Here is a 115,343-nt window from a genome sequence, read left to right on the forward strand (position 1 = left end):
AGCGGAGAAGAGGCCCTAAAAACGGGCAGGGTGCTTTCCGGAGGGGAAAAGGTGCGGTGTATGCTCAGCAGGATGATGATGCTCCGGGCTAATGTACTGATGCTGGACGAGCCTACCAATCACCTGGACCTGGAGAGTATTACCGCATTTAACAATTCGTTGAAAAACTTTAAAGGTACGGTGATGCTCACTACGCATGACCATGAATTTGCGCAAACCGTGGCAAACAGGATCATTGAACTGACCCCCAACGGTGCTATTGACAGGTACCTGACCTTTGACGATTACATGGACGACCCTGCAATACGTGAACAAAGGGAGAAAATGTATAAGGGATAATACTACTGTTCCGGGAATCGGGACAGATAAAATACGAAGTGCCTGAAGGCGGCTCATACGGTCCTTCAGGCATTTTTTTGTTTAGGGCAACGGGGAGGGACAGCTTTAAGGATATTATTTACAGGTACTAAAACCATACCCGTAGCCACAAGAATATTATTCGCAGGTACTAAAACCATACCCATAGCTACAAGAATATTATCCGCAGGTACTAAAACCATACCCGAAGCTAGAAGAATATTATTCACAGGTACTAAAATCATATCCGTAACCGCAAGAATATTATCCGCAGGTACCAAAACTAAACTCCCGGCCATAGGTATATTATTTGCAGGAGTAATAGGCAGGTTTGCTATGAAACGGACAAAAGATTTTCCGGCGGGGCTATTTCTTGCTTTTTAACTCCGTGGCCTGTCCTTTCCAGTCATCGCGTTTAATTCTTCCCGGAAAAAACTGTATGAGTTCGGTAACCTGGTTCATGTCTTCTTCTACAAACTTACTGACCTGGTCAAACGTATAAATACCTATACTGTTCAGCTTTTCTTCAATAAACGGTCCGATGCCGCTTATTTTTTTCAGGTCATCTTTTTCGGTTTCATCGGCGCGTCCTATGCGTTCGAAATTAAGCGGACTGTCCTGCGGGCTATAGAGGGCTCCGCGCCTGTCTCTTGTTTTCCTGGCCTTGATATTGGGATTGTTGTTGCCAAATGTACTTTGAGCATGTTTGTTCAGGTTCTCCCGGAGAGATTGTTTTTCGGAAAGGCATTCGTCCAGTTGCTTTCCGTATTTTTTAGAACTGTGATTTTTCGCAAAGAAATACCCGATAAGGAAACATCCCAGGCATATTATAAACAATACGATATATTCTATTGCGGCTACCGGTGCTAATTGGTCCATGATCTTTTTTTCTGGTTAAGGTTAATTTACTTTTATTTCTATCCTCCGGTTTTTCCGGCGCCCTTCCAGGGTGTTGTTACTTTCCAGGGGCTCATCAGAGCCTTTGGACAACACTTCCAGTTTTTCTTCGGAAATGCCCGTGCTTACGAGGTATTCCATTACATTTTTGGCTCTTTGCATACCGATCCACTTATTGGCTTCATCAGACCCCACATTGTCTGTATGCCCGGTAATGACCACCTCCTTTTCGGGGTATTTGTCCAGGTAGTTTTTCAGTTCTTCTGCATAGGCCTGTAAGGTGTTATCCGGCTGAAATTTTTCCGATCCGAAATGCGAATACAGTATTTTGTTGGTAATGCCCTCTTCGATCAGGGCGTTCCTGTCTTCTGTGAGGTCCTGGTATTTCAGTTCGATACCACCCCGGTATTGATTTTGGGGATCAAAACTAAAATCTTTACCTGCGGATTCCGTGACTATCCGGTCCGGGTTAATTCCGTACGCTACAAAACGCTTTCTGAGTGTTTCTGCCCTGGCCAGCCCGAGCGATTTTTTCTCTGTTTTATTGTACTGTCCGGTAATTAGCAACTCCTTGTCCTGGTTTTTGTTGAGGAAATCAAAGAGTAGTTTTTCTATCTTGACGGATTTGTCGGAAATAATTACCGAATCGGTCCCGGAGATGATGGAAAAATCGTCAAATTGTTCCAATGCAAAGTCGCTACCGTACTTTTCGCGGGCGGGGATCGTGTCTTTCGGTGGGGTTACCACCGTTTCTTTTTCCTGGAGGTCTATGCACAAATTTTTTACCTGGCATGTATACACCCAAGTCCCGAGGGCGGACCACATCAAAAAGAAAATAAAGGCAATGAGAAAATTTTTCATATGATTTATTTTGGTTGCCGATATTATTATTGTAATGCGTAATTATTTTTTGTTGTTGCTCATTTTTTCCCAGTTCTTCTTTTTCATCGTGACGAGAGTTTCGTTTTCCAGATCAAAAATGGAGACTTCTTTTTTACTTATGACAATATGTTGTTTCCACTCAACATAATCTCTGTAAAGTAAAAATGTACAGATATCAGTTGATGATATATATTCCGTTATAATATGTGAATGGTATGTTGTTTTAAGTGAATTTTTTTCATTTTCAGATTTATAAGGGAATTGTAATAGTGAATTATGAATTTTGGATTTGTTCCTGAAGTTATTGTTCTTGTCGTAGTTCAGGATGTAATCATTCCCAATAATTACAACTCCGCTGATTTGTGGGCCGGTTAGGACAAAGACTTTTTTCTCGTCGGCATTTATTACCGGAATTATATTTAGTGATGTGTTTTCGTAAAAAGAAAAGAAACTGTCTGCGTTTTTCATGGTCCTATTTCCCGCATCTTGTCTAATGGCAATTAAGTCTTTTTCTAATTTTGTTGCGTCTTGATGTAGTGTGTCAATGTTTATTGGTTCAGGTTTCGGAATATTGTTAAATTGATAACGGATTAATATTTTGTTTGGGTTGAATCTGCTAAAAAAGATCGTATTTATTTTATTGTCTGAAGTTTCATATGATAGATACCCGCCGATAGAATCCTTTTTTGTTGAAAATCTTGCAAGCATATCGTCCGTTCCATACCAAGACCCTTTTTCTAATCGATATAATAACTTCCCTTCCTCCAAAATTTTATCGGTTTCTTTGTTTTGTGCAAATGTTATTACACTATATAAAGTTAAACAGATTAGAAACGGTTTGTTCATTTGTGTTCTTTTATAATTGCAGGCAACTTATTTATGGTTTTTTGTCTCGTCTTAGTTTGGATTCGTGAACGAGTTTTATTTCATCTCCATCTATTTCATAGGCCCATACCGGGGGATGAAAATTGCCATAAAATGGAGTGTTTTCGCCAAGCCTAAGACAGTCTTCTTTGATTTTTGCACTGTCCAATATCTGTATAACAGGTTTAACATCTTTTGCCGTCAAAGAGTCTTGTTTTTCATAATAGATAAAAACAGGTTCCTGTTTATGAAAAAATACTCCCTTGAAGTAAGAACAATCATCGGGAGGGGTTAAGGTAATACTAAATCTTAGTTTAGTTTTTGGTTTATCAAAATAAAGGCAAATATAGGATTCATCCATAAGTTCGTGGTCTTTGGTTAGTGCGATAAATTCATCTAATTCTGCTTTTATCTTTTCGTTTAGTATCACTGCTTCTTTGTTTTTTTCTGCGCAGGAAAAAAGCATTGATAAGGAAGTCCAAAAAATCAGGATATTTCTCATTATAATCATTTTGCGCCAAACCCCTTTCTAAGGTTAAGAGATTTGAGTTTTATCAAGGTTATATTATATTTTTTTGCAAAACCATACCTGTCATCCGCATATTCCGTTAGGGAATGCTCTCCATTGTGGTACATATAATGTTTTTGATAGCCATAGTCTTGGATAAAACTTTCTCTTGACCTTCTATCGCCAGGACGGCCTTGTGTAGGGCCGTATCCAGAAGGGTATTCATCCCAGGAATCATGATCATCGTAGGGATGGCTGTGAATTTTATATAAAGGGAAAAAACCATTGACCAGATCAAAAAAATCAGTATCCATCTGTACACTTCCCAAGTTGTGATTAGTATAGATATAAAAGTTTTCCACACCTGAACTGTCCGAAAAGGCTTGTATTGCCTGTTCCGCATTGCCGTTATCGGCCAGAAACTTATATAGTTCCAGGGCGGCGTCTTCGTCTTCGACAGTAAGAAGAGTCAGTTCTCTCTTTTTCTTATTGACTACAAACGTACATTTGGTCATATTTTCCAGGATACTGCGTTTTACCAGTATGGACTTCCCGGTTTTATCGGAGATGAGTTTATGAACTACCTCCCGGTTCTCATCGTAGTGTGTCTTGTTGTCTTCATGGTGTATTCTGCCCATGGCATCCATCCGGTAGGTGTCCGGCGGGTCAATCCGGTTCCGGGAGATCATTTCATTGTCGATAAAGGATTTATCACCTAATAATGATCCCGAATCATCGTTTCCGGTATTAAGCGTACAATTTAATTCTCCGTTATGGCCTATGCCGGATAAATCTTTGGCCCAGTTCAGGGCATCTTCTACCGAACGCACATTGATCTCCATAAAATATTAGCATTCATTGAACAAAAACCGGGTTCACCTTATTTCGGGATATCTTAATTTTTGTTAAAAATATAAAATTCTTACAAAAGTAACAACACCAAACCCCGCGATGTATGGCGTATTGCGACCTTTTTGTTACAATATCCGGGTGTAATGTTATAAAATTTTGAGATTATTTTTGTTGATCTCAATAATTTTTCATTTAAATTTGCATCACAACAAAAGAAGAAATGAACCGTATAGTTTTACATCATCATCATTTTTACACTTGCACTCAGGCGAGGTGATAATGGTATGCATGTAATTCTTCAACCAATATTAAGCCCGTTTGAGTGTATCAAACGGGCTTTTTTTATTTTCATAATCCTAGTAAGAAAAAAACATAAAATACATCCCGAACGGGGCAAACCAAGAACAAAAATGAACAAATTAAAAATTGCTATTCAAAAGAGCGGCCGTCTTAACGAAGATTCTCTTAAGATCCTTAAAGATTGTGGTATTTCCATAAACAATGGTAACGATCAGTTAAAGGCCGAAGCCTCTGATTTTCCCCTGGAAGTCCTGTTTCTCCGGAATTCGGATATTCCGCAATATCTCAAAGACGGGGTGGTGGATGTTGCCATTGTGGGGGATAACCTGCTGGTAGAAAAGGGGGAGGGCATAGAAGTTGTGGAAAAACTGGGCTTTTCCAAATGCCGTGTTTCCCTGGCTGTTCCCAAGACTTTCGAATACACGTCTATAAAGGACCTGAACGGCATGCAGATCGCGACTTCGTATCCGAATACGGTAAACGGCTTCCTGGCTTCCAAGGGTATAAGCGCTGACCTTCACCAGATCTCCGGCTCCGTGGAAATTGCGCCTAATATCGGCCTTGCCGACGCTATTGTGGACATTGTTTCCAGCGGAAGTACCTTGTTTAAAAACAACCTGAAGGAAGTAGAGATTATCCTGAAAAGCGAAGCTGTACTGGCCGTATCTCCGGCAATCACCAAAGAAAACAATGCTATTCTCAATAAATTGTGTTTCCGCATTCAATCGGTATTGAAGGCCAGGAATTCCAGGTATATCCTGATGAATGTTCCTAATGACAAAATTGAAGCGGTGGGTAATATCCTTCCCGTACTCAAGAGTCCTACGATAATGCCGCTGGCAGAAGAAGGCTGGAGCAGTTTACATTCGGTGATCGATAAGAACAAATTCTGGGATGTGATTGATGAACTGAAAGCAGTAGGCGCGGAAGGCATTTTGGTATGTCCTATAGAAAAAATGGTACTTTAAAAAACGGTTTGGGAATAAAAAACGGAAGAAAAAGAGTACTTTGTCAATGATAAAGGAGTGGAATTCCTCCGGATCATAGGGGTATCATTTTCAGAAAAAACGGATTTAAAATTACAGATAACCAAGCAATACAAAATTACAGGCATATGAACAAGATATACGGTCCCGCCAGGGAAGAATGGCCGGAGCTCTTAAAAAGGCCCACACAGACCATAGGGGATATAGAAGCTATGGTAAAAGAAATTTTTAAGGAGATCCAGGGTAAAGGAGACCGCGCGGTATCCAAATACACCTCTCTTTTTGACGGGGTTACCCTGAAACAGACAGCCGTAACAGATGCGGAGATGGAAGAGGCGGAAGGCATGGTTTCGGACGAATTGAAAGAAGCTATTCTTCTGGCTAAGGATAACATCGAAAAATTTCACCGCGCCCAAAAAGGCGAAAAGGTGTCGGTAACGACTACGGAAGGTATAGAATGCTGGCAGGAAAAAAAGGCCATTCAGAAAATCGGATTGTATATTCCGGGGGGGACGGCACCGTTGTTTTCTACCGTTCTTATGCTGGCTGTCCCGGCCGGTATTGCAGGTTGCGGGGAAATTGTGCTTTGTTCGCCACCGGACAAGCAGGGAAAGATAAACCCGGCCATCTTGTACACTGCAAAACTTTGTGGTGTGACCAAAATACTTAAAGTCGGAGGGATTCAGGCCATTGCGGGAATGACTTTCGGAACGGAGAGTATTCCCCCGGTATACAAGATATTCGGCCCCGGAAACCAGTACGTTACCGTAGCCAAGCAATTGGCCACACAGCACGGCGTAGCTATCGATATGCCTGCCGGTCCGTCGGAACTTCTGGTTGTGGCAGACGATAGCGCCGATGCTTCTTTTGTAGCTTCGGACCTGTTGTCGCAGGCGGAACACGGTACGGACAGCCAGGTGATCCTTGTTTCCACCTCCCGGGATTTTATAGATGATGTAGAAAGCGAAATCGCTTCGCAGATCGAGGAACTGTCTAGAAAGACAATAGCAGAGGCCGCCATATATAATTCCAGGCTGATTTATGTGGAGGATAAAAACGAAGCCCTGGACCTCATAAACGCATACGGACCGGAACACCTGATCATTTGTTCACAGGACGAGATGTTTTACGTAGATGGTATTATCAATGCCGGTTCCGTATTCATAGGGAACTACACCCCGGAAAGCGCCGGCGATTATGCTTCGGGAACTAACCATACCCTGCCTACCAACGGTTATGCGCGTAATTACAGCGGGGTAAACCTGGATAGCTTCACTAAATCCGTAACTTTTCAGAAGATATCCGAAACGGGAATACAAAATATAGGGAAAGCCATAGAAGTTATGGCAGAAGCGGAAGGGTTACAGGCACATAAAAATGCGGTTACCCTGCGTCTTAACAGTCTCAAAAAATCATAAGATGCAAATGATGACATTCCGGATAGACAAACTGGTACGCCCGAATGTGGCGAAGCTGAAGCCATATTCTTCGGCAAGGGATGAGTTTGAGGATTTTGACGCGGATATGGTTTTTATCGATGCCAACGAAAACCCCAACGAAACGGATGTGAACCGGTATCCCGATCCGCAGCAACGCAAAGTGAAAGAAGTCCTGGCCCAACAAAAGAATGTACGCATAGCAAACATTCTGCTCGGAAACGGCAGTGACGAGGTCCTGGACCTGCTTTACAGGGCGTTCTGTGAACCGGGAACAGATAATATTTTAACCTTACCGCCCACGTATGGCATGTATAAAGTACTGGCGGATATAAACAATGTAGAAAACAGGGAAGTATTGTTGTCCGGCGATTTTCAGCCGAAAGTTTCGGAAATCCTGGAAAAAGCGGATGAAAACACCAAAATATTGTTCCTGTGCTCTCCGAATAATCCTACCGGGAATTCATTTTCAAAAGAGATCGTCGAAAAGTTGCTGGAAGATTTCGGCGGACTGGTAGTGATTGACGAAGCTTATATCGATTTTTCCGATAAGGAAAGCTGGTTGTCCGGACTTTCCGTTTATCCGAATCTCGTTATTACCCAAACGTTGTCCAAGGCATATGGCATGGCCGGTATACGTCTCGGTATATGCTATGCTTCCGAAGAAATCATTGCTGTACTCCATAAAATAAAGCCCCCGTATAACGTAAACGAACTCACCCAGAGACGCGCACTGAAGCGATTACTGGAAACTGAAAATGTAGAGACGGAAGTAATTGAAATTAAGAAACAAAAAGAACTTTTATTTAAAGAATTACTAGAAGTATCTTATGTATCGGAAGTGTTTCCTTCCGATGCCAATTTTATCCTGGCCAGGGTGGATGATGCGGGTAAGAGGTATGAGCAGTTGGTGGCAAGAGGTATTGTGACCAGGAACCGTACCACGCAGCCGCTTTGTGAGAACTGCCTGCGTTTTACCGTGGGTACCCTTGAAGAAAATAAAAAACTGGTACAGGCTCTTAAGACGCTGTAATATATATAACCAACCTTAAAACATCGGATAAAACAAAAAAGTAATATGCAAAAAGTACTATTTATAGACAGGGACGGTACCCTGATTCGTGAACCGGAAGACGAACAAATAGACGCCTTCGAAAAACTGGAATTCTACCCTGGGATGTTCACCTGGCTTCCCAGGATAGCAAAGGAACTGGGTTTCGAACTCGTTATGGTAACCAACCAGGATGGTTTGGGCACCGACGCCTTTCCGGAAGACACCTTCTGGCCTGTGCAGGATTTTATCCTGAAAAGCCTGGAAAATGAAGGTATCGTTTTTGACGCGGTTTATATAGACAGGACTTTTCCTCACGAAAATTCACCCAACCGGAAACCTAAAACAGGATTACTCACCAAATATTTCTCCGAAGATTACGATCTCGGGAATTCTTATGTGATAGGCGACCGCCTTACGGATGTGGAACTGGCTAAGAACCTCGGAAGCAAAGGCATATTTATAAATAATGAAACGGATCTCGGCACCGGGGAAGTCACACTGGGACAGGAGGAGATAAAATCCTGTATTGTGCTGGAAACCTCCGACTGGAAGGATATTTATGAATTCCTGAAATTACAGAGCCGCAGGGCTTCTATTGCCAGGAAAACCAACGAAACGGATATAGCCATTACCCTAAACCTGGACGGTACCGGGAAAAGCGATATATACACCGGGATCGCCTTTTTTGACCATATGCTCGACCAGTTGGCCCGCCACGGACAGATGGACCTGGAAATTAAAGTAAAAGGTGACCTGGAAGTAGATGAGCACCACACCATAGAAGATACGGCCATTGCCCTGGGCGAAGTATTCCGGAAAGCCCTGGGAAACAAACTGGGTATAGAACGCTACGGTTTTTGCCTGCCTATGGATGACTGTCTTGTACAGGTAGCCATAGACTTCGGAGGGAGGAACTGGCTGGTATGGGAAACCGAGTTCAAACGCGAAATGATAGGGAAGATGCCTACCGAAATGTTTTATCACTTCTTTAAGTCCTTTACGGACGGGGCCGGAGCCAATCTGAATGTTAAAGCAGAGGGGACCAATGAACATCACAAGATCGAAGCTATCTTCAAAGCTTTTGCAAAAGCCATAAAAATGGCCGTAAAACGCGACGTGGAGAAAATGGTATTGCCTACGACAAAGGGAATGATCTAAAATTAGAAATACGAAGTCAGAAGTGCGAAGTTGAAATTATACGTTATTGCTGGACTTTAAACATATTTCGTACCTCTGACTTCTAACCTCGTACTTATGAAAATAGTTATTATAGATTACGGAGCGGGTAACATTCAAAGCATCCGGTTCGCCATAGAACGGTTGGGATATGAAGCGGTCCTTACCGATGATGCGGAAACCATCCGCAATGCGGATAAAGTCATATTCCCGGGTGTGGGAGAAGCCGGTAGTGCCATGCGAAAATTACAGGCTACGGGAATAGATAAAATTATCCCGGAATTAAAACAACCCGTGCTGGGGATTTGCCTGGGGATGCAGTTGATGTGCGCGTCTTCCGAAGAAGGCAATACAAAAGGGCTGGGTATTTTTGATGTGGATATTATCCGGTTTTCCGATAGGGTAAAAGTGCCGCAGATAGGCTGGAACCAGGTACACGGACTAAAAACCCCTTTGTTCGAAGGTGTTAAAGAGGATGAGTTTATGTATCTCGTTCACAGTTATTACGCACCCCGCTGTGAAGAGGCCATAGCGCTGACAGATTATGAGGTGGAATACGCATCGGCATTACATAAAAACAATTTTTACGGCGTACAGTTTCACCCGGAAAAGAGCAGCGCCGCAGGTGCCAGGATATTGGGGAACTTTCTTAAGTTAGAGGTACGAAGTTAGAAATACGAAGTGTTATGTATAGAAATAACTTAACTGATCGAACAAAAAGGTTTGCTATAGATTGTTGGAAATTATGTAATAGGCTTCCGAAAAGCAGGGAATTTAATGCATATGTCAATCAATTACTTCGATGTTCGAGTTCTGTAGGTGCAAATTACAGGGCTTCTCAGCGGGCAAGATCAACAGCGGATTTTATTAACAAGTTAAAAATAGTCGAAGAAGAAGCAGATGAATCTATGTATTTCCTTGAACTTCTTCTTGAGATTTCTGAGGCCAACAAGACGGAAATAAAAATTTTACTCACCAAGTGAGATTTAAATGCTCTGACGCTTGTGTCGAAAAGTAATCTATGGTTTCCGCCTCATGCCTTGCGGGCTTGCCCCGAGGTAGTTGATTTAAAGAAGCCGAAGAAATATTAGCAATTATCGTAGCATCCATTAATACAGCAAGAAAAAACAAAAATAATACTTCTAACTTCTAACTTCGTACCTTATTATGAGAATCATCCCTGCCATAGATATTATAGAAGGCAAATGTGTACGCCTGTCCAAAGGCGATTACAGTACCCGTAAAATATACAACGAAAACCCGCTGGAAGTAGCTAAAGAATTTGAAGCCCACGGTATAGAATACCTGCACCTGGTAGACCTGGACGGGGCAAAGAGCAGTCACATTGTCAATTACAAAGTATTGGAACAGATAGCCTCCCAAACCGGATTAAAGATCGATTTCGGGGGCGGACTCAAGTCGGATGAAGACCTGAAGATAGCTTTCGAAAGCGGCGCACGACAGGTGACCGGGGGAAGTATTGCGGTGAAAGACCGGGAGACTTTTCTGGGATGGCTGAAGCAGTACGGCCCGGAAAAAATTATCCTCGGTGCCGATGTCCTGCCGGGAGAAACCGGGGAAAAGATCGCTATAAACGGTTGGCAGGAGAATTCAAGTATCGATTTAACTCCTTTTGTGCAAGAATATAGAAAAGAAGGGGTTGAGTATGTTATATGTACCGACATCAGCAAAGACGGTATGCTCAAAGGGCCGGCATTTGACCTCTATGCCAAAATGCTGGAAAATATCAAAGGAGTGAAGCTTATTGCCTCGGGGGGGATATCGGCTTTTGAGGAATTACCCCGATTGGAAGAACTGGGTTGTGAAGGGACCATTATCGGTAAGGCCATATATGAAGGGAACATCAGCTTAAAAGAACTGGAGCAATACATTATTGCGCAATAACACCGGGACATCAGTTACCGGAAACAAAGAAGAATATCGAATTATGTTGACCAAACGAATTATACCCTGCCTGGATATTAAGAACGGCAGGACAGTGAAAGGAATCAATTTCCTGGATCTCCGGGATGCCGGGGACCCGGTGGAACTCGCGGAAATATATGCCAGAGAGGGCGCGGACGAACTGGTATTCCTTGACATTTCCGCTACCGAAGAAAAACGTAAAACCCTGGCCGAACTGGTAAGGCATGTAGCTGAAAAAGTGGATATACCGTTTACGGTAGGCGGTGGTATCGCATCGGTGGAAGATGTCGGGGTATTATTGCACAACGGGGCAGATAAGGTTTCTGTTAATTCTTCCGCGGTGAAGGATCCGGAACTCATAGATCGCCTGGCCGGCAGGTTCGGGAGCCAGTGTGTGGTAGTGGCGGTAGATGCGAAAAAGGTGAATGGCGAGTGGCTGGTGCATTTGGTAGGAGGAAAAGTTCCGACGGAGATCAAACTTTTTGACTGGGTAAAAGAGGCCGAACAGCGCGGGGCAGGGGAAATTTTATTTACTTCCATGGATCACGACGGTACCAAAAACGGTTTTGCCAATGAAACCCTGGCGGAAATATCGGGAATGATAAATATACCGGTCATCGCTTCCGGAGGAGCCGGGAACATGCAGCATTTTGCCGATGCGTTTACGCTGGGGAAAGCGGATGCCGCATTGGCCGCCAGTGTATTTCACTTTAAGGAAATGGAGATCAAAGACCTGAAACGGTTCCTGCAAAAACAGGATATTGCCGTGCGGGTTTGATTGGTCCCGAAAATGGTTCGAACTATGTGCTAAAACATTTCGCTTTAGCTTTTTAAAAGTTATGGTTCGGAGTTACTGAGTTATTCGGTTATTGAGTTACTAAGTTATTGGTGTTGCCTAAATAACTCAGTAACTTAACAAGTACATAACAATTCCCGTAAAATTAATTTAAACTACAGAAAACAAAACAGGATGGAAATAGATTTTGACAAAGATAACGGGCTGGTCCCCGCCATTATCCAGGATGCGGACACAAAAACCGTACTTATGCTCGGATATATGAACGAAGAAGCTTATACAAAAACAGTGGAGACCAAAAAAGTCACCTTTTATAGCAGGAGTAAACAGCGCCTGTGGACCAAAGGGGAGGAGAGCGGTAACTTCCTGCAGCTGGAAGATATTAAAGCAGATTGTGACAAGGATACGCTGCTTGTCCGGGTTCGGCCACAGGGGCCGACATGCCATACCGGCACGGATACCTGCTGGAAAGAAGAAAATAAGCCGCATTTTGGTTTTCTTTCCGTACTGGAAGAAGTGATTACAGCCAGGAAGGAAAATGCCGACTCCGGTAGTTACGTGTCTTCCCTGTTTGCCAAAGGGATAAATAAGGTGGCGCAAAAGGTGGGGGAAGAGGCCGTAGAAGTGGTTATTGAGGCGAAAGACGAGAACGACGACCTGTTTCTTAACGAGAGTGCCGACCTGCTTTTTCATTACCTGATCCTTCTCCAGGCGAAAGGATACACTTTAGTCGATGTGGAGAAAATTCTCAGGGAACGACATAAAAAATAAGCGGTTTTTATTACCTTTAGAGAATAACATAAACTCTGTCGTTATGAAAAATACAGCTCGCCTGCTCGTTATGATGCTATTTGTTTCAGCAATCGTAACATCGTGTAATACGACCAAAACAGATCCTTTAACCGCATTGTCATCCGCCACGTGGAAACTCGATTCTTTTGAAGGAGAAAAGGTCGATTCCACAAGTTTCGGCAATGGCATGCCTTACCTGGAATTCGATAAGGAAGAAATGCACGTTTCCGGGTTTTCCGGGTGCAACCGGCTTATGGGAGGATTTACCGTGCAGGAAGAAAACGGAATAAGTCTGGATAAACTGGCTTCTACCAAAATGGCCTGTATGGGTGTAAACAAGGAAAGTGAATTTATGGCTGCGTTGGATAAAGCGGATCATTTTAAAGTAAAAAACAAATCGTTGCGATTGCTTTCGGGCAAGACAGAACTTATGACTTTTGTCGCTACGGAAGGTGAATAGTATACATCCGAATAAATTCAACGAGACCGGTTTATGAAGAAAAAAACACGGCCCCGGAAAAAACGCAGAAAAGGCCTGGGATCTGTTCCCGGCACTTTGACATATACGGGAAACAGATCGGAACAGGAGTTTTATATCGAGGTTATAGATTACTCCAAAGAAACTTGTTCCCGCACGGTGTACAATGATGTAAAAGAAGTATTCCGGTATGCGGAAGAGGAGAATACGACCTGGATTAATGTAAACGGACTGCACAATGTAGAGGCAATTGAAACACTGGGTAAATACTACAAGTGGCACCCCCTGGTCATGGAAGATATCGTGGATACTTTCCAGAGACCGAAGATAGACGAATTCGAAGACTATCTGTTTGTGGTTTTCAAAATGATATATTATGAAGAAGAACGCCTGGTAACCGAACATCTCAACCTGCTTATAGGTAAAGGGTATGTGGTTACTTTCCAGGAATCCAGGGCTGATGTTTTTGACGATATCAGGAAGCGGATTATGGAAAACAGGGGACGTGTGCGCGGAGAAAAGTCCGATTACCTGCTTTTTGTACTCCTGGATGCCGTTGTAGATCACTATTTCCTGGTGATAGAGACTCTCGGAGATAAAATAGAAGACCTGGAAGATGTCCTTTTTGAAGAGAGGGATGTGGACATCTCTAAAGATATACTCAACCTGAAAAAGGAAATACTACGTATTAAACGTTCCGTATTCCCGGCAAGAGAAATCGTAAACCGTGTAGAAAAAACCGATTTTATACTTATAGAGGAGCACACGCGAAACTATTACCGTGACCTGTATGACCATACCATCCAGGTTGTGGAATACGTAGAGGTGTATCGCGAAATGATCCTCAGTCTTATGGAAATGTATATGGGGAGCATCAGCAACAAGATGAACAATGTAATGAAGGTGTTGACGGTTATAGCCACCATATTCATTCCGCTGACGTTTATCGCCGGAATATACGGGATGAATTTTGACAATATGCCCGAACTGCACGGCAAATACAGCTATTTTATCCTTATGGGCGTAATGCTGCTCATATTTATAGGAATGCTCCTTTTTTTCAAAAAGAAGAAATGGCTGTAGACCCGAACGGTTTTATACGGCCATATCTACTTCCAGCAACTGCACACAGTCTTTGATGGTTTCTATGACTATGTTCATCATACGTTTGTTCAGGGCAGAAGAATTTTCTATGTAGGTCAGGTATTCTTCTACCGTAAACTGGCCGATGACCATTCCCTTGAGCGAATTCCGGAACTTAATGTCTTTGTGGATGGCATTTTCAATGTATACCAGCCGTTTTTCCAGGCTAAGGGTGTAAAACATTCCTTTGTGTTTGTTGGCATAATTCCGGAAAGCCTCTACCAATAGTTCTTTTTGCAGTTTGATAACCGGCCGGATAGTAACGTTTTGAAAGCGTTCGTCACTACTCATTTCTTCATAAACCAAAGCGTTTGAAATTTCCGGACGAATACGGAGCAAATCCTTTGTTCTGGTGTCCATAATAGAAGTTTTCTTAAAGATAATTCATAAAGTAGGGAGAGACGGCCGCTACCTGCCATAGTTGTTAACTATTTTATAAACAACTTGTTTTCGGACTATGCCCGAAAGCTAACACATTTACCTTTATTATTATGTATTAACGCGTGTTCTGCGGAAGATATCCGGTATGTTTTTATATTAAAATTAAGATGCTCCCGTATTAATTTAACAGATTTAAAGATCGTTTTATGGTAACGTTTACTTACTTTTGAGTTTGAATACGAGAGTATTATGCGACGGATATGGGGAAAGTGAGCCGGATGGCTTATTCCTGAACAGTTAGGCATAAAATTTGTTATAACCGGGGTATGAGATACATTGTACTATTACTTATCGCTATGGGGTTTTCTACCGGCTTTTATGCCCAGGGAGAAATGCCGCGTAAATCTATACCCATAAGGGCGGAAAATAATGTACTGCCCAAAGGCAATACTTCGGAAAATAACAGCTCTATCTTCAATGCCCCGGATTTTATGCCGTCTCCGATGACCAATAGTAATAATTCCAATACATCATCTTTTGACCTTTCTACTAAGGAGAATGAGAATTTTATGCAAAAGGAACAGTTTCTCAACAACGGTACCCAGTACGAGAAACGGTTAAACCGAAAACAGGGGGAGGGGGAAGACCGTGGCGGTAATTATAAGACTACAGGATACCTCGGAGATTTTAAAACCAATTCCAGTTTTGTAAGGCTTGCATGCCGTGACCATCAATATGTGGATGGCGACCGGGTACGTATTTATCTCAATGACAGTATAGTGGCTTATGACATTGTTCTGGAAGCAGGTTTCAAAGGCATTGATGTTCCGCTTCAGAAGGGATTTAACAAAATAGACTTCCAGGCGCTGAACCAGGGTAGCTCCGGCCCCAATACGGCAGAACTACGGGTTTACAACGATAAAGGGGAGCTGATGTCCGCCAATGAATGGCTCCTGAATACCGGAGGTAAGGCTACGATGATCGTGGTGAAGGACGATGATGAAGAGTAAATTATTTTAAATTTCCTTCTGGTAAGCCACAACATCCAGTATTTTACCGAATTTATCTCCTACGTTACGGAAACAGGCACATTGCGCATAACCGCATTTGGTAAAAAGGGCAATACTGCCGTGGTTGTCGCCGGTAATAATTCCGAGCAGGTTCTTTACACCATTGTTGATAGCCCTTTTTTCCAGGTACTCGAGAGCCGCCTTGCCAATACCTTTTTTGCCCATTTCCGGTTTCAGATAAATGGTAATTTCGGCTGAGCGGTCATAGGCCTGTCTTTTTTTATAAGGGGTCAGAAAACAATACCCGGCAATTTCATTGTTCACCCGGATAAGACAGGAAGTGTAGCGGGAATGGCCAAGGTATATGAACTCCCGAAGTTCTTCAATCTCTACAGGTTCCGTATGAAAAGTTGCCGTAGAATTGGCAATGTACCAATCGTATATTTTCTTAACCTCGGGAAGATGCTCTTCCTGTAATTCTTCAAATGCGATACTCATGGGGAATAAACTGTTTCAATAAACAGGGTTAAATATAGATATAACTATAGTAGAATAAAATTTTTTATTCCTGCGTTTCCGTGTCATAGGTGAGTAAAACCACTCCGGAGGAAGAACTTTTGGTAGCTTTTAGCCGCAGACCTATTCGTTCTTTAATATCCTTGAAAAGCGGTTTTCCTTTACCTAGGATCACCGGGTGAACGGCAAGCCTGTATTCATCGATCAATTGTAGGTTAGCCAAAGAAGTGATCAGTCCGCCCCCTCCGTAGACCCATATATCCCCTGGAGTCTCCTGTTTTATTTGTTGTACTTTTTTTTTGATATCCGAATGGACGAAAATGGCGTTTGTATTATCTTCCTTTATGGTGGATGAGAATACGACTTTGGTTTTGCTGTGTAATAGCTTATAGGCTTCTTTCAGTTTGGTGTCTGCGTGTTCTCCCGGTTCATAATTTCCCCATGCTTCATAACTTTTTCTGCCGTAGAAAATGGTATCCACACCCTCGAGAATCTCGAAGAGAATATCTCCGAAATCGGTATTCTCATCTTTGACCAGCCAGTCGATTTCTCCTTCCGGACCTTCTATATAACCGTCTAATGTTACGGCCAGGTCCAATATTAATTTACCCATGTCATGTCTTTTTATCGGTTAATGTTTGCGGTGCCAGCAGACGCTTTCCAACGGACTTTTATGCCGTTTATATTGTTTTTTGCAGAACATACTTCCCGTAATATCTCAAAACCGTTCTTTTCGTAAAAGGGAATGGGAGACCTGTATTTTTGGCCGTTTTCCTTTAATTCTTCACTGTTGTCAATTACCCAACCGTTAAGTTCCGTATTCCGTTCTTTTGCCAAACCGAGTAAACGGGACCCCAGTCCTTTACCTTGTTCGCTCGGGTCCAGTAACATGGCAAAACAACGTTCACCTTCCCGCATAAAATAGACTAACCAGCCTTTTACCTGGCCTTTTTCGTCCGGGAGTAATACATGATGTCTATCCTCAAGACCTGCCAGGTATTTTTCAAAGCTTTGTATATCTGCTAAGGACAGGTCTTTGGGGTATTCCCGGTTCCAGAGCGCCAGGATGTCTGATTTTTGGCTGTCGGTCAGGGAATCATTTTCAATAAACTTCATAATCTCTGTTCGGTATGGTGTAAAGTAAAATCCTGTTTCTATTGATACATTTCCGGATGTACGGCTACTTCTTCGATAAATTCCCCGTTTTTATCGTAATAAAGGTAATTCATGGTGATTTTCTTTTTCCGGAAGATCTCCAGGCCGGGATTGCTTTTGGCGTTATCTATTATTACCGGGCGAACATATTTGTTTATAGTGTCGGCGTTGATTTCGGTTATCTCCGTCTCCGGAAGAGTGTAATAGTAAAGTATGTCAGAATTTCCCCTGGCTGCAACACTGTCCAGCCGGGTGATTTCATCTACCTCCATCGGGGTTTTCCGGTTCATTTCGTCCACAGTCTGTTGTAATTCGGATTTCCGGTCTTTACTGGAATATTGTCTGGACACATAAAAAGCAATAGCAAAGGCTATGACAAAGGCGCAGATAAAAACAATGATACTTATAGTCTTTTTACGTTTGGCAGGTTTTCCGGTTTTTTCCATGTTTGTCTCTTTTGGATCGTATTTCTTTTTTATAATTTTTTAGCCACGGATACACGGATGTATTCATGGTTATTGAGTTATACATTTAATTTCTCTACAATACTTTGTGCAACCCTGCCTATGCCGGCAGGCAGGTCTGTGCCTGCTTTGTGAATCTCAGTGATAAAATAAGACCCGTGACAGGAAAAACCACAAAGGGCTCAAAGTTTTTCACAAAGCCCACAATGTCAGGTCCTTTTGAAATGCCTGTTCATTTTATAAACATACAAATGTTTAACTGCTTGTTTATAAGATTGATACAAATGGCATCTATGTGTATAACTCAAAATGGTTATTTAAGGTTATTCGTGTATCCGTGGCAAAACAGACTTTTCAGTCCGCCGGAAACCTACGGATTTCTGATTCATATACTCTAGTTCTCTTTTACCGGAATCCACAGTTCTTCTTCGGAATCCGGGTGTTCGTTTTTGTATTTTGCTCCCATCAGGGCAAAATGGGGGCGGTTGTCCAGTATGTATCCGGAATCCGGTATCCATGTACCGTAAATATATTTATACACATCCGAAGACTCGCTACCTTTGCCTTTAAACGGGAATACGGCATATAATCCTCCGGGAATGACCAGCTTTTCCATTTCCACAGGTATGGCCATATGATCGCTTACTTCTACGGCAGCCCATTTCTCAAAGAATTTATTGGGGTCGAATTTTTCGAAAAACCCGGTATCACTATACACTTCTACCGAATATAAACCGGTGCCTACACTGTTTTTTATCTCGTTTCTTTTCGGCATAAAATCACGCCACAGTTCCCCGGTCTTGTTTTCTGTAAAGGACATCTTTACTTTTTTGCCGATGAGCCTGGTTTCTTTTAATCGTGTGATTTTCGGTTTCATGGTGTGCGTCTTAAATTAAAAAATACGGACAGGGATTATAAACCCTAGCGGGAAAAAACTTCCCTGGCTTCTTCCGTGGTGTTTACAAAGTTTATTCTTCCTGTTTTATTGCTTTCATAGATAAAATCCTTCAGGCTCTTGCTTATAACATCCTTAAAATCACCAACGATGGCCAGGCGGGCATTGTAGTTGGAAAATTTTTGAAGTATATCTCCTGCTATTCCCGTTTTCAGTTCAAAAAAATCCGGTACCAGGTGTTTCTTCCGTATGATAATACATTCGGAACCCTGGTAAATACTGTTCATCATTATTTCCAGGGCGTCCTGGGCATTGGTAATCTCCGTTTTATCGGATATGAGTTCGGCAACGGGTATACCGTTTACTTCTTCGATATGTATTTTCATTGTTGTTACTTGTTCTGTGGTTTACGGAGAACTATAAAAATTATTTTCCTGTTGTATGGTAAAAGGATAACGAAAAGGAAGCTGGAATAATATAATTATATGTGTATCACCTGCGGAGATCAGGACAGTCTTTTTTGAGCGGCCCGAACCTTTTCTCTATAAAGATAATAAAGAACTCGTCGTTCAAATACAAATTCTTTAAAAATCAAAATGCGGAAGGATTAATATCCGAAAAATAATGGTATAGTGATGTTCTTATGGGATGATTACCAAATAAACGGTATTAATTTATAGGTGCGTTTCTGGTAGTCTGCATAGGAATTTCCAAAGATATCGGCCAGTAACTTTTCTTCTTTGTTTATTTTTTTAAACAGGCCCATAGTGTAGAGAACGGTGATGATAATCCCGGAAAGGCTTCCCATAACCAGGCAGGTTCCTATAAGCCCGGAGATAAACCCGGTATAGATGGGGTGCCTTACAAACCGGTACGGCCCTGTAACGATGAGTTCGTGTTCTTTTTTTGCGGATACGCCGCCACTCCAGTTCCATCCCAGGAGCAGGCGGGACCATATGGATATAAAAATACCGCCAACGGATAATATAACTCCCGTAAGCTGTATGCTAAAATACGGAGGGATGACGATCTTTCCGACGCCTCTGGTCGTAAAAAGAGGGAGGTAAAGGGCAAGAAAAACAATAACAAACCCCATAAAAGCCGAAATCTTCTGTGAGGTGGTTCGGGGATTGACATTTTCCTTGGTCTTATTGCTCTGCCATAGCCAGGTTACGGAAAATAAAAACCAGCACGCCACGGTGGCATAAACCGGAAAACTGATCTGGGTATTCACGCTATTTTAATGGTTGATTAGTGAAAAGTAAATGTACAATTATTTTTCAACAAACCGTGTATTATTTGAGGAAGCTGCTAAAAAATCGATGTATTGTTTTCACAGGTCCGGATCGTTAAATCCACCACCTCAGGCATACGGATGACACCGGGAGAAGTTATGGTGAACGAAAAATGATATGGAGAAACGGGAAAGCTATTCGGCGGCACAGAATTTCCGTTCCCCGCCTTAACTCCGTTTCCCTTTAAAATAGGCATACACGGCCATGGCATGACCATGCCCCAGGTCGTAATCGTCTTTTAGCCATTGCACGATTTGTCCGGCTTTAATGTCCGGTTTAAGCGTTCCGTTTTCCACAAACCCTTTTTCCGTGGCCAGTCGGATAAAATCTTCCGGACTTTTTCCGGTTTTGGTCTCGATGTTAATTAAATAAGATTGAAAAGACATGGTTACGTATAGTTATTTGTTTTATTCAAAATTCGGAAGAATATTGTAAAAACAAAAGGTGTAAAAATGTCATATAACAGGGGAGGACGGGACAAATGTGGCTGGGGATTCGGGGAAGGTAGAGAAATGCCGGGGATATCGGGTTATAACGAAAAATCAAATAATTCCTTTTCCGTTATTTTAAGTGCTTTGGCAATGGCGTGAACGGTAGAAATAGTGGCATTGGTTTGGGCGTGCTCCATTTTAAAGACCTGCGAATACTCGACCCCGGCGGCATGTGCCAGCTTCTCCATGGAGAGACCTTTCTCCTTCCGGAGTTTTCTCAGGTTCCTGCCAAATGCTTCCAGGTATGCTTGGTTTCTAACATTGCTCACCCCCGCAAGTTGCGCCATAAAATCGGGATTAATTATAGTGTATAAGCTATATTTTGTTATCTTAGCAACGTATTAAACGAATTGCCTCCGACTTTTATGTATTGTGAAAGGATATTTTTATCCCGGAACTATAAAGAGTGCGTACGGAAACTCATCCCCCAGGTTTACCGATATGGCAGCAGCCACTTTACCGGTCCGTTAAGTTGCGGACATGTTGACACTTACGGATTAAACCTTATTGTTATGCTTAAAAGTTATTTAAAGAGATTTATGACAGATCGGAATGCGACGGTTACGGAAAAGGAATGGAGGACCCGGTGTTCTACCTGCTTTTTACTCGGTATGATAGCCGGGTGCATTATCCTTGCCATACTGTTTGTGATCTTTGCCCCGGAACTTTTTGGCTTTTCCTTTTTTTCGGCGGAATAAGGGTCAAATAGTTTAAGAAAATCGGTAGGAGAGAGGTGTTGAAATCTTTTTATGCACCGGTCTCTATGGTCCTTTGGGTTTTTATTTTGTCCCAGGCAATTACCTGTACGCCCGGGGAATAATGGACAAGGTGTGGTGCGCCTTTCAGGAGATTGGAAAACCGGGGGTAATGTACCTCTCTCTTTTTGAGTTCTATCGTGTATACAGGCCATGGAATATGGTGTATTTCAAATTCGTTTATGGCGGTCCGGGTGTCCTGGAACAGGGCGTACCTTTCCGTAAGCCAAAGGTCCAAACCTGTTTTATGGGATATTTCCCCGCCTATGTTATAATGTATTTCCAAACGATCTCCGAGTTTGTCGTTTATAGAATTGTAGTAACATTCCTCACGCTTCATTCCGGAATACCGATAGGGGAGTTCGGACAGGGTCCTGGCTACACGACAGGAAATACCTGTTCCGCCTTCTATACTCAGGAAATATACGCCCGTTTTATTATTGTTTTTTACATAAGTACGAATGTTTATTTCGTGGAAGTCCGAAACGGGAGGAAAGGGAGGAAGGTTTTTTGGCCTTATCTTCTGCATGGTAAAAGCTACTACAGAAACCCAGGCTTTGCCATCGTACAGGTCGATTTCCAGTTCCGGCGGAACAAATTTGCGCAGCTCGGCAAGCTCTACCTGCCAATGCAGAAACACGGCATCGTTCCATTCCTGGTAATATTTCCATTCTTCCGTCGGCATTTTCCATGGACGATGATCTGTTGTTTGGAGTATCTCTTTAATCTTCACAGGGTAATATTATTGTAATGAGTATGATAATAATGCGTCAAGTGGTTTGTTAAGTTAACGTGAAATTTACTACATGACAAAAATTGAATTTCGATAATTCCTCTCCCGAAAGCTTTCGGGATTGTTACCCCAACCCTAAAGGGAGCAAATCGAGAAAAATCAAGCTCCCTTTAGGGTTGGGGTCAAATTGATTTTTCGGCCAAATTATGCAAAAAACGATTTTTGTCATGTAGTTAAACCTGAGAATTAAATATTTTTCAAGTCTCTGACCGTAAATTCATTTTCCGTATTTCCGGTATTCAATGTGGTTTTGGGTTCAAACAAGACTACTTTAACTTCGCCGACAGCTTTTGGCCAGTGATTGGTTTTGCGGGGAATAATAACAAATTCACCGGGATTTATTTCCAGGGTTTCATCGTCCAGTTCCATAAGCAGTTTGCCTTCGATAACCAGGAACATCTCATCCTCGTTTTCGTGCCGGTGCATTACAAATTCATCTTTAAACCTGGCCACTTTTACCAGTTGGTCATTGAGTTCACCTACAATTCTGGGGTTCCAGTAATCCCGGAACCGGCTAAACTTCTCTTCTAAATTTACTTTTTGGACAGACATAAAACCGAATGTTAAACTAAGAAACTGTTTAAGTTTTATCCTTCGGTTCTTTTATGCGTCTTTTTCCGTCATGCTTCAGCTATTTTTTCGGTCCGTAGCTATGGCTATGCACCTCAAAATACCTTCGCCTGACAAAAACCCGCCTGCCGGCGTGCAGGAATACACTATAAAATATTCCAAAAACAAAATTTAAACAGTTTCTAAGGCTCAAAAGTACAAAATTGCGAGGGGATTACAGATAGCATAATAATTAACTCTTAATAAGCATCTTTATACGGTTTTCTATTAGTCCTTTATTGCGTCCTGGACTACGTGTGTATTTAATGTTCATCGGGCTTTACCCGATGATATGCTATCAACCCGGGAATATGCCTTTTCGTATCTAAAACTCCGGTCCTGGCAAATTTAGTCCATATGTCACGGATATTTTTTCCGGCCTGTTGCAGTTCCTTAAACGATTTTCCTTCGCGAAAAGCTGAAGTCTTCCACAGTTCTTCGGTGCCGAATAAAAGCGAAATATCGACAATATGTGCGGCTTTTATCCCATTGCTTTCAACACCCCAGCTTATACGATACTGATAAACAGAGCCGCCTGCCCCGGCAATATGCCTGGCAAAGGCCTTTCCAGGGTTGCGGTATATACGGTTTGTTGTTTTACGGATCAGCCATTCCAGGGAAGACCTTCCCATAAGAGGTAGGCGGGCAAGCGACTGTAAAGGTTTTACAAATGGAACGAATAAGGAAGTCTCGCGATCGGCCCACCCGATCATCACATCCCACTGCCCGGCACGTTCCCGCCATATTTTTTCCACATCCTTTTCCGGGGGCATGGGCGGATACCCGTATTGAATACCAAAAGGCATTCCGCCCTTTATTCCGAAACCTTTCATGGAAAGTATCAACCTGCTTTGCAGGGCCAGGATCGTATCCGCATCCGTATCTTTTGGCAGCAAAGCCACTTTCTTTATCATTTTTCTGGCAATAGCAGCCTTTCCTCTCCGGATACCCAATGGGGCACTCTGGATGATAACCCGGTGAAACAGGTCTTCGGTACCTTCAACAAGCATTAAATGTGCAATGGCATCACCTCCTGCCGACTGCCCGAAAAGCGTAATATTATCCGGGTTTCCTCCAAAAGCCGCAATGTGCTTTTTAATCCAGCGTAAGGCGGCCATAATATCCAGCAATCCAAGATTTGCCGGAACATCCTTATATCCGCCCAGAAAGCCCAGCAATCCCAGGCGGTAATTGATATTTACAACCACTACATCATTTTCTTCCACCAGCAGGGTAGGATTATACACCGGGGAATCTCCTGCCCCCGAGGTATAGGAACCACCGTATATCCAAACCATTACCGGCCGGCCGGAAGGTGGCGGTGCGGCATCCGGAAGCGTTATAGAGAGGTACTGGCAGTTTTCATCTACCGTTAGCTGTTCCAGCATGTCCCGGCCCAATAAGTTCCCGGATTTCCGGGAAAGATTCTGCGGGCATGCAGGAGACCATTTTGTTGCAGGATAGGGGACTTGCGGAAGCGGGGTTTCCCGTGGTTTCTCATAGCGTCCGGCCGAAGCATAAGGTATACCCGTGGCTCGTATAACATTTCCGTCCCGCCATCCCTGTACGGGACCGGCTGACGTTTCAAAAATAATATCTGCCATAACTAAAGCGTATCATGTCTGCTACCGGATAAGAACCGTAGCATGCTGTCAAGACAAATGTATAAATTTATCGGGGCATACTTTTAATTCCCTTCAACGTCCCGTGTGGTTTTGTGACCTTTGAGGTGACATAAGGATTCGGCATTACTTCTTTTGGAAAAACATGCTTTTATGTTAAAATCTATATTTTTGGCACTTCGTTAGGTTTTTATTAAGAAATATGTATATTTGCTTCCCAACAGGGTAATTCTTAACATAAATCCTCTAAATCAGTTTATCCCGTTAAGAATTACTTTAGATACACCTACCTCACCAAATTTTATTTTTTAACCTAAATCTTTTTTATCATGAAAATGCAAAATGTATTTCTATGGATGCTAATGGTATCTTTAATTTTCGTCTCTTGTTCTAAAGAGGATATGAACGAGGCTGACGACCTCAACAGCCAGCAGGAAACCCGGGAACTCAGCGCCGATGAACTTGCCGCGATCCGGATGTGTAAAGACGTCTATCCGGAAGGCGTGACCCCCAGGGCCGCAGCCATTAGTTCCAAAGTCTGGCAGAATGGTAAAACCTTAAAAGTAAAGTTTTTAGGCGGTTCTCAGTATGTCAGGAACAAAGTCATGCAGTATGCCAACGAATGGTCCGATCACGCCAACATTACCTTCGAGTTTGTAACCAGCGGAAATGCGGATATACGGGTGAGCTTTATGTCCGGGCAAGGTTCTTATTCTTACATAGGTACCGATGCCAACCTCATCTCACCCAATTCCGAGACCATGAACTTCGGTTGGTTTGACAACAATACTTCCGAATCGGAATTCAGCCGTACCACCATTCACGAGTTCGGGCATGCTCTCGGGTTGATCCATGAGCATCAGCACCCGGAAGTAGAAATTCCGTGGGACAAGCCCGCAGTTTATGCCTACTATGGGGGAGCACCCAATTACTGGTCACAGGCCCAGGTAGACAACAACCTCTTTACCGCCTATTCCGCTTCACAGACACAGTTCAGCGCATACGACCCTCAGTCTATTATGCACTATGCTATAGACAATTCCCTGACCATAGGCAATTTTCAAGTGGGTTGGAATACCGTATTGTCAAACACTGATAAGCAATTTATAGCTGATTTATATCCTAATTAATCAACTTTTATCAGGATATATCCTTATTATATCATGTGTGTAGTCTCTTTACACTGCACACATGATATTTTTATTTTTGTATTTTCCGGCTTTAAAAGAAAGCGTTTTTGGACATTATCATTTGCGTATGAAACTGTGTTTTTCGGTTACCCTGTTATTTTTTCTTCTGTTTACTTGTAACGATGTACTTGCCCAGGAATTTCCGGAATACAAATTGTCCATACATCCATACGTAAAATACAGGCAGGAAGACCTGCGCTGGTCCATAGCGGGGGATGTCAACGGGCAGAACCCCAATATTCTGTCGGAACTGATCTGGAAAAGATTACAGGGGCCACAGGTTGGGTTAATGGTTCAAAAAAAGATATCCGGACGTTTCTCCGTACAGGCGGATATGTCTTATATGGGTGTCACAACAGGAAGGGTTACCGACACCGATTACCGTGAAGATAACAGGCAGGATATTTCCTATGATGAAAGATTGCAGTCGGATAGAGGATATGCACTCACTTTTGATGCCAGGTTGCAATACCTCGTGTATACACATCCCAAAGTAAGTATTATTCCGTTCCTGGGATTTACCAATAAATACCAGCATGTTTTTATGCTGGACAATGAAGTGCCATTGATGGAAGGAAGTATCCTTAAAAGCACTTACACTCCGCATTGGTACGGAGGTACCGCCGGAGGGGTATTTGTTTTTAATGCCGGAAAGGCAAGGATTTTCCTGGAAGTAAGTGGCGACCTCGTAAAATATTCGGCAAAAGCCAACTGGAATTTAAGGTCAGAATTCGCGCACCCGGTAAGTTTTAAACACAGCGCTACCGGAAAAGGCGTTAATGCTCAATTGTTTGTGGAGTATCCGCTATACGAAAACATGTATGTTACCTTAAATGCCGATATCTCCCATGCTGAAACAGGAACAGGGACGGATAAAACCTTTTATCAAAGTGGTAAAAAAGTATATACCCGGTTAAATTCCGTAGTCAACAAGTCTTATGGCCTGGGAGTCGGGCTTAAATTTAAGTTACTGTAATATGCCATTTGACGCTGGTTTACAACTAATACCCATTGCTCCCCGCCCTTGGAATATCCCATTGCCTTAGTAATTTCATTATCAGAATGCCTATACTTTTTGAGGTGCGTTGCAAACGCTTTGTACAGCAGGCACTCGTTGCAAACGAGCACCAGAGGGTAAATTTAAGATACTGTAAGTATGCAAACGAGCAGTTGCGTTATACCGATCGTCAAAAATTGATGAAAAAACATAGTATTCAACTCAAAAATTGTAAATTTGAGTTATGGATATAAATCTTCAAAATAAGAAAATCGAATTGATTTAATGGTTATCAACTCTAAATGATGAGTCCATTATTGAAAAAATAATGAAATTACGGGAGAGTGAGAAAATCGATTGGTGGAAAGAAATTTCAAAAGAAGAAAAGAAATCCATCGAACGTGGAATTAAAGATGCAGATTCTGGAAAATTGAATTCGCATTCGGAAGCCAGCAAGTTATATGAAAAGTGGTTATAAAATCCTGTGGACAGATCACGCCCTTTCGGAATTAAAAAAAACAATAGCGTATTTAGAACATAACCGGGCAGAATATCCCTTTGCTGCAGTAATTCTATTATCAGAATGCCTATACTTTTTGAGGTGCGTTGCAAACGCTTTGTACGGCAGGCACTCGTTGCAAACGAGCACCAGTGTGGAGACTGCACGAATAGCTTTACCCAAAAGGCTTTTGTTTATACTTTTGCATACTACTTATAAAAACAATATCCATGTCCATATCCAAAGAATCCGAATTAACAGGCATGCAACGGGCAAGCGAGGCGGTGGCCTGTACACTCCGGGAAATGACAAATTATGCCCGTCCGGGAATGTCTACCAAAGAGCTCGATGACTACGGAGCAAAAGTTCTCTCAGACTTCGGGGCCAAATCAGCGCCTTTCCTTACCTATGGTTTTCCGGGGCACACCTGTATAAGCGTAGGAGGGGAGTTTTGCCACGGTATCCCGTCCGCCACACGTATCCTTAAAGAAGGAGACCTGGTAAACATAGATGTTTCTGCCGAACTTAACGGGTATTGGTCGGACAATGGCGGATCGTTTGTTTTGGGGAAAGATATTAACCAACACCAAAAACTCGTCGATGCCTCCAAAGAAATTTTAAGGAAAGCCCTGGAGCATATCCGTGGAGGCGTTCGGATTTCTGATATAGGACAACTAATGGAAACCGAAGCCAGAAAGAACGGGTATAGAGTGATTAAAAATCTCGCCGGTCACGGTGTGGGCAGGAGCCTGCACGAAGAACCCACAGATCTATTGAATTACAGAAACAAATTCGACCGGAGAAGGTTCCGGAAACATTCAGTAGTGGCTCTCGAAACTTTTATTGCTACAAACTCTACCTATGCCGATACCCTTGCCGATGGCTGGACAATGGTAGGGAATAAAGGCGGTTATATGGCACAGCACGAGCATACTATTGTTATTACCGATGGTAAACCCATTATCCTTACTGAAGAGAACGGAATACTAAACTAAACCAAAGGTTTAACCTGGCGCTTGTTGCAAACGAGCACCAGGCGGAATTTATACATCCCGTACAACAATTAGTTTTTCCAACGTTGCAGCCTGTCCAGGTATAAATGAGACTCTACGGTTTTCCTGTGTTCCTTGTCCGTTAGTTTTTCTAACAGTTCCAGGGAAGAAATATAGGAAGCCAGATTGCCATTGGAAGACAGGAATTTTCCGTCTTCTACGTAGCTTACCTCCGAATCATCCTGGACCAGCAGGTCGGGATAATTCTTTTGCAGATCATTACCGCCACCTATCCAGGTCACTATTTTTTTACCATCCGCAATACCCGTTGCCCCAAGAAGCGATGCACCGGCACAATTGCTTACCGTATAATCCGTATTGGTGTTCTGCTTCGTAATGAATTCCAGTAATTTTGTGTCTTTGACTTTAGCAGTCATATCATAAGCGCTGGGTACGATGACGACATCCAATAACGGGGCATTGCTATAGATATAATCCGGGAACATCTTTAAACCTTCTTCGCAGGTTATCATATCATAGCTTTCCCCAATGGTAATTACATTAAACAACGGCTTACCTGTTTCCGAATTTTTGGAGAACACATCGAGCGGGGCGGTGACTTCAGTCATTAATACACCGTTGAACATGAGTATTCCTATCGTTGGTAAGTCCGGATTTAATGGCTTTAGTTTTTGAGATGCTTCCGTTGCGGTAGCATGCACCGGATCATTTGTCGTCTTACCATTGCTATTGGTCAGATCACTTTGCTCGGATTGTTGCATAGCGGCATTTTCCGGCTTTTTTTCATTACAACTCCCTAAAAGGATGGTGCATAAAATAATGGCTACTGTTAAACTCTTATTCATAATTTTCAGTGTATAATGGGTTTATGGGTACTTATAGCTATCCTGTTCCAGACATTAATCATCGTTACTGCCATAATAATTTGTGCCAGGTAAGTTTCCGAAAAAAGATTAATAGCCCGGTTATAGGTGTTATCCGTAAGCCCGTTTTGATGTATAAAAGTAATTTCTTCCGTTATAGATAAAATAACTTTTTCTTCTTCAGAGAACAGATCTGTCTCTCTCCAGGCGTTCAAAAGAAATATCCGCTCCTGTGTTTCACCATATTTCAAAGCATCTTTGGTATGCATGGCAATACAAAATGCACAACCGTTAATTTGCGAAGCCCTTATTTTTATAAGTTCCTTATGCGTGGTGGAAAGTTCACTTATTTTAGATATATGCCCCTCAAGGGCTATTATGGCCTTATACGCCTCCGATTGTAGTTTGTCTATCTGAATCCTTGGTTCCATAATGATTTGATTTTCAATTTATGGAACAAAGATATGTGTAATGTCCGTGAATAAAATTGAACTGGTTCAAGAAGTGCTTTTCCGCCTTAATTTACTAACGTATTCCGGAGATAACCCCAGATAGGTGGCCACCAGGTATTGCGGAACATTGTGTACAAAATCCGGGAACGAATCCCTGAACTTAAAGTAAATTTCTTCCTTGGAATAACTGAAAATATATTTCATCCGCATTAAAGCAGCGCCATAGGCAATCTGGTAAATCGTTCTGAAATACGTCTCCATTTTGGGAAAGCGTTTTAGCAATTCTTCCTGTTTTTGTCCGCTTATCCGGAGGACATCCGAAGGTTCTACTGCCTGGATATAAAACTCCGAAACTGTTTTGTGCTGAAAGGCCAGATAATCTGTTATCCACCAATCCTTAATAGCAAACTGTATCGTTTGCTCCGTTCCCCTGTCATTAATAAAGTACATATGCATACAACCATTAATAACAAAGTAGTGGTCCGGGGTTTTATCTCCCGCCCGGTAAACAATATCCTTTTTTTGCAGCGAAACCCGTTCAAAATAAGAAGCGATCTCTTCAAATTCAGCGTCATTCAGAACAATAAATTTACAAATATGCTTATGTAGTTCTTTCATACTAAAAGCGGGGTTTTATAGAGGTGTGTTATTCGTAAGTAATAATAGTAGTTCCATTACAACCCAAAAGTAGTAAATTACCGTAAATACTTGTTCGTTTGCAACGGGCCCCCATTGTCTTCTGCATTTGTAATACTCACGGACCAACTATTTTCCCAAAACCTGCCTGATCTTATGATAGATCTGGTGGTTGTCATAAATACCGCGAAAAACTTCCGAGCCCGGGCCATAGGCAAAAACAGGGACCATAACCCCGGTGTGTCCGCCCGTGGTGAATGCCCCATCCAGGTCATTGTAATTGCCATCTTTGCCGGGAAGAGAATATCCCCCGGTTTCGTGGTCGGCAGTAATGACGATCAGGGTATTGCCGTCCTTTTCCGCAAAGTCCAGCGCTTTGCCGATGGCTTTGTCAAAATCGATCATTTCCGTGATAATATATTCCGCATTATTGTCATGCCCGCCCCAGTCAATCTGTGAACCTTCTACCACCAGGAAGAACCCTTTGCCCGATTCGTTTTGCAGGTGACGGATAGATGGCGTTATGGAACGTGGCAAAATATCGTCACGCCCTTTCAGGATAGGCTCCGGCTGATCGTCCGCAATAAAATAGCCTACTTTGCCGGAGGTGGTCTCCAATTCATTAAGCGAGTTGATAAAAGAAAAACCTTTACTTTCCAGTTCTTTGGTGATGTTCCGGTTGTCAAAAGGCTTCTTTTCGGAGTCTACACGGTTTTCAAAATACTTTTTTCCTCCGCCTATAAAAAGGTTTACCGGGGCATTGACCATATCCGCCGCGATTTCGTTTTCCATACTTCTTTTCAGCTGGTGGGCAAAAAAGCTGGCCGGGGTGGCGTGCGTAATAGCGCAGGTAGCAATAAGCCCGGTGGAATAACCGTCGTTGCCCAGAAGTTCCAGCAGTGTTTCTTTCGGTTTCCCGTCCTTGTCTACGCCAATGGCGCCGTTATATGTTTTTTCGCCTATGGAAAAAGCGGTGGCTCCTGCGGCGGAATCCGTAATCAGGTCCGAAGAAGAACTGGTTTTGCTGAAACCTACATTGGTAATCCGTTCAACGTGGAGTGATTTATTCCGGTATATCGCGCTGGAAACCTGGGTAACCCCCATACCATCCCCAATCATCAGGATTACATTTTTGGGGCGTTTCCCCGTTTGGTTTATGCTGATCTCCGCGTTTTCCAGGTCGGTTTTAACCGTGGGACTTACATTAATGCTGCAAGCGGAAATGATAAAAAGAATGCTAAGAGCACTTAACCTGGCCAGTAATTTCATGATTATCGTGTTAAATTAGGATTTTAGAATAATAGCTGTTTGCGTATTGGCTCTCAAATTTAGCAAACACAACGGATTATACCTGTTTCCGGGCTTTATATTTCTGTGGTATTTTGTGGAGGGGGTATTACAAACGCTTTGTTTATGGCAAGGCACTCGTTGTAAATGAGCGGCAGGGGAACATAGAAACACACAAATCGTTAAAGGAATTGTCCTTTTATTCTACCAACTACTGAATTTTTTAATATCTTTAGTTCCGTGTTAATTCTAACTTTATAGCCTATGGGAGAATGGTACAATTCTTTAATGCTAACCGAACAGATTTTCTGGGGGATAGCAATTATTTCTACGGTGATATTTCTCATCATTATGGTGCTCACGTTTGTCGGAGGAGAGGGAGACTTCGGGTCTTCCGAGATAAGTGTGGATTCGGAAATAGAGTACGACCATGGTGTAGGGTTTCAATTTTTTACCCTTAAAAATCTCATCGCCTTTTTTACCATATTCGGATGGAGCGGCATTACCTGTCTCAATGCCGGCTTTTCCTTTCCACTCACAATTGTTGTTTCCTCTTTTTGCGGACTTCTCATGATGTTTATCATGGCAGCCTTGTTCTATTATATTAGCCGGCTTACTCAAAGCGGTACCTTACAGTACAAGAACGCGCTGAATGTGATAGGTGAAGTGTACCTGGAAATCGGTAAAAACCGTTCCAGAATGGGGAAAGTGCAGGTAAAAGTACAGGGTGCATTGCGCGAAATGGAAGCACTAACTGATGCCGAAGTCAACTTACCACAAGGAACTGTAATCCGGGTGGAAGCAGTTACGAACAACGGTATCCTTATTGTAAACCCTGTATCCGAATAGTTTGTATAACATTTTACTTCTTAAATAACTCATGGAAAATATTTCTTCATTCTCAGGAGTGATCGGTATTATCATCGTGATACTCTTTATTTTTATTATGTTCTTTTCCCTCATCAAGAGGTACAAACGCTGTCCTTCCGACCGCATTCTGGTGGTATACGGTAAAACCGGAAAAGGACAATCCGCCCGGTGTATTCACGGTGGAGCAGCATTTATATGGCCGGTATTCCAGGATTACGAATTTCTGGACCTTACGCCTATGTCCATAGAGGTCAATCTTACCAATGCACTGAGCAAACAGAACATCCGGGTCAATGTCCCCTCCAGGTTTACCATCGGGGTATCTACCGACCCCGGAGTCATGCAAAATGCCGCAGAACGCCTGCTCGGTCTCGGATTACCGGAAGTACAGGACCTGGCGCAGGAAATTATATTCGGACAGTTGCGCCTGGTAGTGGCATCTATGGATATCGAAGAAATCAATTCGGACCGGGATAAGTTTTTGCAGAATATCACCGAAAACTTAGAGGCAGAATTAAAGAAAGTAGGGCTGAAGCTTATCAACGTAAACATTACGGATATACAGGACGAGTCCGGGTATATCTCTGCCCTGGGAAAAGAAGCGGCTGCACATGCTATTAACGCCGCCAAGAAATCTGTTGCCGAAAAAGACCGGGACGGGGCTATCGGTGAGGCTAATGCCAAACAGGAAGAGCGTACCCAGGTGGCTGCCGCCAATGCCAAAGCTATAGAAGGAGAAAACACGGCATTGGTAAATGTAGCCAATTCCAATGCCATGCGTAGGGAAAAAGAAGCCGAAGCGGAAAAAATAGCCAGTGCAGCAGAGAAGGTGCAATCGGCAAGGGCATTGCAGGAAGCGTATAAAGCCGAGCAGGAAGCAGAAGAACAAAGAGCTGTCAGGGATAAGGCCACACAGTATGCAAACGTTGTGGTTCCTGCCGAGATTGAAAAAAGCAAAATAGAAATAGATGCCGAAGCAGAAGCCGAAATGATACGGCGTACTGCCAAGGGTGAGGCAGATGCCATATTACTCAAAAAACAGGCAGAAGCACAAGGACTTTACGAAATTCTTACCAAACAGGCACAGGGTCTCGACCAGATTGTGAAAGCAGCAGGGAACGACTCCAAAAGTGCCGTATTACTGCTTATCGCCGATAAACTACCGGAACTGGTGAAAACACAGGCCGAAGCCATTAAGAATATCAAGATCGATAAGGTTACCGTTTGGGATGGTAATTGTGGTCAGGGGGATGGCAAAACAGCAACAGCCAACTTCCTCTCCGGTATATACAAATCCGTACCACCACTGGAAGACATGTTCAATATGGCGGGGATGCAATTGCCTTCCTATCTCAAAGGTGAAGAAAAACCGGAAACGGATAAAGCAGAAAAAGAAACGAAAGACGGAGAAGAGGTTTAAAAAAACATTTATAGGACGGGCGGGCATTAGTATGCCCGTCCGTTTTTTTGTGCATTTTTGCCGGTTACATGTACTTTCAGTTCTGTAATATTTTTTGAAGGATTGTTTCAAAACGTGGTATACGGTGAGGGGGCACTCGTTGTAAACGAGCGCCAGGGGTAGCTAAAGCCCAAAAATGTATTCTTTTAATTATCTTTATTCCCTTTTCCATGGAATACTAATATAAAAACCATCCTGTAAAAGCTATCATTCATGAAAAAATCATTGTTGCTCCTCACTTCATTTTGTTTTTTATTATCCCTTCAACTCAGTGCCCAGGAAGCGAAGTCCAAGGCCGTTATCAACCATATTGCCGTTTATGTTGTTGACCTGGCCAGCAGCACACACTTTTACCGGGATATTGTGGGGTTAGATACTATACCAGAACCATTCCATGACGGCAAACACACCTGGTTTTCCATTGGTTCCAATGCGCATTTGCATTTAATAGAAGGCGCAAAAGCCGCTGCCAAACGCGATAAAAACAGCCATCTTTGCTTTTCCGTCCCATCCGTTCCGGACTTTATTAAAGTGCTGGATAAAAACAAAATTGCCTACGAAAGCTGGAAAGGTGAAAAACAAAAGGTTACCGACAGGGTAGATGGCGTAAAACAGATTTATTTTACAGACCCGGATGGGTACTGGGTGGAAATCAATGATGCTAAAGAATAAAAACGGGGAGCTCAGGTCTCTTTATCCCGGACCAGGACATTTACGCATTTATAATACATGGTTGCAGACAGCTAACTGACATTTTGACTTACACTACAACCTGTTGCCGTTATTCCCTTGGAATGGAATACCTTTTGCTTTGCCCTTTTTATGACACATATAGTACATTCTTAATAGTTTAACTGTAAAAATTTAAATTATGAAGGAAGAACTTGTAAACGTAAAGTTAGTGGGGAAGAAGGGGGATAGGTATGAAATTCTGTTCCCGAATTTAAAAGTCCCTGTTTCCATCAATGAAAACTTATACCGTAAAATGCAAAAGAGTACTATGTTCCGGTTTAACCCGGCCCCTTCTTCCATCAAAAATTCATATCCATAAGAATTCCGGAGGGTTGCCAAAAATGCCGTGGCACTTGTTTATGGCAAGTGCCTCTCTTCTTTGGGATTTGGAACGTTCCTATTTAAAAACCATAGTGATTAAAAAATAATGCGGAATTTTAAAATGAGTTCCTAATTCCTCGGGTTTTATATCAGATTGTACAACCTCACAATAGGAACCTGAACCATCGTCATGTATTGTAGGTGTTATGATAGCCAGTAACGGGAATTCATCTTTTAATGGATTTTCAACTGTTTTTTCCGATCCGAAAAAATCTTTCGTTATATATTCGGACCCGTTGTTGGTGAGTTTAAAATTTTTAGAAGCACTACTGTAATTAGGACCTCTTAATTGAACTTTCAGGTTATCGGCAGAGATTTCCGTAAAAATTTTCAAATCAAAAACAGGTTGTTTAATTTGAAACAGTTCCGTTTCTGTTGCATCAAATAAAATCTTTGTGTCAGCTAGTTTTCCGTTTCTGAATTCTTTTATGTGAAGCTGATAATACTTTCCTTCAATTTCGGCACTTTCAAAATCAAACCTTTGCACAGCTATGTTTTGAAATTCGAAAATCTCCAATAACTCCATATTCTCTACACCGTATTTTGTAGTTGTAGTCACTGTATTTTGGCCGAATGTTTTTAACTGCACAAAAAATAAAAATAATAGAGCGGCAATCAGAATATTTTTCATTGTGATAGCTTATATAATTTGTGAATATATTTAAATATGGATTACCTTGGCCTCTACCAGGTGATTCGTTTGCAAGGAACGGGGAGTTACCCTATTAATGCTTTTCCCGTCTTTATGGCAAAAGCATAGTCTTCCCGTCCGTTGTCTTTGGCGATGGAACTTGCTTTTTCCCAATCATAGCCAACCATTACATGTTCTATATTCCATTTTTTTTCAGCAGTCTTTTTAGCAATCACATACTCGGCATAAGGTGAATTTGATTCCATTGCATGCGGAAACGGCATATTGTCATAATACGCAGGCAATCCCACGCTTCCCGGATTTACGATCAACTTACTATCAGGTAGGTATTGTGTTTTGAAAACATGACTATGTCCGCAAAATATATATTTATGCGATAATTCTCCCAGTTCCATTGAAAGTTGATCGGAGGACTTATGGGTTACGCCATGTTCATTTACTTCTTCCAGTAAATACTGATCATTTACAAACGGAGTGCCGTGGCAGAACATAATATCTTCCAATACCCATGTATCTTTAAATGATCTGATCCATTTCTCAATATCACTATTTATTACAGGTTTTACGAAATTAAAGGTCTCGGAATTGCTTTTTTCATTTAAAAGAATTTCATCACAGTTTCCCATAATATTTATACTATTCGAAATGCTCATTAATTGACCGGCGGTGCCAACCGGATCGATCGGACCGAATAAACTATCTCCCAAATTAACGATCAAGTTAATATCGCGGGTCGAAATATCCTTTAATACGGCCTCCAGTGCTAAACTGTTACCGTGTATATCTGAAATAACTGCAATGGATTCATGCATACTGTTCTCCTTTTAATGTTTTTTCGAAAAAAAAGCCTTGCTAAAAGTACTCAAAATCTCCATAGTATCTATTGGCTTTTTATCCTATAGACTTATAAAGAACAAAAGGCCCCGAACATGGGCCTTTCACAAAATTCATAATACTCTTTTATAACCCTACTCGGTCTGGTGCTCGTTTGCAACGAGTACCCATCGTCTCCCGCATTTGCAATGCCCCCTTTACTAAACCAGTCTATATTTGCAAAACCTGCATTACTCACCACAATGTTTGCAACTCCACATTCGGTTTCTCCGTCCAATCTTCCATATAAGCCTTGTAACTACTGTATATCCAGGCATATTCGTTATAAATGAATATTAGAGAGAGCACGTTATTTCATATTTTCGGATGTAACTACTTTTATATGTAAATTTCCTATCATTGGGTTTGAGAGTTTTATCTTTAAAAAATTCCCTTCCACTCCTATAAAATTTCCACTAATGGGAGCCCCTCCATAATGATTTGTAATCCCGAGATAAAACTCTTGAACTTTACCTATAAGATGCTTTTTACTTACATCAACTTTGACTATATCATTTGTTGGAGTAGTAGGTAGAGAATTATTTATGGTATAATGAGTTCCTCTAATATTAACATTTCCATCGGAAGTATTATTCATAATATATGTATCAAAAATTTGATCCTGATTAAAGTAAAAATTACCAGGAGTAAGTATTTTGAAGGCCTCTATAGGTATTGTACTTTGAAAAATATTATTGGTGGCCGTAAACCCCCTAATATTTTGCCCGGTCCAATTAGCCTCAATTTCAAAAGGTGCATAATTAACATCATCATCAACATAAATAAAATAACAATTAGTAACTGAGGTGAATTTAGGTCCTCCAATATTTAATTTGCAATTATCAAAATAACAGGTGGTAATTCTATTTGCCGAAGTATTCCCTTCTAATTTTATTCCATAGAATGAATCATATATATGTATCTTATCGTATACGTTAGCTGTAGAACCAATTGACCTGATACCATATTCAAGACCTTTCATTACGATATTACTAAAATGATGATCTGAATTAGAAAACGTACCATTATTTTCCAGCTTTATTCCGGTTCCTGTCCTATGCTCAACACCTTCGTCAAAATAATAATCATCTTTATTTATGAAAAATGAATTTAGAATCATTATCTCATTCGATTCTCCATGAATGAGAATTCCACTTTTATTTTCCGGAATGTCATAGACAGAAAATTTATCGAATACCCATCTTATACTATTTGCTAATCTAATACCACTGGCCTTATAATGACAATTAAGAATAATTTCATTGAAAGTAATATTTTCACGGTTGAATCGCCTTTCTGGATTATTTCCTGTTTTTTCTATGTATGTATCAAATAAAAAATCATCTGTGAAATTATCGCTAGCTTTGATAATTCCATTTACTAATTGAAATGCACTAGTTTCAGGAAGTTGTATTTTATTCTCTAATATAAATTCCCCTCCGGCAAAATCTAAAATAATATTACTATTACTAGTTTTAGAGTTATTAATTTTTATTCTAGTCGAGGCTTTTTGTCTATTAAGAATAAATTTTAATGCTTCTTCTATTCCTTTATCATCTGGTGCTTCATCATTTTGAACTGCACCCCACCAATGTGGATATATTCTTTCTAATTTTGAATTTCCAATTATTTTAGCGCCATCATTAACTTCAAAAATGTGACTTAAACCCGTTTTTATATTTCCATTTAGTGTTAATTGAACTCCGGTATTTAAAATTATTTTAGCATTCTCAGAAAAAGTTAAAGTGATCTTTTCTGGAATTATTAGGTTAGTTGTTATTAAATAATTTCCTCCTTTTAATACTATTGAACCTTGATCATTTATAGAATTAATAGCATTTCCTATATCTGAGCCAGTTCCTCCGGTTAAAACAATTTCACCTTGAGAAAAACAGGCAAACTGTACTAAAAATAGTATTGGTAAAATTAAAGGTCTGTAGTTCATTTTTAAAATATTTTGTATTCAGATGAATGATTCATTATGAGTGGTAATCTGTAATTGGAGGGAACTAATTTAGTACATTCCGCAGTCTATAACCTATATCTTGTTTACCGTAATGATTATCATTTTAAGATGCCTTTATTTTTAAGGGGCGTTACAAACGCTTTCTACGATACACACTCGTTACAAACGAGTGCCAGTTGGGGATAGACCTTCAATAATGTCTGGGAATAGATATACTTTTCTGTTATTTAATTATTTCAAAGAAAATATCTTGGCTATTTTCATCATACAAGCTATGACGTTTGAAACCTGATGATATACTTATTATTTGACCTAAATGATTTTCAAATAATAAATGCGGATATCCCTCAGTTTCATACGAATGTACTGTCTGGGATGATACGTTATAAATTTTTACCTCTCTTTCAGGGGGGAAATCATGATTATGAGCTTGATCCGGTTGATTATTTGATCCTAAAATTAAATTTCCGTTCATACTTATTCCGGACGGAAAACGTGGCATTTCAAAAGACCTGATAGGGGTGAAATTTTCCGAAGAATAGATTTTGTTATCCATCAAATCAACGAGAAAATTTTGTTCAGGACTGTATAAGATCTTTAATTTGTTATTCAGTGATTTTACCTGTAAATTAACAGTCTTTCTATTTTGGAAATTCCCATTATTGTCGACCGTAAAAACGATACTATTAGATTCATTATGATGGCCTACAAGTACCTCATTATTATTCAAGGGAATGGGATAATAATTCGAATCTCCATGGTGTGTTGAAAAAGTAGGTGCTTTATCAATTGGATGTAAAGTGTTTCCGTCCCGCTCATATGTGTATGCATAATCGCTATCAAGGAATATCCATAAATTATCATGTATGTTAGCAAAATAAGATACAGAAAAATGCTCTTGGGGCTTTAACTCATATTTCAGTTCTAAAGTCTTTGCATCATAAACATTATACTCGCCGGACTGGTGAAAAATAATTTCTTTACCGTAAACCGAAGAGTGTGTTAATTTCATCTCTACAGTGGTATCTGAAGTAGGGGGGGCAGCGGCTTTAGCTTCAATAATTTGTGTACTGTAATTATATCTGTAAAGATCACCTTCGGTAAAAACATAAGCAATGGTTTCTTCCTGGTCTAAAGAGATAAATGAAACGTATTTGAAGGGGAGAACTCCGGGTTTTTTATAACTTGATTTTTGAGTGTTTGTGCCAAAGATAGCAGGGGTTCTTTGCCCAAATATGTTATACACAAAAACAGTATAGCCGGGGTGTATTGCATATGGTGGATTATTATCTGTAAAGGTTGTGGTATTAATGTCTTCTATTTTGGCTAAAACTACTTCCTCCCCGTTTATATTAAATTCATCAAGTCTAGTGACTACAATTTCATAGTGTGAAAAATAATTTCCTTGATACACTTCCCAGTCAAGTTTAATAGCGTCATTCAGAGTAATAGGTGTAGATAGTTTCACCGGTTCAACCTCAAAATGATATGTGTAAATATCAACAAGCGTACTTTCGCCTACCAATCCTTTATCTGTATATAGCTTGAAAAAATAACAGAGCTTTTCATAAGGAGCTGGAGTTTCGTCAACAAAGTTATTTTGATCCACGTCTGTAATAGTACCTATAAGTTCAGCTTGGGATTTAGAACATCCTTCTTTGGCTCTGTAAATTTCGTATTTATCAAATTTGTTGAATCCCTGGTATTTCATCCACTTAAGCCGTATTTTGTCCTGGTGTTCGGGACTATCGTCCCATTGAAACGATGTTGTGTAAATGTCCGGATCGTTGGGAGGGGCATATCGTTGCGCGGTAAAAGTCAAAATGTCAAGGGTACCGTCTTCGTCCATGTCTATTTTCATCCTGAATACAAGTTTGTCCTTATTCAAACCGACAAGGACCATTTCTTCCGATTGCGGTACGGAGGGGCCAATGTAAATAATTCCCTCATTCAATGACCAGTTAGTTGCATCCGTATCGTAATTACACCATTCGGAATTAGCAGCGTATTGGCTGTATTTGCCATTATCCATAAAAACGAAAAAATCCCGGCCACATCCCTGGTAGGATACCGGGACCGATGTTTTTTCTCCCTCGTATTCCACTTCGTATATAGACCAGATCCCCGCCAGGTCTTCTGTCTTTGCAGAAGTAAGGGCCCCTTTGTAAAAGTTTTCCAGTGTAATTACATTGTCATCGTCACCAGAACAACCGGAGAGGATCAGGAAAAATAATAACAATACGGGGGCAAAGACTTTTAGGTTGTAGTTTTTTGTCATCTACTTTTCAGATTGGGTTAGCTTTGAATTATTAGGTCTATAACGGTGCTTAAATATACTGGATTTTCTGTAACTTTTGCGTATAAATATTTTTGAAAGGAGTCGTCCCCAAGGCAGCCAAAAGTGTCATTTCGAATGCGAGAAATCTCAGGTATAATATATTAAACTTTATATAGCAATAAAGTCATTTAAGCCTTAATATATTTGTCTAAAGGCAGCCGCCTCACCCTTTTTCCGCAGGGGTGATAAACAGCATTAGCCACAGTCGTTGCTGCCGGCCCTTGTGCGGCTTCTTTAACTGGTTGTCGTTTGCAAACGAGCGCCAGGAATTCCCGGAATTTCAAAGCTTTATAATTTTAGATATAGACACTTTTGGATCTCCATTGCTAAAAAACTCCGTTTCCATAATTTCAATTTCACAATTATCTATGTCAAACTCTGCTTCTACACTTCTGGTAGAATCTATACAGTGAACAAGAATAGAGTCTGCACTGTTTTCCATAAGATTATTTTTGATTAACCATAAATGCTGGCTGGATGCTTTAAGGTGAAGCACAGTTCGGTATTTTGCAGAATCCAGTTCCAGGCTTTCTATTTCCATTATTTTTCTTTTATAGTCTTTGCTCAGTTCTTCTATTTCATTTTTATAGTTTGTTGTTTTTAGAAGTCCACGGAGCGGGCACTGTAAATCTGATGGAACTTGTTCCACATTCTTTACTTCAACTTTATTTGCTTTACAAGATGTCAGGATTAGGAACAGTATTAATATTTTTCTGAGTTTGCCGTCTTTTTTCATAAATGCTTATTTTTTCGTTATATTGTCAACCCTCCTAATATACTTAAATTTTAGTTTGTTTTATTTCTGGCGCTCGTTTGCAACGAGTGCCTATTGTGTATACTAAAGTAAGCTTTACAACAGCTGTAACTTTTATAGTTTTTTAAGGTACTCACTGCATAAAATGATGGGAAAGAATACAAGTTTAAAAAATATAATCCTCATGTTAACAAGTTTTTAACGTGGTGTGTTAGCGTAAAATCAGCCTTTTTTGAATACTTCTTCTTATCTTTAATTCGTAGTGTTCCAAACCATTTCCATGTACAAAGCAAAAATGTATCTGTTTCTGGTTACCTGTAGCTTGACCTCATTGGGTTTTGCACAGGAAACATCCCCGGTATCCGGTAAAATATCTACCTCCGGCCAATTGCTGAAAAATATCAAAGTCACCAACCTCCATACCAGGATAACCACCTATTCTGACGAAGAAGGAAGGTTTAATATCCCTGCCCGGAAAAAAGACAGCATATTGTTTTCTTCCGATTTTTTCGAGGAGAAGGTAATTATGGTCCGGCCCCGGCACTTCAGGGAGGAATTGCATATAGATTTGACAGAAAAAGTAAATCAATTGGACGAAGTCATAGTGGAGGACAAGTATATAGCCCCCGATTTTGATGAAAAAGCATATAGTAGCGGGCTTCAAAAGCAGATTGCCGAAGACATGAAAAATGATCCCTTGAAATATATGTCGAACACTTCCGGAAATATGGATTTCGTACTTATATTCAACCTTATATACGGCCTTTTTAAAAAAGATAAACAAAAAGAAGCACCACCAAAAACCATTGTATATGAAGATCTGGACAATTTGTTCAAAAGCGATCCGTTTTTCACAGAAAAACTCTTAACCAACGAGCTAAAAATACCCAGGGACTACAGGGGACTTTTTTTAGTATACTGCGAATCCCGGAAAATTGATGCCGGATTATTGGCACAGGATAACCGGTTTGATCTTCTGAATGCACTTATCCTTCACAGCAAAGAGTTTCTTTATTCTGTTGATAATGCGGATAGCGAGCCGTAGCGTTAAAATATAGCTGTGCATAAGAAAAAGCTCGGTAAACAATCGCGTGTATGTGCAAAGGCAATGGCACTCTTTTTCCTGCAAACTACTCCCCGGTAATATCCACCGTATACCAAACCCCGCGGTCACTTTTAAATTTGGTAATGCCCGTATGTATATCCGGAGGAGTAAAATGACTATCATCCAGCCAGCCGCCGTTAGGCCAGTAGATAACCCGAAGCCGGTTGTCTTTTACTTTCACCTTTAACGTATATGTAGACCGGGTGCCCGTTTTCGGGTAATAATACCCTACCCGGGCAGGGTACACACCATCCGTAAACCCTCCATTGGCACGGATATGAGAAGTGCGGAGAGAATTTAGTATATCCCGTTCCGTGTTTTCCCCTTTGCACGAAACCAGCGAAATAAACAGAAGTATGGTAACCAGGTATTTCATGACGGGTAATCGTTGTTAACTTTTCTTTTTAACATAGGTCTTATTCCCTTTGGAATTGATATAGTATTTTCCTCCCCTCGGTCCGGTGTGTATAGTCCTCCCCGAAGCGCTCCGCGAACCGGAAGATGTGGAAGTAGTGCCGTAACTCCCGGAAGATTCCTTGCCGGATTTTACATATACCTTATTCCCGTTTTTGTTAATATAATACATACCGCCCCGGCTCCCCCGGTACAAAGTACGCCCCTCCGAATCTGTCCCGGCAGAACCGGATGTTGTTGTGACCTTACCAGGGGAAGAGGTATTGGGGTAAGTGGACGAAGTATAATACGTTCGTTGCGTAACAGGATATGTAGACTTGCTGCGGCCCGCCCTTTCTTTGGCCATTTTCTCCCGGTGTTCCGCAATAGTGAGCAGTTGCATGTTTTCAGGATCGTCCGTACCTCCCTCCGAAAGCGGGATAATATGATCTATCTCGTACCCTTCCGGAACCTCCGTCAGGCTCTTGGATGCCAGGAACTTTCGTTTGTTGGCCTCGCTTCGTTTTACCATAGGTTTTCCCGTAGTAGTATAATAACGGTCGCTGTAATATTCCGTATTATCCTGTTTATACGTTTCCTGTGAGGTGCACACAGAAGGGAAGAAGAAGAAAAACAGTAAAGAAGTAAAAAAGTATTTCATGGATAAAGTGTTATAATCAGATGAAGTGAATACAAAATTGTTCGATAAGGTGCACTACCTATTTCTTCGGAGGCTTGCGTTTATGCAGTTTTACGGAAATAGTTTTCTTTATCATAACTATATGCTTTATGGTTATACCTGCTTGTTTATACGGACAATACAAATATTCCACAAATTTCCCATACATCCATACGGGTTCCCGTAGACCTGCTTTTTAATTTTCCCGAATAACTTCCGGCAGGAAAATAAATACACTATAAAAACCGTTATTTCCGAAAAGAAATAAGACAAAAATTTCTTTTAAAATGATGCCGGTGTACCATACTATCCGCAAAACAAGCCCTTAAAAATCGAAACAACATGAAATCTACCCCCATGCGCCAAACCTTATGTATTCCGCTAACCTATATGTTTATCCTTCTTTTAGTCGGTATAAACATCGGATGTAGTGATGAAGACGATGATCTTACTACAGGAGAAGAAAACAATCCTCCGGCAGAAATGGGAGAAGTCCGCAATTTTGTATACCAGCTGACCAATTACCCCGACGGTAAACTGGATGCACTGGCGGAAGCGGAGCAGGACCTGGCCGTGATAGACCTGGCAAGAGACGGGGGCGAAGGTTATTTTACCAGAGAAGAGATAGAAACCCTCCGTAATTCCGGTAAAAAAGTGCTGGCCTATTTTTCTATGGGGACTAACGAGACCTACCGCCCGGAATATGAAGCCGTAGTAGAAGCCGGCCTGCAACTAAACCACTGGCCCGACTGGCCCGATGAGTATTTTGTAAAATACTGGGAGCCGGCCTGGTGGGAACTGGCCGTAAAAGGACGTATAGACCAGGCCATTGCCGCCGGGTTTGACGGGGTGTACCTCGATATCCCCAACGCCTACGAAGAAATAGACCTGGACCTCGTGCCCGGCGAAGACCGGGAAAGCCTGGCCCGGAAAATGGTAGACCAGGTCATACACATCAGCGAATATGCCAGACAACAATCGGCCGGTTTCCGGATTTTTCCGCAGAATTCCCCCGAACTCCGCCACTACGAAGGCTATACCGAAGCCATAGATGGCCTGGGCGTGGAAGACCTCTTTTTTATGGATGCCGATATTCCATGTACGGAAGACTGGTGTGCCGAAAACCTGGCCAATGTACGCGCCCTGAAAGAAGCGGGGAAAATAATACTGGCCGTGGACTACGCCAATAAATCAGAAAATAAATCGTATGCCTGTGAGCGCTATGCGGAATACGGCTTTGCCGGTTATGTATCAGTAGTAGAACTGGACAGGATAATGCCTTCCTGCGGGGAATAGGTTATATAAAGCGACTTTTCCGGGCAGATGCTGGTGTTTAGGTTAACCCGGAATGTACAATTATAAAATTACCGCGTGCCATGATATGTAGCCAGGGTCATTCCCCACACCATAACGCAGGAAAAGAAAATACCGATGGCGTTGGCCCAGAAAGCCTTCCGGTATGGCATCCGGAATAAATAAGAAGCAATAGTCCCCGCATACACTCCCGTACCCGGTACCGGAAGCATGACAAAGATAAGGATGCCCCAAAACCCGAACTTGCTGACATTGGAACGAGCCCCGATCTTTACCCGTTTGGCCACTTTAATGGCCACTCTCTTATAAAATTTCCATTTAAGCAGATAGCGGTTCAAATGGTCCAGAAAAAACCGCATAAGAGGATATACCGATATATTGGCCAAAAGACAGACCACAAAGGCTATGTAAATATTAACGTGGTTAAAAATAGCGTAAGGAATCCCTACTTTGGCCTCTCCGAAAGGAGAAATACTCCACAAAGCGGCGATCAGAATATCTACTATCACAGAATTTTTTTGCAAAAATAAGAATTAAAAACCTCAGGTATATTACAGGACATATCATTTATAAGCATTTAACATTTTTTTTAATAGGAATCCTTCACCGATGCCGGCCCGGGAAGCCTGGAAAATACCCACAATCCGGTTTCTGGGAAAACGAACAGGAATTCGACGGCGGAATAAAGAACAAAACAAATCCCGTAGGAAAATTATCAGAAAGATCGAAAAAAATGTATATTTATCTGCCCGGCCATTTCTTAGTGCATGACAAAAATTGAACTTTAACAACTTATGGATGTACTCCATCTGAACGATACCTGGCCCCGGTAGAAATAATAAGGATAAAAACGAATTACCCGGACACATTGTAAAAAAACGATTTTTGCCGTGTACTAAAACCCGTTTAATATTTGCATATGGACAAAATAAATACGAAAAACAACCTGGCTCCTGTAATCCGGTTCCTGGCGATAAACTTTGCCCTGAGTGGCATTTTTTACTTTTTTATCATTTATTCCGGAAAACTGGGAGCAGGAGAAGGTCTTTTTGTAACAGGATTGATGTGGTGCCCCGGAATCGCGGCCCTCATTGCCATGAAATTAGAAAACAGGAACCTCTCCGAACTGGGATGGAGGTGGGGAAAAACAAAATACCAGCTGCAAAGTTTCCTTGTCCCCGTTTTGTACGCGCTAATAGCCTATCTCATTATCTGGTTCACCGGCTTAGGAGGATTTTACGACCGGGAATTTGTCAGCGAACTTACGGAATCATTTGGCCTGGGCAATATAGGGGACGGATGGACAATAGGGCTGTATGTTATTCTCATAGGCATATTCGGTACCGTACGCAGCGCCGCCAATGCCTTGGGAGAAGAAATAGGATGGCGGGGATATCTTGTACCCGAACTTTTCACCCGCTACGGATTTACACGGACATCGCTGATTTCCGGGTTTATATGGGCCGTCTGGCACCTGCCCATTTTACTTTTTGCCGATTATAACAGCGGTACACCCGGATGGTATGCCATGATCTGTTTTTTTGTCCTCGTATTAAGTGCAGGCTTTATCTTTACCTGGTACCGTATGAAGTCCGGAAGCCTTTGGACAAGTGTTATACTGCACGCATCGCACAATCTTTTTATCCAGGCCATCTTTACCCCGCTTACCATAAAACATGAGAATACCGCCTATTTTATCGACGAATTCGGGGCCGTACTGCCTTTGGTTACCCTGGGCTTTGCCGTTTATTTCTGGCGGAAGAGAAAGGAATTGGGGGAGAATAGGGGTTATTCAGTTATTTAGGCAACACTCAATAACTCAATAACTGGATAACCCATTAACTCATTACCCCCCCCTCCCGAAACAGGGCTTTAGGCCCTCGATCGGACTGGCAAGAAAACGGGGCGAAAACGGTCTCTTTTCTTATTTTTGCTACATTCCGGAGACAACCATCCCGATAAGGGCATTTTTTTATCCGATAGGAATCCGTTTAAACAAGCTCTTATCCTATCTTTGCCCCATGCAATTAGATTTTTCCTTTATTGTTCCGGTATACAACAGGCCGGGGGAAGTAGCCGAGTTATTGGAAAGCATAACCAAACTCGACTACGATCATCCTTTTGAAGTAGTTATAATCGAAGACGGATCTGACGTGCCTGCCAAAGAAGTGGCAGATACGTTCTCCGACCGTTTGCGGATATCCTATTATTATAAGGAGAATTCCGGACCGGGAGATTCCCGGAATTACGGAATGGGGAAAGCAGCAGGAAATTATTTTATTATCCTCGATTCCGACTGTATTTTACCGTCCCATTACCTGAAGGAAGTGCACGACGCCTTAACCCGCGATTACGTAAACTGCTATGGCGGACCGGATACGGCACACCCTTCTTTTACCGATTTGCAAAAAGCTATCAATTACGCCATGACCTCCACGATTACCACCGGGGGGATAAGAGGAAAGAAAAATGCCGTAGGCAAGTTTCAGCCCAGAAGCTTCAATATGGGCATTTCGCGCGAAGCTTTTCAGAAGACCGGGGGGTTCGGAAACATACATCCCGGCGAAGACCCCGACCTTACCATACGCCTCTGGGCTTCGGGTTATGATACCCGGTTCCTGGAAAATGCTTTTGTTTACCACAAACGCCGTATTTCATGGTCTAAGTTTTATAAACAGGTGTACAAGTTTGGTATGACAAGGCCTATTCTCAACCATTGGCACCCGCAGACAGAAAAGATCGTATATTGGTTTCCCTCGTTTTTTATGGCAGGGCTTATCGCATCTTTACTGTTATGGATGGCAGGGATACCGTTCTTTGGCGTTCTTTATGCCATCTTTTTCGGTGTAGTATGTATCGATGCCTTAATTAAAACTAAAAATATCAAAGTAGCTTTTTTATCCGTTTTTGCCGTACTGATACAATTTTCCGGCTACGGCTACGGTTTTATAAAGAGTACATGGAGTATAAAAGTATTTCATAAAGACCCTGAAAAAACTTTTCCGGAATTGTTTTTTAATCAAGTAGCCCAATGAGAATTGGTAAATGGAACATACCGACGAATATACGCGGAGGAAAGGCATCACAGTTTTTGCTTTTTTTCTTCGTATCCTTTCTCCTGTGGTTTCTCATCAAATTGCCTAACCGCTATACCAGTAACGTTTCCTTAAAAACCTCTTACAGCGGTATTCCCGAAAGCAAATTACTGGTGAATCCCCCGCGTACCCTGAAAGTAGATATCAATACAAAGGGCTTGCAGTTACTGGGGATGAAATATTTTGGCAGGGAAGTAGACATAGACCTGTCCGCCCTCCGGAAAACAGAAGACCGGTTTTATCTTCTGGCAGGAGACCTGAGAAAACAGCTGATAAGTGTATTGCCCGAAGATGTCGAAATCAGGCAATTTGCGGCAGATACCTTGTTTTTTTCTTTAGGTGAAAATATTATCCGGAAAGTAAAAGTATTACCTCGCACCGATATAACCTTTGCCAAAGATTACCGTATTTACGACAGTCTCACCGTATCCCCGTCAGAAATAAACGTATTCGGCCCGGATGTGGAAGTCAACCAGCTGGACACCCTGTATACCTCTAAAATAACCCTGAGAGATGTGAATGAAGATATCCTGGTGAATATGGAGATAGAAGTTCCCCGGAAATATAAAAACCTGGAATTAAGAGATAAAAAAGTAGTGGTGAAGGCCAGGGTAGAACGGTTTTCCGCAGAAAGAGTAACCGTACCGGTTTTTGTGATCAATGTGCCGGAAGAAAAGTCCGTAAGAACTTTTCCTTCAGAAGTAGAAATACTATGCGAAGGAGCGTTAAAAGACCTGAGCAAATTAAGTCCGTCCGATTTTAAGGTGACGTGCGATTTTGAGGCGCTGACAGACTCTGTAAACTATCTTCCCCTGCGTATCTCCAAAATGCCGGAGACTATACAAAAAGCGGAACTGTCCCGTCACGGGGTGGAAATCCTGGTGAAGAATTCCACACAAAACGCCCTTTAATTCCGTCAATACAGATAGAAAATCCGGTTTGTAGGTTTTTCCGTAATAAACCATATCCGTTTTTTCATTTGTATATTTAAGATAAAACAGTTAAATTAAAACAAATAACACAAAACAGGTAATGATAATAGGGTTAACAGGCGGCATCGGAAGTGGGAAATCCACTGTAGCTTCGATGTTTTCCGAATTGGGAATTCCCGTATATATAGCGGATACCGAGGCGAAAAAACTTATGCATACTCCGGAAGTCCGGGCAAAAATAACAGAAGCTTTCGGAGAAAAGGCCTATACCGATGCCGGGCCGGACAATGCTTACATTGCCGGTATCGTATTTAAGGATAAGGAAAAACTAGCGGTATTAAACGGTATTATTCACCCGGAAGTAGGCAGGCATTTTAAAGAATGGTATGCATTACAGAAAGGAACTTATGTAATTAAAGAAGCAGCCATTCTTTTTGAAAGTGGTGCATATAAAGATTGTGATGCCGTAATTATGGTCACAGCCCCGTTAGAGACCAGGATAGAAAGAGTAATGCTACGGGATGCGGTATCGCGGGAAGCTGTGATGAATCGTATTGAAAATCAATGGGATGACGATAAAAAGGTACAGTTGTCCGACTATGTCATAACAAATATAAATCTCGAAGAAACGAGAAAGCAGGTACGGGAATTACACTCCCGTTTGATAAAAGTCAAAGCTTCCCGTTAAATAAAGGATAATTTTGTTAAGGTTAGGTTAAAGCTAAGACAAACTGCATATTAAACCCTTAATTTTGCTTCGATGAGTAGGAAGTTATTTGTCCTTTTGGTTGCTTTGATGAGTTTATCCCTGATTGGTATTATTTTTGTGCAGGGGTACTGGATAAAGACAGCAGTGGACGACAAGGAAGAGCAGTTTTCCAACAGTGTCATGCAGGTATTAAAGTCCGTTTCGGACAAGATAGAGAAAAGGGAGATTGAAGATTACTCCAATAAATTCCTGCAACTTATAGATAGTATAGGAGAGTTTAAAGAAGCAGAACTGCGGCAAATACTCTTTATAGATAAAGATGAGGAAAATAATGAAACATTTATTTATTCTCATGGCGTTTTAGAAGAGGATTACGGTATATCTTCTACGTTCTTTGATAGTGAATCGGATTCTATTCCCATAAAAAGCTTTAACAGTAAGCGAAGGACTATTATTGTTAAAGAAGGGGTAGACATCGATGGTAAAGTAACATATACCCCCTCCGAAAGAATTGAAAAAATAGGAGGGATGTCCGCCATAGACAAAGCTCATTTTGAGACTTATTTCCGGCACTATGCAAAACGAAAGCCCGTAAGAGAGAGGGTTTCCGATCAGGAAATACAATTACTGTTACAACGGGAGCTTTCCGAAGCAGGAATAGATCTGCATTTTGAATATGGAGTATATGGCAACGGCCTGGCTACCAAGGTAAGGTCCAGAGATTTTGCCCTTAGCGAAAGTACCAGGTATAAAGTACCGATTTTTGTAGACGAAGAAGGAAAGACGGATTTTGACCTTCTCGTTACTTTTCCGCAGAAAAAGAAATTTCTGGTATCGAGTATTATGGGGATGGCCCTGCTGTCCATCATTTTTACTCTCATCATCGTTATAGCGTATTCCGGGGCCATTCACCAGCTTATCCGCCAAAAACAGATATCCGAGATAAAAACGGATTTCATCAACAATATGACCCATGAGTTCAAAACCCCAATTGCAACCATAAACCTGGCGCTGGATGCCATTCAAAATCCGAAAGTACTGGAACATGGAGATAAAGTAAAGCAGTACCTCCAGATGATCCGGGATGAAAACAAACGAATGCACGCGCAGGTGGAAAACGTATTGAGGATATCCAAACTGGAAAAGAACCAGATGGAAATTACCAAAGATACCCTGGATATCCACGATATTATAGAAGAGGCCATAGCGCACGTATCTCTTATGGTAGAAAACCGGGGTGGTTATATACGTACGCATTTTCAGGCAGAACAAAGTGAAGTTCTGGCCAATGAGTTTCACGTAACCAACGTTTTGGTGAATGTACTGGATAATGCCATTAAATATTCTCCCGATACACCGGAAATAGATGTATATACGGAAACCGCAAAAAACAATATCGTGATTAAAGTACAGGATCAGGGTATGGGAATGAGTAAAGCTGTACTGAAAAGAATATTTGAAAAATTTTACAGGGAACACACCGGCAATATCCACAACGTAAAAGGGCACGGACTCGGACTTGCTTACGTGAAAAATATTGTGGAAGACCACCAGGGTGTGGTTTATGTAGAAAGTGAAAAAGATAAAGGAAGTACCTTTTTTATAAAGTTACCTTTAATATAAAAATTATGGAAGCAGTAAATAAAAAAATCTTATTGGTTGAAGATGATCCGAATTTCGGTATTGTTCTTAAAGATTATTTAGCGCTAAACAATTTTGATGTGGTTTTAGCAAAGAATGGAATGGAAGGTTTCGAAAAATTCCGAAAGGAAAGTTTTGACCTTTGCATCCTGGATGTGATGATGCCTTACAAAGACGGATTCACCCTGGCAAAAGAGATTCGGGAAAAGAACGAACATATACCAATTATATTCCTGACCGCCAAAACAATGAAAGAAGATGTCCTTAAAGGATATAAGGCAGGTGCGGATGATTATTTGAATAAACCTTTTGATTCCGAAGTATTACTCTTTAAGATCAAGGCGATTCTGCAAAGAAAAGCTAATGCAGGTTCGGCAGACAGTAATCAGTTTGAGTTCCAGATAGGTAAGTTCCACCTGAACTCCAAGTTGAGATTTTTAACTTATGGAGACGAGCAACCCATAAAGCTTTCTCCCAAGGAAAACGAATTGCTGCGCCTTCTGGCCCTGCATGAGAATGACCTGATGCCAAGAGAGCTGGCGCTTACCAAAATATGGAGAGATGATAATTACTTTACCTCCAGGAGTATGGATGTGTACATTGCCAAGCTGAGGAAATACCTGAAAAAAGACGAAGACGTAGAGATTCTTAATATTCACGGAGAAGGTTTCCGATTGGTTATCAAGAGCGAAGCAGAATAAAAGATACGCTTAATATCCAGGCAACAACAATTTTCACCCCGGGCGCAGCGGAGGACTATCCCGCCAGAAAAAACTCTTCTGTGCCCGACTTTTTTAGTCGTCAGTCAGGCAATTCTGCCAGATGATATCGGTTACAGGAGGCGGGGCCGTAATGGTTATTTCTTCTTTTTTTACAGGATGAACAAAGGAAAGTTTCCTGGCGTGTAAATGAATCCCCGCATCTTTATTACTATGGTCAAATCCGTATTTCAGGTCGCCTTTGATAGGGCAGCCTATACCAGAAAGCTGAGCACGTATCTGGTGATGCCTTCCGGTGTGCAGATCTATTTCCAGCAGATAATAACGTTGTAATTTTTTCAATACCCTGTAAGTCAGGGATGCCTTTTTCGCGTCACGAACCTCTTTCGTGTGTGCGTACGATCTGTTTTGTTTTGTATTGCGTACCAGCCAGTGATCCAGGGTGTCTTCCTGCCGGGGAGGCGGGTTCTGCACTACGGCCCAGTATGTTTTACGTGCTTCTTTATCGGCGAACATCTTATTGAGCCGGGAAAGGGCTTTGGAAGTTCGGGCAAATACGACAATACCGCTGGTAGGCCTGTCCAGCCGATGCACAACTCCCACGTATACATTTCCCGGTTTCTGATATTTTTCTTTCAGGTATTCCTTAACCACCTCACTGAGAGGTTTATCCCCCGTTTTGTCGCCCTGCACAATGTCGCCGGGACGTTTGTTTATAACAATCAGGTGATTGTCTTCGTGTAGTACCTGGAGGTTGTTTTTGTTAGAAAGTAATTTCATGGCAGCCTGTGAGGACTACGGACCGTGATCTTCCGTATGAAACCGGTTTCATACGGAAGATCACGGTTCATAAATCCTGAAAAGTATTAATATTGCTCGTTATCGTTCGGAAAGTCCCTGTCTTTTACGTCATCTACATACTGAGAGATAGCCTTGGTCATATCGTCATACAGGTTCATGTAACGGCGAAGGAACCTCGGACTGAATTCATATGTCATACCGAGCAGGTCGTGTAGTACCAGTACCTGTCCGTCTACCCCGTTTCCCGCCCCGATACCGATAACCGGGATGGATACACTTTCGGCCACTTCTTTGGCAAGTTTGGCAGGTATTTTTTCCAGAACTATGGCAAAGCATCCCGTTCTTTCCAGGAAAATGGCGTCTTCCTTAAGTTTTTCCGCTTCTTCTTCCTCTTTGGCCCTCACCGTATAAGAGCCGAATTTGTAGATGGATTGTGGCGTAAGCCCCAGGTGTCCCATTACCGGGATTCCGGCATTCAGAATTCGTTTTATAGATTCTTTGATCTCCCTTCCACCTTCCAGCTTTATGGCATGGGCGCCGCTTTCCTTCATAATACGTATGGCAGAACGGAGTGCTTCCTTGGGATCCGACTGATAGCTTCCGAAAGGAAGGTCTACCGCAACAAGAGCCCTTTTCACGCCACGTATAACCGAGGAGGCGTGGTAAATCATCTGGTCGAGAGTAATGGGAAGTGTGGTTTCGTGCCCGGCCATAACATTGCTCGCAGAATCACCGACCAGGATAACATCTATCCCGGCGCTGTCCACGATCTTCGCCATGGAATAATCATAGGCAGTGAGCATGCTTATTTTCTCACCGTTTTCTTTCATTTCTATCAGAGACTTTACCGTAATTCTCTTGTATTCTTTTTTTGCGACAGACATATATTATTTATGTTTTGTAGTTTTCGGTTCTTTTATAACTGAGAAGTCAAAAGTTACTGTAAAAGTACTAAATTGTATGTTTAAAACATTATCCATGAGAGCGGTTTTATTTTTAGGGCTGATACTGAGTCTCGCAAGCCTTAATGCCCAGCCCGTACCGGAAGAAAAGACCATCAGGAATGCCGTCGAAGAATTCTTTGAAGCTTTTCATGCAAAGGACTCGAAGCGGTTAAAAGACGTTGCAGGTCCGCAGTGTATTATGCAAAGTATTTCGGTGGGTAGGGAAGGGCAGATTATCGTAAGTACAAAGTCTATCGACGGTTTTATACAAGCGGTGACAGCTTTACCGAAAACAGCGGATTTCAGGGAAAAACTCTTGTCCTTTGAAATAATGCACGACGGACTGATGGCCCATGTCTGGGCACCTTATGAGTTTTATTACGAGGACAAGCTGCACCACACCGGGGTAAACTCTTTTATCCTGTTCCGGAACGAGAAAGGGGAATGGAAGATCATCAGTATAACCGATACCAGGAAAAAGGATGTGCCGGGGTAACACATGATCTAACCGTTGGTAATTTCCCGTTAAACAGGAATTATTAAGGATGTCCCCGGGTAGTGGAAAACAGGTATTTTTTAAATTTTACGTATGAAAAACAGGCTGTTTCGGTAAACACAGTTTATTTTTACAGTGTATTATACAATTTCTTTCCGATTTTCATGAGGAAACAATTTCTTTTTACGGTGGTTTTTATCACTTTTCTGAGCAGTGTCGGGTTTGCCCAATATACGGTGAAGAATTTGCCCAGTCCGAAATTAAACGGGCAGGATTATTTTGTCAGTAATCCGGACGGGATACTGAGTTTGCAGGTGGCAGATTCCGTGAATGCCATTGCCGTGGAAATAGAACGGCAGACCACTGCAGAGTTTGCCATAGTAGTCGTCAATGATTTTTCGGGTACTGACGATTTTATTTTTGCATTTGAACTTTTTAATGCATGGGGGATAGGGAAGAAGGAAAACGACAACGGACTTTTACTTTTTATAGCCAAAGACCGCAGGGCTTACCGTTTTATAACCGGTGCCGGCATGGAAGGAATTTTACCGGATGCCCTTCTGAGACATATCGGAGAACGTCACCTCGTGCCACATTTCAGGAAATACGATTACGACGGTGGAGTATTGGAAGCTACCGGGGCTATAAGAGATGTGTTGCTATACCCGGAAAAAGCGGAAGAATTGCAGATGCAAATACGGGAGGGATCCTTCTTTTACCGCAACAAAATGGTATTTATAGATGTCGCCTTTATATTCCTGGCGATTGTGGCTTTAATGAAATGGATCGGTTACGTTATTCAAAAAAAGGTTTTAAAGGGGAAAAAGAAATTAGGCAAAGGAACCCATCTGAACCTCACGAGTGTTGCAGGAGGATGTGGCTGTATAGTGCTGCTGGTTTTTGCCGGGGTCTTTTTTCTGCTGTTCACAGGCTCGTCTCCCGAATATATTTTTCAGATGAAAATGGTTCCGTGGTACCTGGCCATTTCAGGAAGTGCGGTTGTGGCCATAAAGTATTTCCGCGGATCGAAGATCATAACCAAATCTTTTCGCGATGAAAAGAACCGTTTAAATGCCCTGGATGCATACCATAAATGGATGATAGTCCCCCTCATATTCTCACCTGTGGCCCTGTTCAGTGTTCTGAGTTATAAGAAGCGAAAGAAATCGATGGAAAAGAGGTTCGTGCCACCCGATAATTCCGGGAACTGGAAAAGACTGGACCGCGACAAACTAAAGAAAACCACAGAGTTGCTCGATAAAGGGCAGCTAAAGGAAGAGTGGGCACTGTCCAGAAGTTATGAGATATGGGAACACCAGGTTTCGGGAGAGATGAAAACGATAGGCTGGGATGGAATTAAAGCCAGGGACTTTTCCGATTGCCCTTCCTGTCATTACCATACATTCAAACAACCGCATACCAAAACCATTAAGGCCGCTACCTATAAGGCAAGCGGAAAAGGGGAACGCCTTCGGGAGTGTGTGAATTGCGGTAATACTATTTCGTTAGGCACCGTGGTCATACCCAGGAAACAAAGAAGCTCTTCTTCCTCGTCTTCCGGAGGTGGTTATTCCGGCGGAAGCAGCAGCGGCAGTTTTGGCGGTGGCAGCAGCGGAGGAGGTGGCGCCGGGGGAAGGTGGTAAGTTCCGTACTAACAGTCGGACAGGAAAACACCCACGGCAAGTCCGCCTTCCGAAGTTTCCTTGTACTTGGAATTCATATCTTTTGCAGTTTCCCACATGGTATTTACCACTTTGTCCAGAGGAACTTTAGCATTTCTCGGATCAGCATCCATAGCCAGTTCCGCCGCGTTTATCGCCTTGATTGCACCCATGGCATTGCGTTCTATGCAAGGCACCTGTACCAACCCGCCAATAGGATCACAGGTAAGTCCGAGATGGTGTTCCATGGCAATTTCGGCTGCCATCAGAACCTGTTCCGTAGACCCTCCTGACAATGCCGTCAGTCCGGCAGCTGCCATGGCAGAAGAAACACCTATTTCCGCCTGGCAGCCTCCCATAGCGGCAGATATGGTAGCCCCTTTCTTAAAAATACTGCCAATTTCTCCGGCAACCAGTAAAAAGCGTTTGATATGTCCGAAATCTGCTTCGTGATTTTCGATGACCATATAATACATAAGTACCGCAGGAATAACCCCGGCGCTTCCGTTGGTGGGAGCGGTGACCACCCTGCCCAGGGAAGCGTTGACTTCATTGACACTGAGGGCAAAACAACTTACCCATTTGAGTATCTGTCGGAATTTCACTTCGGTTTTCCTTATGGTTTCCAGCCATTCCTGTGGCGTATTGTAGGGGAGGTCCCCCTTGAGTTTCTGATAAGAATCATATGCCCGCCGTCTAACCTGTAAGCCCCCGGGCAGGGTGCCTTCAGTATGACAACCGATGTACATAGACTCCAGCATCGTATTCCATATACGCTGCAATTCCCTGTCAATTTCTTCGTCCGTTCGCAGTGATCTTTCGTTTTCCAGTACTATTTCCCAGATCGTTTTGTTTTCTCGCTGACAGTATTCCTGGAGTTGTGCCGCATTTTCCACCTGGTAGGGGAAGCGGTTGAATGCCTTCAGGTTTTCTTTGGCAGACACTCTTTCTTCACGTACGACAAAACCTCCTCCTATAGAGTAGTACGTTTCGGAATAGGTGTCTCCCCCGGAAGAAATAGCCGTAAACCGCATGCCGTTGGCGTGAAAGGGGAGGAACTCCTTGTGGAAAATAATATCTTTCTTTATGTCAAAAGCAACCGTATAGGAATTCCCGAACCGTATTTCTTTCTTCTCCCTAATGTCATTTACCGCCTCCGGAATTTCTTCTACGGGAATATATTCCGGGTCCTTACCGGAAAGTCCGAGTATCACCGCCAGGTCAGTGGCATGACCCTTTCCAGTGAGGGACAAAGATCCGTAAAGGTCTACCCTTACGGAGACTATATCCTCAAAATGCCCTTCCTCTTTAAGTTCTGCAATCCACCTTTCCGCTGCCCTCCACGGGCCCAGGGTGTGTGAACTGGATGGCCCTATGCCTATCTTGAGCATGTCAAAAACACTGATACACTCCATGTATATTTCTTTATCTTAAAAAAATCTGTTCTAATACCGGCTGAGAGGCATCCCTTTGTTCCGGACAGAAGACAGAAATAAGTGTTGTAAAGTACAATTAAACAGCATGTTTGTGTTAAATTACAAACAATATTACAGAAGCAAATATAAACGAATAGTTGTGAATCCCTAACACGGAAAGACAGTTTTTCCGGATATATAAAAAGAAAGTGACAGCAGGTGAAATATGATGATCCTTTTTTTAAAAACACGGATTGTAAAAGCGGCATTTGCACAGGACTACGAATTGAATGTAGAAGGACAGAAGCCTTTATTTTTTGTGGTTTCCGGTCAAAATGACAGGGATATTTTTGATATGGCAGTAAAATACGGGCTGTATTGTTTTGGCACAATCATTGACCTAAGGATAGCAAACGAGTAAAAATACCAAGTAAAAAATAAGAACACACTATTATGAGTAAAATTATTGGAATCGACTTAGGTACTACCAACTCCTGCGTTTCCGTAATGGAGGGTAATGAGCCGGTAGTGATACCTAATGCTGAAGGAAAGAGAACAACACCTTCTGTCATTGCATTCGTAGAAGGAGGGGAAATAAAAGTAGGAGATCCTGCAAAACGTCAGGCTGTGACTAACCCGCATAAAACCATTTATTCTATAAAGCGTTTTATGGGAAACAAATATTCGGAGTCTTCAAAAGAAGCAGGCAGGGTACCTTACAAGGTAGTTAAAGGCGATAACGATACCCCGCGTGTGGATATAGAAGGAAGGTTGTACACTCCCCAGGAATTATCTGCAATGATACTTCAGAAAATGAAGAAGACGGCAGAGGATTACCTCGGGCAGGAAGTGACGGAAGCGGTTATTACCGTTCCCGCATATTTTAACGACTCCCAACGACAGGCTACCAAAGAAGCCGGGGAGATCTCCGGACTGAAAGTACAGCGTATTATCAACGAACCTACGGCTGCTGCCCTGGCTTACGGACTGGACAAGTCTAACAAAGACCAGAAGATTGCCGTGTATGACCTTGGTGGTGGTACTTTCGATATATCTGTCCTCGAACTTGGAGACGGTGTTTTTGAAGTGCTTTCTACCAACGGAGATACCCACCTTGGAGGGGATGACTTTGACCAGGTGATTATAGATTGGCTTGCGGATGAGTTTAACAAGGAAGAAAACGTAGACCTTCGTAAAGACCCGATGGCATTGCAACGTCTGAAAGAAGCAGCCGAAAAAGCCAAGATCGAATTGTCTTCTTCCTCACAGACCGAGATAAACCTGCCATATGTAACAGCTACGGCTTCCGGCCCTAAACACCTTGTGAAAACATTGACCAGGTCCAAGTTCGAGCAACTGGCTGATGAACTGGTGAAGCGATCTATGCTTCCTTGTGAAAAAGCCCTTAAAGATGCCGGACTTTCCAAATCGGATATCGATGAAGTGATCCTGGTAGGTGGTTCTACCCGTATGCCCAGGATACAGGAAGAAGTGGAGAAATTCTTTGGTAAAAAACCGTCCAAAGGGGTTAACCCGGATGAAGTAGTTGCCATCGGTGCCGCTATTCAGGGAGGTGTACTTACCGGAGATGTAAAAGATGTACTGTTACTGGACGTAACACCTTTGTCTCTCGGAATTGAAACTATGGGAGGAGTGATGACCAAACTTATAGAGTCCAACACGACCATCCCAACAAAAAAATCGCAGGTGTTCTCTACGGCTGCGGATAACCAGCCTTCTGTGGAGATCCACGTATTACAGGGAGAAAGGCCCATGGCAACTGATAACAAGACTATAGGACGTTTCCACCTGGACGGAATTCCACCTGCACCGAGAGGAACGCCTCAGATTGAAGTTACTTTTGATATCGATGCCAATGGTATTATAAAAGTATCTGCGACAGACAAGGCTACGGGAAAATCCCAGGATATCCGTATCGAAGCTTCTTCCGGACTCACCGAAGAAGAAATCGAGAAAATGAAGAAGGAAGCTGAAGCGAATGCCGAAGCAGATAAGGCAACTAAAGAAAAAGTGGAAAAGCTCAACGAAGCTGATGCCATGATCTTCCAGACGGAAAAACAACTGAAAGAATTCGGGGATAAATTGTCAGCAGACAAGAAAAAACCGATAGAAGATGGATTGGAAGAGTTGAAAAAGGCCTATGAAAGCAAGGATATTGCGGTTATTGAGCCTGCTCTTGCCAAAATAAACGAAGCCTGGAAAACTGCCAGCGAAGAAATGTACAAAGCACAGGCAGAAGCACAGCAAAACGGTGCTCCGGGTGCAGATGCCAATGCCGATGCGGCCTCCGGCGAAGGAGATAAGCAACAGGGCGACGATGTGCAGGATGTGGACTTCGAAGAAGTGAAATAAGAGTGTTATAACCTTTAAGCAAGATAAAAAAGCTGTCCGGAATTTTTCCGGGCAGCTTTTTGCTTTTTGGTTAACTTATAACCTCTTTCAGATGAAGAGGAGGAATAATATCTTACCCACCAGGGTAGATTTATACTCCGTTCCGATAACCACCCGAATGCCAGGAGGTAGCTGGTTATATTCGGTTAAGTATTAATCCTCCCGATTTACGTTTTTTACCGGCAACTTCAATACTGTAATAATATATGCCATTGGTAAGTCGTGCAAGGGATATAAAATCCCGATCGGAAATAACCTGTTTCCGGAAAATGAATTTGCCTTCTACCGAATACAGGTAGATATATACTTCCTTGTCTTCTTCGATACTTTTGCTGTAAACATTTATCCCATCCGAAGTAACCGGGTTAGGGAATACAAGGAACGGCGTTGTGGCCAGGTAGATAGCATTGACGGTTTCGGAATAGATTTCGGTACCGTCCTCCAGGATAAGTTTGGCACGGTACATATTGCCTCCTTCAACGGGATTATTGTCCCATACCCGGAATTCCTTTTGATTGATCGGGTTTATTTGTTGTATAAGTTCTTCTTCTCCGTAAGTTATTTTGTAGATCTCGATCCTTTGTGCTCGGTATGTACTACCAAGTGAGAAATAGAGGAGGATGCGATTTTCATCCTCCAGGTTAGTGGCGTATATAGATTCCCAATAGCATTGTTCCCTGTCCGTAATAATGGAAACGGTTTCGCTGCGAATTCCCGTTACATTATTCGTATATACGGGGGCAACGGCATGGTACCGGGAGTCACCGGAGATGATGTATGTGGTGTCGGTAACCTGCTCGGTAAATGTCATCGTGTTATTTTGAAGGGAAAAAATATCGTAAGCGATGGCTGCGGTATTTTTTGTCCACGATATTTCGATAATATCCCCGCATTTCAGGCTGATACGGGGCCGTAGAGCGTACGAGATAAGAAACGGAGGGGATATGAAACTCTCACTGCCGATAGTCATTCGCAAAGTAGCTGTCTTACCCTCTTCGGTGACCGGGTCCCAGGAAAAATATCCCGGAGACAGGGCAACTTCATTATGTATGGTATTCCAGGTACTTCCGCTATCATAACTTACATCCAGTTTGCCATTAGTGATTGGAAATGTATTTCTCCATCGTAAAAAATCGGTTGAAATACCGTCATAGGGGAAACTGTTGCCTGCTACGGGATTCACCCATTCAAAATCATTTGTCTTTATCCAGGAGTACGCGATGGAAAAATTCTGGTTATCGCCGGTTATGGCATGTCCCTGTACACGTATGGTTACTGTATTCTCCGTTATATTTTCCACAAATACCTGCTCCGTATTGTTAATATGGTCCTTACCACGTACGGCAGGTTTGTTAAGTGCTTCTTCATTGGCGTTATGATCAAGTATCCAGGGATCCACGGTTTTACTTCCGTGGATTACCGTCAAATCCAGATCGTTGACCAATGCTATGTTGGAGTTGGGTTCGGCGGGAAGATCTGTCCAGGAGAGAGTGACTTTCAGGGTGCCGGCATCTTCCGGAACAGGGATAGTATATTCCCGGGCTTGGGCATAGCCTACGCTTCCCGAAATAAACTGTTTATTCTTTAATATTTCCCAGCTTTCATAAGCATTGGCATTACCATATCCGGTGTGGAAATCGGGGCCGGGAGTATCTATGTCATCCGCCCCGTTTATCAGTATGGCTTTTATCAGGGACGAAGGAGGAAGGGAGTCCTGGTGTTCTTTTCGGTAATACTGCTGCAATAATAGTGTTATGCCCGATACAAGAGCATTGGCGTTGGAAGTACCAATGGAACTGAAGGCCGTGAGGTCGGGTTTTATCCTGCCGTCGTATGCAGGCCCTTTGGAGGAAAAAGAAGGAACGGATAATTGCGTGTCCAATGCCCCCACGGTGAGTATATTTTTGGCCATTTTAAAATTTCCCGTAATATTGGCGAATCCGGGAATACCCGAATAAACACCATCCGAAGATGTTTCGCTACCGGAATTTCCGGAAGAAAAAAGATGGACCTGTAAGGGGTTGTCGTACAAATAAGCGTCATATGCTTCGGCCAGGGAACCGTAGAAATTTTCGATTTGCGTGCCGTAAGAATGGTTTTGAGTAACAATGTCCAGGCTTTGCAGGTCTGTATCCGGATAAAGCGATCGGAAATCGGAGGAAGATAAGCGCGATTCCGGGGCTGCGCCCTTTCCGTTTATCGAAGTATTTCCAAGTCCCGTGGCGATTGTTGCCATATCTGTGGCATGTCTGCTAACATCTTTCGCCTGATTTCCGGAGGCAATATGTTTACCCGAAATGTCTATGTCGTCTATATTATAAAGATCATCCTTTACCGATAATATCATGTTTTCTCCCAGGAGTTCGGGGACTTTTTCGTGTAACAGTGAGATGCGGTTTACGGCGAGGTTCTGGTCCGGTATAGTGCCTTCGCGGACAGGGACCAGGGATTCTTCTCCTATATAAGTGACACAATCCAACGGTAAGATATGATCGTGTATATATAGGCCGGATGTTTTTATCATCAGATACCCGTTGTATAGAGGTGTGCTGTGCAGTCCGTGTTTTCGTATTGTGTCCTCCAGACAGTTTTTGTCCAGGGTTTTGATGATGTATGCGGTTTTTCCCTTTGCGGACAGATCAACACCCGGGGATATTTTCCATAAATCGTTTACCGGGAGTATTTTATCCTGACCGTATTTCCGCTTTGCGATATCCGGGTTACGATTCATGCGAACTATACTATGTTCCCGGTCGAGAATCCTGATGGTCGTATATTCTCCGGAAAGCTTTTCAGCCACCCCGTTTTTTACCAAATAATACTTCCCTTCCTGGTTTTTCTGTAGGAAACAATGCCATTTTTCCGTTTGCCCGTAAAAACTTAAAGAAGTTATAAATAGTAAGAAAAACAAAGGTTTTTTCATGCTCATGTTCACAAATTAATGTTTAAAGTACAAAATCAAGAGTTAAATAAAGTAAAAAAAGATTAAAGAAATGTTAAATTTAAAAAATATTTTATTATGTTTGTTATGTACCATTGTAAGTTAAGACGTCTGCTTATGGTAAGAAACAATTATTAACTCAAATCAAATTTTACATGAAAACAATGAAGTCTTTTTTTATTCCGGCGATAGTCGGAATAGGATTACTGTTAACCGCTTGTGAGAATGATCCGAAAGAAGAGAACCTCAATGCCCAACAGGAGGTAAGTGAGGAAGTACTCGATAAGATCGCGTCTCTCGAACTGAACACCAACGATGTTTCTTTAACAGATATTATTCTGCCCGACGGAAGTGTAGAAACCAACTACCTTATAGAAGGCGATATAGTAATGTCTAAGGAACACCTCTCTAAAATGGAGTTGCACGGTGGTGTAGTAAGTGAACAATATCGTACCTGGAACCTTGTAAGTTCTCCTAAAACTATTAATGTAATAGGATATACTGGGAGTAGCCAGGGGCTTTCTTCTGCAATGCAGACTGCCCTGCAACAGGCTATTAACAGCTATAACAATCTGAATCTCGGCCTGACTTTCACCTTGACTTTCGGAACAAATTACAATCCGTATGACATTGTGGTATACAGTCCCAGCGGAGGAGCAGGTGGTCAGGCAGGTTTCCCTTCCGGAGGTAATCCGTACAAATGGGTACAGATATTTTCGGGTCTGAACAGCTATCCTACACAGGTGATCCGCCACGTAATAATGCACGAGATCGGACATTGCCTGGGAATGCGTCACACAGACTGGTATAGCCGTCAAAGTTGCGGACAGAATTCTAACGAAGGAGAAGCAGGGGTAGGAGCCGTGCATATACCCAATACTCCTACAGGATATGATTCGAATTCCGTTATGCTTGCCTGCTTTAATTCCGGAGTTAGTGGTAACTGGGGGCAGTATGATATTGTAGCATTAAATTACCTATATTAGCCTTACAATCCGGACTAATTAGACCTTAATGAAATTATAAAGCGCAATCCCGGGATTGCGCTTTTTTTTGGTTTCAAGCTCCAGGTTACGGGTTACACTGCTCAAACCTGTAACCTGGAACTTTCTCATTTACCCCGTTTCTTTTGGCCGGAAACTTCATCTTTCCTGCTTTCTTTTGTATTTTTACCTCGTAAATGGCGAAAATGAAGGACAAACAAAAAATCCTGGATAAGTGTAATGCCATGAGGAAGGATACACTTATGGAAACCCTCCGGATAGAATATACGGATACGGGGGATGACTACCTGGTAGCAAAGATGCCGGTAAACAGCGGTGTTCATCAACCCGATGGAGTATTGCATGGGGGAGCTATGGTGGCTCTGGCCGAAAGTGTCGGAAGTGCGGCTGCCTATATTTTTTTGAATACCGAGGATTTTTTTATCCGCGGGGTGGAAATCGCGGCTAACCATGTGAGAAGTATTAAGGAAGGTGAAGTGTATGCCAAGGCCACGATACTTCACAAAGGAAGAACCACACAATTGTGGCAGATATTGCTGACAGATACGGAAGGTCGTCTTGTCTCCGTATGTAAACTCACCACAATATCATTACCTAAAAAGAAAGACTGACCGTATCGGTATTTATCAGAATCCAATGACTAAAATGATATCTGCAGAAGATTTTTTCACACAAATAAAACAGCAATATACACAAGGACTACCCTTTGTGGCATATCGCAAACCCGTGTCTGAAAATGTTGTGACACCAGAAGGCCCGGGGATAATTAAGGCATTATTGCAGAAGGATGCCGAATTACACGTCGTAAAAGATTTTTCGGAAAAGGGATTTGTTTTTTCTCCTTTTGATACGAAGGAGCAAACCATTCTCATACCATATTCGGAAACGGAAAAATTGTTTTCCCGATTGCCCGGCAAAAAGGGGGACGAAAGAGAAACGAATAAAGAAGAGCCAGTAGATAAAGACAATTCCACAGAGAGGGAAAAGCACATTGCCTTGGTAAAAAAGGGTGTGGAAGCGATACGGAAAGGAAAATTGAAAAAAGTGGTCCTTTCCAGAGAAGAAGAGGTCCCGGTTAGGGGGAAAGATCCCGTATCCGTTTTTCAAAGATTGCTGGAATCATACGAAACGGCTTTTTGTTATATCTGGTATCACCCTCAAATAGGGCTATGGCTCGGGGCCACTCCGGAAACCCTGTTATATATAAACGGGTGTGTACTACGTACAATGGCCCTTGCGGGGACGCAAAAATTTTCGGGAACTACAAAAGTGAACTGGGGAGAAAAGGAACGACAGGAACAACAGGTGGTTACGGACTCTATCGTAGACAGTTTGCGCTTCCAGGTCAAGAGCCTTAAAATATCCGCAGCCGGGACGCACCGTGCCGGAAACCTGCTTCATATAAAAACAGACATACAGGCAACTCTGATCCCCGAGTATAAAACAAAGAATATAGCCCCTTTATTACATAGTCTGCATCCCACGCCGGCAGTTTGCGGGTTTCCGAAGGAAGAGGCAAGGAGGTTTATCCGGGAAAACGAAGGATACGACAGAAGTTTTTATGCCGGATTTCTCGGAGAACTGAATGCAGATGTGGAATCAAATTCTGTTTCCGGTACCGGAAACAGGGATTCTGCACTGTATGTAAACCTTCGTTGTATGCAGATAAAGGATACCATGGCCAGTCTTTATATTGGTGGTGGAATAACCAGGGATTCCGTTCCGGAGTCGGAATGGGAAGAAACGGTGCACAAATCGTATACCATGAAAAGGATACTCGGATAACCCGGCGGGCAAATCTATGTGTATACATGGCTACGCACAGATAAAGTATTCCTCCTAATCCTTTGTACTTACCGGGCTGTGCTCTACTTTTGTCATAGCAAAATGGTTTTCGGAAATCTTGTTTTCTGCCGGATACCGGATTGTTTTATCAAGAATAAGATACATTACATGATATATCCTAAAATACCGCTTGCACAGACGGTACTTCAATTGTGCAAGGCGAAAAACATTACTGAGATCGTGTTATCACCGGGATCCAGGAATGCCCCGTTAACCATTGGTTTTACCCACGACGGTTTTTTTAATTCGTATAGTATAGTAGATGAGCGTTGTGCGGCTTTTTTCGCGTTGGGGATAGCACAACAAACCAGGAAACCTGCCGCTTTGGTATGCACTTCCGGTTCTGCCTTGCTCAATTATTATCCGGCCGTTTGCGAGGCTTTTTACAGCGATATTCCCCTTGTGGTAATCTCAGCGGACAGGCCCGCCCATAAGATAGATATAGGAGACGGGCAAACGATAAGACAACAGAACGTCTTTGCCAATCATATTCTTTTCTCGGCTAACCTGGTAGAGGGTAACAAAGTATTTAATGAAGAACAGATACAAAAGGCAATACATACGGCCGTTACCGGTAAAGGGCCGGTACATATCAATGTGCCTTTTGAAGAACCTTTATACGAAGTGGTGAACACTCCGGAGACAGGAGTCGGATATTGGTCTCCGGACCCGGAACCGGAAAACGGAGATGAAAGTATACGAGATGCTTTTCTGGAGCAGTGGAACAACACAGAGCGGAAAATGGTACTTGTCGGGGTTAATTATCCCGGGGATGTTCCTGTGGAATACCAGGAAATGCTGGTAAATGACCCTTCCGTTATTGTTTTTACCGAGACCACGTCAAACCTGTACCATCCCGGATTCTTTCCGGGAATTGACAAGATCATAGCCCCCGTTGAAAAGCTGGAGGAAGAACTCGGAAAGCTACAGCCGGGATTACTGCTTACTTTTGGCGGATTGGTGGTTTCCAAAAAAGTGAAGGCATTTTTGAGAAAGTGTCCTCCGAAATGGCATTATCACGTGGACGACAAGAAGGCATATGACACTTTTTTTTGCCTGACACATCATTTTAAGGTTCATCCTGCAGATTTTTTTTCCGATACAACTTCGGCATTCCGGTATGTGGAGAGTAGTTACCGGGAATATTGGCAGGAAGCCAGGCGAAGGAGAGGAACACGGCACGAGGACTACATTAAAAAAATCCCTTTTTCCGATCTTAAAGCATATGCCGAAATATTTAAGGTAATTCCACAGGAACAACTTATTCATTTCAGCAACAGCGCTACGATACGTTACTCACAGCTATTCGATATGAAAAAAGGGTGGCAGGTTTTCTGCAACCGGGGAACAAGTGGCATTGACGGTAGTACCTCCACTGCCATAGGGGCCTCCGTACAGTCTGAATTGCCCGCAACCCTGGTTACCGGTGACCTCAGTTTCTTTTATGACAGTAATGCACTTTGGAACAACTACAAACCTAAAGACTTCCGCATTATCGTGATCAATAACGGGGGAGGGGGAATTTTTCGCATACTGCCGGGGCATAAGAACACGGAGAATTTCGATACTTATTTCGAGACTGTTCACGGACTTACGGCTGAACACTTGTGTGCAATGTACGGTATAGGCTATTTAAAAGCTGATGATGAAAATTCGTTAAAAGAAGGTTTAAGCAGGCTTTACAAGGCTTCGGAAGCCCCAAAGCTCCTGGAAGTATTTACCCCGCGAAAAGTTAATGATGGTGTTTTAATCGATTATTTCAAGCATTTATCCGATGATTTTTCGGAATAAACCGGGATAAATTGATAAAAGTCGGATAATTTTTGTTAAATTAGAACCACCTTATTAACAATAAAATTAATACTAATGAGCAAAAGAGACGAACTTATTGCCAAGTATGCCGCAGACCTTAAAGACAAATGCGGTGTAAAAGCTGACATGGACCTGCTGACCAAGGTAACCATCGGATTAGGGCCTTCCATTTATAATGCGGATGCCGAAACGGTTTCGGGTACGGATCCGAAAGAACTGGCTACGGTAAAGAAAAATTTCCTTATCAAAAAATTGGGTTTGAAAGACAGTGCTGACCTGGACAAAGCGATCGATTCGGCAATTGAAAAATACGGACGGTCTAACCGAAACAAATACAGGGCGGTAGTTTATTATCTTTTGACAAAACATTTTAAGAAAGAATCGGTATATAAATAGGCTGTTATATTTTCTGAAAAAATAAAAGTCCCGGGAATAATTCAGATTCCCGGGACTTTTTTATGCCTGTTGCGCACCGGTTAGTTGCGCATGGAAGAGGTCTGAGATAATCGTTTCATGTCCTTACTGCTGGGCGATTCGTATATTTCCAGGTCAAAATAAGGGACGGCTGCCAGAACATGATCGAAAATATCGGCCATGATATGTTCGTAGTTCACCCATCGTTTATCACTGGAAAATATATATATCTCCAGGGGAATTCCCTGTGGTGTGGGAGGGAGGTGGCGTACCATCATGGTCATGTCTTTATTGACTGCCGGATGGTTTTTTACGTAAGTATCTATGTACTTACGGAATACTCCCATATTCGTCTGGTTACGTCCGTTCAGTAAAATACTCTTATCTATATTGTTGTCTGTATTATATTTTGTTATATCTGTTTGACGATGGTCCAGGTAAGAAGCCAGAAGTTGTATTTTTTTGAGGTCCCCGACTTCTTCTTCCGTCAGGTAACGGATACTGCTCACCGCAACATATAAGGCTCTTTTTATTCGCCTTCCGCCGCTGTCCTGCATTCCTCTCCAGTTACGGAAAGAATCGGCGATAAGGGCATATGTGGGAATTGTGGTAATGGTCCTGTCAAAATTACGAACCTTTACAGTGGCGAGATTTATTTCCATAACGTCTCCGTCAGCACCATATTTTTCAACGGTTATCCAGTCGCCTATACGTACCATATCATTGGCTGCTACCTGGATACTGGCAACAAAACCGAGTATAGAGTCCTTAAAAATAAGTAGGATAACTGCAGATGCGGCACCCAAAGCAGTTAAGAACGTTATAGGATCTTTTTCCGTAAGTACGGTAAAGAGGTATATGGCAGCTATGATCCAGGCGAATATTAAAAATACCTGTACGAAGCTATCCAGGGGTTTGTCTTTATAAGCATCTTTCGTCCTGAGTAAATTCTTGAGAGACCGAAGGAAACTGCGAAATATCCACACACCAAGTAAGGCCATGTATATATCCACGATCTTCATGCTAAAGTTGCCCCATCCGGGAAAATCCGAAAAAACTATGGGAATCATCCGTATGATAAAGATCAGAGGTATGATATGGGCTATATATTTCGGGAAGTTACTTTGTACCAGGAAATCGTCAAAAGTGGTTTTGGTTTTGGTGGAGAAGATGAAAAATGCCTTAATGACCACCTTTTTAAAAACAAAGTCCAGAAGGAATATTATAAGGCCTAACACTATAAGATTGAGTGCAAGGTTCAGCTGAACGGATAATTCAACCGAAACACCTTCGTGTATCAAAAGATTGTAGAATTTTCGGCTCCATTCGTAAATAGGTCCTTGTTGTTGCATAAATTATGTGTTTTTCGGGTTTAGATTTGCTGCAAAGATACGGTTATTGAGCAAATGAAAAACCCTGTGTCCGTGAACTGAAATTCCCGTCCCGGAACGGACGGGAATCCGGTTTTACGGATGAGCATACGGAAAAACTGTCTGATTTTCAGTTACTCTTAACTTTCCGCGCTTCCTGCCTGAAGTTGTTGTGCTACCTGTTGCACTTCATCCAATACACGGAGCAGGTTATCTCCCCATAATTTTCGGATGTCTTCTTCGGAGTATCCTCTTTTTACGAGTTCGAAAGTAATATTAAGGGTTTCGGAAGCGTCGTCCCAGCCGCTGATACCACCACCTCCGTCAAAATCAGAACTGATGCCGACATGGTCTATGCCAATGAGATTTACCATATAGTCTATATGGTCCGCAAAATCCGCGACATTTACTCTTTCGGGAAGGGAATCATCCTTCCGGATCTTTTCCCGGCTCAGGTCATTTACCTTTTTGTATACGTTTTCAAAGTAGTCTCTTCGATCGTCGGAGGAGAGTGCCATATAATCTTCCCGTTCGAGCAAAACAAATCCCAGGGAGTCTGCTACCTGTTTTTTTATCGTTTGCTCTGCCTTATTACGCAAATCGTTTTTCCCGGTATTTACATAGGCAGAGAAAGCAACGGTTTGTACCACCCCGCCATTCTCTTTGACCATAAGCAACTCTTCATCGCTCAGGTTGCGGCTGTGGTTGCACAACCCTCTTGCCGAAGAATGGGAGGCGATAACAGGAGCTTTGGAAAGCTTTATGGCCTGTTTGTTTGATTCGGCGGAAGGGTGGGAGAGGTCTATCATAATCCCCCATTTATTCATTTCCGCAATGGCTTGTTTTCCGAGATCACTCAGGCCGTGATAAAGCCATACGCTGTCTTTTTCTCCCGTATTGGAATCACAGAACTGGCTGTGACCGTTGTGCGAAAGCGACATGTACCTCGCGCCCAGATCGTGAAATTTTTTTACATTGGAAAGATCGGTTCCCATAGGATAGGCATTTTCCACACCTATCATGGCTACCTTTTTTCCGGAAGCGTGAATTTTTCGGACGTCGGCAGAAGACAGGGCAAGTGCTATACGATCGGGAGCGATCTCTTCGCAAAGCCGGTGAATGGCATCGAATTTGGAGATAGCATTATCGTATGCCCTGGCATAACCTTTGGTAGTCAGGGAATCCTGCCCGGTATAAACGATAAGCCAGGTGACATCCAGGCCGCCTTCCTCCATTTTCGGAAGGGTTATCTGTGTGTCCAGGTCCATAGTATAGTTAATACTATCAGTGAAATTCCGCACATTGATGTCGTTATGTGTGTCTATGGTAATAACATTTTTGTGGATAGTACGGGCCTTTTCAATCAATGCGATGGAATCCATTGTGGAAGTATCGCCGGTTTCGGTTTTTTTGTCCGTTTTACAGGCCCCGGACAAAACCAGCACGGAAAGAGAGAGGTAATGGTAAATCTTCATTTATGTCGAATTTTTGAGTTAGCAGAAGGGAAATTACAAATTATTACGGATTCCATTTTAATTTTTATTTCCGCTTCCTGCAAAAATGAGGGTATGTTAATGAAAAATACACAAAAAAGGGACCGGGTGGAGGAGGGAGGGGTTTTTCTTTTGGTCATGGTTTCTCCGGGAAAATGACACTTAGAGGAATACAGAAGACAGGGGGTAACCCCTGATACGATGTTTAACCAATTCAGAATTTCTGAAAAAAACAGGTTTATACTTGGTCCAAAAAAAACTGCCCGGAAGTAATTCCGGGCAGCAAATATTTCACTTTGTTTATGCTTATTACGATTCCAGAAGGGCAAAGAATTTGTCCAGGTTAGGAATGATTACTATTCGTGTACGTCTGTTTTTAGCCCTGTTTTCGGACGAGTCGTTATCTACAACCGGCATAGTACTTCCTCTTCCTGCGGCTATCATTTGCTTCGGGTTAACGTTGTATTTGTTCTGTAAGAGCCTTACGATGGCTGTGGAACGTTGTACACTAAGCTCCCAGTTATCTTTGATATAAGCTCCTTCTTTTACAGTCTGGGAATCGGTGTGCCCTTCAACCATCACCTCCATGCTCGGCTCGGAATTGATAACATCCGCAAGTTTTTGCAGGAGGTTGTAAGCCTTGCTGTTTACCTGGTAGCTGCCACTTCGGAATAACAGTTTGTCCGATACGGAGATCATTACTACGGTCTGATCTACATTGATGTCTATATCTTCACTATTAGAACTGTCTGTAATAGAACTTTTCAGGTTATACGAGATTGCCAGATTGATAGAGTCTTCTAGGGTCTGTGCTTTTTCCAGTTCGCGGGGATCTACTTTGGCCAGTGTAGCCATCATTTTGGCTTTGGTATTGTTGGACATTACGGCCAGGTCTCCTACTTGTACCAGTTTTTCGTCATTTTCTTCTCTCAGAGAGCTTATTTTGGCATTGTATTCAGAAACGCGGGATTCTATTTTAGCGAATTTGTCCTCCAGCTCTTCTTTTTCTACCGTCGTTTTCTGCAGAACACTTCGGGTATTGGAAAGATCCTGCTCCAGCGCCACATATTTCTTCTTGGAAACGCAAGAAGTAAATACAAGACTTCCCAGAACGGTTACGATAATCACTTTCTTCATAGTTTTGATATTTGATTTAACAGTTCAATCGCTTCTATAACGCCAGGTAGCAGGCTATCTTATATAAAGGTATAAGTAAAATATTCTTTTAACATTTTTTTAACATTTATGACCCGGAGAGAAAATGCCGAATGTTAAGCAGGCTTCAGGAGGACTTAAATAGCACATAATTTTCCGTTAGGACGACCTCAAATAGTTTATTCCTTGCATAATTTACCATCTGATAAATATCATGTTACCCTTTGCTACCTTCTCATATATTTGATCCGTATATCATAGAAAATAACATTATCAAATATCCAGAGATGAAAACAATAGTAGTAGCCACGGATTTTTCGGACGAGGCGGAAAATGCGCTTTTATATGCTGCAAAAATGGCAGCCGAATACCAGTATAAGCTTGTGCTGTTTACACTGTACAACATTTCCATACATGCCTTAAATGCAAGATTGTCTGACGAAAGCATAGAAATTCTTATAGCTAAAAAAAACAGAGATCTGGAAGCGGTTAAAGAAAGGATTCGGGCTACTTACGGAATAGATGCGGATATACACCTGGCATCCGGAGACTTTTATGTGGAAGTTGAGTATTGTATCGGACAGTGCCAGGCAGAGATGCTCATAATGGGAATGGCACGGAAATCCGTAGAGCAGGATCTGATGGGAAACACCACGACAACGGCCATTAATGAACTCAGCATTCCTATATTGGCCATTCCGATAGGGGCGAGATATAAAGGAATTTATCATATTCTTTTTGCCTGTGATATCATGAAAGGTGTACATAAGAGTATACTTGAAAAAGTACACGCTTTTGCCTCCGGCTTCGGGGCAATTGTTGAAGTATTCCACGTAAGCAATAAAATAGAAGAATTACAGGAAAAAGCTTCAAAAACGGAAATGGTGGATCATGAACTGAAGGACATTACCCACTATTATAAAAGCGTGGAGTCCAAAAAAATACTTGAAACTATTAAACAGGAAATGGCGGCTACCAAAACAGATATGCTAATCATGGTGCCGTATAAATACGGTTTCTGGAAATCCCTGATCCATAGGAGTAAAACCAGAATGATGGCATCGGGAAGCGATGTTCCGTTACTTTCATTACCAGTCTAAATGCGGATGGATAATAATAATGGACCAGAAGAGTTTGAAAACGAGAAAGACGCTCATTTTTAGCGTCTTTCTCGTTACGTGGGGAGAGCAGGATTCGAACCTGCGAAGGTGAAAACCAACAGATTTACAGTCTGTCCTCGTTGGCCGCTTGAGTATCTCCCCGAGCCGTCATTTCCGGGCAATGCCCTTACAAATGAACGGTGCAAATATAATGCTGTTTTACGATTGTGCAAGAGAAAAATTGCAGAACTTATGGGTGAACAGTACAACTGTTTGAGTATGAAAACAATTTGTTTCAAAAAAACAGGAAAAGACCTCTGTCGATCGGAAATCTACAGGTTTCCGGCAGCCCGGAAGTCTGTTTAGCTACGGATGCATGAATTCTTTTTAAGGTAACTTTAATATATCCGTGGCTAAAAATTTAGAGGAACTAAAGTATAACTGCAACAGATTTCGATAGCGGGAGGGTTTTAAATCCGAAACGGAGATCAATACAGATCAAACCGCCTTCTGGTTATTGCGTATACGGGAAGTAATGTATTCCAGAATATCCGAAACGTCCTGTTCATAATCAAACCAGGTTATATCTTCCTGTTTCCGGAACCAGGTAAGCTGTCTTTTGGCAAAACGGCGGGTATTCTTTTTTATTTCGGAAACGGCAGATTCCAGGTTGCAATTACCTTGCAGGTATTCGAATAACTCTTTATATCCGACGGTCTGGAGGGCATTTTTTTGCCTGAACGGGAACAGGGATTCCACTTCCCGGAGCAGACCGTTATCTATCATTATGTCCACTCTTCGGTTTATCCGCTCGTAAATTATTTCTCTCTCCGCGGTAAGTCCTACGGTAACAGAGAAAAAATCCCTTTTTTTCGATTTCCCGGACAAAAAGGAAGAATAAGGTTTGTTTGTCCCCAGGCAGATTTCCAGTGCACGTATCATCCTGTGCGGGTTTTCCATGTCTGCCTGTTTGCAATAAACCGGGTCCAGGTTTTGCAATTGTTCGGCCAAGCTCTGAATGCCTTCTCTTTCCAGCCGTTCGTTGAGCTTCTGTCTTATAGACGGATCTACGTCCGGAAAATCATCCAATCCCTTTAATATCGCATTGACATAAAGCCCGCTGCCACCGGTCATAACTACAACATCCCTGGTTGTGAAAAGTTCTTCCAGCAGGGAAAGCCCCTCCCTTTCAAAATCCCCGACGGAATAGTCTTCAGAAATACTTTTATGTTGTATAAAATAGTGCGGAACGGCAGAGAGTTCGTTTGCAGAGGGCACAGCCGTACCGATACACATCTCCTTGTAGAATTGCCTGGAATCCGAAGACAGTACTACGGTTCCGAAATATTCGGCTATACGGATGGCCATGGCGGTTTTACCAATGGCTGTTGGGCCGACAACCGTGATGAGATATTTGTTTTTTTTGTACTCCAAAGGGATTAAGGATTCTATTTGTGTTAAAACAGGACATTATTGCCCGGTAGTTCCGTGGCTATCATCAAGAGAGGGAAGCAGGGTCCCGCATCGATAACAGTACCGGGCATCGGGAATAAAGTTCTGTGTATTGCAATTAGTGCAGGTTTTAGATTGTTGCTCCAGTAGGGCGGCTTCTTCATTTGTCTTCTTTTGCCGGGATTTAGCATATTCGACCGTTACAATTCCCGTGGGGACAGCTATAATACCATATCCGAGTATCATAATAAAAACCGCTATAAGCTGTCCGAGTTCCGTTTGGGGAGCAATGTCACCGTAACCAACAGTAGTAAGTGTAACAATCGTCCAGTAGATACTCCTGGGGATACTTGTAAAACCACTGTCTTCTCCTTCTTCGACAAGAAACATCAAGGATCCGATAACTACCGATACAATAAGTACGGTATATAAAAAAACTGCTATTTTAGCCCGGCTCGCCTTTAAGGCGCTCAGCAACTGCGAGGCTTCCCCGATAAAACGCATTAGCTTGAGGATCCGGAATACCCGGAGCAAACGCAGAGAGCGGATGGTGGCCAGAACATGCGTGTTTGTAAAGAAATACGACAAATACATAGGAAGTATAGCTACCAGATCTATGATACCATAAAAACTGAATATATAATTCCAGGGTTTTTTTATGGTAATGATCCTCAGAATGTATTCAATAGTAAATATCACGGTTATTATCCACTCCGAAATCAGTAGGATATCGTGATACTTTTTATCAAATTCCGTAACGCTTTCCATCATTACAATGAAAATGCTCAACAAGATGAGGAAAAGGATAACTATATCGAATATCCTTCCGGCGGGGGTATTTACACCATATATGATAATATGGGTTTTTTGTTTCCATATTTCGTATTTGGACTTCTCTTCTTTCACAGTTTTCGTTCTAGTATGACGGGTTGTTTATTTTGTAAAGATAGGAGTTCTGCATATAATTTTTTCAATCCTTCGTATTCCTGTGCGGTATAAACAGGCCTGGTGAATTGTAGTCGGGTATTTATAACCACACTGTTACCGTTTCTTGAGGAATGAAAAAGCAACTTTCCGGAACCATCTTCCAATTTCATCATCTTTTCTGCCGGGAGCTCCACAATTTCATAATCATCGCCCAGGTCGATAACAACCAGGTAAACATAGGCAAACGGGTAACCGAAATCCACCGGATAGGTTCTTTTTTCCAGGGTGAACGGATTTTTATCTATTCTGCCTACAACAAAAGGATTAAGAAGTAACATGCGTGAAGTGCTGTCCTTTTTCATTTGAAAGGAATATTCTTCAATAAGCTGTTCGTCCGGATCTTCGTCGCCACTTATGGTGTATTCTTCCAGTTCATATAACCCTTTTTTGTCGTATTCGTCCTGCAGGTGTTCTTTGTATGCTTCCCCGGTCATATTCTGTATTTCCTTTCTTTTGGACAACGCATGGTAGAACGAACTGGCTTCCCTGGTTTTGATACTGGCGTATTTGTCCCCGGTAAGGGAGATTTGCGTAGATATTATGGTTTGTGTATGCTTCTCCGGAACTATGTCATACCAGTAACTCCCGCCGTCCATATCCATTACCCTGCCATAGCCGTTAAGTGCACGAAAAGGGAGTATACCGAAAGGAAGGTTTTTATCCGTAAGGTCGAGCAAAAAACTCTTTTCATCCATATCCAGCTTAATGACGAGATAGTTAAATTCGGATATTATCGGGTATAACTTTGTGGGTAGATTGGTATTTCGTGTAGACAGCAGCATGAAATTGGCCTTAAAACCCGCGGCTTTCAGAAAGTTTAGCAATATAAGGTTCAGGTCTGCAGTACTTCCGGACTTTTTTTCAAAAGCATCTTTTACATCTACCCTGGTAAAAATATAGTTCTTTCCGTTCCAGAACAGTTGATCCTGCAGGTAGTAGTATATTTTTTTCGCCTTTTCCATACCTTGCGGCATATCGGAAATTTCTTTCGGGATCAGTTTACCGAAATAGTTTTCTTTTCTGGCCTGTCTGCCTATTTCTTCCCTGTACTTTATTTCCTTGTCTACATCTTTCCAGCTTTTGGTGTATTTTTTTTTCATGCCGTCAAAGCCCTGAAATGTTTCCAGTTCGTAGTCTATGGCAGAGAGGTAGTTGTATTTGGAGATCATGTAATCTTCTTCCTTGAAAGCCGGAATATCTTTCATGATATACGTACTGCTTACACAATCGGCTTTGCCCACTCCCTGAAAATAAAAACAATCCTTTTTCAGGACGGATTCCTTATGGTCCAGCTTCAGAAACCCGGTGAGTTTTACATTGTATTTGTAGTTAGCAGGAATAGTGGTGGCGTACTGGCTGTATATCTTGGGTATACCGGACTGGAATCTCCAGGAATTAAAGTTGTAAAAAAAGGGAGATTCTACTTTATACCTGTAATCGATCACCGTGCCTTCTTTGACATTGGGGACCGTAAACTTTACTACGTCATAGGCTTCGCTTACATTGTCGGTAAAGATGTCTTTTTTTGCCAATCGGCGCACTGTGCGATCGGGAGCAACAGAGAGTGCCTCCGCTTCAATAAAACGCTCCCGCTTTTTGCTTTCCAGTGATTTTTGTAACGGGATTTCCAGGGTAGCTTCGTTAATACCGTCTTTTTTCAGAATTTTGATACGGCGTATGATTTCGGTAGACAGGACTACATTGCCAAAGCCGTTTTTAGCTATTTCGGAAATCCCCTTTTCGTAAAGTACCAGTGCGCTTGCCGTGGTATCTTTATCGTAGTGTAGCATGTTGAGATATTCGGAATCGACATTGCCGAAATCAAAACGGACTTCCGCATCCTGGGCCCGAAGGGTATAAAAACAAAGTAGTACGAATAAAGTGGTGAGTGGTTGAAGATGGTTTGCCATGAACCTTTTATTGTGGTGAATATTGGACGATCTTATACCCGTTACTTTTTCTCAGGTATGTTTGAATGATATGCCTGGCATCGGCATTGTTATTCATTGGGGTAAGGACTTTTTGCAGTATGTGCATATTGTTAATTTGATAGTTTAGTTCATAGAACGCAATTCCTTTGAATTCAGATCTTTCTATCATTACTACACTCCGCTCTCCGGTTGCTCTTCCTTTGTCTATAATGAGCATGTTCTCGTGCGGATAGCTGTATTTTTTAAGGGCTTCTCTGACCCGTTCGTTATACGTTTCGGGCGATTCGGTATGTATACAAGCCCCTTTGCATTTTTGTATGGTATAATTAAAACAATGTTGCCTGGCATCGGAAAGTCCGTTGAGTTTATTGCAAAGGGTAAACTCTTCCGTAAGCCGGTATAAGGTATTTTTAGCCTCGTGTATGGTGACAAAAGTAGTAATGGGATATTTTTCCGAAGGGGAACGTCTGCTCAGTTTGTTGATAAACAGTTCCAGGTAACCATCTTCATTTTCCCTGTAAAACAGGCCGAAGGTAAATATCCGGTGTTTCTGTGCCCTGTTATATTTGGGCTGGTTCTTTTTTATTTCTTCATTTTCTTTGAGAAGGGCAATCAATTCATTTCCGGTTTCTTCATAAGTTACCGCAACTACTTCTTTCTGAATGAGCCTGGCTTTCTTTGCTGTTCGGGTAAAATGCTGATTAACCCGTTTCCTGATGTTTCGGCTTTTGCCTATATAGATTATGTTACCGTTCTCTTTGTGAATGTAATACACTCCTACCTTTTCGGGTAGTTGCTCTACGATATTAAGTAGTTTGGGGGAGAGGGTACCCGTGTTTTCGGATTTAATACTTTCCCTAACGATCTCTTTGGACTGATCTTTGGCCAGTAGCAATTTGAACAGCTTAACGGTGGCCTGCGCATCGCCATTGGCCCGGTGACGGTCGCTTACCGGGATTCCGAGGGAACGTACCAGCTTTCCAAGGCTATAGGACCCGGCATCGGGAATCAGTTTCTGGGAAAGTTCTACCGTACATATGGTTTTCCGCTTGTAATCAAAGCCAAGTCGTTGAAATTCCGTGCGTAGTATCCTGTAATCGAATTGTGCGTTATGGGCTACCAGGACACAGTCTTCGGTAATTTCCACAATGCGTTTGGCTACTTCATAAAATTTAGGAGCCGATCGCAGCATGGCATTATTAATACCGGTCAGGTTCGCTACAAAGGGCTGTATTTCCCGTTCCGGGTTGATCAGGCTTATAAAACGATCGGTAATTCTATGCCCGTCATACCGGTAAATGGCAATTTCCGTTATGCCTTCTTCATTATACTGTCCTCCAGTGGTCTCTATGTCTAATATAGCGTACATCTATATCTTTTCCGGGCGGGATTATTTGTTTTTTCGCAGGTTTCCCGCGCAAAATCCCGGTTATTTATTTAATTATCCACAACTATCCATGATAGTTTCGCGCTCCAAATATACTACTTCCTATTCTAACCATCGTACTGCCGCATGCTATGGCAGTAGTATAATCCCCGCTCATCCCCATAGATAATACTTTAATTTCCGGATGCTCTGCCGAAGCTTTATCAAACAGGGCACGGAGTGTCTGAAATTCTTTTTTAACCTGTGTCTCGTTTTCGGTAAAGGTGGCCATTCCCATAAAACCGATAATTTTTACGTGTTCCATGGCCCGTAATTCTTCGGATTGTAATAAACGGACGACTTCTTCTTCATCCATTCCGAATTTGGTGTCTTCCTCTGCAATATGCACCTGTAGCAGGCAGGATATAACCCGTTGATGTTTCGCCGCCTGTTTGTCTATTTCCTTTAAAAGTTTCAGGCTGTCCACTCCGTGTATAAGGGATACGAATTCAGCCATGTATTTTACCTTATTGCGCTGTACATGACCTATCATATGCCATTCTACATCCTTAGGCATTTGCTCCCATTTATCGGTCATTTCCTGTATTTTATTCTCTCCGAATACCCTTTGTCCGGCTTCATAAGCTTCCATAAGGTCATTTACGGGTTTTGTTTTGGAAACCGCTACCAGGGTAACATGCTCCGGAAGTTCTTTTTTCAGGTTCCTGAGGTTCTCGGCTATACTCATTTTTTGAAATTCAGGTTTTTTACTACGCTAAAACTCGTAGATGGTTATTCCGCTTCGCAGTTTAGGCTCTATAAAAGTACTTTTCGGTGGCATTTGCAGGCCCTCGTCCGCTATTTTTTTTATTTCTTCCATGGTTACGGGCAACATGCCGAATCCTACGGTGTATTTTTCTTTGTCGATCAGCGACTTCATTTCCACTACATTGTCTTTACCGCAACCATAGGCTATACGGTTGTCATTTCGCAGGTCTTTGATGCCCAGTATTGGTTCCAGTATAGTTTGGAAAAGCAACTGGGTGTCCAGAGTACTGAGGGAATCCGTGAAATTGTATATGGTCTTCCGAAGATAGAGCGAGTAGAACTCTCCGTCCAGATACATGGTAAAATGGTGTTTTTTGGAAGGCCGGTATAGTTCCGTTCCCCGGTTTTCTATGCGATACCATTCATCCAGTCGTATCAGGAAATCCTCCTTGCTGAGTCCGTTGAGACCTTTTACCATACGGTTGAATTCATATATCTTCAGGTTGGATTCGGGGATGAGATAACTCATAAAAAAGTTATATGCTTCTGTGCCCGAATGACCGGGATTTTCCTTTTTCAGGTTTTCGGCAAGTAAACAGGAAGATGCCGACCGGTGATGTCCGTCCGCAATATAAATATCTCCTATATTCTCAAATTCGTTTTGTATGATTTTAATTTTTTCCGGGTCCGATAGTTTCCACAAGTAATGGGTAACCCTATCGGTTGTTGTAAATTCATATTCGGGAACAGTTGAAGTCACTTCATTTATTATGTGGTCAATAAGATTACTATCCGGGTAGGTGAGGAGTACGGGCTCGGTATTAAAGCCTACGGTTTTGAGATATTCCATAAACAACTCTTCCCTGGCCTGAATGGTGGCTTCGTGCTTTTTGACCCTGTTGTTTTTGTAATCCTCCACACTTGCTCCCCCGAGGATTCCACAGAACGTATGTTTTCTTGTTTTTTGTTTGTAAACGTAAAAAGAGGGAGATTCATCCTGTATGAAGATATGGTCTTCCCGGAATTCCAGGTACCGGTTACGCACCAGTTTGAACCTGTTTTCGCCGGATACTTCCCGGTGGTATTTATACCCCGGGTTTATGATATGCATGAAGCAATAAGGGTTGTATCTGAGCCGGGCTTCCCGTTCCTTTTTGGAATAGCTTTCGTAAGACCTGGAAGCTACCAGGCTAACTTTGTCCTTTGTGGGACGAACGGCACAGAATGGTTGTATTGTTGCCATGAACAAACTAGGGTTTCCGGGTTATACTTTTAATTTATACGTAACACTTTGTGAATCTCTGTGCAGCTTTTGTGAGTCTCTGCGTAATAATAGGGCGGGGCTATTACACAAAGAGCCGCAGAGAATACATTAAGATGCACAAAGTCTTACAAATTCGTAATGAGACACGTTGCCTTGCGTCTTTAATTCATTTTCTTAGAAAATATTTTTGCAACCCTTTCGGCCTTTTTACTTTCGGAATAATCGTAAAACCCTTCTCCCGATTTTACGCCAAGCTTACCTGCGGTAACCATGTTTACAAGCAGGGGACAGGGGGCGTATTTCGGATTCTTAAACCCGTCATACATTACGTTGAGTATGGAAAGGCATACGTCCAGACCGATAAAATCGGCGAGTTGCAAAGGGCCCATGGGGTGTGCCATTCCGAGTTTCATTACGGTGTCTATTTCTTTTACTCCGGCTACCCCGTTATATAAGGTTTCGATGGATTCGTTGATCATCGGCATAAGTATACGATTGGCCACAAACCCGGGATAATCGTTTACTTCAACAGGGTTTTTCTGAAGTTTTTCCGAAAGACCTATCACCACTTGCGTAGTTTCGTCCGATGTGCTGTAACCACGGATGATCTCCACGAGTTTCATAATAGGTACCGGATTCATGAAATGCATACCAATAACCTTTTCCGGCCTGCTGGTCACCGAAGCTATGCGGGTTATGGATATGGACGATGTGTTGGTGGCCAGAATGGTGTCTTCCGGGCATACTTCATCCAGTTTTCGAAAAATTTCCAGTTTCAGCTCCAGGTTTTCCGTAGCGGCTTCCACAACGAGTCCCGCGTGTTCTATTCCCTTTTTTATATCGGTTTGGAGATGGATATTGTTCAGTGTCTGCTGCTTTTCCTCGGCCGTAAGAGTCCCTTTGTCGACCATGCGCCCGAGATTTTTTTCGATAGTAGCGAGTCCTTTATCCAGTGCTTTTTCGGAAATATCGATGAGCTGTACTTTAAAACCGAACTGTGCAAATGTATGAGCGATGCCGTTTCCCATGGTTCCGGCACCGATAACTGCTATATTTTTCATATTCCGTTTGTATGTGTTTTGTGTGTATAGTGATCGTTTTTCAGGCAGAATACCGTTTCCTGTTTTTCGGGAAGGCTTGGGGTCAGAAATTGGCAATGATCTCCATAGCTACCTTCAAAGCCTCTTTTCCCTGGGTAAGTGTTACGATTGGAGTGGTATTGTTTTCAATGGCATCTGCAAAAGTCTCCAGTTCGTCCAGGATGGCATTGTTCGGAGATATTTTAGGGTTTTCGAAATATATCTGTTTTTTCAGTCCTTCCGCATTTTGCAGGATAAGTGCGAATTCGTCAAATTTTTTCGGGGCGTCTTTCATTTTCACCACTTCTACCTGCTTTTCCAGGAAATCGACAGAGATATAGGCGTCTTTCTGGAAAAAACGGGATTTCCGCATGTTTTTCAGGGAGATTCTGCTGGCGGTAAGGTTGGCCACACACCCGTTTTCGAACTCGATACGGGCATTGGCAATATCGGGGGAGTTACTGATTACCGACACGCCGCTGGCGTTGATACTTTTAACCGGGGAATTGACCAGGCTGAGGATAATATCAATATCGTGTATCATAAGGTCCAGTACCACAGGTACATCCGTTCCCCTGGGATTGAACTCCGCCAGGCGATGTGTTTCTATGAACATGGGATTGCTTATTTTATCTTTTACAGCGGTAAAAGCAGGGTTAAACCGCTCCACATGACCCACCTGTCCCTTTACGCCGTATTTTTCGGCAAGGATTATGATCTCTTCCGCTTCCTCTATGGTATTGGCTATGGGCTTTTCCACAAATATGTGTTTACCCTTTTCCAGGGCCTTTTTGGCACATTCGAAATGAGAAAGGGTAGGGGTAACTATATCCACGACATCTACGGCATCGATCAGTTCGTCAATGGAAGAAAAAGAAGTGTATCCGAATTCTTTGGATACTTTCTGCGCGTTCTTCTGATTGGGGTCATAGAAACCGGCCAATTCGTATTTGTCAGACTGGTTGAGTAATCGAAGGTGAATTTTTCCCAGGTGTCCGGCACCCAGAACTCCGGCTTTAAGCATAAAATTAATGTTTTGAACAAAAATAAGGTTATTCACGGAATAAGACCAACAATATCTCCGGATTATGGATAAAATTGTATGCTCCCCGGTGTAATACAGTTTGCTATGTAGGGGTAATAATAGGATATGATCCCAGACAAAGCCGGGAAAACCACTGCTGCATTGTGGGGTAAAGCCGTTTTTTTTTACTGTAGAAATTCCTTTCACTTGTCCAATTTATTTTTCGTTGTAACTTTACTGCGCTAACATGATACAACCTTGAAAGATACCTTAAAACATAGAGGAAAGAGAAACAGGCTCGCCGAGACTGTGGCAGAGAAGGGAATAACCGATCCGAAAGTGCTGGATGCCATACGAAGAGTGCCCAGGCATCTTTTTATGGACAGCAGTTTTGAGGATCATGCCTACCAGGACAAGGCTTTCCCTATAGCTGCGGGACAAACTATTTCACAACCTTTTACCGTTGCTTTTCAGACGGAGTTATTGCGAGTATCCCCCGGAGATAAAATACTGGAAATAGGAACCGGGAGCGGATATCAGACCGCGGTCTTACTGGAAATGAAGGCGAAGGTGTATTCCATAGAAAGACAATTGGAGTTGTTTAAACGCACCAACCTTTTCCTTCCCAAACTCGGATACCGCCCCAAAAAACTGATCTTTGGCGACGGGTACAAAGGGCTTAAAGAAGAAGCTCCTTTTGAAGGAATTATAGTAACTGCCGGCGCCCCGGAAGTGCCCAAGGCGCTGCTTGCACAATTAAAAGTGGGGGGCAGGCTGGTAATCCCGGTCGGAGATATCACCCAGACCATGACGATGTTTACCCGTAAATCAGCCAAGGAATTCGAGAAAAAGGAATTCGGGGAATTCCGGTTTGTTCCTCTGCTGGAGGATAAAAATTAAAACAGTTTCCAAAATAAGAGCCTTCTTGTCTTGCCATATCATTTTCCGGACTGTATAATGGAATCCAGTTCTTTCTTCATTTTTTGGAGAAGTCCGGGGTTTTGTAATGCAATATTTTTCTTTTCGGAAGGATCATTCCGCAAATCGTAGAGCTGCTCTTCCCCGGAGAACCCGGTTTCGATATCCGGTCCCCAGGTGATCCTGGCATTTCCCGGATTCGGAGGAATGAATTTGTAATCTCCTTTGACATAAGAGAGAACGCTACCGATAGCCTCTTGTACCAGACCATCCCGGCCCTGGTGGTCTTTCCCGGTAAGGGCTTCCCATTGATCCTGAGTGTCGGGGGCCTGTCCGGCAGTAATGGATTGCCCGGTACCGGCTGCAAACGAACCGAGGATATCTACCTGGCTGAACAGGGCGGCCGATTCGGCTCCCGGAGGTATATGCCCTGTCCATTTTACGAGCATTGGTACCCGTGTACCCGCTTCCAGGGCACTGTATTTTCCTCCTCTTAGAATTCCCGAAGGACGATGATTTCCCAGCAACTCCCTGGCCCGGTCCCGGTAGCCGTCATCCAGAACAGGGCCATTGTCACTACTGAATATAATTATGGTATTATCTTCCAGGTCCAGCTCTTCCAATAGTCTGGTAATTTCTCCTACTGTCCAGTCTAGCTGTGCAATAACATCTCCCCTGGGACCCCGGTCTGTTTTTCCCTGAAATCTTTCGTGGGCTATCCTGGGTACATGAATATCGTGCGTGGCCAGGTACAGAAAAAACGGTTTTTCTTTGTTTTTCCGAATGAATGCTGTAGATTTTTCCACCAGCTTGTCCGCAATATCCTCATCCCGCCACAATGCCGCTTTTCCTCCGGTCATATACCCGATACGGCTTATACCGTTAACGATGGTCATATCATGGCCATGAGACCATTTGGTGGTAAGGAGCTCCGGGTTTTCTTTCCCCGTAGGCCAATCGCCTGTTTTTTCCTTGTAACTTACGCGGATGGGGTCGTCCGCTTCCAGGTTTACCACATGGTGATTTTCAACAAAAACACATGGAACCCTGTCGCCGGTGGCAGGAATGATGAAGGAGTAATCAAATCCAATCTCCAGGGGCCCCGGGCTGATCTTTCCATTCCAGTCCGGGCCGTTTTCATCGCCAAGGCCCAGGTGCCATTTGCCGACAACGGCTGTTTTATAACCGCTTTTCCGCAAGATACCCGGAAGGGTTTCCGTGCCGGGTTTTATAAGGCTTGAGGCGTCTCCGGGGGCAACTCCTCTCCCTCTGGCACGCCATGCATATTCTCCCGTAAGCAGGGAATAGCGGGATGGGGTACAGGTTGCCGCTGTGGAATAAGCATTGGTGAATTTCAAGCCTTCGTCGGCGAGTTTATCTATATGCGGCGTGGCTATACTGCCACCATAGCAACTTATATCTCCGTAGCCGAGATCATCCGAATAAATAAGAACAATATTGGGATGGCGGGATTGGTCCGTATTTGTCCCTGTTTTTTCTTCCTGGCCGGACTTCTTACAGGATAACAGTAAAAGGATAAAGACAGTGCAAATCTGAATTCTGGTTGGATGCTTCATAAATGGTATTCGGATTAATCCGAATAAATGTATATGTTTTCGAGCACATTTCATAGCATAGTGAGAGCTTTTTGTAATGCATACCGGGTTCGAAGGTGTGGGACAGATAAAAATAGGATTAAATAAATGAGAATATTATATATTTTAGTCGGTTTTAAAATAAAAGTAACAAAAATTTCATACGGTTGTTTCATATTATAAAAAAAGGTGCTAATATTGTATTATAAATGAAAACAAACCTGATTCATATCATTACGGTCATCGTCATTGTGATTATTTCACCTTGACCGGGAATGGTATGTTAGAAAATATAATTTTTAAACACAGCCTTCCCGAAAACGGAAGGCTTTTTTTATGGACACTTACTTTATTCAAGTAATGAAAACAGTACAACAAATAGTCATTATCATTATAGTCATTATTAACTCTCTTTCGGGTTGATGCAATAAGGTATACTATAAAACGAGGCCTGTATCAACCGAAAGTACGATACAGGCCTTTTGTTTTTCAGCATTTATTTGTTTTTGGATATGATAGTATTAAGTGTTATAAAATACTGTAAATCAGAATGGTAAATACATGCAAGTGGGATTGAGTTTAAAAAACAGAATTAATGTTAAAATACTGGGGATTTTATATAAAATAATTTAGCTGATCATAAAGTATAACAGAGAAAACAAATTTTTATTAAATAATGTTAAACACGTATAGTAAACAAGTTACCCAAGATCCGACACTACCTGCCGCACAGGCAATGTTACACGCCATAGGACTCAGCGATGATGATTTGAAGAAACCGCTGGTGGGTATAGCGAGTACCGGTTATGAAGGAAATCCTTGTAACATGCACCTTAACGGTTTATCCGAGTATGTGAAACAAGGTACGGAAGAAGCCGGCCTTGTCGGACTTATTTTCAACACTATCGGAGTCAGTGATGGAATCTCGAACGGAACACAGGGAATGCGTTATTCCCTTCCTTCCAGGGACCTCATAGCAGATTCTATCGAAACGGTCGTCCAGGGGATGAGTTATGACGGGGTCGTCACGGTAGTGGGATGCGATAAGAACATGCCCGGGGCACTGATGGCGCAATTACGTCTGAACCGTCCTTCCGTACTTGTTTATGGAGGAACTATTGCCGCCGGATGTCACAACGGTAAAAAGCTCGACATTATTTCTGCTTTCGAAGCCTGGGGAAGTAAGGTTGCCGGAAGCATCACCGAAGAAGATTATAAAGAGGTTATTCACAAAGCATGTCCCGGTGCGGGCGCATGCGGTGGTATGTATACTGCCAATACCATGGCATCGGCAATAGAGGCTATGGGAATGTCACTTCCGCATAATTCTTCTATACCCGCGGTTAACAACGGTAAAAAGGATGATTGTATTGCCGCGGGGAAAGCCTTGCGGAACCTTCTGGAAAAGGATATAAAACCAAGAGATATAGTAACCAAAAAATCCCTGGAGAACGCGTTTAGGACAGTAACCGTTCTGGGAGGGTCTACCAATGCCGTGCTGCATTTTATGGCCATAGCCAAAGCCGCGGAAGTAGATTTTACACTGGATGACTTTAAACGTATAAGTGATACTACACCTTTACTGGCGAATCTGAAGCCCAGTGGAAAGTATGTCATGGAAGATCTTCACAAAATAGGAGGTGTCCCCGCGGTTTTAAAATATATGCTGAAAGAGGGAATGTTACATGGCGACTGTATTACGGTTACCGGGAAAACGCTGGCGGAAAACCTCGCGGAAGTCCCGGACCTGGAAGAAGGGCAGGACATTATTCATCCTTTCGATCAGCCGATAAAGAAAACAGGGCACATACGTATACTTTACGGAAACCTGGCCGAAAAAGGCGCTGTAGCCAAGATAACCGGGAAAGAAGGGTTGAGTTTTACGGGTAAAGCCAAGGTGTTTAACGGAGAGTCCGAAGCCAATACTGGCATTAAGGATGGTAAGGTAGAAAAAGGAGATGTAGTGATTATCCGTTATGAAGGCCCCAAAGGAGGCCCCGGAATGCCCGAAATGCTGAAACCTACCTCCGCTATTATGGGTGCAGGTCTTGGAAAAGATGTAGCCCTGATTACCGACGGACGGTTTTCCGGTGGGTCTCATGGTTTTGTTGTGGGGCATGTTTCGCCCGAAGCCCAGGACGGAGGTACTATAGCCCTGGTAGAGGACGGGGACATCATTACTATAGATGCGGAAAAGAATACCATAGATGTGGCAATTTCGGATGAAGAGATCCGGGAACGAAGATCGAAATGGGAACAACCGCCGTTAAAAGAGAAAAAAGGAATATTGTATAAATACGCCAAAACCGTTTCGTCCGCATCCGAAGGATGTGTTACCGACGAATTTTAATCCCGTAAAAACGCACGGTAGTGCGTTTCACAGATAATATGCTTTGTATTATTTGTGACCGGTACATTACCTATTTGGTGTAGCAATAAATAACAGTATGGAAACATTAAAAGAAAAATTAGTAGAAACGGAAACCAAAACAACTATAAAGATCAGTGGAGCGGAAGCGGTAATCCATTGTCTTCTGGAAGAAGGAGTAGATCTTATTTACGGTTATCCGGGAGGAGCTATCATGCCTGTTTATGATGAATTGTATAAATTCCGGGACAAATTGCACCACGTACTTACCCGCCACGAACAGGGTGCTGCTCATGCAGCCCAGGGATATGCCAGGGCTACGGGGAAAGTGGGTGTAGCCATAGCTACCTCCGGACCAGGAGCGACTAACCTGGTGACGGGTATCGCCGATGCCCAGATAGATTCTACCCCTATGGTGTGCATAACAGGGCAGGTAGCCCGCCACCTGCTGGGTACGGATGCTTTTCAGGAAACGGATATTATAGGGATATCCACCCCGGTAACCAAGTGGAGTTACCAGGTAACCAAAGCAGCCGATATACCCATAGCCCTTGCCAAGGCATTTTATATCGCACGCTCCGGTCGTCCCGGGCCCGTTTTGATAGATATTACCAAAAATGCACAGTTTGAAGAATTTGATTTTTCCTATAAAAAATGTACAGCGATACGAAGCTATAAACCGAAGCCCGAAATAAATCCCGTAAAAATAGAAGAAGCGGCTGCACTCATCAACAGTGCCAAAAAACCGTTTATTGTATTCGGACAGGGAATTATACTCGGAAAAGCAGAAGAAGAACTGAAAGCTTTTATCGAAAAAGCGGGAATACCTTCGGCATCCACTGTTCTCGGGCTTTCCGCATTACCCACGGAGCATCCCCTGCACGTAGGCATGGTGGGAATGCACGGTAACTATGCGCCAAACCTGCTTACCAACGAATGTGATGTGCTCATCGCCCTGGGAATGCGTTTTGACGACAGGGTGACCGGAGATCTGAATACCTACGCCAAACAGGCAAAGGTGGTACATTTCGATATTGATCCGGCAGAAATAGATAAGAATGTAAAGACCGATGTGGCCGTTCTGGGAGATATAAAAGACACCCTGACCGGTTTATTACCTCTTATCGGGGAGAATAAGCACGAAACCTGGCATCAGAAATTTAAGGATATGCGTGCCGTAGAATTCGAGAAGGTTATCAAAAATGATCTTACTCCCCAAAAGGAGAAGCTCACCATGGGAGAGGTCATAGAAAAGATCAACAAACGTACCGGCGGTGATGCTATTGTGGTTTCCGATGTAGGACAACACCAGATGATAGCATGCAGATATGCCAGATTCAATCAGACGAAGAGTAATATCACCTCCGGTGGACTGGGTACTATGGGATTTGCACTTCCTGCGGCCATCGGGGCCAAAATGGGGGCTCCGGAAAGGGAAGTTGTAGCGATTATCGGTGATGGTGGTTACCAGATGACCATACAGGAACTCGGTACCATATTCCAGACCCGTGTTCCGGTGAAGATCGTAGTGCTCAACAACGAGTTCCTGGGGATGGTACGACAGTGGCAACAACTCTTTTTTGACAAACGCTATGCCTCTACCGAACTCATCAACCCGGATTTTGTGACCATAGCCAAAGGATATCACATTCCCGCGCGGAGAGTTTCAAAAAGGGAAGAACTGGATGAAGCCATTAATGAACTGATAGCTTCCGAAGAGGCTTGTTTCCTGGAAGTTTGTGTCGAAAAAGAGGATAACGTATTCCCGATGATCCCGACAGGAGCTTCTGTTGCTGAATGCAGACTGGAGTAACGAATCCGAAGTGTACCAGCATATCCATGAGGTGATTAGGTTAAAAAGATAAATAATTTCTCCCCCTTGAGGGGGAGATGCCAAAGGCAGAGGGGGTGCAAATTTTTCACCCCCGGAACCAAAACTCACAAACTAAAAATGAACAGAACATATACCGTTTCCATATATTCGGAAAACAACATAGGACTGTTGAACCGGATATCGGCAATATTTTTAAAGCGACACATCAATATAGAAAGCCTTACCGTTTCGGAGTCGGAAATTGAAAATGTAAGCCGGTTTGTTATCGTAGCCGCTATGGATGAAGACCAGGTGCGCAAGATTGTAGGGCAACTGGAAAAACAAATCGAGGTCATAAAAGCGTATTACCATACCGATGAAGAGACCATCTACCAGGAAACCGCTTTATTCAAAATAAAGTCCAGCCTGCTGTTCGATGAAAGACAGATACAGAATATCATCAAACAGAGCAATGCCAATATCGTCACTGTAGCCAGGGATTTCTTTGTCATAGAAAAAACCGGAAGACGATATGAAACCGATGCGTTATATGAAGAGCTGGCGCCCTTCGGCATCATGCAGTTTGTGCGTTCCGGAAGGATTGCGGTCTCCAAAAGCGAAATGAATATATCTGCATTGCTCAGGGAATTCCAGAATACATAAATACAATATTTTTCAGTTGAAACGCACCGCAGTGCGTTTCTTTATTAGAATCGAATAAATCTTAAAATTAAAAATAAGCAATAAAAATGGCAAATTATTTTAACACGCTTCCGTTGAGGCTTCAATTACAACAATTAGGAGTATGTGAATTCATGGATAAATCTGAATTCAATGAAGGTGTAAAAAAACTTTTAGGAAAAAAAATAGTAATTGTAGGATGTGGTGCCCAGGGACTCAACCAGGGACTGAACATGAGAGATTCCGGATTGGATATTTCTTATGCGCTGCGTGAAGCTGCCATTAAGGAACAAAGACAATCCTATAAAAACGCAACGGAAAACGGGTTTAACGTAGGTACGTATGAAGAACTGATCCCAACCGCTGATATGGTTTGTAACCTTACGCCCGACAAACAGCACACTTCCGTTATAAAAACCATTATGCCCCTGATGAAACAAGGTTCTACCTTGTCTTACTCTCACGGGTTTAACATTGTGGAAGAAGGGATGCAGATACGGGAAGATATCACGGTGGTCATGGTGGCGCCGAAATGTCCCGGATCTGAAGTAAGGGAAGAATATAAAAGAGGGTTCGGAGTGCCTACCCTTATCGCGGTTCACCCGGAGAACGACCCCAACGGAGAAGGACTGGAGCAGGCTAAAGCTTATGCCGCTGCTACCGGAGGACACAGGGCAGGGGTATTGCGCTCTTCTTTCGTAGCTGAAGTAAAATCGGACCTTATGGGAGAACAGACCATTCTGTGCGGATTGTTGCAGACAGGATCTATATTGAGCTTCGATAAAATGGTGGAAAAAGGTGTAGAGCCCGGATACGCAGCTAAACTGGTACAGTACGGATGGGAAACCATAACAGAAGCACTGAAGCACGGAGGAATCACCAATATGATGGACAGGTTGTCCAATCCGGCTAAAATAGAGGCGTTCCGTTTGTCCGAAGAACTGAAAGAGATCATGCGGCCACTGTTCCAGAAACATATGGACGATATTATGAGCGGTCATTTTTCCAAAACCATGATGGAAGACTGGGCAAACGACGATGCAAACCTGCTTACCTGGAGAAAAGCTACCGGGGAAACCGCCTTTGAAAAAACGGAGATCTCCTCCGAGCCTATTTCCGAGCAGGAATATTTTGACAACGGAGTACTGATGATCGCTTTTGTGAAATCGGGAGTGGAGCTGGCATTCGAAACCATGACAGAAGCAGGTATTATCGCAGAATCCGCTTATTATGAGTCCCTGCACGAAACACCGCTTATTGCCAATACTATCGCACGGAAGAAATTGTTTGAAATGAACCGTGTTATATCCGATACGGCAGAATACGGTTGTTACCTGTTTGATCATGCCTGTAAGCCCCTGTTGACCGATTTTATGAAAAAGATAGATACCAATGTTATCGGGAAGTCTTTTGGCAGCGGTAATGCGGCGGAAAACCAGGAGCTTATCAAAGTAAATGTACAGATCCGTAATCATCCGGTGGAAAAAGTAGGAGCATACCTGCGTTCTTCCATGACAGAGATGAAGAAGATCGTTTAACGTATAAGAAGAGCCGATAAGGCCATACCGGTATTATCAGGCCGGGGATCATTTTGGTGGTCCCCGGCTATGTTCCGGAGTGTAGGTTTTACATAATAGTTCTTTACATTTTGCACTGGGGAATAAACCGTATAAATTTTTATAATTGAAAACCGATTATACATATAAATCTACCAACGAAGAGATAAGGCAAAGATTCGACGATGATGTGGAACGCTTTTCGAATCTTAATACCGGTCAGCAATCGACCATAGATGCACCGATTACCCTCGAATGGATTACCGAAGCTGCACGCAGTGTAAATCCGGGTGCACGTAACCTTCTCGATATCGGGTGCGGAGCGGGAAACTACACGCTAAAAATGCTTTCGAAACTGCCGGATCTCAACTGTACCCTGGTGGACCTGTCCGGTGCTATGCTGAAAAGGGCAGAAGAAAGGGTAAAGGAGAAAACCAATGGAAAAATAGATGTTTTTCACGGAGATATACGGGAAGTGAAGTTGCCGGATAATCATTTTGATATTGTTCTTGCGGGAGCGGTATTACATCATTTACGCGAAGATAAGGACTGGGAGGATATATTCGGGAAAATATACAAGATATTGAAACCCGGTGGAAGTTTCTGGATATCCGATATGGTTTCTCACGATTCCGGAGCCGTACAAACCATGTTCCGGAGAGAATACGGTAAATACCTGGAAAATGCCGGGGGAAAGGATTACCGGGAAAAAGTGTTTGCCTATATCGAAAAAGAAGATACTCCGCGCTCGGTAACCTATCAAACAGAACTGATGAAGAAGGCCGGGTTTAAAACAGTGGAAATATTGCATAAAAACAGTTGCTTCGCGGCTTTCGGGGCAATTAAATAAGCGATTGGAGGATTTGAGTATTATAAATCCTGCTATCCGAAAAACACATTATACAGAGGATTTTATGGACGTGACAACAAAGTACATACCAAAAATAGAACAGGTAAAAGAAGCGGCAAAAACCCTGAAAGGTGTAGCAATCCATACACCCCTGGCGCCGAGTTTAACATATTCCAGGGTATTTGACGCGAATATTCTTTTGAAAAGAGAAGATCTGCAAATAGTCCGGTCCTACAAGATCCGGGGAGCTTACAACAAGATCCGTTCGCTGGGAGAAGAAGAAAAAGCCAAAGGTATCGTATGCGCCAGTGCCGGAAACCATGCACAGGGTGTTGCGATGTCCTGCAATAAACTGGAGATCAAAGGAACTATTTACATGCCGGCGCCTACCCCCAGGCAAAAGATCAGCCAGGTGAAAATGTTCGGAGGAGACCAGATAGATATCGTACTCGTAGGGGATACTTTTGACGATTCTAACAAAGCGGCCATAACCGAATGCCAAAGACTTGGAAAAACCTTTGTGCACCCGTTTGATGACGAAAAAGTTATCGAAGGACAGGCCACTGTAGGACTGGAAATCCTGGAACAGGCAGACGTTCCCATAGACTACCTTTTTCTCCCCGTAGGCGGGGGCGGACTTGCATCCGGCGTATCTTCCGTATTCCATGTGTTATCACCGGAAACAAAGATTATAGGAGTAGAGCCGGAAGGGGCGCCATCCATGACCATGTCCATACGAAACAATGCAAATACCGAACTCGGTGAGATCGAAAAATTCGTGGACGGTGCGGCAGTACAGCGGGTGGGAGACAAAACCTTTGAAATATGTAAACAATTCCTTCACGATATGATAACCGTTCCCGAAGGAAAAGTCTGCCAGACGATCTTAGATTTGTACAACAAAGATGCTATTGTTGTAGAACCTGCCGGGGCACTTACGATATCAGCCCTGGACTGGTATAAAGACGAGATAAAGGGGAAAAACGTGGTATGCGTGGTAAGTGGTAGTAATAACGACATTACCCGCACTGCCGAGATTAAGGAAAGAGCACTTTTATATGCTAATCTCAAGCATTATTTTATCATTCGTTTCCCGCAGCGTGCAGGAGCTCTGAAGGAGTTTGTTGCTGAAATCCTGGGGCCTAACGACGATATAACGCATTTTCAGTATACCAAGAAACACAGCCGGGAAAATGCTCCTGCCGTAGTAGGTATCGAACTTAAAAGTGAAAAGGATTTGTTACCTTTGATAGAGCGTATGAAAGCCCGTCATTTTTACGGAGACTACCTGAATAACAAACCGGATTTGTTCCAGTTTCTGGTCTGAAACAGAGACAAGACAAACAAGTTTAACCACAAAACGAAAACACACTGATGCAAAGCGTTCAAGAAGAATTCAAATTGAAAAGCACAATACACCAGGACACCTATCTGGCCAATGGCGAACTAAAAAAATGGGAAGGCGGTTTTGCCGAGGTATATTCTTCCATACATACCCATAATGACCAGGGCGAATACGGACCGACACTACTGGGAACCGTTCCGGATATGGACGGGTCATCGGCGCTGGAAACCCTGGATGCTGCTTGTGACGCCTATGACAAAGGCCAGGGGTTATGGCCCACCATGAAGGTAGTGGACAGGATAGCATGCATGGAAAAATTCGTCCGGCAAATGAAAACCAAGCGTGAGGAAGTTGTAAAACTCCTGATGTGGGAAATAGGAAAGAACCTCCCGGACTCCGAGAAAGAATTTGACAGAACGGTAGAATATATTTACGATACTATCGAAGACTATAAACAACTGGACCGTGACAGCGCACGTTTTGAAAAACACGGCGGGGTTTATGCCCACATTCGTCGCGGACCTCTTGGCGTGGTACTCTGTATGGGACCGTATAACTATCCCCTTAACGAAACCTTTGCTTTACTGATCCCCGCACTTATGATGGGGAATACCGTAGTGTTTAAGCCTGCGAAACACGGTGTATTGCTTATTTCTCCGTTACTGGAAGCTTTCCGTAGCAGTTTTCCCAAAGGAGTGGTAAACATCCTTTACGGAAGGGGAAGGGTAGTGGCCGCCCCGATAATGCAAACGGGGAAGATAGATGTCCTTGCCCTGATAGGTAATAGTACATCTGCCATTGCTTTACAGGATCAGCACCCTAATAAAAACAGGTTGAGACTGGTTTTGGGCCTGGAGGCCAAAAACCCTGCTATCGTATTGCCGGACGCAGACCTGGACCTCGCCATAGAAGAATGTATTTCGGGTACCCTGTCCTTTAACGGGCAGCGTTGTACAGCCCTTAAAGTACTATATGTACATGAAGATGTAGTTGAAGAATTCAATACACGGTTTGCCCGACGTGTGGATGAACTGAAATTCGGGAATCCCTGGGAGCCCGGAGTTATGCTCACTCCGCTGCCGGAACCCGGTAAACCGGATTATATACAGGAGCTTATCGATGATGCCGTAGCCAAAGGGGCGAAGGTTATCAACGAAAGGGGAGGGCAACGCACGGAAAATTATATTTTTCCGCCGGTGTTGTACCCGGTAAGCAAAGATTCCAGGGCGTACCGGGAAGAACAGTTCGGGCCGCTCATTCCCATCCTGCCTTTCAAAAGTATTGAAGAGCCGCTGAATGATATGGCAGAGTCCAACTACGGGCAACAGGTTAGTTTGTTCGGACAGGATATCAAGACCCTGGCACCGCTTATCGATACTTTGGTGAACCTGGTTTGCCGGGTAAACCTGAACAGTTCCTGTCAGCGCGGACCGGATGTGTATCCTTTCACAGGAAGAAAGGACTCCGCCGTAAGTACCCTTAGCGTACACGATGCTTTGCGTTCGTTCTCCGTACGTACATTCGTAGCATCGAAGGACAATGAATACAACCGGGCTATTCTAACGGAACTTCTGAACAGTAAAGCTTCCAATTTTGTGAGCACGGATTACATCCTGTAGAAGGGGAATATATTATCTTCAACATATGCATAAAAACAAAACCCGGATTTTGCACAATCCGGGTTTCTCTTTGGGAAAGTTTCAGTTAGCTAAATCAAATCTTATATAATGGTAGACTGCCCAAATTCAATGTTTTCCTTATTAACCTGAATGGTATCTTCCGCGTGAAGAATAAAGTCGGCTATAAAATCACCTACTTTATCGGTGCCAAATTTGCTGTCTTTGTCCAGATCGGGAGTTACCACACCTTTTTCCAACGACTTTTCTACGGCATTTTTAACGGCTTCCGCTTCTTCTTTCAGGTTAAAATGCTCCAGGAGCATGGCAGCGGAAAGGATAGACGCTACCGGGTTGGCAATATCTTTGCCTTTGGCCTGCGGATAAGACCCGTGTATAGGTTCGAACATGGCATTGTCACTTCCAACGGAAGCAGATGCGAGCAAACCTATGGAACCTCCGATGACACTTCCCTCGTCGGAAATAATGTCACCGAACATGTTTTCTGTAAGGATAACGTCAAACTGGGCCGGATTGAGAATAATCTGCATGGCAGCATTATCAACAAAAAGGAAATCCAGTTCCACGTCCGGGTAGCTTTTACCGATAGCCGTAACTACCCTGCGCCATAGCCTGGAAGTTTCCAGAACATTGGCTTTATCTACCAGGGTCAGTTTATTTCTTCTGCTCCTGGCCGCTTTAAATGCAAGGTGGGCTATACGTTCTATTTCCGCTTCGGAATATTCGCAGAGGTCGGATGCTACCGTACCGTCTTCACTAAGTTTTTTTTCTCCGAAATAAATCCCCCCGGTGAGTTCCCGGTAAATCGTAAAATCCGTTCCGGATATAATTTCTTTTTTCAAAGGAGATTTTTCAATAAGGGTAGGATAGGCTTTAATGGGCCGGATATTGGTAAAAAGCCCGAGGGATTTCCGGAGTTTTAATAAACCTTGTTCCGGGCGTACCTTGGCAGTAGGATCGTTGTCGTATTTAGGATCTCCAATCGCACCGAAAAGCACGGCATCGGACTTTCTGCACACCTCTAAGGTTTCTTCCGGCAAAGGGTCTCCTGTTTTGTCTATAGCTATAGCCCCGACCAGGGCTTCTTCGAAATGGAAGGTATGGCCGAAGGCATCGGCAACAGCCTGCAAAGATTTTACGGCCTGTACCACTACATCCGGGCCTATACCGTCTCCCGGTAAAAGTGCGATGTTCAATTTCATATCTGCGGTTTTAATTCTTTTTCAAACTCTTCGATTTTGTCCTTTTTGCTGATGAGGAAGTCTATATCGTCATACCCGTTCAGCAAACACAGTTTTTTATAGGTGTCTATCTCAAAAGATTCTTTTTTATCCGAACCTTTTATGGCTATATATTGTTCTTCGAGATTTACCAGTATTTCCGTAGCGGGGTCGCTTTGTACCGCTGCCAGGAGCTCTTTGAGATATTCGGGAGATACCTGTACGGGTAATAAACCGTTATTGAGGGCATTTCCTTTGAATATATCGGCAAAGTAACTGGAAACAATAACTTTCAGCCCGTAATCTGCCAGGGCCCAGGCAGCGTGCTCACGACTGGAACCGCAACCGAAATTGTCCCCGGCAATGAGGATGGTTCCGCTGTACCTGGTATCGTTAAGGGTGAAGGATTCGTTCTCCGAACCGTCTTTGTTATATCTCCAGTCCCGGAAAAGATTTTCCCCGAACCCGTCTTTATTAGTGGCTTTGAGAAAGCGCGCCGGAATGATCTGGTCGGTGTCTATATTCTCTATGGACAGTGGAATGGCCCTTGATGTATGTGTGATGAATTTTTCCATTTTTTCTTTTCTTCTACTAACGATGGAGACGCGCGGTCTCTTTTCTGATTGAGATGCACGGCCGTGCGTCTTTTCTATTTAATATTATGCCAAGGCGGTTATCTCTTCCTCATAGGGAGCGGCTATGGCTCCTTTTATAGCGGTAGCGGCAGCGATAAGGGGGCTGGCCAGTATGGTACGTGCTCCCTGTCCCTGGCGTCCTTCGAAATTCCTGTTAGAGGTGGACACACAATACTCTCCTGCCGGGATCTTATCATCATTCATGGCTAGACAGGCAGAACAACCGGGCTGGCGTAATACGAAACCGGCTTCTTCAAATACTTCTTTCAGGCCTTCTTCCTCGATCTGTTTGGCTACCTGTTGGGATCCGGGTACGATAAGGGCATTTACATTGGCTGCCTTTTGTTTTCCTTTGATATAATCGGCCGCTATTCGGAAATCCTCGATACGGGAATTGGTACAACTCCCGATGAATACGTAATTGACCGGTTTGCCCAGCAGGGTTTCTCCTTTTTCAAATCCCATATATTTCAGCGATTTCTCAAAAGAAATATCATTCAGTTCCGGAATGTACCCGTCTATTTTGATACCCATTCCCGGGTTGGTTCCGTAAGTTACCATTGGAGCGATATCTTCCGCATCAAAAGAATATTCTTTATCAAACACGGCGCCTTCATCGGTCTTAAGTGTTTTCCAGTACGCAACTTTTTTGTCAAATTCTTCTCCTTTCGGGGCAAATTCTTTTCCTTTTACATAAGCAAAAGTGGTTTCGTCCGGCGCTATCATACCGCCACGGGCTCCCATTTCTATACTCATGTTACACACGGTCATTCGCCCTTCCATGCTCATATTCTCAAAAACATCACCGGCATATTCCGCAAAATACCCGGTACCGGAATTAGTTCCGAGTTTGGCAATGATATACAGGATAACGTCTTTAGGAAGTACGCCTTTACGAAGCTTTCCGTTAACGTTGATCCTCATTTTTTTAGGTTTGCTCAACAACAGGCACTGGCTGGCAAAAACCTGGGCTACCTGGCTGGTACCGATACCGAATGCTATGGTACCGAAAGCACCGTGAGTAGAGGTGTGGCTATCTCCGCACACCATGGTCATTCCGGGTTGGGTAATCCCAAGTTCCGGGGCCATAACGTGAACAATACCCTGGTATTTGTGGCCCAGTCCATACAGCGTTACCCCGTGTTTTTTACAGTTTTCCGTTAACTGTTCTACCTGGTTCCTGGAAAGAGCATCCTGAATAGGCAGGTGCTGATTAAGCGTGGGCACGTTATGATCTGCAGTGGCTACGATCTGATCGGGACGGAAAACGGGAATATTCCTTTGCTCCAGTTCTGCAAATGCCTGAGGGCTGGTTACCTCGTGGATCAGGTGTTTATCTATATATAATATTTGTGGTCCATTCTCTACAGAATCGACCACATGGCTATCCCAAACTTTATCAAATAATGTCTTCTTCATTCGTTTTTTACTTTAGTTGCATGCAATGGGCAGGTTGTGCGTTCAGGGATTTTGAGATTGTTGTGCTTTACAAAAGGATGTTATAGTTAGTTTTTTTATTATAATCTGACAATCCCTTAAACTGCCCTTGCTTCCGTTATTTTACAAACATGCATGATGTCATGTATATCCTGATCTATTACTTCTTTTTTCTTGTCGGCGAATTTCAGGAATTCCTGGTATACATCATCCAGTTGAAGTTTGGTGAGTTCGTATCCTACCTTTTTAGCCCTGTATGCCAGCGCGGCACGTCCGCTTCTTGCCGTAAGTACTATAGCCGATTCGGTTACGCCTACATCGGCCGGGTCTATAATTTCGTATGTTTCCCTGTTTTTGATCACCCCGTCCTGGTGAATACCGGAGCTGTGCGCAAAAGCGTTAGCGCCTACAATTGCCTTATTGGGCTGTACGGGCATACCCATACTTTCGGAAACCATCCGGCTGGTGCTGTACAGTAATCTGGAATTGATATTGGTATCGAGATCGAGGGTAGGATGCTGGCGAAGGATCATCACTACTTCTTCCAGGGAAGTATTTCCGGCACGTTCACCGATGCCGTTTATGGTACATTCTATTTGTCTTGCACCGTTGATTACTCCGGATATGGAGTTTGCCGTGGCCAGACCGAGGTCGTTATGGCAGTGGCAGGAAAGTATTGCTTTTTCAATACCCTTTACATTTTCTTTCAGGTATTTTATTTTGGCGCCATATTCTTCGGGCAGACAATACCCGGTAGTGTCCGGTATATTGAGCACAGTGGCTCCGGCCGCTACAACCGCTTCACAGACTCGTGCAAGAAATTCGTTATCCGTACGCCCGGCATCTTCGGCATAAAATTCCACATCGTCCACAAAAGTCCTGGCATAAGCAACCGCACTGACCGCTCTTTCGATGATCTCCTCACGGGTTGCCTTGAACTTGTGGGTTATATGGGAGTCCGAAGTACCTATTCCCGTGTGGATACGAGGTCTTTTAGCAAATTTCAGGGCTTCGGCAGCAACTTCAATATCTTTTTTAACCGCCCTGGTGAGTCCGCATACTGTCGCATTTTTCACTATTTTTGCTATTTCGACGACCGATGTAAAATCTCCGGGGCTGGAGATGGGGAATCCGGCCTCTATGACATTCACCCCAAGTTCGTCCAGACGCTCCGCAATTACCAGTTTCTGTTTGGTATTCAGTTTGCATCCGGGCACTTGTTCGCCATCCCGAAGAGTGGTGTCAAAGATTTGTACTTTTTCTTTACTCATGTCAAATTATTAGGCTTAATTTTATTATTCTAATACGAATTTATATTTTGCAAATTCAAACAAAGGATTTCAGTTGTAGTGCTTTACAATGCTTAACAAAAAAATATAAAACTTAACAATTTGATAACTAGGTTTTTAATATCAGTTTTATTACAATGACAAATGCACAAAAAGATTCGTTGTTTGTTTTGATAAAATCGCTTTCGAAGTCTGAAAAGAGACAATTCAAACTATATGTTAATCGATTAGGAGTAAACGCGGATGCCAAATTTCTCGCACTTTTTAATCTTCTGGATAAAATGCACGATTATAGTGAAAAGGAAATTTTAAAGAGCGGAATCGTCAAAAAGCAACAATTATCCAATCTGAAAGCGCATTTGTATAAGCAGGTCCTGGTAAGTCTCCGGTTGAACCCGGTGAACCAGAACATAAGAATACAGATTCGCGAGCAAATGGATTTTGCCACCATACTCTATCATAAAGGCTTGTACCGGCAAAGCCTGAAAATATTGGAAAAGGCCAAGCAACTTGCTATCGAGAACGAAGAGAAGAACATCGCTTACGAGATCGTGGAATTCGAGAAGATCATCGAAACCCAGTATATTACGCGCAGTATGAGTGGCCGGGCCGATGAACTTGCCGTACAGGCCAAGGAACTGAGTATGCAAAACGTTGTTACGAGCAGGTTGTCCAATTTGTCTCTGCAACTCTATGGTATACTGCTCAAATCGGGTTACGTAAAAAGTGATGAGGAAAATCAGCGTATTACGGAATACTTTTATTCCCGGTTGCCCAAATGTAAACTGGAGGATCTCGGTTTCCGGGAAAAACTGTGGTTGTACAAGGCGCATTTATGGTACAGTTTTCTCACCCAGGATTTTCTTTCCTGTTTTAAATATGCCAGTAAACTTACGGACCTGTTCTACGAAAACGAGCAGATGATCTACCTGAACCCGGTGTATTACCTCAAAGGAAATAACTACCTGCTGGAATCGCTTTTTATGCTGAAGTACAAAACGCAGTTTAAAGTAGTTCTGAACCGCCTGGAGCAGACCATTGCCTCCAACCCGTTCCCGAAGAACGAAAATGTTTCCTCACTTTGTTTCTTATACATTTATATCAATAAACTGAACCTGCATTTTATGGAAGGCTCTTTTAAGGACGGGCTTTTGCTTGTGGATGATATTCTGAAAGAGTTGAAGGAGCACGGGGATACTACAGACGAACATCATGTTATGGTCTTTTATTACAAGATCGCCTGTATGTATTTCGGTAACGGAGATAATAAAATGTGCATCACATACCTGAAGAAGATCATAGATAATAAAAACCTGACCATGCGCGAGGACCTCATGTGTTTTTCCAGGGTACTCAGCCTGGTGGCGCATTATGAAGCGGGAATGGATTACCACCTGGATGTGCAGCTAAAGAGTACGTATAAGTTTTTATTGAAAATGAACGACCTGCACGAGGTCCAGAAAGAAATGATAAAATTCCTCCGGAACCTGGGTAATATTTATCCGCACGAACTCAAAAAGGAATTCAAAAAACTCCATGCCCGTTTTAAAGAACTGGACAATGATCCGTATGAAAGAAGAGCATTTCTGTACCTGGATATTATTTCCTGGCTGGAAAGCAAGATAGAGGACAAGCCGGTGGGGCTTATTATACAGGAAAAGGCAAAAAAACTGGTACGATAATAGGGTAATGAGATAATGTGTCAATTTGATAATGAAGTTAAAAGGGAGATGCCGTAGGCAGAGGGGGTGTAATACAAGAATAAAACCTATGATAGAAATCAGAGAGGCCGCTATGGGAGACATCCCGATAATTCAGCAGATAGCCAACCGCACCTGGCCGGATACATTTAAGGACATCCTGACGGAAAAACAGATAGCTTATATGCTGGACATGATGTACAGCACGGAAGCATTAGCGGAACAGATGGAACAAAAAGGACACCGTTTTTTCCTGGCTGCGGAAGGGGAGGGCTACCTGGGTTTCCTGTCTTGTGAAACCGGTTATAGGAATATTCCGAAAACAAAAATACACAAGATATACATTTTACCGGAGACACAGGGAAAAGGTGTGGGAAAGAAACTTATTGAGAAATGCAGGCAAGTGGCTGCGCAGAAAAAAGACACCATATTGTCCCTCAATGTTAACAAATACAATCCTGCTATCGGTTTTTACGAAAAAATAGGGTTTAAAAAAACTTCCGAAGAAGTTATTCCCATAGGTAACGGCTATATCATGGACGATTTTGTGATGGACTGGGATTTTGAAATTAAGAATTAAGAAGCTGTCTGTATTCTTAATTTTCAGGATACTATTCTAAAAGCGAATAAGTTTAAAATAGCAGAGTTGGACAGGATTTTTTCACTATTTTCTTGCAATCGATTACATTTCTTTTGTTTAGTATCTTTTTTATTCCTAATTTCATAAAAAAATAAGGGTTTTAAAGAATATTTCTAAAAACGAATCCCTTCCATGGTTTGCGGAATACTTCGAATGCAGGCTTGGATTTTGAGGAATATTCAGCCTTATTAAAGTAGGAAAATAATTACTAACACTATGAGTTAAAGTTTTTAGTATACATGGCCAATTACTTATATTTAATTTGAATTATAAAACGATAACATTGTTGTTTTTTAAAAGGTAACAATGATTTATAGCTTTTAAAATAAATAATCAAGGTGATTATGAGATAACTAAACAAAACATTTTTATTATGAAAACCCAAATCAAATTAATCCTGCTGAGTGGGATTTTAACCTTCTTAGCCTGTGAAAAAGAAGAAGCATTTATTACTGAGCCAGATGCTTCTTTAAGTGAAGAAGTTGTTACCACGGAGCCGGATATTTCTCCAAAAGGAAAGGAAGCAACTTCTGCCAGATCAATTTCAGTTACTACGGAAGCGGATTTAAGATCGGCTGTTTCTTCTGCTAATCCGGGAGATATTATTACCATTAGCGGAACCATATATTTAACACAAACTCTGGAATTGGCGAGAAGTGGAACTTCAAGTTCCAAAATCAATATTACCGGGGGCGTTTTAAATTGCTCTAATCAACCTTCCGGTAGTTGGGGGGTCAAAGTAAATGGTAGTTATTGGAATATTACCAATATGACTATAAGAAACGCTCCTGATAGTGGAATAGTATTTCAACACGGAGGTCATAATTATGCATACAATGTAACAACTTCTTATAATGGAGATACCGGTTTGCAAATCTATAACGGGGGGCATGACAATTATATCAGGCAGTGCTATTCACACGATAACTACGATTCCCAGACCGGAGGGGAAAACGCAGACGGATATGCTTGTAAATTATCGGCGGGAAGAAATAATGTATTTGAAAATTGTACTGCTCATCACAATTCCGACGATGGTTGGGATTTATATGGTCAACCTTACACGGTAACGATCAGGGGGTGTACGGCCAGTAACAATGGATATGGTCCCAATGGAGATGGAAACGGTTTTAAATTAGGTAGTGCAGGTCAATCTGTTCCGCATACGGTGACGAATAATACAGCAAAAGACAATTTGGCCTGGGGATATGACGGAAATGGAAATACAGGCCATATTACCATAACCGGAAGTGGCGGTTCCGGTAATGGGAAAGGACTTTTTTCAAGAATACATTAAAGGTAACAGATTAGTATTAAACTCATTAAAAAGCCATCTTGTTTAAAACAGATGGCTTTTATTGTTGAATTAGAAATTATTTTTTAATTCTTGATTATTCTTCCATAGTGTGATAGACGTTCTGCACATCGTCGTCTTCCTCTATCTTTTCCAATAGTTTTTCAATGTCGGCCACCTGTTCAGGATCCAGTTTTTTGGTTACCTGCGGAATCCTTTCGAATCCGGAAGACAGGATCTCTATATCCCGGCTTTCCAGTTCTTTCTGTATGGCACCGAAACTTTCGAAAGGGGCATAGATAAGTATGCCGTCTTCATCCATAAAAACCTCTTCGGCACCGAAGTCTATCATCTCCAGTTCCAGTTCTTCTATATCCATACCTTCGGCACTGATGCGGAAGTTACAGGTATGGTCAAACATAAATTCTACCGAGCCGCTGGTTCCCAGGCTGCCGTTGCATTTGTTGAAATAGCTTCGTATGTTGGCTACTGTCCGGTTATTGTTATCCGTGGCAGCTTCTACCAGAACCGCTATTCCGTGCGGGCCGTAGCCTTCGAAAAGCACTTCTTTGAAGTTTTCGGTATTTTTGTCGGAAGCTTTTTTTATGGCGCGCTCTACGTTATCCTTTGGCATATTGGCTGCCTTGGCATTCTGGATTACGGCCCTCAGGCGTGCATTGGCTTCCGGGTTGGGTCCGCCTTCTTTTACCGCAATTACGATATCCTTACCAATACGGGTAAAGGTTTTGGCCATGGCCCCCCACCTTTTTAATTTCCGTGCTTTCCTGAACTCAAAAGCTCTTCCCATAAATATAATGCATTATTAAGTTATGTACTTTTTGTTGTCAATCGTACAAAAATATAAAGTTCGTTTTTATTGTCCAATTTATTTAGTAGACTGTTGTTTTTAAAGCATTTCAGAGATCTATTTTGTTTCTCTATCTCTTATCAGTCTTTATAAAACAATGCCTGTCATTATCTTAGGAACTATTGACATGCACTGTGACATAAATTCAAGACTCCCGAACCGGCTATCTTTACTGCCATACTCAGCGGAGAATCGTACTTTTAATTACATCTGCCACTTCTACCTGGTATTGTTCCGGTAATTTATTGTCTTTCGGTAATACGGCGAGGAATCTGTCGGTATTCCTGGTGTAAACGTTTTTAAAAAGTGGATTTTTAAATCCGAGTTCTTCCGAAATTTCCCGGATAAACTCATCGTGGTGTATGAGGTCGCGGCTACCCAGGTGATAGATCCCCGATTTATGCCGGTTCAGTAAATAATGTACCTGCTGTGCTACTTTATCGGCACTGGTGACGTTCATTACCAGGTCCGGAAAGACTTCGTAGGCTTCCCTGTTTTGCAGGTATTGTTTCAGTTCATTGAGCCGTGGGGAGTTGGGGCCGAAGACCATGGGCATACGGGCTATGACATATTGCCACACGGGCAGCCGGAGAAACATGTTCTCTATTTTTATTTTAAATTTCCCGTAAATACTTTCGGATAATGTCTTGTCGTATTCGTAAGAGGGGAAATTACTGAAAGCATCAAATACATTGGCCGAAGAGAGGAATATAATACGAATGTCCCGCTTGGCTATAAGGATTGTAATTTCCTTGTGGAGGGCTACCTGTTCTTCAAAATTACCGCGAAGGGCAGATATAATACAACTGGGTTTTACGGCCTGAATAATAGATTCTATCGGGTCGGTTTCCAGGTTGAAGTGCAAAAAGTGCTGGTTATCCGCGTAAGAAGTATTGGTAAAATAGGTGCCATACGTATCGTAATAGGGGCATAGCTCCCTGTAGAGGCTGCCTCCTATAAATCCGCTTGCTCCTAATATCAATATCCTTTTCAAAGCTATTTGTTATTTTGTATTAAAATATAGACAGTCCTGTTTTGGTGGTAAACATTTCCAGGGCCTGCATTCCCAAAAGGGAGTTTCCTTTTTCGTTGAGTCCGGGAGACCAGGTGGAGATACAGTATTTTTCCGGATGTACGGCAACAATACCTCCGCCTACACCACTTTTTCCGGGCAGGCCTACTTCAAACGCAAATTCTCCCGCTTCGTCATAAAAACCACAGGTAAGCATCACGGCATTGATCCTTTTTGCCTGGCTCGGGGTCAGGAATACTTTGCCGGAGGCATTCTTACCGGAATTGGCAAACATATAAAATGTTCTTGCCAGTTGCCTGCAGGTCATAGACAGGGCACATTGGTAAAAATAGAAGTCCAGTACATCTTCGACCTTATTGTTCATATTTCCGAAGGACTTCAAAAGATTGGCTGCGGCAGCATTGCGAAAACCGGTAGCTTTTTCCGAACGGGCTACAGCTTCATTATAGTTAATAGAATCGTCTTCCGCAAGTTCTCTCACGTAATTTAAGAAATCTTTCTTAGGATCGGAAAAGTGAGAGAGAAGAATATCACTGATAACTATGGCCCCGGCATTGATAAACGGATTTCTCGGGATGCCTTTTTCCAGTTCCAGCAAGGCCAGGAAGTTGAAAGGATTTCCCGATGGCTCTACGTCGACCCGTTTCCACAGATCAGTTCCTACGAAGTTCAGCGCTTTCGCCAGGGAGAGTACTTTGGATATACTCTGTATGGAAAACGGAACATCAAAATCTCCCATACCGTGTTCTTCTTTATCCAATGTCAGGAGATAAAGGCCAAAACGACTGGCATCCACTTTCTGAAGCTCCGGGATATAGGAAGCTACGGTACCCTTTTCCGGGGTGCCTTTTAATGTAACGTGAATTTCTTCCAGGATATCCTGATACTTCATTACAGTTGTTTTAGTTTCTATACATTTTCGCCACGGATACACGGATAATTTTTGAGATAACTATTAATATATCCGTGGCAAAACAGACTTTTATTCTACCAGAAATCTATGGATTTCTATTCCGCAGTTTAATTTCCTTTTTTGACAGAGGACCGATTACAGTTTTATTAAAACAATCCGTCTTCCCGATGTTTTTTACTTCTTGTAAAAGGGCAATTTTACCACAGTTGCGGGAACAGCTTTCTTTCTTATCTGTATTTGAATGGTATTTCCAACTCCTGCCAGTTCTGTGGGGACATAACCCAACCCAATACCTTTACCAAGGGAAGGAGACATCGTACCGCTGGTTACATTTCCTATAACTTTACCTTCTCCATTTACAATGTCGTAGCCTTGTCTCGGAATACCTTTTTCCGCAAGTTCAAAAGCGACAAGCTTTCTCTTTACACCATTTTCCTTTTGTTCCTTAAGCGCCACGGCATTTACGAAATCTTTGGTGAATTTGGTAATCCATCCCAGTCCTGCTTCTATGGGCGACGTGGTGTCGTCAATATCATTACCGTACAGGCAATATCCCATTTCCAGCCGGAGCGTATCCCTGGCGGCAAGTCCGATGGGCTTGATACCAAAACCGGCACCCGCTTCAAAAACCTTATCCCATACCTGTTTTGCATCTTCGTTCTTACAGTAAATTTCAAAACCGCCGCTACCTGTATAACCGGTAGCAGAGATTATAATGTCCTTTGCCCCGGCAAATTCGCCTGTTACAAAACTGTAGAAAGGGATAGCAGACAGATCAACAGGGGTTAGTGACTGCATAGCTTCTACGGCTTTTGGACCCTGGATGGCCAGCAGGGAATAATTATCCGATATGTTTTCCATATCCACACCGAAGCTGTTTTGCGACGCTATCCAGTTCCAGTCTTTTTCTATATTAGAGGCGTTTACCACCAATAAGTATTCTTCCTCATCGAGTTTATAAACGATAAGATCGTCCACTATACCACCTTTATCATTGGGCATACAGCTATATTGTGCTTTGCCAATGGTAAGCTTGGAAGCGTCATTGGAAGTTACTTTCTGAATAAGGTCCAGCGCCTTGTTTCCGCGGAGAAGAAATTCCCCCATGTGGCTTACATCAAAAACCCCTACACCGTTTCTGACGGTTTCGTGTTCTGCGTTAACCCCTTCGTATTGCACAGGCATGTTATATCCTGCAAAAGGTACCATTTTGGCCCCAAGAGCGATGTGTACATCGGTTAGTGCTGTATTTTTCATGTAGATGTGTATAATTGTTAGTGTGTAAACTAATTATTAGTATAAAACCGGTGGCAAAAACACCTGCCGGAAAAAACGTTGCTAAAATATTCAAAAAATAGGGAGTAGTAAAAGAAAGTGGGAGGGAATGTGAAGATTGAGCGTTATAGCGAATCATACCGGGCTGAATGATCATACAATCTCGACAGGGATCGGGCGCGAATCGATTGGTTTATATAACCATTTAAGACGAACTGCTTACAAATTCGCCCTTTTCATTTACAACCTGATTTCCCCATTTAGTAATGGATTCCAAAACCGGAATAAAAGATTTACCAAAATCAGTTAAGCTATACACAACTTTTACAGGTGGTTTCCTGCCATAAACCCTTCTCGAAATCAAACCGTCTCTTTCCAATTGTTTTAATTGCAAACTCAAAGTCATTTCCGTAACAGATGGCATTTCCCTGCGAAGTTCGCTAAATCTTTTTTTAGCATCTGTCAAATGATAAAGTATAACGGCTTTCCACTTACCGCCAATCAAATCCATAGTCAAACTTACGGAACACGGATAAACTTTCCCTTTGAGTTTTACATAATCTCCTATGCATTCGTCCTTCATGGTTTATTTTTTTAGACCTATCGAAATGGATAGTTATTGCAAATTTAAGAAGCTCAAATTAGTTTTGCAACTATAATTATTATAGTTAACTCATTTCATTATTAAAAATTGAACGATTATGGCACTTATTATTTTAGGACATCCGACTTATGAAAAGTCATTTGCAAACAAGACAATTGTTGAGGAGTTGAAAAAAAGCAATTTGGAAATAGAAATCAGGGACATTCAAAAATTATATCCTGATTACAAAATTGACGCAGAAGCAGAACAGGAAGTATTGTTAAGACATGAGACCATTGTTTTTCAGTACCCGTTTTACTGGTACAATATGCCTGCTATTCTAAAACATTGGTTCGATGTGGTATTTGTATACCGGTTTGCCTTTGGTTCGAAAGGAGATAAGTTGAAAGGGAAAAATTTTATACCAAGCTTTACCGTCGGTGGTGCCGAAAGCGGTTACACAACATTCGGGAAACACCATTTTCGTGTTCATGAGTTTTGTAAGAACCTGGAGCAAACCGCCTATTTTGCACAAATGAATTATATTGACCCTATTTATCTTTATAAAACTTCTTTAGCGGACGGCTACAAAGAAAATGAAATAAAAGCTAACGCACGGGAACACGCAAAAGTACTGCTAACACAATTGGAAAAACTTAACTAAACCACTATGAAATTATTCTTTAGTTGTTGGGTTATTAGGTTATTCAGGCAACACGGATTAACTTAATAACCTAATAATCAGACTACAATTTTTCACGCTAATAAAGTGCAGCTATAATCCCAATTATTGTCGGGCCTGCACTACGCTTATACTTGACTGCAGACAGGGTTTTAACTTCAGTTATCTCTGTTGGAATATATTTTTCAACACCACAGATCCATTAAAATTCGAAGTTAAACCCTTTCTCCGTAAGCTTTTCATAGATCTTAGGATCGAATTTGTATAACTGTGCCGCCCGGTGCGATACGTCTGTTTCTTTTTCGTCCAGTGGCACCAGGAGTTTCATGCGAAGGAATTTGCGTCGAAAATTGGGTTTGTCCATTTCGACCCCCAGGATCTCTTCGTAGAGGTGCATCAATTGCAACAAGGTAAATTTTTCCGGAAGCAGGTTAAAACCTACCGGGGCCTGCCTTACTCTTCTTTTTAAGCGTTTAAGGCTTACCTCCAGGATATCTTCGTGGTCATAGATGAGTTCCGGAACGTCCTTTACTTTATACCATTTAACGGCAGAAGCGGTAAAACCGGGAGTCAGACGATAATCTTCCTTTTTGATAAGGGCGTAATATCCTATGGTGATAACCCGGCTAAGGGGAAACCTTTTAGGGCTTCCAAAAGCTTTCAGTTGTTCGAGATATATATTGTCTATTCCGGTCAGTTCCCTTAAAAGCCTGTATGCCGCGTTGTCTATACTTTCTTCTTTCTTGATCCACCCTCCGGGCAATCCCCATTTTCCTTTGCTTATACCTTCGGCATGCTGTACCAGCAACACTTCCAGTTCCCCTTCATTAAATCCGAATATGGTGCAATCAATGGTTACCGTATCTACAACATCTTCACTGTCCATCTCTTTTATAGACACGGAATCAATGGCTTTTTTATTCATTTGTATCTTTCGTTTAAGTTAAGTCCTGCGCCCGATCAAAACAGGCCTCAAAGTTCCTGTTTTTCCCGGTGAGAGGAAAGGGGTAGAGAGACTATTATCAATAGGGTTATAAATATCTCATTTTTTTAGTAATTACAAAAATTATATTACAAAATATTGCAGTATTAAAAATTATTAAGTACACTTATAGTCAGTGTAACTATAAAGTATTAAAGATAAAATGTCCGGGATATAACTATTTGTATTGAAGCAGATTATTTGTTTCTTTTAGAAGAGTGGAACGGACCGTTTAAAGTAATACCGTATAGATATTAACAGAATTTCCAATTACAATCAAAACAAGATATACTTATGAAAAACCGATGGAAGCTGGCAGTATTTGTTCTTATTGCAGGTCGGGGAATCTGGTAATATACCATATTTCCCGGCCTTGTTTTTTAAATAAGGGCTCCCGGTTTTATAATTTAGAAGTATAACTCCAAATTAGTAGTGATGCGTTAATTTTTAGTCCATCCTTGTAAAGTACTAATATAACAGGCTTCAAGCATCTTTTCGTTTTTTTCATTTCAATTTGCCTTTGCGAACTTTGTGTAAATTTTCGTGTTCTGTGGTTAAATATCAACCACAAAGCGATGTCCTAAGATGCCGAAGGAGGCTCCAAGTATACACAAAGGAGATGAAGCTGACTTGTTATCAAAATTTAATGAATCACTACTAACTCCAAATCTAAAATCGTTATTCCGGAATCTGAAAGCAGATAATTGTATATTTGTTCTGTTTTTATGGCAAAAATGCGGAATCATAGCATCGTTTTTGTCGGAAACGGGCAATAAACAACAACACTTAATATATTTATGACATTAATAAAATCCATATCCGGAATACGGGGGACGATAGGAGGAGCCCCGGGAGACAACCTGACACCTATAGACGCCGTAAAGTTTGCCGCGGCTTACGGAACCTGGTTAAAGGAAGAGAACCAGGGCAAAGAAAAACTTAAAGTAGTCATAGGAAGGGATGCCCGGATATCGGGAGAAATGATACAGGGACTGGTTATTCAAACCCTTACCGGCCTGGGAATAGATGTGGTAAAACTGGATTTGTCCACCACACCGACGGTAGAAGTTGCCGTGCCCCTGGAGCATGCGGATGGCGGAATCATACTCACGGCGAGTCATAACCCCAAACAATGGAATGCTCTGAAGCTGCTCAATCATAAAGGAGAATTCCTTAACGCGGCACAAGGAGCTAAAATACTGGAACTTGCCGAAGCCGAGACCTTTGAGTTTGCCGATGTGGACCACCTCGGAAAAGTGACGCTAAACGAAGCTTATATAGATATACACATAGATGAAGTCCTGAACCTTCCGCTGGTCAATACCAAAGCCATTAAAGAAGCCCGGTTCAGGGTTGTTGTAGACGGTGTTAACTCCACCGGGGGGATTGCCATTCCCCGTTTGCTCGAAAGGCTGGGAGTGGAGGCTATAGAACTCTATTGTGAACCTAACGGGCATTTTCCACACAATCCGGAACCGTTAAAAGAACACCTTACGGATATTTCGGAACTGGTTGTCAAAGAAAAGGCCGATTTCGGTATTGTGGTAGACCCCGATGTGGACCGCCTGGCTTTTATGAGTGAAGACGGCGAGATGTTCGGTGAAGAATATACCCTGGTAGCTTGTGCAGACTATGTACTGGGCAAAACTCCCGGCAATACGGTATCTAATATGTCTTCTTCAAGAGCTTTGCGCGACATCACCGAAAAACACGGCGGGGAATATCGTGCCAGTGCCGTAGGTGAAGTGAACGTCGTGGAACTGATGAAAGAGACTAATGCTATAATAGGAGGTGAAGGTAATGGGGGGATTATTTATCCGGAACTGCATTACGGCCGGGATGCCCTGGTTGGGGTAGCTCTTTTCCTGTCGCTCCTGGCGGAGAAAAAGATCCCGGTAAGTGAACTCCGGGCAGGTTATCCTTCGTATTTTATGAGTAAAAAGAAAATACAGCTTACACCACAGATCGATGTAGATGCCATATTAAAGGAAATGGAAGAAAGATATAAAAACGAAGATATATCGACTATTGATGGTGTTAAGATCGATTTTCCCGAAAACTGGGTACACCTCAGAAAGTCAAATACGGAACCTATTATCCGGATTTATACCGAGGCAAAAAACCAGGAAGAGGCCAATACGCTTGCGGATAAAATAATATCCGAAATAGAAAACCTGGTTTCTGTAAAATAATAAATAAGGTTAAAGAATGACTAAAGAATATCCTATACACATAGTTGAAGAACAGGATCTTGATGAAGTAATAGAAGTATGGGAAGCTTCAGTCAGGGCTACCCACGATTTCGTGAAAGAAGAAGACATAGTGTTTTTCCGTCCTTTAATACGAAATACGTATTTAAAGATGATGGACGTAAAGTGTATCCGGAATGAAGAACAGGCTATCGTGGCCTTTTTGGGAGTTTCCGGGCCCAGTATAGAAATGCTTTTTATCCACCCGGAGGCTAGGGGAAAAGGCTATGGAAAGAGGCTCCTGCAATATGCGGTGAAGGAAATGCATGCGGATAAGGTGGATGTGAACGAAGATAATCTGCAGGCCGTAGGTTTTTACGAACATATGGGGTTTAAGATAGTGGGCAGGTCGGCACTGGACAGTACCGGAAAACCATACCCTATATTACACATGGCTCTTAATAAAGCATAGATTTACGGCTTAATTAATATTTATATCATGGTAACAGCAGCAGAAGAATCCAAAATATTCCGGACGGAACTGGAAGCGTATTTTAAACCGTTCCGGGACAATATCGTCGGGATTGACCAGGAATTCGAATCGCCTTACGGGACAAAACGTATAGTGTATACGGACTGGACGGCAAGCGGTCGTTTATACCGGCCTATTGAGGAAAAGTTGTTACGGGATTTCGGGCCGTACGTAGCCAATACCCATACCGAGACCACAGTGTCCGGAACGGCAATGACGCTGGCTTATCATGAAGCAAGACATATTATTAAGAAGCACGTAAACGGAAAGAAGGATGATATACTCATCACCTCCGGAAGCGGAATGACGGGGGTTATTAATAAATTTCAGCGTATCCTGGGGCTTAAAGTGCCGGAAAACCTCCGAAAACACACCACCATCCCGGATGATCTGCGTCCCGTGGTTTTTATAACCCATATGGAACACCATTCCAACCAGACATCATGGCTGGAGACTGTTGCTATTGTAGAAGTAGTACCGGCAGATGATGAAGGGCTGTTTTGTATGGAAAACCTGTTGGAGTTGCTGGAGAAGCACCGGGACAGGCCATTGAAAATAGCTTCGGTAACTGCATGTAGTAATGTAACAGGTATACAGACTCCCTATCACGATATAGCCAAAGTAATACACCGTCACGGCGGAGTGTGTTTTGTGGATTTTGCCTGCTCGGCACCTTATGTGGAGATCGATATGCATCCTGAGGATGAAGAAGCTTCTCTGGACGCCATTTTCTTTTCTCCCCATAAATTTTTGGGCGGACCCGGCACTTCCGGAGTATTGCTTTTCGATAAAAAACTGTATAAAAATATGATTCCCGATTCTCCGGGAGGTGGAACGGTAACCTGGACTAATCCCTGGGGAGAACACAAATACATAGAGAATATCGAAGAACGTGAAGACGGCGGAACTCCCGGGTTTTTACAGGCTATCAAAACAGCTTTATGTATCCGGTTGAAAGAGCAGATGGGCGTAGCGAATATCCTGGACAGGGAGCATGAGATACTGGAACAGGTGTTTAATTTCCTATCGGATGTACCTAACGTTAAAATACTGGCGCCGCAGCATAAAGACCGTTTGGGGGTATTGTCTTTTTTTATTGACGACCTTCATTACAATCTCGGAGTGAAGCTGCTCAACGATCGCTTCGGTATACAAACCCGGGGTGGGTGTAGTTGCGCAGGTACGTACGGGCACTTCCTGCTGCATGTAGACCAGGAAACCTCCAATAAGCTGGTAGAAGAAATAACACTTGGTGACCTGATGAAAAAACCGGGCTGGATACGCATGTCCATTCACCCTACACTAAGCTGTGACGAAATACGGTATGTATGCGAAAGTATCCGGGCGCTTGCCGAAAATCATAAGGAATGGGCTTCGGATTATATTTATGATAAATCCAGAAACGAATTCCTCCACAAATCCCATACAACAGATACCAAAGCGCAGGTAAAATCCTGGTTTGAATTCTAGGAAATTGTTTCTAAAAAGAAAACAACGGGTTGGGCGTGTGCGCTTCCCGCATGATGCTGTCCATTTCCTTTACGATCTCCGGATGTTTTTCCGCTATATTGTGTTTTTCTTCCGGGTCTTTACCGAGATCATACAGTTCCAGCGGCGCATTATTATCTTTTTTCACCTGTAGCCGTACCGCTTTCCAGTTTTGTTTGCGTACGGCCTGTTTGCCGCCCTGTTCGTAAAATTCCCAGTAGAGGTACGGATGTTCGGCCTGTTTTCCTTTTCCCAGTAATTCAGGGACAAAGGAAATTCCGTTGCTATTGGCGGGCAATTTCTTTACACCACCCAGTTCCGCCAATGTAGGCATTACATCCCAGAAAGCACCGATATGATCGCTCACCTGCCCGGGTTTTATTTTACCGGGCCAGTGTGCTATAAACGGTTCGTGTATTCCGCCTTCGTATACATCCCGCTTCACGCCTTTATAAGGTCCGCTGCTTTTAAAGAAAGAAACGTCCTCCATGGTACGACCTCCTTCTATATGCGTGCCGTTATCGCTGGTAAACAGTACCAGGGTATTTTCATCCATGCCCTTTTCTTTTAACAGTTGTGTTATACGGCCCGTATATTGATCGATACTGCTTACCATCGCGGCATAGGCGGCTTTAGGATAAGGTTGCCCTCCGTAATGCTGTCCGTCAGGCCAGGGCTTTTCCGGCATAAAACGACTTTCGCCCGACTCATTGAGATAGGGCTCCATATATTTTTCTGCGGTAATAAGTTCCGCGTGGGGTATGGTAAAAGACAGGTAGAGAAAGAAAGGCTTGTCCTTCGGTTGTTTTTCTATAAAGCTCAGCGCTTCTTCCGCAAATATCTCATTGCCATAACTGTCTGAGGGGGTACCGAATTTTTCCAGTTTGCCATCGCGTACACGCCATAACGAATCCGGCCGCTGGTAATGGGCATCAACATGATGGAGATGACCGATGAAGTGATCCCAGCCTTTTCTCTGAGGTGCACCGGTGGTGCCTTCTACACCTAATCCCCATTTACCGAACATGGCTGTAGTATACCCTTCTTTTTGCAACAGTTGCGGAATAATCGTATCCGTTTCCCTTAGCGGATACTCCCCGTTAC

At 42.6% G+C, this 115,343-nt stretch carries 112 protein-coding genes and 1 tRNA gene (2 of these 113 cut by a window edge); 54 read left to right on the forward strand and 59 right to left on the reverse strand.

Annotated elements, in window-relative coordinates; translation table 11 throughout:
* Positions 1-339, forward strand: partial view of an ABC-F family ATP-binding cassette domain-containing protein gene (locus tag ACVBDU_RS02930; RefSeq protein WP_447178284.1) — the 3' end only. It extends 1,287 nt beyond the left edge of the window; the window shows 339 of its 1,626 coding nt (coding positions 1,288-1,626); the start codon falls outside the window, past its left edge; it ends in the stop codon at positions 337-339.
* Between the two features lie 65 nt (positions 340-404).
* Here the strand turns inward: ACVBDU_RS02930 and ACVBDU_RS02935 are convergent, their stop codons facing one another.
* The 6 genes from ACVBDU_RS02935 to ACVBDU_RS02960 all read right to left on the reverse strand — a co-directional run bounded on the left by ACVBDU_RS02935 (position 405) and on the right by ACVBDU_RS02960 (position 4,350).
* Complete coding sequence (locus ACVBDU_RS02935) at positions 405-656, reverse strand: hypothetical protein (RefSeq protein WP_447178285.1); 252 nt, start codon at positions 654-656, stop codon at positions 405-407.
* Positions 657-723: 67 nt separating this feature from the next.
* Complete coding sequence (locus ACVBDU_RS02940) at positions 724-1,236, reverse strand: helix-hairpin-helix domain-containing protein (protein WP_447178286.1); 513 nt, start codon at positions 1,234-1,236, stop codon at positions 724-726.
* A 21-nt stretch (positions 1,237-1,257) separates the two neighbouring features.
* Complete coding sequence (locus ACVBDU_RS02945) at positions 1,258-2,115, reverse strand: OmpA family protein (protein ID WP_447178287.1); 858 nt, start codon at positions 2,113-2,115, stop codon at positions 1,258-1,260.
* 42 nt (positions 2,116-2,157) lie between these two features.
* Positions 2,158-2,982 (reverse strand): hypothetical protein, encoded by an 825-nt coding sequence (locus ACVBDU_RS02950; protein ID WP_447178288.1) that lies wholly within the window; start codon positions 2,980-2,982, stop codon positions 2,158-2,160.
* A 31-nt stretch (positions 2,983-3,013) separates the two neighbouring features.
* Positions 3,014-3,502 carry a hypothetical protein gene (locus ACVBDU_RS02955; protein ID WP_447178289.1) on the reverse strand — a complete coding sequence of 163 codons (489 nt, stop codon included), beginning with the start codon at positions 3,500-3,502 and terminating at the stop codon, positions 3,014-3,016.
* Positions 3,503-3,507: 5 nt separating this feature from the next.
* Positions 3,508-4,350 carry a JAB-like toxin 1 domain-containing protein gene (locus ACVBDU_RS02960; protein WP_447178290.1) on the reverse strand — a complete coding sequence of 281 codons (843 nt, stop codon included), beginning with the start codon at positions 4,348-4,350 and terminating at the stop codon, positions 3,508-3,510.
* Between the two features lie 420 nt (positions 4,351-4,770).
* Here ACVBDU_RS02960 and hisG point away from each other — a divergent pair, with 420 nt between their 5' ends.
* From hisG to corA, 11 genes are all read left to right on the forward strand, one after another.
* Positions 4,771-5,628 (forward strand): ATP phosphoribosyltransferase, encoded by an 858-nt coding sequence (hisG, locus tag ACVBDU_RS02965; RefSeq protein WP_447178291.1) that lies wholly within the window; start codon positions 4,771-4,773, stop codon positions 5,626-5,628.
* 146 nt (positions 5,629-5,774) lie between these two features.
* Complete coding sequence (hisD, locus tag ACVBDU_RS02970) at positions 5,775-7,064, forward strand: histidinol dehydrogenase (RefSeq protein ID WP_447178292.1); 1,290 nt, start codon at positions 5,775-5,777, stop codon at positions 7,062-7,064.
* Between the two features lie 7 nt (positions 7,065-7,071).
* Positions 7,072-8,115: a histidinol-phosphate transaminase gene (gene hisC, locus ACVBDU_RS02975; RefSeq protein ID WP_447178293.1), complete on the forward strand. Its 1,044-nt coding sequence runs from the start codon at positions 7,072-7,074 to the stop codon at positions 8,113-8,115.
* 45 nt (positions 8,116-8,160) lie between these two features.
* Positions 8,161-9,294 carry a bifunctional histidinol-phosphatase/imidazoleglycerol-phosphate dehydratase HisB gene (hisB, locus tag ACVBDU_RS02980; protein WP_447178294.1) on the forward strand — a complete coding sequence of 378 codons (1,134 nt, stop codon included), beginning with the start codon at positions 8,161-8,163 and terminating at the stop codon, positions 9,292-9,294.
* Between the two features lie 96 nt (positions 9,295-9,390).
* Positions 9,391-9,984, forward strand: coding sequence for an imidazole glycerol phosphate synthase subunit HisH (gene hisH / locus ACVBDU_RS02985; protein WP_447178295.1), 594 nt, complete (start codon positions 9,391-9,393; stop codon positions 9,982-9,984).
* Between the two features lie 14 nt (positions 9,985-9,998).
* A complete protein-coding gene (locus ACVBDU_RS02990) occupies positions 9,999-10,295 on the forward strand; it encodes a four helix bundle protein (RefSeq protein WP_447178296.1) in 297 nt (98 codons plus the stop codon).
* Positions 10,296-10,479: 184 nt separating this feature from the next.
* Positions 10,480-11,217 carry a 1-(5-phosphoribosyl)-5-[(5-phosphoribosylamino)methylideneamino]imidazole-4-carboxamide isomerase gene (gene hisA / locus ACVBDU_RS02995; protein ID WP_447178297.1) on the forward strand — a complete coding sequence of 246 codons (738 nt, stop codon included), beginning with the start codon at positions 10,480-10,482 and terminating at the stop codon, positions 11,215-11,217.
* 43 nt (positions 11,218-11,260) lie between these two features.
* Complete coding sequence (gene hisF / locus ACVBDU_RS03000) at positions 11,261-12,016, forward strand: imidazole glycerol phosphate synthase subunit HisF (protein ID WP_447178298.1); 756 nt, start codon at positions 11,261-11,263, stop codon at positions 12,014-12,016.
* A 162-nt stretch (positions 12,017-12,178) separates the two neighbouring features.
* The gene (gene hisIE / locus ACVBDU_RS03005) at positions 12,179-12,805 is read left to right on the forward strand and encodes a bifunctional phosphoribosyl-AMP cyclohydrolase/phosphoribosyl-ATP diphosphatase HisIE (RefSeq protein ID WP_447178412.1); all 627 of its coding nucleotides are present in this window, start codon (positions 12,179-12,181) and stop codon (positions 12,803-12,805) included.
* A gap of 43 nt (positions 12,806-12,848) precedes the next feature.
* Positions 12,849-13,286: an META domain-containing protein gene (locus ACVBDU_RS03010; protein WP_447178299.1), complete on the forward strand. Its 438-nt coding sequence runs from the start codon at positions 12,849-12,851 to the stop codon at positions 13,284-13,286.
* A gap of 33 nt (positions 13,287-13,319) precedes the next feature.
* The gene (gene corA, locus ACVBDU_RS03015) at positions 13,320-14,387 is read left to right on the forward strand and encodes a magnesium/cobalt transporter CorA (protein WP_447178300.1); all 1,068 of its coding nucleotides are present in this window, start codon (positions 13,320-13,322) and stop codon (positions 14,385-14,387) included.
* Between the two features lie 12 nt (positions 14,388-14,399).
* Here the strand turns inward: corA and ACVBDU_RS03020 are convergent, their stop codons facing one another.
* Complete coding sequence (locus ACVBDU_RS03020; protein ID WP_447178301.1) at positions 14,400-14,807, reverse strand: glyoxalase; 408 nt, start codon at positions 14,805-14,807, stop codon at positions 14,400-14,402.
* Between the two features lie 347 nt (positions 14,808-15,154).
* On the opposite strand from ACVBDU_RS03020, the gene ACVBDU_RS03025 reads away from it, so the two are divergent.
* Entirely contained in the window at positions 15,155-15,838 is a 684-nt protein-coding gene (locus ACVBDU_RS03025; RefSeq protein ID WP_447178302.1) for a hypothetical protein, read from the forward strand.
* 6 nt (positions 15,839-15,844) lie between these two features.
* Here the strand turns inward: ACVBDU_RS03025 and ACVBDU_RS03030 are convergent, their stop codons facing one another.
* From ACVBDU_RS03030 to relB, 9 genes are all read right to left on the reverse strand, one after another.
* Positions 15,845-16,336 (reverse strand): GNAT family N-acetyltransferase, encoded by a 492-nt coding sequence (locus ACVBDU_RS03030; protein WP_447178303.1) that lies wholly within the window; start codon positions 16,334-16,336, stop codon positions 15,845-15,847.
* 64 nt (positions 16,337-16,400) lie between these two features.
* Positions 16,401-16,967, reverse strand: a complete 567-nt coding sequence (locus tag ACVBDU_RS03035) for a dihydrofolate reductase family protein (protein ID WP_447178304.1) — start codon at positions 16,965-16,967, stop codon at positions 16,401-16,403.
* Between the two features lie 11 nt (positions 16,968-16,978).
* Positions 16,979-17,470, reverse strand: coding sequence for a GNAT family N-acetyltransferase (locus ACVBDU_RS03040; RefSeq protein WP_447178305.1), 492 nt, complete (start codon positions 17,468-17,470; stop codon positions 16,979-16,981).
* Positions 17,471-17,508: 38 nt separating this feature from the next.
* Positions 17,509-17,955 (reverse strand): DUF8479 domain-containing protein, encoded by a 447-nt coding sequence (locus tag ACVBDU_RS03045; RefSeq protein ID WP_447178306.1) that lies wholly within the window; start codon positions 17,953-17,955, stop codon positions 17,509-17,511.
* Positions 17,956-18,367: 412 nt separating this feature from the next.
* Positions 18,368-18,850 carry a GyrI-like domain-containing protein gene (locus ACVBDU_RS03050; protein ID WP_447178307.1) on the reverse strand — a complete coding sequence of 161 codons (483 nt, stop codon included), beginning with the start codon at positions 18,848-18,850 and terminating at the stop codon, positions 18,368-18,370.
* Positions 18,851-18,894: 44 nt separating this feature from the next.
* Complete coding sequence (locus ACVBDU_RS03055; protein ID WP_447178308.1) at positions 18,895-19,254, reverse strand: DUF4180 domain-containing protein; 360 nt, start codon at positions 19,252-19,254, stop codon at positions 18,895-18,897.
* A 266-nt stretch (positions 19,255-19,520) separates the two neighbouring features.
* A complete protein-coding gene (locus ACVBDU_RS03060) occupies positions 19,521-20,102 on the reverse strand; it encodes a methyltransferase family protein (protein ID WP_447178309.1) in 582 nt (193 codons plus the stop codon).
* A 228-nt stretch (positions 20,103-20,330) separates the two neighbouring features.
* Positions 20,331-20,549, reverse strand: coding sequence for a DUF4287 domain-containing protein (locus ACVBDU_RS03065; RefSeq protein ID WP_447178310.1), 219 nt, complete (start codon positions 20,547-20,549; stop codon positions 20,331-20,333).
* A gap of 143 nt (positions 20,550-20,692) precedes the next feature.
* Complete coding sequence (gene relB, locus ACVBDU_RS03070) at positions 20,693-20,941, reverse strand: type II toxin-antitoxin system RelB family anti-toxin (RefSeq protein ID WP_447178311.1); 249 nt, start codon at positions 20,939-20,941, stop codon at positions 20,693-20,695.
* A 225-nt stretch (positions 20,942-21,166) separates the two neighbouring features.
* Here relB and ACVBDU_RS03075 point away from each other — a divergent pair, with 225 nt between their 5' ends.
* Entirely contained in the window at positions 21,167-21,352 is a 186-nt protein-coding gene (locus ACVBDU_RS03075) for a hypothetical protein (RefSeq protein WP_447178312.1), read from the forward strand.
* Positions 21,353-21,401: 49 nt separating this feature from the next.
* Here ACVBDU_RS03075 and ACVBDU_RS03080 read toward each other — a convergent pair whose 3' ends face one another.
* From ACVBDU_RS03080 to ACVBDU_RS03090, 3 genes are all read right to left on the reverse strand, one after another.
* Positions 21,402-22,142 carry a YqjF family protein gene (locus tag ACVBDU_RS03080; RefSeq protein ID WP_447178313.1) on the reverse strand — a complete coding sequence of 247 codons (741 nt, stop codon included), beginning with the start codon at positions 22,140-22,142 and terminating at the stop codon, positions 21,402-21,404.
* Positions 22,143-22,388: 246 nt separating this feature from the next.
* A complete protein-coding gene (locus ACVBDU_RS03085; RefSeq protein WP_447178314.1) occupies positions 22,389-22,754 on the reverse strand; it encodes a cupin domain-containing protein in 366 nt (121 codons plus the stop codon).
* Positions 22,755-23,074: 320 nt separating this feature from the next.
* A complete protein-coding gene (locus ACVBDU_RS03090) occupies positions 23,075-24,415 on the reverse strand; it encodes a carboxylesterase family protein (protein WP_447178315.1) in 1,341 nt (446 codons plus the stop codon).
* Positions 24,416-24,762: 347 nt separating this feature from the next.
* On the opposite strand from ACVBDU_RS03090, the gene ACVBDU_RS03095 reads away from it, so the two are divergent.
* The 4 genes from ACVBDU_RS03095 (at position 24,763) to map (ending at position 28,114) form a co-directional block, all read left to right on the forward strand.
* A complete protein-coding gene (locus ACVBDU_RS03095) occupies positions 24,763-25,563 on the forward strand; it encodes a M12 family metallopeptidase (RefSeq protein ID WP_447178316.1) in 801 nt (266 codons plus the stop codon).
* Between the two features lie 127 nt (positions 25,564-25,690).
* Entirely contained in the window at positions 25,691-26,599 is a 909-nt protein-coding gene (locus tag ACVBDU_RS03100; RefSeq protein WP_447178317.1) for a hypothetical protein, read from the forward strand.
* A gap of 349 nt (positions 26,600-26,948) precedes the next feature.
* Positions 26,949-27,098 (forward strand): hypothetical protein, encoded by a 150-nt coding sequence (locus tag ACVBDU_RS03105; protein WP_447178318.1) that lies wholly within the window; start codon positions 26,949-26,951, stop codon positions 27,096-27,098.
* A 251-nt stretch (positions 27,099-27,349) separates the two neighbouring features.
* Positions 27,350-28,114, forward strand: coding sequence for a type I methionyl aminopeptidase (gene map / locus ACVBDU_RS03110; protein ID WP_447178319.1), 765 nt, complete (start codon positions 27,350-27,352; stop codon positions 28,112-28,114).
* 68 nt (positions 28,115-28,182) lie between these two features.
* Here the strand turns inward: map and ACVBDU_RS03115 are convergent, their stop codons facing one another.
* The 4 genes from ACVBDU_RS03115 to ACVBDU_RS03130 all read right to left on the reverse strand — a co-directional run bounded on the left by ACVBDU_RS03115 (position 28,183) and on the right by ACVBDU_RS03130 (position 31,352).
* On the reverse strand, positions 28,183-28,977 hold the full coding sequence (locus ACVBDU_RS03115) for a DJ-1/PfpI family protein (RefSeq protein WP_447178320.1): 795 nt from the start codon (positions 28,975-28,977) through the stop codon (positions 28,183-28,185).
* 5 nt (positions 28,978-28,982) lie between these two features.
* Positions 28,983-29,426, reverse strand: a complete 444-nt coding sequence (locus tag ACVBDU_RS03120; protein WP_447178321.1) for a carboxymuconolactone decarboxylase family protein — start codon at positions 29,424-29,426, stop codon at positions 28,983-28,985.
* A gap of 66 nt (positions 29,427-29,492) precedes the next feature.
* Positions 29,493-30,065, reverse strand: a complete 573-nt coding sequence (locus ACVBDU_RS03125) for a Crp/Fnr family transcriptional regulator (RefSeq protein WP_447178322.1) — start codon at positions 30,063-30,065, stop codon at positions 29,493-29,495.
* Between the two features lie 147 nt (positions 30,066-30,212).
* Positions 30,213-31,352 (reverse strand): alkaline phosphatase, encoded by a 1,140-nt coding sequence (locus tag ACVBDU_RS03130; protein WP_447178323.1) that lies wholly within the window; start codon positions 31,350-31,352, stop codon positions 30,213-30,215.
* Positions 31,353-31,634: 282 nt separating this feature from the next.
* On the opposite strand from ACVBDU_RS03130, the gene ACVBDU_RS03135 reads away from it, so the two are divergent.
* From ACVBDU_RS03135 to ACVBDU_RS03145, 3 genes are all read left to right on the forward strand, one after another.
* Positions 31,635-32,219 (forward strand): hypothetical protein, encoded by a 585-nt coding sequence (locus ACVBDU_RS03135; RefSeq protein ID WP_447178324.1) that lies wholly within the window; start codon positions 31,635-31,637, stop codon positions 32,217-32,219.
* A gap of 31 nt (positions 32,220-32,250) precedes the next feature.
* The gene (locus ACVBDU_RS03140; protein WP_447178325.1) at positions 32,251-33,660 is read left to right on the forward strand and encodes a flotillin family protein; all 1,410 of its coding nucleotides are present in this window, start codon (positions 32,251-32,253) and stop codon (positions 33,658-33,660) included.
* Between the two features lie 252 nt (positions 33,661-33,912).
* A complete protein-coding gene (locus ACVBDU_RS03145) occupies positions 33,913-34,371 on the forward strand; it encodes a VOC family protein (protein WP_447178326.1) in 459 nt (152 codons plus the stop codon).
* A 457-nt stretch (positions 34,372-34,828) separates the two neighbouring features.
* Here the strand turns inward: ACVBDU_RS03145 and ACVBDU_RS03150 are convergent, their stop codons facing one another.
* The 5 genes from ACVBDU_RS03150 to ACVBDU_RS03170 form a co-directional block, all read right to left on the reverse strand.
* A complete protein-coding gene (locus tag ACVBDU_RS03150) occupies positions 34,829-35,443 on the reverse strand; it encodes a hypothetical protein (RefSeq protein WP_447178327.1) in 615 nt (204 codons plus the stop codon).
* Between the two features lie 86 nt (positions 35,444-35,529).
* Positions 35,530-36,276, reverse strand: a complete 747-nt coding sequence (locus tag ACVBDU_RS03155; protein WP_447178328.1) for a metallophosphoesterase family protein — start codon at positions 36,274-36,276, stop codon at positions 35,530-35,532.
* 371 nt (positions 36,277-36,647) lie between these two features.
* Positions 36,648-38,282 carry a hypothetical protein gene (locus ACVBDU_RS03160; protein WP_447178329.1) on the reverse strand — a complete coding sequence of 545 codons (1,635 nt, stop codon included), beginning with the start codon at positions 38,280-38,282 and terminating at the stop codon, positions 36,648-36,650.
* A gap of 244 nt (positions 38,283-38,526) precedes the next feature.
* Positions 38,527-40,581: a lipocalin family protein gene (locus tag ACVBDU_RS03165; protein WP_447178330.1), complete on the reverse strand. Its 2,055-nt coding sequence runs from the start codon at positions 40,579-40,581 to the stop codon at positions 38,527-38,529.
* Positions 40,582-40,921: 340 nt separating this feature from the next.
* Positions 40,922-41,377, reverse strand: a complete 456-nt coding sequence (locus ACVBDU_RS03170; protein ID WP_447178331.1) for a hypothetical protein — start codon at positions 41,375-41,377, stop codon at positions 40,922-40,924.
* Positions 41,378-41,675: 298 nt separating this feature from the next.
* Here ACVBDU_RS03170 and ACVBDU_RS03175 point away from each other — a divergent pair, with 298 nt between their 5' ends.
* On the forward strand, positions 41,676-42,440 hold the full coding sequence (locus tag ACVBDU_RS03175) for a BamP family beta-assembly machinery protein (protein WP_447178332.1): 765 nt from the start codon (positions 41,676-41,678) through the stop codon (positions 42,438-42,440).
* An 85-nt stretch (positions 42,441-42,525) separates the two neighbouring features.
* Here the strand turns inward: ACVBDU_RS03175 and ACVBDU_RS03180 are convergent, their stop codons facing one another.
* Both ACVBDU_RS03180 and ACVBDU_RS03185 read right to left on the reverse strand, forming a co-directional pair.
* Positions 42,526-42,876 (reverse strand): hypothetical protein, encoded by a 351-nt coding sequence (locus ACVBDU_RS03180; RefSeq protein WP_447178333.1) that lies wholly within the window; start codon positions 42,874-42,876, stop codon positions 42,526-42,528.
* 15 nt (positions 42,877-42,891) lie between these two features.
* On the reverse strand, positions 42,892-43,554 hold the full coding sequence (locus ACVBDU_RS03185; RefSeq protein WP_447178334.1) for an HNH endonuclease signature motif containing protein: 663 nt from the start codon (positions 43,552-43,554) through the stop codon (positions 42,892-42,894).
* Positions 43,555-43,914: 360 nt separating this feature from the next.
* Between ACVBDU_RS03185 and ACVBDU_RS03190 the strand changes: the two genes are divergently transcribed.
* Entirely contained in the window at positions 43,915-44,868 is a 954-nt protein-coding gene (locus ACVBDU_RS03190; protein WP_447178335.1) for a glycoside hydrolase family 191 protein, read from the forward strand.
* A 68-nt stretch (positions 44,869-44,936) separates the two neighbouring features.
* Here the strand turns inward: ACVBDU_RS03190 and ACVBDU_RS03195 are convergent, their stop codons facing one another.
* Positions 44,937-45,395, reverse strand: coding sequence for a COG2426 family protein (locus ACVBDU_RS03195; RefSeq protein ID WP_447178336.1), 459 nt, complete (start codon positions 45,393-45,395; stop codon positions 44,937-44,939).
* Between the two features lie 410 nt (positions 45,396-45,805).
* On the opposite strand from ACVBDU_RS03195, the gene ACVBDU_RS03200 reads away from it, so the two are divergent.
* From ACVBDU_RS03200 to ACVBDU_RS03225, 6 genes are all read left to right on the forward strand, one after another.
* A complete protein-coding gene (locus tag ACVBDU_RS03200) occupies positions 45,806-46,690 on the forward strand; it encodes a CPBP family intramembrane glutamic endopeptidase (RefSeq protein ID WP_447178337.1) in 885 nt (294 codons plus the stop codon).
* Between the two features lie 217 nt (positions 46,691-46,907).
* Positions 46,908-47,921: a glycosyltransferase family 2 protein gene (locus tag ACVBDU_RS03205; RefSeq protein WP_447178338.1), complete on the forward strand. Its 1,014-nt coding sequence runs from the start codon at positions 46,908-46,910 to the stop codon at positions 47,919-47,921.
* Complete coding sequence (locus tag ACVBDU_RS03210; RefSeq protein WP_447178339.1) at positions 47,918-48,892, forward strand: YbbR-like domain-containing protein; 975 nt, start codon at positions 47,918-47,920, stop codon at positions 48,890-48,892. The genes ACVBDU_RS03205 and ACVBDU_RS03210 overlap by 4 nt, the downstream gene beginning before the upstream one ends.
* A gap of 121 nt (positions 48,893-49,013) precedes the next feature.
* Positions 49,014-49,601, forward strand: a complete 588-nt coding sequence (gene coaE, locus ACVBDU_RS03215; protein WP_447178340.1) for a dephospho-CoA kinase — start codon at positions 49,014-49,016, stop codon at positions 49,599-49,601.
* 72 nt (positions 49,602-49,673) lie between these two features.
* Positions 49,674-51,245 carry a sensor histidine kinase gene (locus ACVBDU_RS03220; protein ID WP_447178341.1) on the forward strand — a complete coding sequence of 524 codons (1,572 nt, stop codon included), beginning with the start codon at positions 49,674-49,676 and terminating at the stop codon, positions 51,243-51,245.
* A 5-nt stretch (positions 51,246-51,250) separates the two neighbouring features.
* The gene (locus ACVBDU_RS03225) at positions 51,251-51,964 is read left to right on the forward strand and encodes a response regulator transcription factor (protein WP_447178342.1); all 714 of its coding nucleotides are present in this window, start codon (positions 51,251-51,253) and stop codon (positions 51,962-51,964) included.
* Between the two features lie 93 nt (positions 51,965-52,057).
* On the opposite strand, the gene ACVBDU_RS03230 is transcribed toward ACVBDU_RS03225, so the two are convergent.
* Positions 52,058-52,762, reverse strand: coding sequence for an RluA family pseudouridine synthase (locus ACVBDU_RS03230; protein ID WP_447178343.1), 705 nt, complete (start codon positions 52,760-52,762; stop codon positions 52,058-52,060).
* 86 nt (positions 52,763-52,848) lie between these two features.
* Positions 52,849-53,667 (reverse strand): 3-methyl-2-oxobutanoate hydroxymethyltransferase, encoded by an 819-nt coding sequence (gene panB / locus ACVBDU_RS03235; protein WP_447178344.1) that lies wholly within the window; start codon positions 53,665-53,667, stop codon positions 52,849-52,851.
* Positions 53,668-53,743: 76 nt separating this feature from the next.
* On the opposite strand from panB, the gene ACVBDU_RS03240 reads away from it, so the two are divergent.
* Together ACVBDU_RS03240 and ACVBDU_RS03245 are read left to right on the forward strand one after the other, a co-directional pair.
* The gene (locus tag ACVBDU_RS03240; RefSeq protein ID WP_447178345.1) at positions 53,744-54,223 is read left to right on the forward strand and encodes a Cif family virulence factor; all 480 of its coding nucleotides are present in this window, start codon (positions 53,744-53,746) and stop codon (positions 54,221-54,223) included.
* Between the two features lie 164 nt (positions 54,224-54,387).
* Positions 54,388-55,866 carry a TPM domain-containing protein gene (locus ACVBDU_RS03245; RefSeq protein WP_447178346.1) on the forward strand — a complete coding sequence of 493 codons (1,479 nt, stop codon included), beginning with the start codon at positions 54,388-54,390 and terminating at the stop codon, positions 55,864-55,866.
* Positions 55,867-55,874: 8 nt separating this feature from the next.
* Here ACVBDU_RS03245 and ACVBDU_RS03250 read toward each other — a convergent pair whose 3' ends face one another.
* Positions 55,875-57,299 carry an L-serine ammonia-lyase gene (locus ACVBDU_RS03250; RefSeq protein ID WP_447178347.1) on the reverse strand — a complete coding sequence of 475 codons (1,425 nt, stop codon included), beginning with the start codon at positions 57,297-57,299 and terminating at the stop codon, positions 55,875-55,877.
* A 226-nt stretch (positions 57,300-57,525) separates the two neighbouring features.
* On the opposite strand from ACVBDU_RS03250, the gene ACVBDU_RS03255 reads away from it, so the two are divergent.
* On the forward strand, positions 57,526-57,720 hold the full coding sequence (locus ACVBDU_RS03255; protein WP_447178348.1) for a hypothetical protein: 195 nt from the start codon (positions 57,526-57,528) through the stop codon (positions 57,718-57,720).
* Between the two features lie 32 nt (positions 57,721-57,752).
* Positions 57,753-59,672, forward strand: coding sequence for a molecular chaperone DnaK (dnaK, locus tag ACVBDU_RS03260; RefSeq protein WP_447178349.1), 1,920 nt, complete (start codon positions 57,753-57,755; stop codon positions 59,670-59,672).
* A gap of 175 nt (positions 59,673-59,847) precedes the next feature.
* Here dnaK and ACVBDU_RS03265 read toward each other — a convergent pair whose 3' ends face one another.
* Positions 59,848-62,634 (reverse strand): S8 family serine peptidase, encoded by a 2,787-nt coding sequence (locus ACVBDU_RS03265; protein ID WP_447178350.1) that lies wholly within the window; start codon positions 62,632-62,634, stop codon positions 59,848-59,850.
* Between the two features lie 173 nt (positions 62,635-62,807).
* Here ACVBDU_RS03265 and ACVBDU_RS03270 point away from each other — a divergent pair, with 173 nt between their 5' ends.
* The 5 genes from ACVBDU_RS03270 to ACVBDU_RS03290 all read left to right on the forward strand — a co-directional run bounded on the left by ACVBDU_RS03270 (position 62,808) and on the right by ACVBDU_RS03290 (position 67,709).
* Complete coding sequence (locus ACVBDU_RS03270) at positions 62,808-63,638, forward strand: M57 family metalloprotease (protein ID WP_447178351.1); 831 nt, start codon at positions 62,808-62,810, stop codon at positions 63,636-63,638.
* 203 nt (positions 63,639-63,841) lie between these two features.
* A complete protein-coding gene (locus tag ACVBDU_RS03275; RefSeq protein ID WP_447178352.1) occupies positions 63,842-64,267 on the forward strand; it encodes a PaaI family thioesterase in 426 nt (141 codons plus the stop codon).
* Positions 64,268-64,292: 25 nt separating this feature from the next.
* On the forward strand, positions 64,293-65,441 hold the full coding sequence (locus ACVBDU_RS03280; protein ID WP_447178353.1) for a chorismate-binding protein: 1,149 nt from the start codon (positions 64,293-64,295) through the stop codon (positions 65,439-65,441).
* A gap of 168 nt (positions 65,442-65,609) precedes the next feature.
* The gene (gene menD / locus ACVBDU_RS03285) at positions 65,610-67,292 is read left to right on the forward strand and encodes a 2-succinyl-5-enolpyruvyl-6-hydroxy-3-cyclohexene-1-carboxylic-acid synthase (protein ID WP_447178354.1); all 1,683 of its coding nucleotides are present in this window, start codon (positions 65,610-65,612) and stop codon (positions 67,290-67,292) included.
* 75 nt (positions 67,293-67,367) lie between these two features.
* The gene (locus ACVBDU_RS03290; RefSeq protein WP_447178355.1) at positions 67,368-67,709 is read left to right on the forward strand and encodes a DUF2853 family protein; all 342 of its coding nucleotides are present in this window, start codon (positions 67,368-67,370) and stop codon (positions 67,707-67,709) included.
* An 80-nt stretch (positions 67,710-67,789) separates the two neighbouring features.
* Here the strand turns inward: ACVBDU_RS03290 and ACVBDU_RS03295 are convergent, their stop codons facing one another.
* The 3 genes from ACVBDU_RS03295 to ACVBDU_RS03305 form a co-directional block, all read right to left on the reverse strand.
* Positions 67,790-69,079, reverse strand: coding sequence for a mechanosensitive ion channel family protein (locus tag ACVBDU_RS03295; protein WP_447178356.1), 1,290 nt, complete (start codon positions 69,077-69,079; stop codon positions 67,790-67,792).
* Positions 69,080-69,237: 158 nt separating this feature from the next.
* Positions 69,238-70,572 (reverse strand): dipeptidase, encoded by a 1,335-nt coding sequence (locus ACVBDU_RS03300; protein ID WP_447178357.1) that lies wholly within the window; start codon positions 70,570-70,572, stop codon positions 69,238-69,240.
* A gap of 327 nt (positions 70,573-70,899) precedes the next feature.
* On the reverse strand, positions 70,900-71,727 hold the full coding sequence (locus ACVBDU_RS03305) for an OmpA/MotB family protein (RefSeq protein ID WP_447178358.1): 828 nt from the start codon (positions 71,725-71,727) through the stop codon (positions 70,900-70,902).
* Between the two features lie 305 nt (positions 71,728-72,032).
* Here ACVBDU_RS03305 and ACVBDU_RS03310 point away from each other — a divergent pair, with 305 nt between their 5' ends.
* Positions 72,033-72,845 carry a universal stress protein gene (locus ACVBDU_RS03310; protein WP_447178359.1) on the forward strand — a complete coding sequence of 271 codons (813 nt, stop codon included), beginning with the start codon at positions 72,033-72,035 and terminating at the stop codon, positions 72,843-72,845.
* Positions 72,846-72,924: 79 nt separating this feature from the next.
* Here ACVBDU_RS03310 and ACVBDU_RS03315 read toward each other — a convergent pair.
* From ACVBDU_RS03315 to ACVBDU_RS03355, 9 genes are all read right to left on the reverse strand, one after another.
* Positions 72,925-73,007 (reverse strand) — tRNA-Tyr (locus ACVBDU_RS03315).
* A gap of 336 nt (positions 73,008-73,343) precedes the next feature.
* Positions 73,344-74,279 (reverse strand): tRNA (adenosine(37)-N6)-dimethylallyltransferase MiaA, encoded by a 936-nt coding sequence (gene miaA / locus ACVBDU_RS03320; RefSeq protein WP_447178360.1) that lies wholly within the window; start codon positions 74,277-74,279, stop codon positions 73,344-73,346.
* A gap of 36 nt (positions 74,280-74,315) precedes the next feature.
* Positions 74,316-75,203, reverse strand: a complete 888-nt coding sequence (locus tag ACVBDU_RS03325; protein WP_447178361.1) for an ion transporter — start codon at positions 75,201-75,203, stop codon at positions 74,316-74,318.
* Positions 75,200-77,194 carry a DUF3858 domain-containing protein gene (locus ACVBDU_RS03330; protein WP_447178362.1) on the reverse strand — a complete coding sequence of 665 codons (1,995 nt, stop codon included), beginning with the start codon at positions 77,192-77,194 and terminating at the stop codon, positions 75,200-75,202. The genes ACVBDU_RS03325 and ACVBDU_RS03330 overlap by 4 nt, the downstream gene beginning before the upstream one ends.
* A gap of 7 nt (positions 77,195-77,201) precedes the next feature.
* Positions 77,202-78,584 (reverse strand): exonuclease domain-containing protein, encoded by a 1,383-nt coding sequence (locus tag ACVBDU_RS03335; protein WP_447178363.1) that lies wholly within the window; start codon positions 78,582-78,584, stop codon positions 77,202-77,204.
* Between the two features lie 82 nt (positions 78,585-78,666).
* A complete protein-coding gene (locus tag ACVBDU_RS03340) occupies positions 78,667-79,329 on the reverse strand; it encodes a YggS family pyridoxal phosphate-dependent enzyme (protein WP_447178364.1) in 663 nt (220 codons plus the stop codon).
* A gap of 27 nt (positions 79,330-79,356) precedes the next feature.
* Positions 79,357-80,592, reverse strand: coding sequence for a DUF1015 domain-containing protein (locus ACVBDU_RS03345; protein WP_447178365.1), 1,236 nt, complete (start codon positions 80,590-80,592; stop codon positions 79,357-79,359).
* A 182-nt stretch (positions 80,593-80,774) separates the two neighbouring features.
* Entirely contained in the window at positions 80,775-81,674 is a 900-nt protein-coding gene (locus tag ACVBDU_RS03350) for a 3-hydroxyacyl-CoA dehydrogenase family protein (RefSeq protein WP_447178366.1), read from the reverse strand.
* Between the two features lie 82 nt (positions 81,675-81,756).
* Positions 81,757-82,716 (reverse strand): Gfo/Idh/MocA family protein, encoded by a 960-nt coding sequence (locus tag ACVBDU_RS03355; RefSeq protein WP_447178367.1) that lies wholly within the window; start codon positions 82,714-82,716, stop codon positions 81,757-81,759.
* A gap of 258 nt (positions 82,717-82,974) precedes the next feature.
* On the opposite strand from ACVBDU_RS03355, the gene ACVBDU_RS03360 reads away from it, so the two are divergent.
* Positions 82,975-83,616, forward strand: a complete 642-nt coding sequence (locus ACVBDU_RS03360) for a protein-L-isoaspartate(D-aspartate) O-methyltransferase (protein ID WP_447178368.1) — start codon at positions 82,975-82,977, stop codon at positions 83,614-83,616.
* Between the two features lie 38 nt (positions 83,617-83,654).
* Here ACVBDU_RS03360 and ACVBDU_RS03365 read toward each other — a convergent pair whose 3' ends face one another.
* Positions 83,655-85,211 (reverse strand): sulfatase family protein, encoded by a 1,557-nt coding sequence (locus ACVBDU_RS03365; RefSeq protein ID WP_447178369.1) that lies wholly within the window; start codon positions 85,209-85,211, stop codon positions 83,655-83,657.
* 691 nt (positions 85,212-85,902) lie between these two features.
* On the opposite strand from ACVBDU_RS03365, the gene ilvD reads away from it, so the two are divergent.
* From ilvD to ACVBDU_RS03400, 7 genes are all read left to right on the forward strand, one after another.
* Positions 85,903-87,579: a dihydroxy-acid dehydratase gene (ilvD, locus tag ACVBDU_RS03370; protein ID WP_447178413.1), complete on the forward strand. Its 1,677-nt coding sequence runs from the start codon at positions 85,903-85,905 to the stop codon at positions 87,577-87,579.
* A gap of 97 nt (positions 87,580-87,676) precedes the next feature.
* Positions 87,677-89,410, forward strand: a complete 1,734-nt coding sequence (gene ilvB, locus ACVBDU_RS03375; protein WP_447178370.1) for a biosynthetic-type acetolactate synthase large subunit — start codon at positions 87,677-87,679, stop codon at positions 89,408-89,410.
* Positions 89,411-89,548: 138 nt separating this feature from the next.
* Positions 89,549-90,073 (forward strand): acetolactate synthase small subunit, encoded by a 525-nt coding sequence (gene ilvN, locus ACVBDU_RS03380; RefSeq protein ID WP_447178371.1) that lies wholly within the window; start codon positions 89,549-89,551, stop codon positions 90,071-90,073.
* Between the two features lie 86 nt (positions 90,074-90,159).
* Positions 90,160-91,629, forward strand: coding sequence for a ketol-acid reductoisomerase (gene ilvC, locus ACVBDU_RS03385; RefSeq protein WP_447178372.1), 1,470 nt, complete (start codon positions 90,160-90,162; stop codon positions 91,627-91,629).
* 145 nt (positions 91,630-91,774) lie between these two features.
* Entirely contained in the window at positions 91,775-92,497 is a 723-nt protein-coding gene (locus ACVBDU_RS03390) for a class I SAM-dependent methyltransferase (protein ID WP_447178373.1), read from the forward strand.
* Positions 92,498-92,561: 64 nt separating this feature from the next.
* A complete protein-coding gene (gene ilvA, locus ACVBDU_RS03395; protein ID WP_447178374.1) occupies positions 92,562-93,824 on the forward strand; it encodes a threonine ammonia-lyase IlvA in 1,263 nt (420 codons plus the stop codon).
* A gap of 47 nt (positions 93,825-93,871) precedes the next feature.
* Positions 93,872-95,461 carry an NADP-dependent glyceraldehyde-3-phosphate dehydrogenase gene (locus tag ACVBDU_RS03400; protein WP_447178375.1) on the forward strand — a complete coding sequence of 530 codons (1,590 nt, stop codon included), beginning with the start codon at positions 93,872-93,874 and terminating at the stop codon, positions 95,459-95,461.
* A gap of 101 nt (positions 95,462-95,562) precedes the next feature.
* Here ACVBDU_RS03400 and leuB read toward each other — a convergent pair whose 3' ends face one another.
* From leuB to ACVBDU_RS03420, 4 genes are all read right to left on the reverse strand, one after another.
* On the reverse strand, positions 95,563-96,681 hold the full coding sequence (gene leuB / locus ACVBDU_RS03405) for a 3-isopropylmalate dehydrogenase (RefSeq protein WP_447178376.1): 1,119 nt from the start codon (positions 96,679-96,681) through the stop codon (positions 95,563-95,565).
* Positions 96,678-97,274, reverse strand: coding sequence for a 3-isopropylmalate dehydratase small subunit (leuD, locus tag ACVBDU_RS03410; protein ID WP_447178377.1), 597 nt, complete (start codon positions 97,272-97,274; stop codon positions 96,678-96,680). Before leuD ends, leuB begins: the two co-directional genes overlap by 4 nt.
* Positions 97,275-97,358: 84 nt before the next feature.
* Positions 97,359-98,753 (reverse strand): 3-isopropylmalate dehydratase large subunit, encoded by a 1,395-nt coding sequence (gene leuC / locus ACVBDU_RS03415; protein WP_447178378.1) that lies wholly within the window; start codon positions 98,751-98,753, stop codon positions 97,359-97,361.
* A gap of 116 nt (positions 98,754-98,869) precedes the next feature.
* The gene (locus ACVBDU_RS03420; RefSeq protein ID WP_447178379.1) at positions 98,870-100,042 is read right to left on the reverse strand and encodes a 2-isopropylmalate synthase; all 1,173 of its coding nucleotides are present in this window, start codon (positions 100,040-100,042) and stop codon (positions 98,870-98,872) included.
* Positions 100,043-100,197: 155 nt separating this feature from the next.
* Here ACVBDU_RS03420 and ACVBDU_RS03425 point away from each other — a divergent pair, with 155 nt between their 5' ends.
* The 3 genes from ACVBDU_RS03425 (at position 100,198) to ACVBDU_RS03435 (ending at position 103,697) form a co-directional block, all read left to right on the forward strand.
* A complete protein-coding gene (locus ACVBDU_RS03425) occupies positions 100,198-101,742 on the forward strand; it encodes a hypothetical protein (RefSeq protein ID WP_447178380.1) in 1,545 nt (514 codons plus the stop codon).
* A gap of 88 nt (positions 101,743-101,830) precedes the next feature.
* Positions 101,831-102,340, forward strand: a complete 510-nt coding sequence (locus ACVBDU_RS03430; protein ID WP_447178381.1) for a GNAT family N-acetyltransferase — start codon at positions 101,831-101,833, stop codon at positions 102,338-102,340.
* A gap of 433 nt (positions 102,341-102,773) precedes the next feature.
* The gene (locus ACVBDU_RS03435; protein ID WP_447178382.1) at positions 102,774-103,697 is read left to right on the forward strand and encodes a right-handed parallel beta-helix repeat-containing protein; all 924 of its coding nucleotides are present in this window, start codon (positions 102,774-102,776) and stop codon (positions 103,695-103,697) included.
* Between the two features lie 94 nt (positions 103,698-103,791).
* Here ACVBDU_RS03435 and ACVBDU_RS03440 read toward each other — a convergent pair whose 3' ends face one another.
* The 5 genes from ACVBDU_RS03440 to ACVBDU_RS03460 all read right to left on the reverse strand — a co-directional run bounded on the left by ACVBDU_RS03440 (position 103,792) and on the right by ACVBDU_RS03460 (position 108,366).
* Positions 103,792-104,502 carry a YebC/PmpR family DNA-binding transcriptional regulator gene (locus ACVBDU_RS03440; protein WP_447178383.1) on the reverse strand — a complete coding sequence of 237 codons (711 nt, stop codon included), beginning with the start codon at positions 104,500-104,502 and terminating at the stop codon, positions 103,792-103,794.
* 241 nt (positions 104,503-104,743) lie between these two features.
* Positions 104,744-105,556, reverse strand: coding sequence for a sugar nucleotide-binding protein (locus tag ACVBDU_RS03445; protein WP_447178384.1), 813 nt, complete (start codon positions 105,554-105,556; stop codon positions 104,744-104,746).
* 19 nt (positions 105,557-105,575) lie between these two features.
* Positions 105,576-106,487 carry a glutaminase gene (locus tag ACVBDU_RS03450; protein WP_447178385.1) on the reverse strand — a complete coding sequence of 304 codons (912 nt, stop codon included), beginning with the start codon at positions 106,485-106,487 and terminating at the stop codon, positions 105,576-105,578.
* A gap of 195 nt (positions 106,488-106,682) precedes the next feature.
* Positions 106,683-107,765, reverse strand: coding sequence for a glycine cleavage system aminomethyltransferase GcvT (gene gcvT / locus ACVBDU_RS03455; protein ID WP_447178386.1), 1,083 nt, complete (start codon positions 107,763-107,765; stop codon positions 106,683-106,685).
* A gap of 223 nt (positions 107,766-107,988) precedes the next feature.
* Positions 107,989-108,366 (reverse strand): winged helix-turn-helix transcriptional regulator, encoded by a 378-nt coding sequence (locus tag ACVBDU_RS03460; protein ID WP_447178387.1) that lies wholly within the window; start codon positions 108,364-108,366, stop codon positions 107,989-107,991.
* A 118-nt stretch (positions 108,367-108,484) separates the two neighbouring features.
* Here ACVBDU_RS03460 and ACVBDU_RS03465 point away from each other — a divergent pair, with 118 nt between their 5' ends.
* On the forward strand, positions 108,485-109,030 hold the full coding sequence (locus tag ACVBDU_RS03465; RefSeq protein WP_447178388.1) for an NAD(P)H-dependent oxidoreductase: 546 nt from the start codon (positions 108,485-108,487) through the stop codon (positions 109,028-109,030).
* Positions 109,031-109,250: 220 nt separating this feature from the next.
* On the opposite strand, the gene ACVBDU_RS03470 is transcribed toward ACVBDU_RS03465, so the two are convergent.
* Positions 109,251-109,973 carry an NUDIX hydrolase gene (locus tag ACVBDU_RS03470; RefSeq protein WP_447178389.1) on the reverse strand — a complete coding sequence of 241 codons (723 nt, stop codon included), beginning with the start codon at positions 109,971-109,973 and terminating at the stop codon, positions 109,251-109,253.
* 854 nt (positions 109,974-110,827) lie between these two features.
* On the opposite strand from ACVBDU_RS03470, the gene glmM reads away from it, so the two are divergent.
* From glmM to ACVBDU_RS03485, 3 genes are read left to right on the forward strand one after another with little or no spacing between them, the layout of a single operon-like run.
* Positions 110,828-112,222, forward strand: coding sequence for a phosphoglucosamine mutase (gene glmM / locus ACVBDU_RS03475; RefSeq protein ID WP_447178390.1), 1,395 nt, complete (start codon positions 110,828-110,830; stop codon positions 112,220-112,222).
* A gap of 16 nt (positions 112,223-112,238) precedes the next feature.
* Entirely contained in the window at positions 112,239-112,691 is a 453-nt protein-coding gene (locus tag ACVBDU_RS03480; RefSeq protein ID WP_447178391.1) for a GNAT family N-acetyltransferase, read from the forward strand.
* Between the two features lie 27 nt (positions 112,692-112,718).
* Positions 112,719-114,221: an aminotransferase class V-fold PLP-dependent enzyme gene (locus ACVBDU_RS03485; protein ID WP_447178392.1), complete on the forward strand. Its 1,503-nt coding sequence runs from the start codon at positions 112,719-112,721 to the stop codon at positions 114,219-114,221.
* A 10-nt stretch (positions 114,222-114,231) separates the two neighbouring features.
* Here ACVBDU_RS03485 and ACVBDU_RS03490 read toward each other — a convergent pair whose 3' ends face one another.
* Positions 114,232-115,343 carry the 3' portion of an arylsulfatase gene (locus ACVBDU_RS03490; RefSeq protein ID WP_447178393.1) on the reverse strand. 322 nt of this gene lie beyond the right edge of the window, so 1,112 of the gene's 1,434 nt are visible here — the last part of the coding sequence; the start codon falls outside the window, past its right edge — the gene reads right to left on this strand; it ends in the stop codon at positions 114,232-114,234.

It is taken from the genome of Sinomicrobium endophyticum (assembly GCF_052983315.1).

Coding starts and splice junctions, on each gene's coding strand:
- ACVBDU_RS02935 (WP_447178285.1), bottom strand. CDS start 656: ATGGCCGGGAGTTTAGTTTTGGTACCTGCGGATAATATTCTTGCGGTT.
- ACVBDU_RS02940 (WP_447178286.1), bottom strand. CDS start 1,236: ATGGACCAATTAGCACCGGTAGCCGCAATAGAATATATCGTATTGTTT.
- ACVBDU_RS02945 (WP_447178287.1), bottom strand. CDS start 2,115: ATGAAAAATTTTCTCATTGCCTTTATTTTCTTTTTGATGTGGTCCGCC.
- ACVBDU_RS02950 (WP_447178288.1), bottom strand. CDS start 2,982: ATGAACAAACCGTTTCTAATCTGTTTAACTTTATATAGTGTAATAACA.
- ACVBDU_RS02955 (WP_447178289.1), bottom strand. CDS start 3,502: ATGAGAAATATCCTGATTTTTTGGACTTCCTTATCAATGCTTTTTTCC.
- ACVBDU_RS02960 (WP_447178290.1), bottom strand. CDS start 4,350: ATGGAGATCAATGTGCGTTCGGTAGAAGATGCCCTGAACTGGGCCAAA.
- hisG (WP_447178291.1), top strand. CDS start 4,771: ATGAACAAATTAAAAATTGCTATTCAAAAGAGCGGCCGTCTTAACGAA.
- hisD (WP_447178292.1), top strand. CDS start 5,775: ATGAACAAGATATACGGTCCCGCCAGGGAAGAATGGCCGGAGCTCTTA.
- hisC (WP_447178293.1), top strand. CDS start 7,072: ATGATGACATTCCGGATAGACAAACTGGTACGCCCGAATGTGGCGAAG.
- hisB (WP_447178294.1), top strand. CDS start 8,161: ATGCAAAAAGTACTATTTATAGACAGGGACGGTACCCTGATTCGTGAA.
- hisH (WP_447178295.1), top strand. CDS start 9,391: ATGAAAATAGTTATTATAGATTACGGAGCGGGTAACATTCAAAGCATC.
- ACVBDU_RS02990 (WP_447178296.1), top strand. CDS start 9,999: ATGTATAGAAATAACTTAACTGATCGAACAAAAAGGTTTGCTATAGAT.
- hisA (WP_447178297.1), top strand. CDS start 10,480: ATGAGAATCATCCCTGCCATAGATATTATAGAAGGCAAATGTGTACGC.
- hisF (WP_447178298.1), top strand. CDS start 11,261: ATGTTGACCAAACGAATTATACCCTGCCTGGATATTAAGAACGGCAGG.
- ACVBDU_RS03010 (WP_447178299.1), top strand. CDS start 12,849: ATGAAAAATACAGCTCGCCTGCTCGTTATGATGCTATTTGTTTCAGCA.
- corA (WP_447178300.1), top strand. CDS start 13,320: ATGAAGAAAAAAACACGGCCCCGGAAAAAACGCAGAAAAGGCCTGGGA.
- ACVBDU_RS03020 (WP_447178301.1), bottom strand. CDS start 14,807: ATGGACACCAGAACAAAGGATTTGCTCCGTATTCGTCCGGAAATTTCA.
- ACVBDU_RS03025 (WP_447178302.1), top strand. CDS start 15,155: ATGAGATACATTGTACTATTACTTATCGCTATGGGGTTTTCTACCGGC.
- ACVBDU_RS03030 (WP_447178303.1), bottom strand. CDS start 16,336: ATGAGTATCGCATTTGAAGAATTACAGGAAGAGCATCTTCCCGAGGTT.
- ACVBDU_RS03035 (WP_447178304.1), bottom strand. CDS start 16,967: ATGGGTAAATTAATATTGGACCTGGCCGTAACATTAGACGGTTATATA.
- ACVBDU_RS03040 (WP_447178305.1), bottom strand. CDS start 17,470: ATGAAGTTTATTGAAAATGATTCCCTGACCGACAGCCAAAAATCAGAC.
- ACVBDU_RS03045 (WP_447178306.1), bottom strand. CDS start 17,955: ATGGAAAAAACCGGAAAACCTGCCAAACGTAAAAAGACTATAAGTATC.
- ACVBDU_RS03050 (WP_447178307.1), bottom strand. CDS start 18,850: ATGAAACCGAAAATCACACGATTAAAAGAAACCAGGCTCATCGGCAAA.
- ACVBDU_RS03055 (WP_447178308.1), bottom strand. CDS start 19,254: ATGAAAATACATATCGAAGAAGTAAACGGTATACCCGTTGCCGAACTC.
- ACVBDU_RS03065 (WP_447178310.1), bottom strand. CDS start 20,549: ATGTCTTTTCAATCTTATTTAATTAACATCGAGACCAAAACCGGAAAA.
- relB (WP_447178311.1), bottom strand. CDS start 20,941: ATGGCGCAACTTGCGGGGGTGAGCAATGTTAGAAACCAAGCATACCTG.
- ACVBDU_RS03075 (WP_447178312.1), top strand. CDS start 21,167: ATGCTTAAAAGTTATTTAAAGAGATTTATGACAGATCGGAATGCGACG.
- ACVBDU_RS03085 (WP_447178314.1), bottom strand. CDS start 22,754: ATGTCTGTCCAAAAAGTAAATTTAGAAGAGAAGTTTAGCCGGTTCCGG.
- ACVBDU_RS03090 (WP_447178315.1), bottom strand. CDS start 24,415: ATGGCAGATATTATTTTTGAAACGTCAGCCGGTCCCGTACAGGGATGG.
- ACVBDU_RS03095 (WP_447178316.1), top strand. CDS start 24,763: ATGAAAATGCAAAATGTATTTCTATGGATGCTAATGGTATCTTTAATT.
- ACVBDU_RS03100 (WP_447178317.1), top strand. CDS start 25,691: ATGAAACTGTGTTTTTCGGTTACCCTGTTATTTTTTCTTCTGTTTACT.
- ACVBDU_RS03105 (WP_447178318.1), top strand. CDS start 26,949: ATGAAATTACGGGAGAGTGAGAAAATCGATTGGTGGAAAGAAATTTCA.
- map (WP_447178319.1), top strand. CDS start 27,350: ATGTCCATATCCAAAGAATCCGAATTAACAGGCATGCAACGGGCAAGC.
- ACVBDU_RS03115 (WP_447178320.1), bottom strand. CDS start 28,977: ATGAATAAGAGTTTAACAGTAGCCATTATTTTATGCACCATCCTTTTA.
- ACVBDU_RS03120 (WP_447178321.1), bottom strand. CDS start 29,426: ATGGAACCAAGGATTCAGATAGACAAACTACAATCGGAGGCGTATAAG.
- ACVBDU_RS03125 (WP_447178322.1), bottom strand. CDS start 30,065: ATGAAAGAACTACATAAGCATATTTGTAAATTTATTGTTCTGAATGAC.
- ACVBDU_RS03130 (WP_447178323.1), bottom strand. CDS start 31,352: ATGAAATTACTGGCCAGGTTAAGTGCTCTTAGCATTCTTTTTATCATT.
- ACVBDU_RS03135 (WP_447178324.1), top strand. CDS start 31,635: ATGGGAGAATGGTACAATTCTTTAATGCTAACCGAACAGATTTTCTGG.
- ACVBDU_RS03140 (WP_447178325.1), top strand. CDS start 32,251: ATGGAAAATATTTCTTCATTCTCAGGAGTGATCGGTATTATCATCGTG.
- ACVBDU_RS03145 (WP_447178326.1), top strand. CDS start 33,913: ATGAAAAAATCATTGTTGCTCCTCACTTCATTTTGTTTTTTATTATCC.
- ACVBDU_RS03150 (WP_447178327.1), bottom strand. CDS start 35,443: ATGAAAAATATTCTGATTGCCGCTCTATTATTTTTATTTTTTGTGCAG.
- ACVBDU_RS03155 (WP_447178328.1), bottom strand. CDS start 36,276: ATGCATGAATCCATTGCAGTTATTTCAGATATACACGGTAACAGTTTA.
- ACVBDU_RS03160 (WP_447178329.1), bottom strand. CDS start 38,282: ATGAACTACAGACCTTTAATTTTACCAATACTATTTTTAGTACAGTTT.
- ACVBDU_RS03165 (WP_447178330.1), bottom strand. CDS start 40,581: ATGACAAAAAACTACAACCTAAAAGTCTTTGCCCCCGTATTGTTATTA.
- ACVBDU_RS03170 (WP_447178331.1), bottom strand. CDS start 41,377: ATGAAAAAAGACGGCAAACTCAGAAAAATATTAATACTGTTCCTAATC.
- ACVBDU_RS03175 (WP_447178332.1), top strand. CDS start 41,676: ATGTACAAAGCAAAAATGTATCTGTTTCTGGTTACCTGTAGCTTGACC.
- ACVBDU_RS03180 (WP_447178333.1), bottom strand. CDS start 42,876: ATGAAATACCTGGTTACCATACTTCTGTTTATTTCGCTGGTTTCGTGC.
- ACVBDU_RS03185 (WP_447178334.1), bottom strand. CDS start 43,554: ATGAAATACTTTTTTACTTCTTTACTGTTTTTCTTCTTCTTCCCTTCT.
- ACVBDU_RS03190 (WP_447178335.1), top strand. CDS start 43,915: ATGAAATCTACCCCCATGCGCCAAACCTTATGTATTCCGCTAACCTAT.
- ACVBDU_RS03200 (WP_447178337.1), top strand. CDS start 45,806: ATGGACAAAATAAATACGAAAAACAACCTGGCTCCTGTAATCCGGTTC.
- ACVBDU_RS03205 (WP_447178338.1), top strand. CDS start 46,908: ATGCAATTAGATTTTTCCTTTATTGTTCCGGTATACAACAGGCCGGGG.
- ACVBDU_RS03210 (WP_447178339.1), top strand. CDS start 47,918: ATGAGAATTGGTAAATGGAACATACCGACGAATATACGCGGAGGAAAG.
- coaE (WP_447178340.1), top strand. CDS start 49,014: ATGATAATAGGGTTAACAGGCGGCATCGGAAGTGGGAAATCCACTGTA.
- ACVBDU_RS03220 (WP_447178341.1), top strand. CDS start 49,674: ATGAGTAGGAAGTTATTTGTCCTTTTGGTTGCTTTGATGAGTTTATCC.
- ACVBDU_RS03225 (WP_447178342.1), top strand. CDS start 51,251: ATGGAAGCAGTAAATAAAAAAATCTTATTGGTTGAAGATGATCCGAAT.
- ACVBDU_RS03230 (WP_447178343.1), bottom strand. CDS start 52,762: ATGAAATTACTTTCTAACAAAAACAACCTCCAGGTACTACACGAAGAC.
- panB (WP_447178344.1), bottom strand. CDS start 53,667: ATGTCTGTCGCAAAAAAAGAATACAAGAGAATTACGGTAAAGTCTCTG.
- ACVBDU_RS03240 (WP_447178345.1), top strand. CDS start 53,744: ATGTTTAAAACATTATCCATGAGAGCGGTTTTATTTTTAGGGCTGATA.
- ACVBDU_RS03245 (WP_447178346.1), top strand. CDS start 54,388: ATGAGGAAACAATTTCTTTTTACGGTGGTTTTTATCACTTTTCTGAGC.
- ACVBDU_RS03250 (WP_447178347.1), bottom strand. CDS start 57,299: ATGGAGTGTATCAGTGTTTTTGACATGCTCAAGATAGGCATAGGGCCA.
- ACVBDU_RS03255 (WP_447178348.1), top strand. CDS start 57,526: ATGATGATCCTTTTTTTAAAAACACGGATTGTAAAAGCGGCATTTGCA.
- dnaK (WP_447178349.1), top strand. CDS start 57,753: ATGAGTAAAATTATTGGAATCGACTTAGGTACTACCAACTCCTGCGTT.
- ACVBDU_RS03265 (WP_447178350.1), bottom strand. CDS start 62,634: ATGAAAAAACCTTTGTTTTTCTTACTATTTATAACTTCTTTAAGTTTT.
- ACVBDU_RS03270 (WP_447178351.1), top strand. CDS start 62,808: ATGAAAACAATGAAGTCTTTTTTTATTCCGGCGATAGTCGGAATAGGA.
- ACVBDU_RS03275 (WP_447178352.1), top strand. CDS start 63,842: ATGAAGGACAAACAAAAAATCCTGGATAAGTGTAATGCCATGAGGAAG.
- ACVBDU_RS03280 (WP_447178353.1), top strand. CDS start 64,293: ATGACTAAAATGATATCTGCAGAAGATTTTTTCACACAAATAAAACAG.
- menD (WP_447178354.1), top strand. CDS start 65,610: ATGATATATCCTAAAATACCGCTTGCACAGACGGTACTTCAATTGTGC.
- ACVBDU_RS03290 (WP_447178355.1), top strand. CDS start 67,368: ATGAGCAAAAGAGACGAACTTATTGCCAAGTATGCCGCAGACCTTAAA.
- ACVBDU_RS03295 (WP_447178356.1), bottom strand. CDS start 69,079: ATGCAACAACAAGGACCTATTTACGAATGGAGCCGAAAATTCTACAAT.
- ACVBDU_RS03300 (WP_447178357.1), bottom strand. CDS start 70,572: ATGAAGATTTACCATTACCTCTCTCTTTCCGTGCTGGTTTTGTCCGGG.
- ACVBDU_RS03305 (WP_447178358.1), bottom strand. CDS start 71,727: ATGAAGAAAGTGATTATCGTAACCGTTCTGGGAAGTCTTGTATTTACT.
- ACVBDU_RS03310 (WP_447178359.1), top strand. CDS start 72,033: ATGAAAACAATAGTAGTAGCCACGGATTTTTCGGACGAGGCGGAAAAT.
- ACVBDU_RS03330 (WP_447178362.1), bottom strand. CDS start 77,194: ATGGCAAACCATCTTCAACCACTCACCACTTTATTCGTACTACTTTGT.
- ACVBDU_RS03335 (WP_447178363.1), bottom strand. CDS start 78,584: ATGTACGCTATATTAGACATAGAGACCACTGGAGGACAGTATAATGAA.
- ACVBDU_RS03340 (WP_447178364.1), bottom strand. CDS start 79,329: ATGAGTATAGCCGAGAACCTCAGGAACCTGAAAAAAGAACTTCCGGAG.
- ACVBDU_RS03345 (WP_447178365.1), bottom strand. CDS start 80,592: ATGGCAACAATACAACCATTCTGTGCCGTTCGTCCCACAAAGGACAAA.
- ACVBDU_RS03350 (WP_447178366.1), bottom strand. CDS start 81,674: ATGAAAAATATAGCAGTTATCGGTGCCGGAACCATGGGAAACGGCATC.
- ACVBDU_RS03355 (WP_447178367.1), bottom strand. CDS start 82,716: ATGCTTAAAGCCGGAGTTCTGGGTGCCGGACACCTGGGAAAAATTCAC.
- ACVBDU_RS03365 (WP_447178369.1), bottom strand. CDS start 85,211: ATGAAGCATCCAACCAGAATTCAGATTTGCACTGTCTTTATCCTTTTA.
- ilvB (WP_447178370.1), top strand. CDS start 87,677: ATGGAAACATTAAAAGAAAAATTAGTAGAAACGGAAACCAAAACAACT.
- ilvN (WP_447178371.1), top strand. CDS start 89,549: ATGAACAGAACATATACCGTTTCCATATATTCGGAAAACAACATAGGA.
- ilvC (WP_447178372.1), top strand. CDS start 90,160: ATGGCAAATTATTTTAACACGCTTCCGTTGAGGCTTCAATTACAACAA.
- ilvA (WP_447178374.1), top strand. CDS start 92,562: ATGGACGTGACAACAAAGTACATACCAAAAATAGAACAGGTAAAAGAA.
- ACVBDU_RS03400 (WP_447178375.1), top strand. CDS start 93,872: ATGCAAAGCGTTCAAGAAGAATTCAAATTGAAAAGCACAATACACCAG.
- leuB (WP_447178376.1), bottom strand. CDS start 96,681: ATGAAATTGAACATCGCACTTTTACCGGGAGACGGTATAGGCCCGGAT.
- leuD (WP_447178377.1), bottom strand. CDS start 97,274: ATGGAAAAATTCATCACACATACATCAAGGGCCATTCCACTGTCCATA.
- leuC (WP_447178378.1), bottom strand. CDS start 98,753: ATGAAGAAGACATTATTTGATAAAGTTTGGGATAGCCATGTGGTCGAT.
- ACVBDU_RS03420 (WP_447178379.1), bottom strand. CDS start 100,042: ATGAGTAAAGAAAAAGTACAAATCTTTGACACCACTCTTCGGGATGGC.
- ACVBDU_RS03425 (WP_447178380.1), top strand. CDS start 100,198: ATGACAAATGCACAAAAAGATTCGTTGTTTGTTTTGATAAAATCGCTT.
- ACVBDU_RS03430 (WP_447178381.1), top strand. CDS start 101,831: ATGATAGAAATCAGAGAGGCCGCTATGGGAGACATCCCGATAATTCAG.
- ACVBDU_RS03435 (WP_447178382.1), top strand. CDS start 102,774: ATGAAAACCCAAATCAAATTAATCCTGCTGAGTGGGATTTTAACCTTC.
- ACVBDU_RS03440 (WP_447178383.1), bottom strand. CDS start 104,502: ATGGGAAGAGCTTTTGAGTTCAGGAAAGCACGGAAATTAAAAAGGTGG.
- ACVBDU_RS03450 (WP_447178385.1), bottom strand. CDS start 106,487: ATGAAGTATCAGGATATCCTGGAAGAAATTCACGTTACATTAAAAGGC.
- gcvT (WP_447178386.1), bottom strand. CDS start 107,765: ATGAAAAATACAGCACTAACCGATGTACACATCGCTCTTGGGGCCAAA.
- ACVBDU_RS03460 (WP_447178387.1), bottom strand. CDS start 108,366: ATGAAGGACGAATGCATAGGAGATTATGTAAAACTCAAAGGGAAAGTT.
- ACVBDU_RS03465 (WP_447178388.1), top strand. CDS start 108,485: ATGGCACTTATTATTTTAGGACATCCGACTTATGAAAAGTCATTTGCA.
- ACVBDU_RS03470 (WP_447178389.1), bottom strand. CDS start 109,973: ATGAATAAAAAAGCCATTGATTCCGTGTCTATAAAAGAGATGGACAGT.
- glmM (WP_447178390.1), top strand. CDS start 110,828: ATGACATTAATAAAATCCATATCCGGAATACGGGGGACGATAGGAGGA.
- ACVBDU_RS03480 (WP_447178391.1), top strand. CDS start 112,239: ATGACTAAAGAATATCCTATACACATAGTTGAAGAACAGGATCTTGAT.
- ACVBDU_RS03485 (WP_447178392.1), top strand. CDS start 112,719: ATGGTAACAGCAGCAGAAGAATCCAAAATATTCCGGACGGAACTGGAA.